This window comes from Streptococcus sp. 27098_8_82 (genome assembly GCF_041431615.1).
In the GTDB taxonomy this organism is placed as follows: domain Bacteria; phylum Bacillota; class Bacilli; order Lactobacillales; family Streptococcaceae; genus Streptococcus; species Streptococcus sanguinis_K.
In genome coordinates, this window is sequence record NZ_JAPVYB010000002.1 from 1 (window position 1) to 115343 (window position 115343).

The following is a 115343-nucleotide window of genomic DNA, read 5'->3' on the forward strand; positions in this document are numbered from 1 at the left end:
TGTGCTTGCGGAAACTGATGCGCTAGTTGAGGCGGACATGCTTGCTGAAACTGATGCACTCGTGGAGGCTGAGGTACTTGCACTTACTGATGCACTCGTGGAGGCGGACGTACTTGCGCTTACTGATGCACTTGTCGAGGCGGACGTGCTTGCTGAAACGGATGCGCTCATTGAGGCTGAGGTACTTGCGCTTACTGATGCACTTGTCGAGGCGGACGTACTTGCACTTACGGATGCACTCGTTGAAGCAGACGTACTTGCGCTTACGGACGCACTTGTTGATGCAGACGTACTTGCGCTTACTGATGCGCTCATGGATGCTGAGGTGCTTGCACTTACTGATGCACTCGTCGATGCTGAGGTACTTGCACTTACGGACGCACTTGTTGACGCGGACGTGCTGGCACTCACTGACGCACTCGTCGATGCGGACGTACTTGCAGAAACAGACGCGCTCGTTGAAGCTGACGTACTTGCGCTGACTGAAGCACTCGTGGACGCTGACGTACTTGCAGAAACAGACGCACTCGTGGACGCTGACGTACTTGCAGAAACAGACGCGCTCGTTGAAGCGGACGTACTTGCGCTTACTGATGCGCTCGTTGAGGCCGAGGTGCTTGCACTTACTGATGCGCTCATGGATGCTGAGGTGCTTGCACTTACTGATGCGCTCGTTGACGCGGACGTACTTGCACTTACTGATGCGCTTGTTGATGCCGAGGTACTTGCACTTACTGACGCACTCGTTGACGCAGACATACTTGCGCTTACTGATGCACTTGTTGAGGCAGACGTGCTGGCACTCATAGACGCGCTAGTAGACGCGGACGTACTTGCACTTACTGACGCACTGGTTGAGGCAGACGTGCTGGCACTCATAGACGCGCTAGTAGACGCGGACGTACTTGCACTTACTGATGCACTGGTTGAGGCGGACGTACTTGCACTTACTGATGCACTCGTGGAGGCTGAGGTACTTGCGCTTACTGATGCGCTGGTAGACGCAGATGTGCTTGCTGATACGGACGCACTCGTTGAAGCCGACGTGCTTGCTGATACAGAGGCGCTCGTCGATGCGGACGTACTTGCGCTCACGGATGCACTTGTGGACGCTGAGGTACTTGCACTTACTGATGCGCTCGTGGACGCTGAGGTGCTTGCTGATACAGATGCACTAGTAGACGCGGACGTACTTGCTGATACAGATGCACTTGTTGAAGCAGACGTACTTGCTGATACAGATGCACTTGTAGACGCGGACGTGCTTGCTGATACAGAGGCGCTCGTCGATGCGGACGTACTTGCACTTACTGATGCACTCGTTGATGCTGACGTACTTGCGCTTACTGACGCACTCGTTGAGGCCGAGGTGCTGGCACTCATAGACGCGCTAGTAGACGCGGACGTACTTGCGGATACGGATGCGCTGGTTGACGCGGACGTACTTGCACTTACTGACGCACTCGTGGAAGCCGATGTACTTGCGCTTACTGATGCGCTGGTAGACGCAGATGTGCTTGCTGAAACTGAGGCACTCGTCGACGCAGATGTGCTTGCACTCACTGACGCGCTAGTTGATGCGGACGTACTTGCGCTTACTGACGCACTCGTGGAAGCAGACGTGCTGGCTGAAACTGATGCGCTCGTGGAAGCTGACGTACTTGCACTTACCGATGCACTCGTTGAAGCAGACGTACTTGCTGATACGGACGCGCTCGTGGAAGCTGACGTACTTGCACTCACTGACGCGCTAGTTGATGCGGACGTACTTGCGCTTACTGACGCACTCGTGGAAGCAGACGTGCTTGCACTTACTGACGCACTTGTTGACGCGGACGTACTTGCGCTTACTGATGCACTCGTGGAGGCAGACGTGCTTGCTGATACGGACGCACTTGTCGATGCAGACGCACTTGCGGATACGGATGCGCTCGTGGACGCTGAGGTGCTGGCACTCACGGACGCACTCGTTGAAGCAGATGTGCTTGCTGATACGGACGCACTCGTTGAAGCTGAGGTACTTGCAGACACTGACGCGCTCGTTGAAGCAGACGTACTTGCTGATACGGATGCGCTCGTGGACGCAGACGTACTTGCAGACACAGACGCGCTAGTCGAAGCGGACATGCTGGCACTTACTGAGGCGCTTGTTGAAGCGGATGTGCTGGCACTTACTGAGGCGCTCGTTGAGGCTGAGGTACTTGCACTTACAGATGCACTCGTCGAGGCAGACGTACTTGCACTTACGGATGCACTCGTTGAAGCAGACGTACTTGCAGAAACTGACGCGCTCGTTGAAGCGGACGTACTTGCAGATACTGATGCGCTCGTCGAGGCAGACGTGCTGGCAGAGGTTGATGCACTTACAGAAGCAGATTTACTATCTACAATAGACTGACTCGCTGAGGTCGATGCACTAAGGGACGCTGAGGTACTAGCCGACACAGAAGCACTGGTCGAAGCGGATGTAGAAGCTGATGTTAAAGCCGAACGACTTGATGCAAGATCTTTTACTACTCTATTTGCAGTAATAGTATCTGTAGAATTGTCTGGATAAGTAATGGTGACTGTTCCGTTTGCAGAAACAGTAATCGTAGCGGCAGCTGGTATATCAGGATTTGCTGCTCTTACCGCTGCAGCTACAGCATTCCTTTCATTTGTAGATAAATTAGAAAGATTATTTACATACGTTATTGTCGGATCCGCAGGGTCGTACTTTTCATTTTGACTTTTAACAGTAAGGAGAAATCTTTCAAGTCTATTCCGATTAGCATTATCCACCATTGAAGTGGCATTCCCTGAAGGGTCCCACGCAACTATATAACGAGTATAATGACCAATAACTGTATCTGTAGGAACCAATCCAAACATTCTAGTTCTTAGAGGATTATCTACGGTAGCATTACCAGGCTGGCCAAGATTCTCTGTCGAATATTGTACCCAATTGGGAGAAAGGTAAGTACTATTAGGACCACCTTCAACATTTCGGATGACAACTCTATTAACTTGACCGCTATTATCAGTGGTTTCTACATAAAATTCAAAGGATTCACCACGGTATACTACATAATCCCCAGATTTCACTTGGGGAGCTTCCGTATCCTTTTCCGCAATAGTTGTATTAAATCCTGCCTTATCCCAACTTCCATTTGTCGTAGCAGCAACTTGTTCAAACTCAAGCGGTAGATTTTTATTGGTAATTTTCTTATCGCTAGTTACTAAGCGGAGGCCTAGCTTGACTTCACCACCAGCATCATTTACGCGCGTAGTAATTCTTAGAATATTATCGCTGACAGATTCACCTGTATATAGATTCCAAGCACCACCTGAATTGTAAACTCCACCATTTGCAGCATTTTTACCATTAATCGTCACTGTACGAGTTTCCTGATTGCCACTGATAGATACAAGTGCACCGAGGTTAGTCTTTACCTGTCTTGGTGTAAGGGTTATCGTCCAAGTCAAAAGTCGATTAACATCATCAAAACTTGTAGTAACACCTTGAATCATATCGCCTTTAATATCACGATATTCGACATTAGGACCTGAGTCCGTTACATCCCGACGCGTTCTTCTACGTCTAGTTTGGCTAGAAGCTTCTGTCGACTGCTGGCTGCTTTTGGATCTAGCACTCTCTGATGTAGAGGTGGTAGATGTCTGACTGGCTGAGACTGACTCTGATGCACTAGCGGACGCACTAGTGCTTGCACTAACCGAATCAGATGTACTTGAAGACACTGAAAGAGACTCAGATACACTTAAGGAATCTGAGACTGCTTGAGATGTGCTGGCACTGATAGAGGCAGAGCTAGACTGTGACATTGACTCTGAAGCTGAGATGCTGGCAGAGATAGATGCACTGACAGAAGCACTGGCACTGGCTGAGGATGTATCTGATACAGACTCTGACTCAGTATGTGAGCTTGCCGTTGCAGTTGCTGCTTCAGTAGCACTGCTTTCTTCTCCTAAAACTGTTTCACCACGTGTCGCTAAAACGTCTGTCGTATCAATGACCTTTTCCAGAGCCTGACCGTCTTCTGCATGAACAGTTGTACTTGTCACAACAGCTCCGCCCAGCACGGCCCCTGTGGCGACAATACCCCTCAAAAAGTCTATGCCGCTCTTTTTATCGGTAACTTGTTCTTCCGTTACCTTGAGCTCGATCGATGAAAGGCCTCCCCCCTTCATTGATCTAAAAAGGCCGAACTGTGATGTCGCAGCACGCAGCCAATGCTTACCCGATTTAATCAGCTTAAAACGAGTCACACGCTCTACTTCGTGGTACTTACCTTTTTGACGTTTAAAAAACATAATTCTCCCTTTAATTTATATCCTTTTAAAAATCCATTAATCCCATTTTACCACACTATTATATAAAATGAACAATAAATTACTTATTTTTTTTGCTGAAATTGTTTTCAAGTATTTCCAAAGATATTCATATTCAAAAAGAATCGCCTTACTTTCATGCCTCTTTTACAAATAGAAAAAACGCCAAACAGCGTTTCTTGCATCTTATGACGGAAGACATGGGATTCGAACCCACGCACGCTTTTACACGCCTACTGCGTTTCCAACACAGCCTCTTAAGCCTCTTGAGTAATCTTCCACAAAAGAGAAAGCCCAGCTTTCTCAAAACTTTAACCATTATACCACATTACAGCCCCAACCGCCATAGTTTCCGTTAAATTTTTTCACAAATTCGACTAAAGTCCAAACATTCTGGTTCAAATCAAAGATTTCTGTCGTATCCATACGAATCACATGCAGCTGATATGGTTTGTCAGCATCTTCTATCTTTTCAGCTGATACGAGGCTATAGCCCAGTTCTTCGACTTCCTTTAGGAAACCATCTCGATCTTCCTCTGACGCGAAATAGGCCCAATGGTCAATCTCGCGCTCCTGACTATGGTCATCGCCGTCCTGCTCCAGCTGGTACCAGACCCGCTGGTTGAGAATGGTCTGATACTCGTATTCATTAGGATAGAGAAAGTCAAAGTACTGATTCCATTCCTCGTCTTCCAAGGTTGCCGAGTCATAGCGGCGGTCTGGAAAGTCGCGCATCACGTTTGCAATCGGCTCCAGATGGCTTTTCTTGTCTTGCAGATAGTAGTAAAACTCAATATTTCCATCTGTTGTAATCACACCAACATGAATGCCACCGACCTGGCCCAAAGCCTCAGAAAGCTGGTCCTCAATCACATTCAGCTCTTTAAACTCATCACTAGATGGAAAACCTGTCTCCCCATCGTACTGGAGGAGCGTTACCTTGAGCCTCATAGCATAGGCGTATAGAGGATAGGGTGCCTCATCAGCAAGAGCTAGATTCAGACGGATACTAGCCAACTTGTCATCTATATAGGTTGAGAAAGAGCCCCACTCACTCGGAAAAGGATCCTCAGCAGGCACATCAAGCACTGATTCTTCCACCTTTTCTACTTTCTCTTCTTCTTGCTCTCGCTTCTTACCAAACAGATTCTTAAAAAAACTCATATCAAATTTCCCTTAATACTTATGAAATCAACCCAATAGAAATACAAATATTTCCTTTGTCATCACTAACATCATTGTATTACTTTTTCAGATAGAAATCAAGATTTCCTGGACATTGTAAAAGCAAAAAACGCTGATTTCTCAACGTTTTAGAAGGACTTTAAAATAATGGAGCCGGTGGGAGTCGAACCCACGTCCAAACACCTGCTAACACATTTGTCTACAACCATAGGCTATGTATTGGTTTGACTTAACTTTGACACATAGCTCAAGCCCAAGTCAAGCGAGTCTATCAATCTCTTGCAAAATCCCTAGACCAGATTTTGCCGTAGCTTGCTCATAATAAGACCTGTCATCAGACACAAGCAATCCGAATCGGGTCACGCTGGCTGGTTTTTAGGCAGCTAAAGCGTAAGAATTGTTATTTTTTGCAGTTATATTTAACTGGCGTTTTACATCCGCTAGATGGGTTGCAAAATGTGCCTCATAATGCCTGTCGAATCCGTAACGACCCCAAGACAATAGGAACATTATAACAGAATCTGCTAAAAAAAGCAAAAGCCTGCACGCAGCAGGCCAACACTTACTATCAGTTCTTAGCGAATCCCCAAAGCAATCCGAGCATAGCGGCTCATCTTTTCTACCGTCCAAGCTGGGTACCAAACCAACTTAACATCCGTCTTGGTAACCTCTGGAACATCAGACATGGCATCATAGATCTGGTCAGTCAGAAGATCCGCCAGAGGGCATCCCATGGTTGTCAGGGTCATATCGATTTCCGTTTCCCCATTGGTCTCGTCAAAACGGATTTCATAGATTAGACCTAGATTGACAATATCAATCCCCAGCTCTGGGTCAATAACCTGCTCCAAGCTCTCTAAAATACGCGTTTTGATTTTTTCAACTTCTTCAGGGCTGTATTTTTTTTCTGACATGCAATATCCTCCTTATAGATATAGCAGAAATTTCAAGTTAGCTCGAGGGGCTTTTGTTTTCAGCTAGGATTGCCGACTTGATGCTTCCTGCTGAAAGATTTTTGTCCCTCGCTGCTTTTCAGTTCTTAATCTTCGATAAAGTCTCTAAGTGGTTTGCTGCGGCTTGGGTGGCGGAGTTTACGCAGAGCCTTGGCTTCAATCTGGCGGATCCGCTCGCGAGTTACATTGAAGACCTTGCCGACATCTTCCAGTGTCCGCATTTTTCCATCGTCCAGACCAAAGCGCAGACGCAAGACGTTTTCCTCGCGGTCTGTCAGCGTATCCAAGACCTCATCCAGCTGCTCACGAAGGACGACACGAGTTGTATAGTCGACTGGATTTTCAATCACTTCATCTTCGATAAAGTCACCCAGATGGCTGTCATCTTCCTCACCGATAGGCGTCTCCAGAGAAACCGGCTCCTGAGCAATCTTGAGAATCTCACGAACCTTGTCAGGTGTCATATCCATTCGCTCAGCGATTTGCTCTGGTGTTGGGTCTTGCCCCAATTCCTGCAAGAGATTACGTTGCTCACGGACTAGCTTGTTAATGGTTTCCACCATGTGGACCGGAATCCGAATGGTCCGAGCTTGGTCAGCAATCGCACGGGTAATGGCCTGACGAATCCACCAAGTCGCATAAGTTGAAAACTTAAATCCTTTGGTGTAGTCAAACTTATCAACAGCCTTCATCAGTCCCATGTTTCCTTCTTGAATCAAGTCAAGGAACTGCATACCACGGCCGACATAGCGCTTGGCAATGGAAACAACCAGACGAAGATTGGCCTCGGCCAGACGCTGCTTGGCTTCCAAGTCTCCCTGCTCTACCAAGATAGCCAGCTCCTGCTCTTCTTCATTGCTGAGAAGGGGCACAACCCCAATTTCTTTCAGATACATACGAACTGGGTCATTGACCTTAGCTGAATTGCTGCCTAAGAGCTCTTCATCCGTCAGCTCTGCTTCTTCCTCTTCGTTATTTAAGACGCGCGCGCTGGGATTTCCTTCCTTATCTGTAATTGAGATGCCAGCATCCTGAATACGCTGCAGCAAATCCTCAATCCCATCAGCGTCCAAAGTGAAAGGAATAACCAGCTGGTCATTGATTTCATCATCTGTCGCAACCCCTGTCTGCTTGTGGTTGCGGATAAATTCTGCAATTTGAACGTCTAATGTTGTTACTTCTTTTTGTTTTGTAGCCATTCCTACTCCATTCTTCTTTTTTGCTCAATCAAGCGCTCTAGCTCGGACAGGGCTGTATCCGTATCTCCGCTGTGAGAGGCTTCTCGAATCTTCTTACTAATAAACTGATTATGCTTGCGCAAAATCTCCCGCTCTCTGGTTTCTTCCACTTCTTTCAATTCATCTTCCAAAACCTCATCCGGCAAGTCTTCTTCCAAGACCCGGTACCAAGCCTGCTGGACATGATCTGGCAGTTGGGACAAATCCTGCGGTGTCACCTCGCCATTTGCCAGCAAAATTTCATACAAGACCTGCAAGTCCTCCGAGTCAAAGACAAAGTCTTCTCTAAGACGGTATTGGTTCAAAATCAAAGGATGATGTATCATGCGGTGGAAGATATGATTTTCCGCCCTCATGAGACGAGTCAGCCGGTTCGACGGCGAAAACTGCATGACGACTGGCTGAGACTGCTGAATCGGCGCCTCCTGACTGCGACTAGATCGCTCAGCCAGACGGCTGTTATTTACCGTCTGCTCCACCTGCTGATAGTCAAAGTCCGGCAGCAACTCAGCCAGCATGTAAATATAGGAGTTCTGAGCTGTGATGGACTTGGTCTTCGCAATAATCGGCGCCATCTTCTCTACAAACTCAATCTGAGCCTGTAGATTTTCAATATTATCTGGTTTCAGATGATGCAGCAGAAACTCCACATTACTTATTCGCGTTTTACTCAGCAAATGCTGCAAGTCTTCCTCAGAATTTTTAGCGAGAAACTCATCCGGATCCAAATTATCGGGAATCCGAACAATTTCCACCGTCATATCTCTCAGCTCATCTAAAGCCTTAGCAGTCGCTGCCTGCCCTGCCCTATCTCCATCGTAAGACAGGATAATCTTCTTGCAATACTTACTCAGATGCTGAACATGCTCAGGCGTCAGAGCTGTTCCCATCGAGGCAACTGCATTTTCAATCCCGGCCCGATAAGCCGCAATCACATCCATAAAGCCTTCCATCAGATAAACCTCATGGCTCTTCTTGATAACCGGCTTGGCCTTATCCAGATGATAGAGCTCGTAGCTTTTATTGAAAATAGCGGTGCTACGACTGTTTTTGTACTTGGCCTGATGGCCGTCTGAGGCCGTTGCCTGCCAAATCCGCCCGGAAAAGGCTACAACCTGCCCACTGTCATTGGTCAGGGGAAACATAATCCGGTTCTGAAAGGCATCATAGACCAAATTATTCTCCGCAAGATTAAAGAGACCCGAGTTCATGATGGTATTCTCATCAAACTTGCCGGCCATACTCTTATGAAGATAATTCCCCTCATTAGGAGCCAGCCCAATTTGAAAATGCTTAAGAACATCATCTGTCAGCCCCCGCTGGTAGAGATAAGCCCGCGCTTCCTCTCCCATCTTGGTCGTCATCAGGACCGCATGGTAAAATTTCGCTGCCTCGGTATGGATATCGTAGAGAGCCTGATGCGGATGGCTTTGTCTCGGTCGGTCATTGCCCACTGTCTCCACAGCCAAAGGAATCCCTGCCCGTTCTGCTACAATCTGCACAGCATCCATAAAGGAAACGCCTCGATAATCTTCAATGAATTTGAAGACATCGCCCGACTTGCCGCAGCCAAAACAGTGATAAAACTGCTTGTCCTCTACAACGTTAAAAGAGGGCGTCTTTTCGCCATGAAAGGGACAGAGTCCCAGATAATTCCGCCCGGCCTTAGTCAAGGCCACTGTTTCTCCTATGACATCGACGATATTGACGCTGTTTTTAATTTCAGAAATGATTTCTTTATCAATCAAGAGACAATACCTCCAATTTATCATAGAATATCATTCTATATTTTATACTAAAATGATGCAAATGTAAAATATTTGACAAGCAAATATCTTGAGGATGTCATATAAATAAGCTATAATATAATCTCATTAATAAATTCTTGAAAGGAAAGAAAGAATGTTAAAGGATCTTAAAGAATTCTTGCTGCGCGGGAACGTGATTGATTTGGCAGTCGGTGTAATCATCGCCAACGCTTTTGGAGCAATCGTCACTTCATTGATTACTGACGTAATCACTCCTCTCTTCCTCAACCCAATTTTGAAAGCTGCAAAATTGGAGCAAATTGCTGATCTGAAATGGAACGGGATCGCTTATGGTAACTTCTTGAGCGCTGTAATTAACTTCTTGGTAATCGGTACTGTTCTCTTCTTCATCGTCAAGTCTGCTGAAAAAGCACAAAGCCTTGCTAAGAAGAAGGAAGAAGTTGAAGAAGCGCCAGCTGGACCAACTGAATTGGAAGTCCTGCAAGAAATCAAAGCTTTGTTGGCTGAGAAAAAATAAAGAGAATTCACTGATGAAAATCAGTGTTTTTTTCTTTCATGTTGCTCATAATCATCCTCTTCTCTCCAAATAACCAAAACAAAAAACAGACCGGAGTCTGCTTTTTTGTTCAATTAGAATTTTTTACGTTTACGAGCTGCTTCTGATTTGCGTTTGCGTTTTACAGAAGGTTTTTCATAGAATTCACGTTTGCGTGTTTCTTGAAGAGTACCAGCTTTAGTAACCGCACGTTTGAAACGACGAAGTGCATCATCAAGTGATTCATTCTTGCGTACTACTGTTTTTGACATTTTTTTCACTCCCTTCAAGTCCAAAATCTATATAATCATACCACATATAGAAAAGAGTGTCAAGTATTTTCTGTAAGTATAATGTAGCTCCTTTTTATGATACAAACAAGAAGACCAACTGCTCTGCTGCAGCTGGTCTTCTTTTGCTTAGAGGGTTTTACGCTTCTTAGCAGCTTTGGAAAGGGAAATGTCCTGCACCTTATCATAGAACAGGAACTGCTGAATGAGCTCTCTGTCGCTCATGTCAGGATTCAAGTCAACAACATAGTCCAGCTTGATAGACTTCTTTTCAGCCGACTTGAGAGATGTCAGTTCGGCTGATTTACAAGTCGTTTCAAAGATAGCATCAAAGAGTACTTCGTAGTCAAAGTCAGCTGGAACCTGAACCTGGACATAACGTCTGGTCGGACTGACTGAAGTAAAGCTCATCTTTTCAAAGAGCATCCAGATGCCTGAAATAGCTAGAGTAAAGACAATTCCCAGTGCTACAAAGCCCATCCCCGTTGTAATCCCAATAGCCGTCGCCATAAAGATGGCTAGAAGCTCCTTGGAGCCACCCGCGGCCGACCGGAAGCGAATCAAACTGAAAGTCCCTGCTACGGCGACACTGGTGCCCAAATTTCCATTAACCAAGAAGATGATAATGGAAATAATGGCTGGCAAAAGGGAGAGGGTGACGACAAATTCCTTGGTATAAATGGTTTGGCGCTTATAGACCTTGGCCAAGATAATTCCTAAAACCACACTAGTTGCTAGTGAAAAAATCAATGCTAAAGGATTTATCTTGACTTCCGTAGAGGAGTAGATACTGTTAAATAACTGATTGAGCATAGACTACCTCCTTAGGCCTTGACTGTTTGAGTCAGCCTTTCTTTAGTTTTCAGGTAGGCATTGCCGTATTTTGAGAAGGACTGGTCTTCAAGACCGTATTTGTTCAGAATATCAGCCAACCACTGAGGATATTGACCAGGAACCTTGATTTCCATAATTACCTTGTCGTCATCCAGCAAGGGCAGTCCATAGCGGCCTAAAGCCAAGTCTACATCATAATCACGGTAGCGGATGTTGGAATCAACTGTCACACGGACTTTTTTATCTTCCAAGCCTCTCATAGAGTAGCGATCATAGCTAATCACCATTTTTGGCTTCAAGTCTATATAGCGCTCCTGTAACTGCTCCACTTCTGCCTTGACCCGATCATCAGAAATAGTATGGTCTGCCACACCGTTCACAATATAGTTGGTCACAGAGAGAGGATTCGAAACCAAACGGTATTTGAAACCTACTTCATCCCGTTTCTTCTTGATTTCCAAGAAAACTTGACTATCATCATTCGGCTGCTCAGCATAAGTCCGCATCCGCATTTTTTCGCGACCGCCTTTTCTGGCAATAGAATCCTGAATCATCTGGAACTCATCATTATCAAAATACACATTAGAAATGGTTGATGTCGCATAATCATCTGCGGTGAGGTAAGGTCTCATGTCAGCTTCAAGACGAGCTAGCATTGCCCGGTCAAGAATATACTTCGTTTCGATTCGTTGGAAATTTGTTTGGATTTGCTTTTGTTTCATTTGAATTCTCCTTTGATTCTACAAGTGTAGTTTATGCTTTTAAAAGAAATAGAGCTTCCGCTCTGCATCCTACAAGCGTCTGGATAAGCTTTACTTTCTTCTCCTTTCCAAGCAGTATTTTTCAAAAACATTCTACAAATGTAGTTTATAAATATATTCTACAATTGTCGTTTGTGAATGTCAAGAAAAAAGATAAATAATCTTTCATCTTTTTTAGCATTAGGAAACGAAGTGCAAACTGTAAGCAAAATCGTCCTAAAATAAAGATAAACTGATGACTAACTGCTCTTGGAGGATTTCTAAATCCCCCTTTGAGAAGATAATAAAATTCTACCAGTCTAAGCTTTTAAGAAACTTAAACTGGCAGAATCCTTTATTTAATCGTCATCATGGTCATCATCATCGTCCGGATCATCGGTGTCTGTCGTATGAGAGGAACTGTTCTGAGACGGAGTTTGAACAGTCGCTGTACTAGCTCCAGTAGAGCCCGCTGCTCCCGTATTTCCTGCACCTGCAGTAGAGCTGTTATCAGCTGGAGTCGATGCAGCAGACGAGGATGGGCTGACTTCTTTTTCAACCGTTACTGTCTTTTCGACAATGGTATACTGCTTGGATTGGATCAGTTTTCCATCCTTAGCACTGACAATGGTTTCATGGGCCGTTTGCCCGTGTGAGAAGCGAATCTTATAAGTGTCTTTCTCACGCGAAATTTGTAAATCTTTAATATCTGTTTCAGAAAGAGACAGCTCTTTTAAGACGGATGCTAGTGCCTGACGCTGACTGAGACCTTGAGACTGTTTTTGCCCCGTCACAGGCTTGCTTTGTTGAGCTTCTGGGCTTTCTAAGGCAAAGACCGAGCTAGTCAAGAGCAAAAGGAGAGGGACTGCTACTACAAAGGCAGCAGACAGAAACCTCTTAGGCAGGCGGTTATCCATGATACCGACAATCCGCCGCTTGAGATTAAACTTGTCAGAGTAAAAGCAGGTCGTCAGAGCAATTGGGGTCTTCTTACTGCGGTCTATCATGGTCAAAATCGTTTCACCGTAGAAAGTCCGATACTCTGTATCTCTACTGCTCAGAACATCATAGTCACAGTACATTTCTCCTGCTTCCTGAGTTTCACGGCAGGCAAAGCGGACAACCGGATTAAACCAGTGCAGACTCTTGGCGAAAATCCCTAAGAGATTAACTAAAACATCGCGGTGTTTGTAGTGAGTCAGCTCATGCTTGAAAATCAGCTGCAGCTCTTCCTCCGTGTAGTCCAACTCTGGCAGCACGATTAAAATATCTCTGAAACCTAGCAGCATAGGACTTTGGGACATAGGATAGTGGAGCAGACGAATCCGGCCCTTAACTCCCATCTCCTGCTGAACAGCCCGCAGCTGAGCCATCGCTTCTTCGTCCTGAAACTCCGTGCCCCAGCGCTTCAGCATCTTTCTGAAGCGAATATAAGAATAAGCGTATCTTCCTATGCTAAAGACAAAGCCAATCAGCCAGATGGTAAAGAGAATTTCAAACCAAGGTAGACCCAGAAAAGCTTCCCACAGATTTGGCTGGGCAGCTTTTTCAACTGCTGGAGAAGCGCCCTGAGCTCCACCTGTCTGGGTGGCAGTCACTGCTGTCTGAACTACCGATCCTGTATTCAGCCGAATCAGGCCTGAGCCGAACTGAGGACGGAACGGAAACAGAAAACTTAGCAATATCAGAAACCAAATAAAATACTTCACTCTGACCGAAATCTTAGTCTTAAAGGCCGTAAAAAGCAGACTAAGCAAAAGCACCAAAATGGATGTCAACAAACTGGTCAGCAGAAAAGAAAGAAGGAACTGTTTCATGCTTATCCCTCCATCCTACTTTCCTTGGTTGAGCAAACTACGCAGCTCATCCAATTCATTTTCCGAAAAGGAGTTAGAAGAAAAGAGTGTTTTGACAAAACCGCCCATTGAACGGCCGCTGTGACGCTTCAAGAAATCCGAAGCCTCAACTTCCAGATACTCATCTTCTGAGATCAAGGCTGTATACTGCCTTTCACGCCCCTTACGGACACTTTCTAAAAAGCCCTTTTCAGTCAAGCGAGCCAAGACTGTCAGCAAAGTCTGGGGCTTCCAGTGATTGTCTGGTCCCAGCTTTTCCATGATACGGGCAGAGGTCGTCGGGGTAGGCAGTTGCCAAATTACCTTTAAAATAGTAAATTCCCCGTCTGGCAAACGTTTAATAGATCTTTTCATCGTTCCCACGCGCTTTCTAAATTAATGCTATTTCTAATTTTATTCTACACTTGTCTAATAAAAAAGTCAATCATTATATAAAAAAAGAGTGGGAAATCAATTTTTCTCACTCTATTTAGAAAAATAAACTAAGCAGGGTCAGCATAGCCAGCCCTCCCTGCTTGAACAGGATTTTGGGGTCACTGGTCACTGCACCGTATGCTGCCACCAAGATGATATAAACCATAAAAATTCCCAGCCAAAAAGAACTAGGCTGTACAAAGGCCGCAATCAAGACCAAAACAGCTATCAATCCGTTATAAACTCCTTGGTTTTTGAAAAGTGTATTGACCGACTGCTGCTCCAACTCCTCTTGTGACATACCGAAAACCCGAGCTGTTGCTTCAGAAGTCGTCGCAATGGTCTCCAAGTACAGGATATAGAAAAATTCCAAGGCAACTAAGCTTGCCAAAATCAGTGTAATAATAGACATTTCACCCTCCTAAAATAAATAACGAAGCTTAGTATAACACAGACTAACTGGAACTGCGAAAATCTTGCTCAAAAATGGACAGTTTGTATAAAAAGTGTGAGTAAAAATACTGAAGAAAAAAAGCGTAGCAGAAATCAGCAATTTCTGACTAGATGTGATACAATCTTTTTTGAAAAATGGAGGTAAATTATGTTAACCTATGATTTAATTGTCATCGGCTTTGGGAAGGCCGGTAAAACATTGGCAGCCAAAATGGCGGCCCAAGGAAAAAAAGTTGCTTTGATTGAGCGAAGCAAGGCTATGTACGGGGGAACCTGTATCAATATCGCCTGCATCCCAACCAAGACCCTGCTCGTCGCAGCTGAAAAAGGCCTGGCTTTCGACCAAGTCATGGCTGAAAAGAATGCTGTTACCAGCCGTCTCAACGGGAAGAACTATGCAGCAATCAGTGGTGCTGGTGTTGACATCATTGATGCGGAAGCTCATTTTCTTTCAAATAAGGTCATCGAAATCACAGCTGGCGATGAGAAAGAGGAATTGACGGCTGAAACTATTGTTATCAATACCGGTGCCGTTTCCAATGTCCTGCCAATTCCTGGACTGACTGAAACCGAGCATGTCTATGACTCAACTGGCATCCAAAATCTGAAGGAACTTCCTAAACGCTTGGGAGTTCTGGGCGGCGGTAACATCGGACTAGAATTCGCTGGACTCTACAATAAATTGGGTAGCCAGGTGACTGTGCTGGATGCTGCGCCTGTCTTTCTCCCTCGAGTTGAGCCTTCTATCGCTGCTCTAGCTAAGCAATACATGGAAGAAGACGGAATCCAACTCTTACAAAATGTACGTACCACACAGGTCAAAAATGATGGTGCTGAAGTTGTGGTTGTAACAGAGGATGGAGAGTTTCGTTTTGACGCCCTGCTCTATGCTACCGGCCGTAAGCCGAATATTGAACCACTTCACTTGGAAAATACAGATATCGAGCTGACAGAGCGCGGAGCGATTAAGGTCGATAAGCACTTGGAAACATCTGTACCTGGCGTATTTGCAGCGGGCGATGTCAATGGCGGTCTGCAGTTCACTTATATCTCATTGGATGACTTCCGTATCCTTTATAGCTATCTGGCTGGCGATGGCAGCTACACACTGGAAGACCGTAAGAACGTCCCTACCAGCATGTTCATCACACCACCTTTGGCTCAAATCGGATTGACTGAAAAGGAAGCCAAAGAGCAAGGCCTACCGATTGCAGTTAAGGAGATTCCAGTCGCAGCAATGCCTCGTGGTCATGTCAATGCTGACTTGCGTGGTGCCTTCAAGGCCGTTGTCAACACTGAAACCAAGGAAATTGTCGGGGCAACTATCTTCTCAGCTGGAGCTCAGGAAATTATCAATATCCTGACTGTAGCCATGGATAATAAGATTCCTTACACCTACTTGAGCAAGCAAATCTTCACCCACCCAACGCTGGCTGAAAACCTTAATGATTTATTTGCTATCTAATTTTAAGCCCCTAATGGGGCTTTTAAGATGCCTTTAAAACATTTACTTACATTTCAATCCCTTTTTGTGGTACAATAATGCTAGTTTATTTTAAAAAGATTGAGGAAAATTATGTCTGAACTGTATGATATTACGATTGTCGGCGGCGGTCCAGTTGGCCTATTCGCAGCTTTTTACGCTCATCTGCGCCAAGCCAAGGTTAAAATCATTGATTCCCTGCCTCAACTGGGCGGTCAGCCGGCCATTCTCTATCCAGAGAAGAAGATTCTGGATGTGCCAGGCTTTACCAATCTAAGTGGCGAAGAGTTGACACAGCGTCTGATTGAGCAACTAGAAACATTCCAGACAGAGATTTGCCTCAATGAAACGGTTCTGAATATCGTTAAATCTGGTGATGGCTTCTCTATCACGACTTCTCAAGCCCAGCATCAAACCAAAACCATCATCATCGCCATGGGAGGTGGCGCCTTCAAACCGAGAGCTTTGGAGCTAGACGATGCTGAAGCCTACAGCAACCTCCACTATCACGTTTCAAACATCAGTCAGTACGCAGGCAAAAAGGTTGTTGTTCTGGGCGGCGGTGACTCGGCTGTTGACTGGGCGCTAGCTTTTGAAAAGATTGCAGAAACCAGTCTGGTTCATCGTCGGGACAACTTCCGAGCTTTAGAGCATAGTGTGGAAGAACTCAAGGCTTCTAGTGTTGAGATTAAGACACCATTTATACCGAGCCGATTGGTTGGTGAAAATGGCAAGATAACCCACTTGGAAATCAGCCAAGTCAAAGGAGAGGAAAGTCAGCTTCTGCCTCTGGATCACCTCTTTGTCAACTACGGTTTTAAATCCTCTGTCGGCAATCTCAAAGATTGGGGCTTGGAGCTCAACCGTCACAAAATTTTGGTCAATAGCAAGCAAGAAACTTCCGTGCCAGGTATCTATGCAGCTGGTGACTGCTGCAGCTACGAGGGAAAGATTGACTTGATTGCGACTGGGTTAGGTGAGGCACCTACTGCTGTCAACAATGCCATTAACCATATCTATCCTGAGCAAAAAGTCCAACCCAAACATTCTACAAGCCTATAAAAAAACAGCTGCCGAGCTCAAGCTCAGCAGCTTTTATAATTCATCTGCGATTTTATTGATTTTTCTCAAGCGATGATTGACGCCGCTCTTAGTCAGTGGCCGGCTCAGACTATCAGCCAACTGCTGGATGGAGTAGTCTGGATGCTGGATGCGAAGCTGGGCTACCTCCTGCAGGTCTACAGGTAGACTCTCAATGCCAATATTATCACTGATTTTAGCAATATTGTTGATGGTTTTCATACTGGCTGTGACCGTGCGAGCGATGTTCGCTGTCTCCGCATTATTGGCGCGATTGAGGTCATTGCGCGCTTCCCGCATGAGCTTAAGAGACTCAAACTCAGCCATGGCTTCCATAGCCCCGATGACAATGAGAAAATCCATGATGTCTTCAGCTCTCTGCAGATAAGTGACAGCCCCCTTCTTGCGCTCGATGGTCTTGGCATCAAGCAGAAAACGACGCATCAAGGCAGCCAAGTCCTCAGCATGATCCAGATAAACGGACAGGATTTCCAGCTGGTACTTGCCTGAGTCTGGCTCCCGCATGCTGCCATTTGAGAGAAAGGCTCCCCGTAGGTAGGCTCGACTGGCTTCGTCATCAGTCAAAATAGCCTGGTCAATCCCTGCCTCGATACCAAAAAAGGAGTCAGCCAAGTGCAGGTCAGAAAGGATTTCTTCCACTTTCTGATCTAGAAATACTGTATAAACACGGTTCTTGCGCAAGTTGGTCTTCTGATGGTGGCGGATTTCTGACTTGACCTGATAAAGGTCCGACAGTAACTCATAGAGATGGCGGGCAATCTTGGCATTTTCTGTTGTGACAGACAGGGTCAAACCACTGCTGGCCAAGCCCAAACTGCCAGACATCTTGATCATGGCTGACAGCTCATTTTTATCTCTGTTTGCCAGACTCAGCAATTCTTCTTTTACTTTTACTGTAAAGCTCATTTGCGTACCTGTATAATCTGCATCAATTCGTCAACAACCAACTCACCATCATGGAACGCTCCGCCATTTTCCAAACGCAGAAAATTCGAAGAAATAACTCGCGGAACCTGCTCTTGCAACCCCTGAAAATCATGCTCCACCTGTATCAGATATTCGTCAAACTGGTTACTGTCCATATACTCATGAGGGACAGGTTCGATATTGACCAAGACTGTATCTACAAACTTCCTGCCTAAATGACGGTGCAGGACTTGGACGTGGTCGCTGTCTGAAAAATGCTCTGTTTCGCCGCGTTGGGTCATGATATTGCAGACATAGGCCACTTCTGCCTTGGTGTCTAGAAGAGCTTGGCCAATTTCCTCAATAACGAGATTAGGCAAGATAGAGGTAAATAGTGAACCTGGTCCCAGAACCACCATATCGCTTTCTAAGATGCTCTCGACTACCTTTTTACTGGCAGCAGGCTTCTGGTCATCATAGGTATTGGTCACATAGACCCGCTCAATCATTCCACTCTTGCTGGTCAGATTGCTTTCACCGACAACTTCCGTCCCATCTGCAAACACAGCATGCAGAGTTAAAGGGGTGTCACTAGAAGGGTAGATTTTGCCTGTCGTATGGAAAAACTTGGTTAGAAGCTGCATGGCATTATAAGTTGAGCCCTGCATTTCGGAAATACCGGCAATAATCAGATTGCCCAAGGGATGCCCCGCTAGAACGCCGTCTCCTTCCGCAAAGCGATACTGGAAGACCTTCTCATAAAACTTTGGCATGTCAGACATAGCTACCAAGACATTTCGCAAGTCACCTGGCGGAGTTAGCTGTTGGATGTTTTTTCGCAGCTCACCAGAACTGCCTCCATCATCTGCTACTGTGACAATGGCTGTAATCTCTACATCCTTTTTACGCAGGCTGTCTAAAATAACTGAAATTCCTGTTCCACCGCCAATGACTGTAATTCGTGGCTTTCTCATGAGCGGTTCACCGTTTCTTTCCGACGGTTTTTGTCGCGGTGGCTGGCATTGACCGGCCAATTTTTAGCCAAATCATCTGCTAAGCGCTGAGCAAAGGCTACACTGCGGTGCTGACCACCCGTACAGCCCACAGCGATAGTCAGGATAGACTTTCCTTCCTTCTGATATCCCGGCAAAATAGGCTCAATCAAGCCTAGCAAGTTCTTGTAAAATTCTTCTGACTCGGCATGGTTCATGACATAATCAAAGACATCCTTGTCCAAGCCAGTTTGATTGCGCAGTTCAGGTTTATAGTAGGGATTGGGCAGAAAGCGCACATCAAAGACCAAGTCTGCATCCAAAGGCAGACCGTATTTGAAACCAAAACTCATGACCTCAATGCGGAAACTATGCATGTCAGCCTGATTTGAAAATTGTTCAGAGATGGTCTTTCTGAGTTCCCTTGGCGTCAAATCTGTTGTGTCCACGACATTTTGGCTTAGATTCTTCAGAGGTGCTAAGAGTTCGCGCTCCAATTTAATCCCATCTAAAATCCGTCCATCAGCTGCCAACGGATGGCTGCGACGTGTTTCCTTGTAACGAGCCACTAACTCCTTATCAGCTGCATCTAGGAAAAGAATCTTGAAATCTATATTCTCATTTTGCTCTAATTCATCCAAAACGTTCTGAATTTGCAAAAAGAAGGAACGGCTGCGCATATCGACAACCAGAGCCAATTTATCATTGTCAGTGGTCCCTTCGACCAGCTGCAAGAACTTCGGCACCAGAGTTGGCGGCATATTATCAATGGTAAAATAACCTAAGTCTTCAAAGGACTGGATGGCTACGGTTTTCCCTGCCCCGCTCATTCCAGTCACAATGACAAGCTGAATTTTCTTCTCAGACATAATAATCCTTTCATCAGATAGAATCCGTCAAAGAGTGGTTTTCCCCTGCTCTTTTTTAGAGAATCTCGGCAATAACCTCAATCTCAATCTTCACATCCTTAGGCAGGCGAGCCACTGCGACTGCTGAACGAGCTGGAAATGCTTCTGTAAAGGCTGTTTTGTAAACTTCATTAAAGGCCACAAAATCATTGATATCACTCAAGAAGCAAGTAGCCTTGACCACATGGTCAAAGTCTGTTCCAGCGGCTTCCAAAATGGCTGAAACATTTTTTAGCACCTGCTGGGTCTGCTCTTCAATAGTCGTCCCAACAATTTCTCCAGTTTCAGGAGACAGGGGAATTTGCCCGCTCGCGAACAAAAGATTGCCGACAATTTTTCCTTGAACATAAGGTCCAATCGCTGCTGGTGCTTTATCTGTATGAATCGTTTTTACCATAATTATCACTTCTCCTACTTATTTTTTTCATTATACCATAAAAAGATGGGGGTGACCATGCTAGTCTTACTCCCATTGACTTTTCCCTTATTTTTATTTATGATAAAGAAATAGAGAAATCAAAAACCCGGTTTTGGACTGGTTCGAAAACTTCCCAGAATAAAAAACTAAGTGCCTTTATATTGTATTTAAAATGTCTTGCGCATAGTTTTTTTGCTGTCTCCTCGATTAGGCTGACAGTTAAGAGGTTGGGACCGATTGTCTCAACCTCATTTTTATATAGGCAAAGGAGAACTCATGAAAAGAAAAATCATTATCGACTGTGACCCTGGTATAGATGATAGTCTAGCCCTAATTTATGCCATTCAACATCCCGATTTAGAAGTTGTAGCACTGACCATCGTCGCTGGAAATGTCCCAGTGGACCTTGGTGTTGAAAATGCCTTTAAAATATTAGAAAAACTGAACCGGCTAGATATACCAGTCTATGCAGGGGCAGAAAAACCTCTAGTCCGCGATTTCGTTTCAGCTCAGGATACCCACGGTATGGATGGTTTAGGCGAGAGCGGAATCAATCGAACAAGCAATTGTCAGCCCCAGCCTCAGAAAGCCTCTGAATTTCTGGCTACCTATTTCCAGAAGGCTCAGGACACTTCCCTAATCACCTTGGGACCATTGACTAATCTAGCACTGGCTATAAAGCAAAATCCCCAAATTGGAAAACATATCAAACGCTTTGTCAGCATGGGCGGCAGCTACAAATCTCATGGCAACTGCTCACCTGTAGCCGAGTATAACTACTGGTGTGACCCACACGCCGCTCAATTTGTCTATCAAAAGTTAGGCCGAAAAATCGAGATGGTGGGACTGGATGTCACACGCGCCATCGTCCTCACCCCCAATCTATTAGAGTACATGCGTTTCCTACAGCCAGAAGTAGCTGAGTTTGTCGGCCGTATCACGCGTTTCTACTGGGACTTCCACTGGGAATATGAACACATCATCGGCTGTGTTATCAATGATCCCCTGGCTATTGCTCATTTTCTGCATGAGGACCTTTGTATGGGCTTCGACTCCTATGTTGAAGTCGTAACCGAAGGCATTGCTCTTGGACAGACTGTGGTTGATGCTTATGACTTCTATCATAAACCAGCCAATGCCTATATTGCAACTCAAGTCAGTCCCTCACTCTTCTTCCAAGACTTCTTAGCTATCCTCCTGAATCAGCCTAAGGAAACGATTGCTCAAGACCTATCATCACTTTTATGAGGAAAATTTTATCATGAAAAAATCGACACCCCTTATCCTAAGCTTCTTGTCTATCTGTATCGCTCTTAACTACGTGGGAGCTAATATTGCACTTTTTCTGAAATTACCTATCTATCTAGATACCTTTGGAACGATTCTAGCTAGCTTAACCTTAGGGCCTCTTGCTGGGGCTGGCGTTGCCTTTCTCAGCGCCCTCATTGGCTGGATGACAACCGATATCTTTTCTCTCTACTACTCGCCAGCCGCTATCATCATTGCTCTTTCAGCAGCTTGGTTTTTTAAAGAAAAAGGAAGCTTAAAGCTCAGTCTTCTCTGGAAAACCCTATTGGTAGCCCTTCCAGGTACCCTAGTAGCCTCTGCAATCACTGTCCTGCTCTTCGGAGGCATAACATCCAGCGGATCCAGCCTCATAGTCCAAGCCCTGCGGGGAATGGGAGTCAACCCCGTCCTTAGTATCGTCCTCGTCCAAATACTGACTGATTATGCAGACAAGCTTATCGTTCTAGGTGTCTGCCTAGCTACTCTCCCTCGAATAAAAGCAGTCAGTCCTAAAATCTTTGCTTAAAACAAAGATTAATTACCTTAACGAATACATCTTTAGCGCAAAAAAAAGCAGCTGAGTAGGATTATTTCCTGCTCAGCTGCTTTTTATCTTATTCCTCCTCTGCTTTCGCTAATGCTTCTCTTTCCAGACGTAGCTTGCGCTTAGGGTTGAGTTTATTAAAGAGCTCTTCTAGCTTTTCTGCATTCCAGACGTCGGCTGCAGAGACAAAGTTTCCATTTTCATCGCGAAAGGATATTGGTTTATCACCCATTGCAAGCCTCCTTAGTCAACGAATTCAAACTCAAACTTGCCGATGCGAACCAGATCGCCATCCTTGGCTCCGCGAGCCCGAAGGGCTTCATCAACTCCCATACCACGCAGCTGACGGGCAAATTTCATGACTGCTTCGTCTCGATCGAAGTTGGTCATATTAAAGAGTTTCTCAAGCTTATCACCCGACAGCACCCAAGTCGCATCATCATCACGAGAAATTTCAAAGGCTGGTGCTTCTTCGTCAAAGCCATAGTAAGCTTCTTCTTCCATTTCAGACTCATCATAGAGCAAGAACTCTGGTGTCTTATCCAGTAATTCTGCGGTCGCATCCAAGAGGGTCGCAAGTCCCTGCTTGGTCAAGCTGGAAATCGGGAAGATTTGTGGCAGCTCCGCAAATTCATCATAATTAGCCGCTAATTTCTCTTTGAATACCTTGAGATTTTCAGCACTATCTGGCATATCCATCTTGTTAGCAACAATAATCTGCGGACGCTCCATGAGACGAAGGTTGTAGGATTCCAACTCTTTATTAATGGCTAGATAGTCCTCATAAGGGTCGCGCCCCTCACTAGCTGACATATCGATGACATGTAGGATAACCCGTGTCCGCTCAATATGACGGAGAAACTGGGTTCCCAGTCCTACACCTTGACTGGCCCCTTCAATCAAACCTGGTAGATCTGCTACTGCAAAGGACTCTCCAGAGTGAGTGCGAACCATGCCTAGATTAGGCACGATGGTCGTAAAATGGTAAGCACCAATCTTAGGTTTAGCCGCTGTAATGACGCTGAGCAGAGTGGATTTTCCGACAGAAGGGAAGCCGACCAGACCAACGTCTGCTAGTACCTTGAGCTCCAGCAGAAGCTCCCGTTCTTGACCTGGTTCTCCATTCTCAGAAATCTCCGGAGCAGGATTTTTAGGCGTCGCAAAGCGGATATTTCCACGACCGCCTCGGCCACCACGCGCTACGATAAATTCTTGACCATTTTCTACCAGGTCCGTCAGCACCTTGCCCGTCTCAGCATCACGAACCGTCGTCCCCTGCGGTACACGAACAATCAAGTCCTCAGCTCCACGGCCATGCATACCCTTGGTCATACCCTTTTCACCAGACTGAGCCTTGAAGTGGCGATTATAGCGAAAATCCATCAGGGTACGAAGACCCTCGTCTACGACAAAAACAACATTGCCGCCACGACCTCCATCTCCGCCCCAAGGACCTCCATTAGGAACATATTTTTCACGGCGAAAGGCCACCATGCCATCGCCACCATTGCCAGACTTAACTTGAATCTTAGCTGTGTCTAAAAACATACTCATTTTTTCTATTCTCTTTTTCTAGTCTAAAAAAACGCCCTGAAGCGTTTGGATTAAAAGATTGCACTGAGAGCGGAAGCAAAGATAGCTCCAACTGTCACGATGAGCATGATAATCACGACCAGCATCGTCAATTTTTCAAATCCTGTTTTTTTGCGTTGTCCGTTATCTCCAAAAGCCACGATAACACCTCTATCCTTTAAAAATTACTAGGTCTATTCTAACATGATTGCTCCGTTTTTTCAAATGGAAAAGTATGTAAAAAGGCTTTAAGAGAAAACTCTTAAAACCTTTGAATCTTATCTAGTCTTCTTTTGAAGAAAGACATAGCTTCCAAAGCCAACTAAGATTGCCAAACCTGCAACTGACAGCCAAAGTGTAGTTTCTTGACCAGTCTTAGGCAGAACTTTTTTGTTGCCTCCTGCAGCACCCGGATCATTGGTACCATTGTTTGAATTGTTATTTCCATTTCCTGGATTGTCTGTTCCACCCTTTGGATTATCGGAACTGTTACCAGGGGTATTGTTACCATTACCTGGGGTATTATTCGGATTATTGTTTGGATTGTTGTTAGGGTTGTTATTTGGATTGTTTGGATTGTTGTTATTGCCAGGAGTTGGCGGCTGAACTGACTTACCTGGATCATTACCTCTATAAGTATTTGTAAAGACTGGATCCAAGTCATACTTGACAGAGCCTAAAAGCTCACCATTAACATCTGTTACAGTAACTGTCAGCTGTGCTTCCTTGTCATCATAGACGTAGTTAGAATCGTTTCCTGGGATTTCCTTGATGCTATAGCGGTAAGTACCAGCAGCACTGTAGTTTAAAGCCTTGAAGTTGATAGAGCCGTCTGCTTCATTGGTAACAGTTTGAAGCAAGTTACCACTTTCGTCAAAGAGACCAAAGGTAAACTGACCTTTTTCTAACTCTTTGTTAACAAGCTTCTTCTGAGCCTTAATCATTACGTCTTTTGCCAACAATCCGCTTCCTTTACCAGAACCATCTTCTAAGCGGACTGACTTAGTAATAGTACGCTCTGGGAAGCCTTTAGCTGTCCAAGACAAGGTGTTGTTAACCACATCACCTACTTGAACACCATCTGGTACGCGAGTAGAGTACTCGATGTACATTGGCCAGTTGTAGTTATCACCAAAGTTGATGGTAAAGCCATTAGCATCACCATTAGCATTTTGCGTAAGAACCGCCTTGTTAGTGAAGTTATCCAAAACAGGCAGAGTCAGCAAGTGCGCTTCATTGCGGATACCACCTTCTACAGGAGCATAACGAACTGCGCGCAGTGTACCTGGTACCAGTGTCAGACCGTCGCCAAAGTTGTCTGAAATCACCATGTTACGAAGCATGTCCTGTCTTGCATTCAGGATAATGCGCCATTTGACAATCTTTGGATCGCTACTGTCTTGGTAACCATATTTCATTTCATATTCACCAGCAGTTCCTTCTACCTTTTCATATTGGAAAGAAAAATCTGTCTGGCCAAATTTGAAGGAAACCGGCCCTGAATTTTGCACCTTGTCGTTATTAACTCGTACATTAAAAGTCAGGGACATTTCTTTTTGTTCGGTGTAGTTAGTAAAGTAATTACTAAACGTTACTGTAACCGTCTGACTTGCTGGATTCGCTTGAGCTTTTCCGACTACTTCTCCCTTGTGATTGACAACATCAGATACTTGGAAGTTTAAGGGAGTAATCAGGGTTAATTCCTGCGGCAGTGAGAAAGTAAGAGTGTCCCCTTCAGCGATAGTTTGAGATGACGGGAATGTGAAACTAGTTGTTACAGACAGAGTTTCATTGGTCATAACTGTTGAGTCACTTGTTAATGGCACACCATCTTTGGTAATGCTTGTTTGCCGGGTATAATCTGTTACCTCAGCAGCCTGTGTCCTAGCAGCCAAACCAAGACCTGTAACAATGGCCGTTAACAAGATTAAAATTTTAAGAATAAGTGTTTTCTTATTTTTCATCTTATACTCCTTTCGTAGCTTATTATACCAAGAGTATTGCAATTTATCAACATTTTTATTCAAAGTGTTTAAAAATTCATACGAATATAAAAAAACCAAGACATTATGTCTCAGTTTCTTTACATTTATTAGTCTATCCCAATTTCATCTCGAACAACATTAGCAATGGTATCTACATAATAATTTACTTCTTCGTCAGTCGGTGCTTCAGCCATGACCCTCAGCAGAGGTTCTGTTCCGCTCGGACGAACCAAAATCCGGCCATTGCCAGCCATTTCGGCTTCCATTCTCTCAATCACCGTCTTGATAGCAGGGACTTCCATCGCCTTATCCTTCATGCTGTTTTCCACACGGATATTGACCAGTTTCTGCGGATAGATGGTTACTTCAGCAGCTAATTCAGAAAGTTTCTTACCTGTTTCCTGCATGACCTTGGTCAATTGCACAGCTGAAAGCTGACCGTCACCTGTCGTATTGTAGTCCATGATGATAACATGCCCAGACTGCTCGCCACCTAGATTGTAGCCATTCTTGCGCATTTCCTCTACTACATAGCGGTCGCCAACTGCTGTCACAGCCTTTTGAATACCTTCACGATCCAAAGCCTTATGAAAGCCTAAGTTAGACATGACAGTCGTAACAATGGTATTCTGCGCCAGCTCGCCTTTCTCAGACAGGTACTTACCGATGATGTACATAATCTTGTCACCATCTACCAGCTCACCATTTTCATCTACTGCAATCAAGCGGTCGCTATCTCCATCAAAGGCCAGACCAATCGCTGCACCAGACTCACGAACTACTTCCTGCAAAGCTTCTGGATGCGTAGAGCCAACATTCAGATTGATATTGAGGCCATCTGGATTTTCTCCGATAATCGTCAACTGTGCGCCTAGATCCGCAAAAATCTGACGGGCACTGGTTGAAGCCGCACCGTTGGCCGTATCTAAGGCCACATGCATTCCTTCTAGTTCTAAGCCAGTTGAAACCAAATATTGTTGGTATTTGCGCAGTCCTTCTGGATAATCCACCAAGTCACCTAAACCTTCGGCGCTCGGACGTGGCAAGGTATCTTCTGCTGCGTCCAACAAAGCTTCGATTTCCAACTCACGCTCATCATCCAGCTTATAGCCGTCACCACCAAAGAATTTGATACCATTATCCAAAGCTGGATTGTGGCTGGCAGAAATCATGACTCCGGCGCTGGCTTTCTCTGACTTGACCAAATAAGCTACACCAGGCGTTGCAATGACACCCAATTTATAGACATGAATCCCAACGGACAAAAGTCCTGCAACCAAGGCGCTTTCCAACATTTCTCCTGAAATTCGAGTATCCCGGCCAACAAAGACCCGAGGCACTTCACTTTCGTGCTGGCTCAGAACATAACCACCAAAGCGGCCAAGTTTAAAGGCCAATTCCGGCGTTAATTCTACATTTGCTTCTCCGCGAACACCATCGGTTCCAAAGTATTTACCCATTATAAATAGTTTCCTTTCATAAGACCTGGATGTAAGGATATAGGCTGCAAGCAAGGCAGGCCAACTTCATCCAAGTTTATTTTCAAAATTTTATTTAGTTTTTATTTGATGAGCTCGTATTTGAGCTACTGTTAGAGGAAGACGAGCCTGAGCTGTCTGCTGTTTTAGTGTTGACACGCATAGTCGTTTCAAATGGTGTCACCACGCTTGGCATGACATTTCCCTGACCATCAACAGCCTGCAGCGGTGCTGTTCCGCTGTAGTTGCCGGTGATAATGACATTGGTCGGAAGAATAGCTACGACAGACTCAATCTTAGATAGGGTCTCCTCGTCACTTGTTACAGTAGCTTCCTTATTTTCCAAGGTCACACCACTGATAGACACATTTTCAGCCACTTGGCTGTCTGTGATGAGGTAGCGGACCTCAACCTTCTTGCTGGCTTTTTTACCAATCTTAACCGAAATCTTCTGCGGGGTGACTGTAGCAGTCAGACCGCTCGGTAGGTTTTCCACTTTCAGAGGGATTTCGACTGTGCCTTCTGTAGCCTTGGAAAGATCAGCTACAACTCGAAATTTCCGAGTACTTTCCTGCATTTCACTGGCTAGATTGACACGGTTGGAGCCTGTCAGGGCGACGGAAACTTCAGAAGTAAAGCCGCTGATAAAGTAATTCTCGCTGTCATATTTGATGTCAATTGGCACATTGGAAACCGTATTGGTATAAGTTTCAGATGTGACCTGTCGAACTCCAGTATTGTTTTGATAACTGCTAGAGGTTGCATAGACAAACAGCACTAGGGCAAAGAAAAACGAAGAGATGATATAAAGAATTTTTTTACGTTTTTTCATTTCTTCCATCCTCCCATGAAGCGTTTTTTCAAACCTGCTGGCTTGTCCTGCTCTGATAAGAAGACCTTTCTCAGCTCTATCTCAAACTCATCCAAAGTCAGATCATGCTTGAAAATTCCATTGTGCGTAGTGGAAATCCCACCTGTTTCTTCTGAAACAACAAAAGTAAACGCATCGGATACTTCAGACAGGCCAATAGCTGCGCGGTGCCGGGTTCCAAACTCCTTAGAGATGCCGCTGCTTTCTGTCAGAGGCAGGTAGGCACAGGAAGCCGCAATCTTATTGTTTTTTATGATGACAGCTCCATCATGCAATGGCGTATTGGGGATGAAAATATTGATTAGTAGCTCTCCGGATACATCTGCATCCAAGGGAATCCCTGTCGCAATATATTCCTGCAAGGTACGGGTTCCCTGAATGGCCACCAAAGCCCCGATTTTCCGCGGACTCATATAGGCAACAGACTTGACAAAGGCCTGAATCATTTTTTCTTCGTTACTGATGGGCGTCGCAGAAAAAATATCTGTTGCTCGACCCAGCTTTTCTAATCCTGCCCGAATCTCAGGCGAGAAAATCACCACGGCCGCAATGACCCCGTAAGTGATGACCTGATTGATCAACCAAGAAATGGTGGTCAAGCCGATGATATTGGCAAAAAACTGTGCCAAGATAAAGAAGAGCACCCCGCGGACCAGAATCATAATCTTGGTACCAGCAATGGCCTTGATTAGATAATATAGAATCCATGCGACGATAGCGACGTCAATAATATTAATTACAATCCTCCAAGGGTCCGAAAACAAACTGGCCCAATATTGGAGATTGGTTAGTTGTTGAAAATTCATACTTAGACTTCCTACTCCTCTACAAGCAAAGTCAAACAGCTGTAGCAACAAATCGAACTTATTAAATCTAGTCACAGCCTGATTTTATCTTGTAATTAGAGTTCACTCAATTAACTTCTCTCTTTTTATTTTACAGTGGGTCTTAATGCTTAAAGACTTACCAACCCATTATATCACGTTTGTCAATATTTTTCTGTAACCTTCTTTACTTTTTTATGATAAAATATTTCTTATGAAGATAAATACAGCCTTGGGCCTCTTGGCAGGCAAGTCCTCCCACTTTGTTCTCAGCAAAATGGGGCGTGGATCGACTCTGCCGGGGAAAGTTGCCCTGACATTTGATAAAAATATTTTGCAAAACCTAGCAAAGAACTATGAGGTCGTGGTTATTACCGGAACCAATGGTAAAACTTTAACTACAGCTCTGACAGTGGGTATTCTCAAGGAAGCCTTCGGAGAAGTGGTGACTAATCCCAGCGGTGCCAATATGATTACTGGGATTACGACAACATTCCTGACAGCTAAAAAAGGCAAATCTGGTAAGAAAATCGCTGTGCTGGAAATCGATGAAGCCAGCCTATCTCGGATTTGTGATTATATCAAGCCTAGTCTCTTCGTCTTTACCAATATTTTCCGCGACCAGATGGACCGCTATGGTGAGATCTACACGACCTACCAGATGATTCTGGATGCTGCAGCTAAAGTGCCTGAAGCAACCGTACTGATGAATGGTGACAGCCCCCTCTTTAACTCGGTCAGTCTGAAGAATCCTGTCCACTACTATGGATTTGATACCGAGAAAGGACAGGCTCAGCTTGCTCATTACAATACAGAAGGCATCCTCTGTCCCAAGTGCGAGCATATCCTCAAGTATGAGCTCAACACTTATGCCAATCTGGGAGCTTATATCTGTGAGGACTGCGGCTTCAAGCGTCCTAAGCTTGACTACAGCCTAACCGCTCTCAAAACGCTTGAGCATAACCGCTCTGCCTTTACCATTGATGGTCAAGACTATCAAATCAATATCGGCGGTCTTTATAATATCTACAATGCCTTGGCCGCTGTATCAGTGGCTCAGTTCTTTGGTGTTGAGCCGGCTACTATTAAGGCTGGCTTTGACAAGAGCCGAGCTGTCTTTGGCCGTCAGGAAACCTTCAAAATCGGCGATAAGGAATGTACCTTAGTCTTGATTAAAAATCCGGTTGGGGCGACCCAAGCACTGGATATGATTGGGCTTGCGCCTTTTGACTTTAGCTTGTCCGTCCTCCTCAATGCCAACTATGCGGACGGCATTGATACCAGCTGGATTTGGGATGCTGACTTTGAGAAAATTCTAGACATGGAGATTCCTCATGTCATTGCAGGCGGTGTCCGCCACTCTGAGATTGCTCGTCGACTGCGGGTTACGGGCTATCCAGCAGATCAGATTACCGAAGTCAAAGATTTGGAAGCAGTCTTTAAGACTATTGAGCAGCAAGAAACCAAGCATGCCTATATCTTAGCAACTTATACTGCCATGCTGGAATTCCGCGAATTACTGGCAGAACGACAAGTGGTCAGAAAGGAGATGAACTAATGGTATACAGATCCCTTACTTCTCCTGAAAACAAGGACTATCGCTACGATGTAAAGATTGCCCATCTCTATGGCAATCTCATGAATACCTACGGTGACAACGGCAATGTCCTCATGCTCAAGTATGTGGCTGAAAAGCTAGGCGCTAGAGTTGAAGTCGATATCGTCTCTCTAAAAGATGACTTTGACAAGGACAGCTACGACATCGTCTTCTTTGGCGGAGGTCAAGACTATGAGCAAACGATCGTGGCTCGTGACTTGCCAGCTAAAAAAGAAGCTTTGGAAAGCTTTATTAATGAAAACGGCGTAGTGCTAGCTATCTGCGGTGGCTTCCAACTTTTAGGCCAATACTATATCGAGGCTTCTGGCCGTCGAATTGAAGGTCTGGGCATCATGGGTCACTATACCCTCAACCAGACCAAAAACCGCTATATCGGTGACATCAAGATTCATAACGAAGAATTCGATGAAACCTACTATGGCTTTGAAAATCACCAAGGACGGACTTTCCTCGCTGACAATGAAAAACCTCTGGGCAAAGTCGTCTATGGAAATGGCAACAACCAAGAGGATGGTTGCGAAGGCGTTCATTATAAAAATGTCTTTGGCTCCTACTTCCACGGTCCTATCTTGTCCCGCAATGCGAACTTGGCCTACCGTCTGGTGACCACTGCTCTGAAAAACAAGTATGGCTCAGATATTAAACTGGCCGTTTATGAAGATATCCTAGTCCAAGAAATCCCAGAAGAATACGGAGATATCAAGAGCAAGGCTGAGTTTGAATAGATAAAAAGGAGAATCACTATGAAAGAAAAATTGCATTATATCCTACTTTTAATTACCATTCTATTGGTTGCTGGTATTTCCTTGGCCAATATGCAGAGTGTCAATGTTAGCTTTATCTTGTTTAGCTTCAAACTTCCCTTAATCATATTGATTTTGGTTTCAGTGCTCCTAGGATCCGTCACGACCTTTCTCATCAGCATGGTGAAAAACTTCTCGCTGAAAAAAGAGCTTAAGAAAACTAAAGAAGCACTTAAAAATTCCCATACAGAAAACTAGGTTGGAAATCACTCCAGCCTAGTTTTTTTGTATTTTCTTTTGATAAAGGTAGGAAATCAAAGCCAATCCCATCACTCCAAAACCAATTAGGAGAAAGGAAAAGGTATGGACACTCTGCAGAACAGTCATCAGAAAAGTCGCAGGAGGCATGAAAAGAATTGCCAGCGTGTAGATTGTTGAGAAAACGCGGCCTAGATACTGCTTGTCCACCTTGGTCTGAACCTGGCTGAAGAAATGAATATTGAAAACAGTCATAAAGAGCTCGCAGATAAGATTACCAGAATAGGAGAAATATGGATGAACCGGTAGCAAGGCAGAGATGCCCATGACTGCGACTCCAACACCAGTCAATAGCAGAGCTAGGAGTAGATTTCCCATAGTGGCCTTAACCTTGCTGGCTAGAATGGCTCCGATGATTGAGCCTATAGCACCCAAACTCAGAATGCTTGCATAAGAGCCGGTCTTACCGTAGAGCTGATTGGTGAAAGGCAATAGATAATTAAAGGCCGCAAAGAAAAAGTTGACTGCAGAAGCTACCAAAAGCAGAAAGAAGATTTCTTTTTGCTGACGGATATAAACTAAACCTTCCTTGATATCTCTCAGGATATTTCCAAAATTGATGGGAGACTTCTGCTTGCTTGGCTCATGATTAGGCAGAAAGTAAACCAAGGCAAAAGCCAGAAAGAAGCTAAGAGCATCCAGCTGAAGAGTCACGCGCAGATTTGCATACTGCATCACGATAAAAGACAAAACTGGAGCTGAGACACTGATAACCTGCAAGGCCAATTCCAGATGAGAATTGTAGGTTACAATGTCTTCCTTGTCCACAATTTCGGTAATATAAGACTTATTAGCTGGCCGAGAAAAAGCAAAGGCTATAGCCTGAACCACATTAGCAAAAATCAGCGCTCCAATCATGAGCTGGTCATTTGAAATAAAAGAAATCAATAGACAAAGACCGGCACAAATCAAATCTGCTACCATCAGCACCTTACGTCTGGAAAAGCGGTCCGTAATGGCCCCACCCAAAGGATTAAATAAGATAGAAGTGACTAGCTCCGATATCTGGTAAATGCCCAAGACCGTCTGTCCCAGAGCTCCCAAAGAAGCAAGCCAGATGCTATTTCCATAGTCATAAAGCATATTCCCAATTTTATTAATAGCAGCCCGTGTAATCAGCTGTGCTGCCTGTCGATTCATAAAAATACCTCCTTCCATTTCTGAAACTATTGTATCAGGAATGGAGGGAGGTTCTTTATTTTTCCCATATTTGGGAAATTATGCTTTTACAAACTTATCGAAATGCTCTTGATAATAGGCGACTTGCTCAGGTAAATTCAGCACTTCAAAGATGTGCATGGCTTCCTGCATTTGCTTGATGCCCTGCTTCTTCTGCTCCTTCTGATAAGCAGCAAACCCCTTGAGATAGAGGAACACATTGCGTTCATAGAGTTTAATGCCCTTGCCAATGATTTTCTCTACGTAAGCCTCAAAATAACTAGCCTTATCAAAAGAACGACTTTCCAAACAATGCTGGTAGCAATTGAGAGCTAGAATCAAGACTAGTCTCTTATGGCGACCGATTTCTTTGTAGTAGTCCTCCCGCTCCATAACTTCCTTGCCCAGACGGTAGACATAGTCCACATCATAAAAACTATAGAGATTGCCAAAGAGGATAAGCTCGTACATGGTCCAATCTTCCACTTGGAAAAGATAATCAGCCACCTTATCTAAATCCTCTTGCCTTATGCGAAACTGATTGTCCCGCTGACAAATCAAGCCCTGCATCAAAATCCAATTCAGCTCATAGTAAAGAGGCGCACTACTGGCCTTGGCCTTTTCCAACTGCTCCGCTTGCAAGTCTTGAAATCCCTTGATGTCATTTGAGTAGTAAAGAGGAATAATCTGACCCATCATGGCCACATGCTCATGCTGCTGGAAATTCCGTGCCTTGTCTATAAAATTTTCAAGGGTCACATGAATATTATCCAAGAGATCTAAAAATTTCGAGAGAGTCATATCCGACTCACCCAGCTCAAAACGAGACAGTTGAGAAGTCGAGCAAACCTGACCCGCCGCTTCCTTCAAAGAATAATGCCCATTTAAACGAAAATCACGAAAAACTTTGCCTAATTTTTCCATTTGTTTACCACTTCAATTCTTTCAGTTGCTTTTCCAAATCCTGTAAATAGGCTTCATCCAAGCCATTCCGGTCTTTTGCTGGGGCTTCCAGACTGGCCAGATAAAGCAAGAACTGGTCCGCCAGTATCTCATATTGATGGAAAGGCAGGCGCTTCATCTGGGCCTGAACGAAATCAGCAGCCTCTGCAAAATGCTCGCTTTCCAGCAGCTCTTGCAAATAATCAGCTCCATCAAGCTGCCGGCCTTGCTCATCTTCAAACTGCCCCAGATCTAAATGCTGGATTGTTAGGCGCAGAGCCGAACCAAGCATATTGGCCGCTCCCTTGATCTGCCGCATAAACCAATCGTTTTCTGTCGTCATCAGTAGCTCCTTTCAAAGCGGGCGGACTGACTGCCCCTAAAAATACTACACCTTCTCTGCCAGTTCTTCCCATTCTAGCATGGCTTCTTCTTGGGTGGAGGTCAGCTGGTCGATTTGCTGCTGGATCTCCATGAGTTCGGCGGCGTCGTTGGTAGCCTCCATGGCCTCCTGAAGCCGACTGATCTGACTGTCCAAGTCCTCGATTTGCGCTTCCAATTGCTCTAGGCGGCGGGCCAGCCGGCGCTGTTCTTTCTGGTTTTCCTTTTGAAGCTGATAGTCATTGGCAGGTGCTGGCTTGTCAGGACTGGACTGCTCCGTCTCCTCACGCAAGGCTTCCTGCTCTGCCTTTTTCTCCAGATAGTAGTCATAATCACCCAGATAAAGGGTGGAGCCTGTCTCAGAGAGCTCAACAATCTGTGTGGCCACGCGATTGATAAAGTAACGGTCGTGGCTGACAAAGAGCAGGGTGCCGTCAAAGTCAATCAGGGCATTTTCTAGCACTTCCTTGCTGTCAATGTCCAGATGGTTGGTCGGCTCGTCTAGGATGAGGAAGTTGTTGTTTTCCATAGACAGCTTTGCTAGAAGCAGACGCGCCCGCTCTCCACCTGATAGCATGCCAACAGACTTCTTGACATCGTCTCCCGAGAAGAGGAAAGCACCTAAGCGATTGCGAATTTCGACCTCTGGCGTCAGCTTGAAGTCATTCCATAGCTCGTCAAGTACCGTATTGCTGGCAGTCAGTTTGCTTTGGGTCTGGTCATAGTAGCCCACTTCCACATTAGCTCCCAGCTGCTCCTTGCCTCTGATAAAGGGCACCTGACCGATTAGTGACTTGATCAAGGTCGTCTTTCCAATCCCATTTGGCCCGACAATAGCTACCGCATTAAACTTGCGAATGTCAAGGTTAATCGGCTCCGACAGGACTTCCTCACCGTAGCCAATAGCTGCATCTTCCAAGGTCAGCACAACATTGCCCGAAACTTTATCAGATTTGAAGGTCATATTAGCCGATCGACTGCCGGTCTCCGGCCTGTCCAAACGCTCCATCTTTTCCAGCTGCTTACGACGGGACTGAGCCCGCTTGGTAGTGGAAGCCCGAACTAGATTGCGATTGACAAAGTCCTCCAACGCAGCGATTTCTTTCTGCTGCTTTTCATAGTTCTTGGCTTCAGTAGCCAGCTTCTGCTCCTTTTGGACCACAAAGCTAGAGTAATTGCCCACATAGCGATCCAAGGAATGCTTGGTCAAGTCCAGCGTGATGGTCGCAACCTTGTCTAGGAAATAGCGGTCGTGGCTGACGATGATCAAGGCACCGCTGTAGTTAATCAAGTAAGCCTCCAGCCAGGCAATGGTCTCAATATCCAAGTGATTGGTCGGCTCGTCCAGTACCAGCAACTCTGGTTTTTCCAAAAGCATCTTAGCCAACGCCAGACGGGTATTCTGCCCGCCTGACAGCTCAGAAATCTTCATCCGCCACATGGACTGGTCAAACTTGAAGCCATTCAAAATCGCTCGAATGTCGGCCTCGTAGGTAAAACCACCTTTCTGGCGAAAGTCCTCTGACAGCTGGTCGTACTGGGTCATGAGAGCAGTCAGCTCTTCCCCTGACAATTCTCCCATTTGTAGCTCCATCTGCCGCAAGCGTTTTTCTTGTTGGCGCAGACTATCAAAGACCAGCAGCATCTCGTCGTAGATAGTATTCTCCGACTCAAAGCGGCTGTCCTGAGCCAGATAGGACAGGGACAGGTCTCGTTTTTTATTGATCTGACCAGAAGTGGGCTCTTCCTCGCCCACCAAAATCTTGAGCAGGGTTGACTTCCCAGCTCCATTTTTACCGACGAGGGCAATCCGGTCTCCCTCATCCACCTGCAGGTTAATATTGTCAAAAAGAAGCTCCCCTGCAAAAGAGCGCTCAATCTTGCTTGCTTGTAAAATAATCATAAGACCATTATAGCAGATTTCCAGAAGCACAGCTATCAGAATTCAAGAGAAAGCGAACTCAGCTCCCCAAAAGAAAAAAGACAGTCATATCAGACTGCCTTACATAAAACTATTGAGAATAGATTGATTCTGCAAAATCAGATAAATTCCCAGCAGAATCAGAACTACAAAGACAACAAATTTAATCATTCCCTTGATCAGACGAATAACCAAAAGGATAATCATGGATCCGACTAGCCACATAAAGGCAGAATTGTGAAAAAATCCCTGAACCGCCTCAATATTCTGACCGAAGAAGACCTGAATGGGTGCCGGAACATGATTTTCCCAAGCCGCTGTCACTCCTAGCTGGTTGGCAATCTCATTACCGCTTTTCCATAGCCAGACAAAGATTCCTGAGTTAAAAACAAAGAGAAAAACTTGCTCTGGAAAGTGTCGAATCAAGTAAAAAATAGATTTTAACATAGGCTTACGATTGATACAAGTCTTTTACAGCCTGGATATCTGTCGGCTGGATACTGTAAAATGAGCCTGCTGACTGCATCACTGATTCCTCCTCATTATGGTCTAATCCGATAGCATGGCCCAATTCGTGCGCTGCTGTATTGACAATCCGCTCATGAGAATAAGCATAGCGACTGTCCAGCAGGTAGTAACTGTTAAGGCGAACCGTGACATGGGTAAACCGCTTGGTTAGGAGATTGGTCTGCGACTCAGCTTCACCAGCTGCACTGACATTGCCATCGTTCATCTCCGTCGCAACAATGTCCGCCTTGTCTTTGTCATTGATGATTTGAAAGGTGAAGGCACCTGTTTGATTCCAAGAATCAATAGCCTCCTGATAGGCTGAACGGAAGGTTTCATTGTTTGTATCGATATAAATCGTGGCGCTTGGCTGTTCCCAACGAGCCCCTGTTGTTGCATGCTCATCTGTCAGCTGATCCGTCTGCGTCTCCTCACTGCTGTGAAGCCCCGTGGAAATGCCTTGGTGATTTAAAAATTGATCCACTCTGCCAACAGCTGTCTGAACAGCCTGCGTCAGTCCCTCTGTGCCCGGTTTTGTCGAAGTGGTAAAATAGAAAATTCCGACAATAACTATAAAGCTCAGGACAAAGGACCAAGCAAGTCCCCAAACCACGCGCCCAATCAGACGCATGAGGAACCGGATACTTTTAAAAATAAGTCCCATCGCAACCTCCTTTACTAGATTGTAAGAGAACGTTGATTTTACCACCGCTTTCTTAAAGAAGGCTGAAAAATTCGCCTTCTTTCTATCTATTAGTATAAAAGAAAATGACTACAAATCTGCAACCATTTCTTTTCATACTATTGAATACTCTTTGCAAATCTATTTTTGAGTATAAAATTAAGAACCTCTATCCAGACTGACCCTGCCACTATTATAGTCCAGGCGAATCCCTTTTTGCACATTCGGAATAAAGACATTGAATTCCAGACTGCCATCGCTGGACTTGGCCTCTAGATGAGAACCAACTGGCACTAAATCAGTCTCCGTGGCATAAATCAAGGTTACCCGGTAGCGCACCCGCTTGTTCTTATCCAAAGCCTTACGAATCTTTGTTTCGTAGTAATTCTGCCCTGTCGAGTCTGCTTCATTGGCTTGGTTGGACCAGGCCGTCTGCACAGCTATATTAGCAGGATTGCTAGTAGAGGCATCAAAGCCCTTCAAACCACCGATCAGCGAATAGGCCAAGAGATGCCCTCGGTCCACAGCGTGATTGTACTCACCAGAGAGGTTCTTGAGTTGATGCCAACCTGCCGGTACCCATGAAGTGTTGGCATTTCCAGTTTCTTCCCGTTTTTTGTACTGGCGGGTAGACTTGGATAAAAAGGCATTCGCCACCGTCGGAAGAGTTTGCCCTTGAACAAGCTTGGTCTTATTGTCAGCGTAGGGCTTACTAGAAATCCCCGCATCCAAGTCCGTTTTATTCCCATTCACGATAAAGGCGCCAGCTCCGTTCCATTCAATGCTGCCTTTGAGCTGAGCTCGGACAGCATCCGTCAGAACGCTCTCAGCCAGTTCCTGACTAGGAGCGGCCTGATCTTGGACTTGCCCAACTCGGATTTCTGAATTTGGACTCTGAAGTGGCTGCTGACCATCCTGTCCCCAGAAATAGCCAGCCAGCGCCAAAATCAAGGCCAGAGTCAGCCCAGCCCAGCCTTGCAGGCTCTTAGAATTCCTTTTCTGACTAGTCTTTCTTTTCATCTTCTTTCTTTCAACTTAGCAAACTGGATTTATTTCAGCCAGTCTGTTCGACTAGGAGTTAGTTTCCAGTAAACTTCCCGATTAATTCTTGCCAGGTTTCTGGTGAAAAAACTGATCCCTTACCGTTTCCGATAATGTTATAGCCAATCATCAAAGCCACAAAAAAGAGAATCACGGCTACCAAGAGAACCAGTAGAACAAGGCCAATTTGCCGACCTAAATATTTAAGATTTTCACTCATCGTCTTCTTCCTTTACACGCTTCACTTTGGCTCCCAAGGCTGCCAATTTTTCATGGAATTTATAGTAGCCTCGGTCTAAGTGTACGAGCTTGCTGACCTTAGTCTCGCCTTCAGCAATCAAGCCCATCAGAATCAAAGTCGCACTGGCCCGAAGGTCTGTTGACATGACTTCAGCTCCCTGAAGACTGCCGCCGCCCCAGATACGAGCTGTATCACGCATGATATCAGAGTGCAGCCCCATCCGACGCATTTCCTCTAGATGCTGGAAGCGGTTCTCAAAGACAGTCTCAATCATCGTAGACTCGCCCTTGGCCATAGCCATGAGCGCCGTAAACTGAGCCTGCATGTCCGTTGGGAAGCCTGGATAAGGAAGGGTCTTGACCGCAACCGGTCTCAGCTTCGAAAGATCGGAACGAATCCGAATCCCTTCATCTTCCTCTGTCACTTCCACTCCCATTTCCTGCATTTTGGAAAGCAGGGGACGATTGTGCTCCCAAATGGCATCCTCAATCAGCAAGTCACCGCTGGTCATGGCTGCAGCAACCATAAAAGTTCCTGCTTCGATACGGTCTTGAACCACATTATGCTTGGCCCCTCGCAGCTGGTCCACTCCGACAATAGTCAGAGTCTCAGTACCTGCTCCTCTGACCTTGGCTCCCATTTCATTTAAAAAGAGGGCTAGGTCAACGATTTCAGGCTCCCGAGCAGCATTTTCAATCACTGTCGTTCCTTGAGCCAGCGTCGCAGCCATCATGATGTTTTGCGTTGCTCCCACACTAGGAAAGTCCATGTAAATGTGGGCACCCTTGAGTCGCTCTGCCTTCGCTTCGATATAACCCGCTGTTTGGGTAATCTGAGCGCCCATGGCTTCTAAGCCCTTCAGGTGCAAGTCAATAGGCCGGCTACCAATTGTACAGCCGCCTGGCATGGAAACCTTAGCATGACCATTACGAGCAAGAACTGGCCCCAAAACAACGATAGACGCCCGCATTTTGCTGACGTATTTGTAAGGCGCCTCCTCAGACAAAGGCTGAGTTGCATCCACAACAACTGTATTTTCTTCCTGATTAAAATCCACCTGAGTGTTTAAACCGCGGACCACATTGTTCATGGTAAAGACATCAGACAAGACCGGAACATTTTTCAGCACAGACTGGCCCTCACTAGCCAAGACTGTCGCTGCCAAGAGAGGCAGCACCGCATTTTTTGCTCCTTCAATCTTGACCTTTCCGACCAAGCGATTATCTCCACCTTGAATAATAATTTTTTCCATACCGATTCCTTACTCTAAATTTTTAAAATCATCCATACTATCATACCATAAAATCAAAAATATGACCTTATAAAGTACCATTAAAAATCGCCCGGCTCATATCGTAAATACCAATGAAGAAAAGGCTGACTAAATAGCCCAAGGCAATGCTAAACAAGAGAATCAAAAAGCGAATTTTTATCGCATTATCGGCATTAACCTTGAAAAATCTCTCCCACTCAACAACCGTTGACAGCAGATGAAAGGCAAAGAAAATAAAGAGCAAATGACTGCATAATTTAAAAATAACTTCTACCATAACTTTTATTATACCACAAGACTCCAGTCAAGGACGAACTAAACAGTCCTGCCCTTTTGCTTTGGAAAAGAAAACTGAGACAGATTTGCCTCAGTTTTGTGTATTCAGTTTGTATCATGAAAGCATATTACCAGATGATGAATGGCTTCCATCAATCTAGGCAAAATAGCTTCTTATAATCTTGTTCCGACATTGATCCGGTTGATTGCCCGCTGCAGGGCAATCTTAGCCCGGCGTTCTTGGTCAATCAAGTGTTTATCATGTGCTTCTTCGATTTCTTGTTCAGCTCGGAGCTTAGCTCTCTCGGCCCGACTAATGTCGATATCTCGCTCACGCTCAGCTGAATCCGCCACAATGGTAATGACATTGTCTGCAATTTCAATGATTCCGCCATTGACCGCAATCCAGTCAATATGCTTGTCATCGTCAACCCGGCGCACCTTAACCTGATCCACTTCTAAAACAGCGATGGTATTGATGTGGCGGGGTAAAATCCCCAGCTCACCATCAATGGTCTTTACGGAAACAAATGCAGCATGGTGATCATAAATAAGACCATCCGGTGTCACGATTTGTACTGTCATTTGAGCCATCATTCACCTCTTAGAATCCCATTTTCTCAGCCTTGGCCAATACATCCTCGATGGAGCCCACACCACGGAAGGCGTCTTCTGGCAGCTTATCGTGCTTACCTTCAAGGATTTCTTTGAAACCACGAACCGTTTCAGCTACTGGTACATAAGAGCCTGGCTGGCCGGTAAATTGCTCCGCCACATTGAAGTTCTGTGACAGAAAGAACTGGATCCGCCGCGCACGTGCAACCAAAGTCTTCTCATCATCTGACAACTCGTCCATACCAAGGATAGCAATAATATCCTGCAATTCGTGATAGCGTTGCAAGACCCGCTTAACTTCTGCTGCCACTGCATAGTGCTCTTCTCCGACAATCTCAGGAGAAAGGGCACGAGAGCTGGAAGCGAGTGGATCCACGGCTGGATAAATCCCCAGCTGAACCAATTTCCGTTCTAGGTTGGTCGTAGAGTCCAAGTGAGCAAAAGCTGTCGCTGGCGCAGGGTCAGTATAGTCATCCGCTGGCACATAGATAGCCTGGATGGAAGTAACGGAACCTTTCTTGGTTGAGGTAATCCGTTCTTGTAACTGTCCCATTTCTGTTGCAAGTGTTGGTTGGTAACCAACGGCTGATGGCATGCGGCCCAAAAGGGCAGACACTTCCGAACCAGCCTGCGTAAAGCGGAAGATGTTGTCAATAAAGAGCAACACATCCTGACCTTCCACATCACGGAAATATTCCGCAATAGTCAGTCCAGTAAGAGCAACCCGCATCCGAGCTCCAGGTGGTTCATTCATCTGACCAAAGACCATAGCCGTCTTTTCGATAACGCCAGACTCTTTCATTTCCCAGTAGAGGTCATTCCCTTCACGCGTCCGTTCACCAACACCCGTAAAGACAGAAATCCCTCCGTGTTCTTGGGCAATATTGTGGATCAATTCCTGAATCAGGACAGTCTTCCCTACTCCGGCACCACCAAAGAGACCAACTTTCCCACCTTTCAGATAAGGTGCCAGAAGGTCGATAACCTTGATCCCTGTTTCCAGGATTTCTGATGAAGTTGATAGTTCATCAAAGGTCGGTGCCTTCTTATGAATCGGCTGGCGCTCTGCATCAGCAGGAAATGGCGCATCCAAGTCGATAGTGTCTCCTAGGACATTGAACACCCGACCCAGAGTTTCCTTGCCGACCGGCACAGAAATCGGACGACCAGTATCTAAGACCTCTAAACCACGTGTCAAACCATCGGTCGACTCCATGGCAATGGTCCGCACCACACCGTCACCAAGCTCAAGAGCTACTTCAAGGACGATTTTTGATTTTTTCTCATCATTTTTATAGACTACAAGTGCATTATTTATCTCAGGTAGCTTGTCTCCGGCAGCAAACGCAACGTCTACGACCGGCCCGATAACCTGAGCAATTTTGCCTGAGCTCATGTTTTTTCCCTCGTTTAATTTCTAATTCATTTGTGGCCTTATTCTAGGGCACTTGCACCCGCCACGATTTCAGTAATTTCCTGCGTAATGGCAGCTTGCCGAGCGCGGTTGTACTGAATAGTCAAATCACTGATGACCTTTTTAGCATTGTCTGTAGCTGTCTGCATAGCAGTCATACCGGCAGCATTCTCAGCCGTCTTGGCATCAATAATGGCACCGTAAATCATGCTCTCTGCAAACTGGGGCAGCAGTTGATCCAAGATAGAATCCCGACTGGATTCCAGTTCCAGATTCAGCGTATAATCTTCATCAGCTTCATTGGGATCCAAGTCAATGATTGGCAGCATCTGCTCCACCCGCATCTGACTGGTCAGACTGTTGACATGGTGATTATAGCAGACATAGAGCTCATCGAAGAGCTCATTCTGATACATCTCAATGGTCTTGCTAATGATTTTACGGACCTCATCAAAGCTAGGCTGATCTGCTAGACCACGCAGTTCATAAACCGGCTGAATGCCCCGAGCTCGGAAGAAATCAGCACCGACACTTCCGATACAGATGACTTCAAAGTCCTCTCCAGTCGGATGGTACTCAGCTTTCAGCTCCATCAAAGCCTTGAGAATAGTCGCATTGTAGCCACCTACCAGACCGCGGTCAGAAGTAATGACAATATAGGCTGATTTCTTAACCGGCCGACTGATTAACATTGAGTGATGACGGGCATTTTCTGCCTCGTGGCCATGCAACATATCCGTAACTAACTTACGCACTTTCTGGGCATAGACCTGAAAGTTTTTAGCTGCTTCCTCAGATTTTCCCAACTTAGCAGCAGAAACCATCTGCATGGCATTGGTGATTTGACTGGTGTTTTTCGTGGATGCAATTTTATTTTTAATATCATTTAATGAAACTGCCATCTGACACCTCTATTCCTATTTGAAGCTAGACTGGTCTATAAACTCAGTAATGGCAGCATCCAAGACTTCCTCACTTGGAAGGTCTTTCGTTGTCCGAATGGTTTCATAAATGCTTTCTTGATGTGCATCAAAATAGGCAAATAATTCTGACTCAAAGCGCAAAATATCATCTACCGGCACACTGTCTAAGAAACCATGGGTCAAAGCATAGAGAATCACTACCTGCTTTTCAACCGGCAGCGGCTCATGAATCGGCTGCTTCAAGACTTCAACAGTCCTGCGGCCACGATTGAGCTTGGCCTGCGTTGCCGCATCCAAATCACTACCAAACTTAGTAAAGGCCTCCAGCTCCCGATAAGAAGCCAGGTCGATACGCAGGGTTCCAGCTACTTTCTTCATAGCCTTGATTTGGGCAGAGCCCCCAACCCGTGATACAGAAGAACCTGCATCAATGGCCGGACGTACCCCAGCATTGAACAAGCTGTCGCTGAGGAAAATTTGTCCATCAGTGATTGAAATCACGTTGGTCGCGATATAGGCCGAAATGTCTCCTGCCTGCGTTTCAATAAATGGCAGAGCTGTAATCGAACCACCGCCCAACTCATCAGAAACCTTGGCTGAACGCTCCAAGAGACGGCTATGCAGATAGAAAACATCTCCAGGGAAGGCCTCACGGCCTGGCGGACGACGGAGCAGGAGAGACAGTTCACGGTAGGCCACAGCCTGCTTGGACAAGTCATCATAGACAATCAAAACATGCTTGCCATTGTACATAAACTCTTCTGCCATCGCTACACCAGCATAAGGCGCCAAGAAAAGCAAAGGCGACGGCTGTGAAGCAGAGGCTGTCACAACAATCGTATAGTCCAAAGCACCATACTGACGCAGCGTTTCTACCTGTGTACGGACTGTAGATTCTTTCTGACCAATCGCCACATAGATACAAATCATATCCTGACCTTTCTGGTTCAGGATGGCATCAATGGCAATGGTCGTCTTCCCAGTCTGACGGTCCCCGATAATCAGCTCCCGCTGGCCGCGGCCAATCGGAACCAAGGCATCAATAGCCTTGAGACCTGTCTGCAAAGGCTCAGATACTGACTTACGCTGCATGACACCCGGAGCCGGTGTTTCAACCGGACGTGTCTTGTCCGTGATAATGTCACCAAGTCCATCAACAGGACGACCCAGCGGATCAACAACCCGCCCAATCAAGGCCTCGCCCACAGGAACTTCCATGATTTTACCAGTCCGGCGAATGGTATCTCCTTCACGAATGTCTGTAAAGTCTCCCAAGATGATAATCCCAACATCAGTTGACTCTAGATTTTGCGCCATACCATAAGAGCCATTTTCAAAGATTAAGAGCTCTCCGCTCATAGCCTTATCCAGACCATGAGCACGCGCGATTCCATCACCAATATAAGTGACGACCCCTGTTTCTGTGACGTCAAAATTTGGCTGGAAATTTTCAATTTGTTGCTTAATTAAAGCGCTGATTTCTTGTGCGTTAATCGCCAAAATTCACACCACTTTCTATTTCAATTTTTCTTTTACGACTTGCAATTGACGTTTTATGCTTGCATCAATTGTTTTGTTATTGGCAGAGATGACAAAGCCGCCAATCAAGCTACTGTCCAATTCTTCCTTGAGCGAACGGACTTTTAGACCCATCTTCTGCTCAATAATCGGCCGAATCTTCTCCTTCTGACTGGCTGTCAAAGGCTGAACAGAGCGTAGCGTCACCTCAAACTCATTGCTGATCTTTTCAAGCTGGTGCTGACTCTCCAGCACAATCTCATAAAAGAGGTCCTCACGATGATTGAGAATGACAATTTCAATCAGATTATCAAGCAGCTGGGAGCCTGAGTTTTGAAAGAGCCGCAGACTCTTTTCTTTCTCGTGGTCACTGATGCCGATATGTGACAAAAAGTCAGCAAGGCCGGTCTCCGCGAAAACAGCCTTAATCTGACTCAGTTTTTCAAAAACATCTTCTTGCTGACCTTTTTCAAAGACCGTCTGAACAAAAGGCAAAGCATATTTCTCAATGATTGCATATTGCTTCTTATCCATCAGACATCTCCTAACTGTTTGATATAGCGGTCGATGAGCTCGCTCTGAGCTTCCTTATCCAGTTCCTGGCTCAAAATCTTACTAGCCAGAGCCACTGTCAAGTCAGCCACTTCTCCTTTGATGCTGCTCATAGCCTCTGCCTTATTTTGGGCAATTTCCTGATTGGCTTTAGCCTTCAAGCGCCCTGCTTCTTCTGCTGCATTAGCTAGGATTCCAGCCTTGTTTTTCTCAGCTGTTTCTTTAGCTGTTTCAACAATAGTAGCAGCTTCTTCACGGCTTCCTGCCAAGGCTTCTTCACGCTTTTGCGCCAAGGCTTCAGCTTTCTGACGGGCAGCTTCCGCACCGTCAATATCGTCTGAAATCTTTTGAGCACGCTGATCTAAAATCCCGATAATATTGCCCCAAGCAAACTTCTTAATGAGAAATACTAAAAGAAGAAAGGAGCCGGCAATAAAGATAAAGTTGCCAATAATTTCACCTACGGTTATATTCATTTTATCTATCCTTTCTTTTTATTCTACCTCACCATTAATTTTTTTACCAAGATACATAGATGTTAGCATGGTAAAAACATAGGCTTGGATACAGGAAATAAAGATGGAAAAACCAGTCCAAACCATGTTCATAATAAAGGCAATCGGATACCAATACGCCGCTTGATGTGCCCAAGTCAAGAGCAAACCAGCCAATACTTCACCTGCAAAAATGTTTCCATAAATCCGCAAGGCTAGAGAAGCAAAATTGGTAAATTCTTCCAAGATATTCATGGGTGTCATGATACCCGGAGTCACAAAACCTTTTAGATATCCTTTTATCCCTTGACGTCGAACTCCTTCAACATGACAGAAAATCGTCACCAAAAGAGAGAAGCCCAGGTCAAAAGCGAGATTGGCTGTCGGCGATGTCCAGAGATTAAAGCCATTGGTTGTCTGAACCTTAGCCATCAATCCCAAGTTATTCGCCACAGCCACGAAAAGAAAGAGGGAGAATAGAAAAAGCGAGTAATTCTTCATATAATGCTCGCCAACGTTTCCCTTGGTAAAATCAATGACAAAATCATAGATATATTCCAAAGCATTCTGCTTTCTTGACGGCTTAATCGTCATCTTTCGACTTGCCCAATAAACAAGTCCAAAAGTTACAAACACCGTCAGCAGAGTCATGGCCAGCAGGGTCAAATCAAAGGTCACAGGACCGACATTGATAGTTGGATTGATACTTTCTTCCAACAGATGACACCCCCTTTTCTAAAGAGAATTCTTTCTTATTTGATAACAAAGGCCATAGCCAGCGTTACAAAGAAAGTACCTTCGACAAAGGCAATTCCCAAGATTAGGAGGCTTCTCAATTGACCAATCATTTCTGGCTGACGAGACGCTGCCTTAAATAAATTACTCATAATCAAACCTTCAGCAATTGATACGCCAAAGCAGGCAAAACAAAGTCCTAAATATGTTAAATTCATGATGACTTCTCCTTAATATTTTTTAATTACTTCCTTAGTTTACTCCTAAAATATCGAATAGTCAATCTTTTACACAATTGTAAGCGTTTTTTGTTTTTTTCTTTTGTTATATAAAATTTTTTACCAAAATCAATTAAATATTTATCAACATACGAACTATTCTGCCCTATAAATAGGAAGTAACTGTCTAGAATTTTACTTATTTCTTATATTTTAAAAAGAAAAAAGAGCAAAGTGATTATTTGCTCTTGATTTTTCTATAGTTATGGATGGCTGACAATCAGTTGCAAATCCCCAGACAAGGTCCATTCTGTAACATCACTAGGCAGGATGAAATGATCTCCTTTTTCGATTTGGTAGACAGCTCCATCAACTTCTAGCTCACCGACTCCTTCCAAGACACTGACCAAGCTATAGTCTGCTGTCTTTTTAAAATTAACCGAACCAGCGATATCCCACTTGTAAACAGCAAAAAAGTCATTGGCCACCAAAAGAGTAGAAGTCAAACTATCTGCCTGAATGGTAACAGGACGGCTATTGGCTGGCTCACCGATAGTCAGAACGTCAATCGACTGCTCCAAATGCAGCTCACGAAGATTGCCAGCATCGTCCTTGCGATCAAAGTCATAAACACGGTAGGTTGTGTCACTGGACTGTTGAGTCTCCAAAATCAGAATCCCTGAGCCAATGGCATGCATGGTGCCGCTTGACACATAGAAGAAATCGCCAGCCTTGACTGGAATTTTGGTCAGGAGCTGGTCCCAGTCCTTGCTCTCAATCTGCTGGCTCAGCTCTTCCTTGCTCTTGGCATTATGACCATAAATAATCTCTGCTCCTTCGTCTGCAGCTATGACATACCAGCATTCAGTCTTACCAAGCTCCCCTTCGTGCTCCAGTCCATAGGCATCATCAGGATGGACCTGAACACTGAGCCAGTCATTAGCATCTAAAATCTTCGTCAAAAGCGGAAAGACAGGTTCCGGGCGATTGCCAAAGAGCTCACGGTGCTCGGCATAAAGCGCATCTAACTTCTGGCCGGCAAATCGTCCATTCTTGACGGTTGACACACCATTAGGATGAGCCGAGATAGCCCAGTACTCCCCTACATGTTCGCTGGGAATCTCATAGCCAAAGACATCGCGCAGCTTGGTGCCGCCCCAAATCTTCTCCTGCATCACAGACTGTAGAAATAATGGTTCTGACATAGTTTTCTCCTTAAATTTTTTTCGCATCCAGCAAGGAATAGCCCTTGGTGTCGAAACGGTTGTTACTGCTTCTATTATAATATAGCTGGAAGTCCTTTGTCTACTCTCTGCTGAAATCAAGCCTTTTATAGTAAAAAGAGTAAAGCTCCCCAGCAAATGCCGCAAAGATAGCCGACCAGCACATCCTTTGGATAGTGCACTCCGCCAATCACGCGCACTAGGGCCAGCCCTGCTGAAAGCAAGAGGCAGATAAGTCCCGGCAACCAGAAAAAGTAGAGTAGGCACATGGAAATAACAGTCGCTGAAAAGACATGGCGGCTGGGCATGGACTTTCCTGATGTATCCTTGGCCAGCAAGGGTTGAATAGCCCATTTTTCGTAAGGGCGTGCCTGATTCAGCCGTTTGCGAATAGCCGATAACAGACCAAATCCGATAGCTGGCAGGAAGAAAAAAGCAAGCAGCCCTTTCCAGCCTTCCGTCAGAAAGGCACTGATTAGAACGAGACCATAAACGATAGGTATGAACAAGGTCATTCCCCGATTGAAGTAAACCAGCCCTTTCAGCCACTGAGGGCGACTGCGAAAAGGAGTTGTTAATTGTTGATAAAAAATCGTGTAGTCTTTCATGCTTGCTTACCCTGCTTTTCTAAACGTTGGACTCTCATACTTTCTCTACTATAGCATATTTCCAGACAAGATGGTAGATAGATAGCAAAAGAGACTGAGACCCAAGCCCCAATCTCTTAGTATTCATGTTTTCTGAAGAGTATTATTTCTCCAAGTTCCAGATTTCCTTGGCATATTGCTCAATGGTATCATCTGAGGTGAACTTGTCAGATGTAGCAATATTAATCAAGCTCATGCGGGCCCATTTTTCTTTGTCACGATAGAGAGCATCAATCTTCTCTTGAGCTTCCACATAAGCATGGAAGTCTTCCAAGAGGAAGTATTCATCATTGTGGGTGATGAGGGCTTCGTAGATTTCAGAGCCTTCTTCACGGACGTTTGGAATGGTGCCATTGACAAAGGTGTCGACCACCCGGCGAATATCTGGATTGCTTTCATAGACACCGCGTGAGTAATAATCATGGCGGGCATAGTGCTCGTAAACCTCGTCCTTGTCCATCCCGAAGATAACAATGTTGTCATCACCGACCTCGTCCTTGATTTCGATATTGGCCCCGTCCAGAGTGGCTAGGGTAATGGCACCTGTCATCATGAACTTCATGTTGGAAGTACCAGAAGCTTCCTTGGAAGCCAGAGAAATCTGCTCTGATACATCTGCCGCAGGAATGATGAGCTCAGCCAGGCTGACCCGGTAGTTTTCTAGGAAAACAACCTTGAGTTTGCCTTGCAGGCTTTCATCCTTGTTAACCAGATTGGCCACTTCATTGATCAGCTTGATAACGGACTTGGCAAAGTGGTAGCCTGGAGCAGCCTTGGCACCGAAGATAAAGACGCGTGGTACCATATCCTTATCAGGATTGTCCTTGAGGTCCCAGTAAAGCTTGATGATATGAAGCAGGTTGAGCAGCTGACGCTTGTAGGCGTGGAGGCGTTTCACCTGCACATCAAAGATGGCTTCTGTAGAAACTTCTACTCCTGTTGATTCCTTGATGAAGTCAGCTAGACGAGCCTTGGCTTCTTGCTTCACTCGGTAGAAATCACCCAGCACTTGCTGATCATCCTTGAATTCCAAAAGCTTACGCAGCTCATGAATATCACTTCTCCAGCCCTTACCAATCAGTTTATCAATCTCAGCCGACAGAGGCTGGTCCGCAATTTGCAGCCAGCGGCGCTGGATAATCCCGTTGGTTTTGTTATTAAACTTCTCTGGGTAAATGCTGTAAAAATCACGCAAGGTGTCTTCTTTGAGAAGTTCGGTGTGGAGTTTGGCAACACCATTGATTGAATGACCACCGATGATAGCCAAGTGAGCCATGTGGATTTGATTGTCCTTGACAACCCGAGTGTTTTCGATGACTTGCGGATCAAGGCTGCGTCCAGCCATTTCAGCCACATAGCGGTTGTCAATCTCTAGGATAATCTGATAAACCCGCGGCAGAACATTCTTAAAGAGCTCTGCATCCCATTTTTCCAAAGCTTCAGACAAAATGGTATGGTTGGTGTAGCTCATGGTTTTAACCGTGGCATTCCAAGCGTCTGCCCATTCCAGGTCGTACTCATCCACCAAGAGACGCATAAATTCAGCCGGTGCGACAGCTGGGTGGGTATCGTTGATATGGACAGAGACCTTCTCATGAATATCCTTGAGCGGGCGACCTTGCTTGAGGTAGGATTTGATAATGGTCTGCAGACCTGCACTGGTCATAAAGTATTCCTGGATCAAGCGTAGCTCTTTTCCTTCGTAGCTAGAGTCGTCTGGATAGAGAATAGCAGTGATGTCTTGCACACGGCGACGAGCCTCAATGGTCGGATAGTCCAGTTCATGCTCCTCTGGAATTTCAACATCCCAAAGCCGGAGATTGTTGACAGTGTCATTGCCAAAGCCAATCTGCGGCACATCGTAAGGCACCGCACGCAAGGTTTTGGAATTCTCATAAAGAGGCACAATCCGGCCCTTTTCATTGGCGTGGAGGGAAACATTTCCGAAGATTTTAACATCAACAATATCATGGTCCTTACGGGTTTCCCAGACATTGCCCAGACTGCCAAACCAAGCATCAGGAATTTCTACCTGATAGCCATCAACGATGCGCTGCTTAAAGAGTCCATAGCGATAGCGAATCCCATTTCCAAATCCTGGATAGCCAGTGGTTGCCAGCGAGTCCATGAAGGCAGCCGCCAAGCGGCCCAGACCGCCATTGCCCAAGGCCATATCATACTCAGCATTCTTAACATCCTCAAAGTCAACGCCCAAATCGGCAAAGCCTTCCTTGACCGTATCGAGGATACCTAAGTTGAGCAGATTTGTTTCCAGCATGCGCCCTGGAAGAAACTCGATAGAAAAGTAATAAGCTGTCTTTTGCTGCTGCTCAATCAACTGATTGCGGCGCTCTAGCCACAGTGGCGTGATATACTTGCGGACAGTGCTGGCCAAAGCCTGAAAAAGCTCCACTGAAGTCGCATCAGCAACCTTAATCAACGTTCGTTCGTGTAGCATGTCCTTAAAATCTCGAATAAAACGTTCTTTTGTCAGTTCCATGGTGGGTGGTTATCTCCCTTTCTTAATAGCGGGAAGCAGATTTAAACGTAGAAATACTTTTTTCAATCAAGATGGGAATCGCTCACTTCAGCCACAAGCTAAAAACAGTGCTCCAACACAGTATGATAATATATAAAAATGTAATTCTCACGGAAATCCTCCCTTGTCCCATGGACAAGAGAGGATTTTTTATACTGATTCCAAAGTAAATGTTATAGAAGTGATTGATATAAATCACTGTATGCCTTGCTGGCTGTATCCCAAGAGAAGTCTCTCTCCATCGCCTGCTCTTGCAGAGATTTCCAAGCTTCCTTGTCATCGGCATAGAGCTTGAGTGCCTCCTTGAAGGTCCAAGTCAGCCAGTAGCCAGAAAAGTTATTGAAGCTAAAGCCAGTTCCCTGTCCTGTATAGACATTGTAAGGCTCGACGGTATCACGCAGACCGCCCACTTCATGCACCAAAGGCAAGGTTCCGTAGCGCATAGCCATCATTTGTGACAGGCCACAAGGCTCGAAACGGCTTGGCATGAGGAAAATATCGCTGGCAGCATAAATCTCCTGAGCCAAGGTCACATCAAAGAGGATGTTGGCTGAAAGCTTATCAGGATAGGCATGACCAAACCAAGCGAAAGCCTGCTCAAAAGCTGGATCACCTGTTCCCAAGAGGATAATCTGCACATCTTCCTGCAGGAGATTGTGCAGCTCTTCCACTACCAAATCAAAGCCTTTCTGGCGGGTCAGACGGGAAACAATCCCAACAACCGGCACATCATCACGCACAGGCAGGCCAACTCGCTCTTGCAAAGCCCGCTTGTTTTCTAGTTTACCAGATAAGTTAGATTTGTCAAAGTGATGAGCTAAGAGCGGATCCGTTTCTGGATTATAGATATCTGTATCAATACCGTTGACAATTCCGACCAATTTACCGGACTCCATCCGCAGGATTTGATCCAAATTGCAGCCAAATTCTGGTGTACGGATTTCACCTGCATAGCTTGGTGATACAGTTGTCACTCGGTCCGCATAGAGAATGCCAGCCTTCATCCAGTTGAGACAGTCATTCCAACGCAGGGTTCCGTCTGCATAGCGCTCATAGCCCACTCCAAACAGTTCCCAAAGCATGCTGTCAGGGAATTGACCTTGGAACTCCAGATTATGGATGGTCAAGACGGTTTTGATATTCTGATATGCTTGAATCCAATGGTATTTTTCCTTAACCAAGAAAGGAATCATAGCAGTATGATAATCGTGAACATGCAGAACATCCGGAATGAAATCAATCCGCTCCATCAGCTCAACCGCTGCTAACTGGAAGTAAGCAAACCGCTCACCATCATCAAAATCCCCGTAAACATGGCCGCGGAAGAAATAATGCTGATTGTCAATAAAATAGAAAGACACACCGTTCAAGACCAGTCGCTTGACCCCAACATACTGGCGGCGCCAGCCAACGCTGACTTCAAAGTAGAAAAGATCTTCCACCTGGTCACCAAATTTGGCATGGGTCATGTCATAGTAAGGCAGAATGACACCAACTTCATGGCCAGCCTTGACCAGAGATTTGGGGAGAGCGCCGATAACGTCTCCCAAACCACCTGTCTTAGAAAATGGGGCTCCTTCTGCTGCTGCAAATAAAATCTTCATCGAATTATGTCCTCTGTAACTTTTTGGCTCTTCTTGACTACGATTGGGTCTTCTGCAGTTCCGCGAATCACCACTCCTTCGCCAATTTCAACACCCTTGTCCACAATCGCGTACTCAACAGTTGCATTTTCTCCAACTTTCACTCGAGGGAAGAGAACACTGTGTTTGACACTGCTTCCAGTCTTAATCTTGGTATTCCGTGAAATTACAGAATTGATGACCTCACCTTCCACAATGCTTCCTGACGCAAACTGGGAGCGAGATACTTTTGAAGACTCAGCATAGTAAGTTGGCTCTTCATTCTTAACCTTGGTGTAAATCTTTTGGTTCGGACTGAAGAGAGAGTAGAATTTCTTACTTTCAAGCATATCGATGTTGGATCTGTAGTAGGTCTCTACAGAATAGATATTCGCCAGATAGCCTGTATATTCGTAGGCAAATGCCCCTTCCTGAGTTGCTAAATCACGCAGGACATAGCGAAGTTTTTGCGGATGCTCTTTCTTAGCTTCTTCTTCCAGCTTTTCAATTAGCCAAGGAGTATCCACTACAAAGATGTCTGTAGACATATTGAAGAGCTCAGCATCTTCTCGGCCATCAAAGAGTTTATGCCCTCTGACATGGTCTGTTTCGTCAATATCTAGGACAGCATTCACATCCGAGATATTTTCCTTGTGCAATTTCTTATAGACAACTGTAATCGGCTGCTCTGTTGTATTATGCAAGTGGAAAACTTGATTGAGGTCAATATTAACCAAGACATCGCAGTTAAGAGCGACCGTTTGGTTGGAACCAGAACGTTTGAGGTAGGTCAAAAGTTGCTTATAGTATTCCTCACCGACTGTGGAGCTTTCTACACGGGTATTGTAGATTCCCAGGTAATAGTGGCTGAGCAAGGTAGACAGCCCCCACTCACGTCCAGAACGAATATGGTCAAAGACAGAGCTGATATTGTCCTGCTGGAAGATACCAAAGACACTGCGGATACCAGCGTTGGCAAGACTTGAAAGCGGGAAGTCAATCAAGCGGTATTTCCCACCGAATGGCAAGCTGGCTACTGGACGATGATTTGTCAGAGTTGACATATCATGGAAGCCGACTGTGTTTCCTAAAATTGCTGAGTATTTATCAATCTTCATCTTTTGGTACCCCCACTTTCTCGTTGTATCCGACAACATATACTTCCTCTGTACCATCAATCTCTACACCATCAGAGATGATAGCACCTTCGCCGATAATGGCCCGCTTAATCTTAGCGTCTTTGCCAATAACAGCTCCACTCATGATGACAGAGTCTTCAATAACTGCGCCCTTTTTGACTTGAGCACCAGTAGAAAGAATAGAGTGTTTTACTGTACCGTCAACGAAACAGCCATCAACGACCAGCGAGTCTTCCACATGGGAATTTTCACTGATGAAGTTTGGCGGAGAAATCAAGTTGCGAGAATAAATCTTCCAGCGACGATTGCGGCTATCCAGAGCATTTTCTGGGCTGATGTATTCCATGTTGGCTTCCCAGAGAGACTCTACTGTACCAACGTCTTTCCAATAGCCTTCAAAGTCATAAGCATAAACGCTTTCACCAGATTCAAGATAGTTAGGGATAACATTCTTACCAAAGTCAGACATGTCCACGTTGCTCTTTTCAGCAGCTACCAGCATATTGCGCAGACGCTGCCAGTCAAAGATATAAATCCCCATAGAAGCCTTGGTTGACTTAGGATTTTCTGGTTTTTCTTCAAATTCAACAATTCGATTATTAGCATCTGTATTCATGATACCAAAACGACTGGCTTCTTTGAGAGGCACATCCAGAACGGCAACTGTCAAACTGGCATTGTTGTCCTTGTGAGATTGAAGCATGTCATCATAATCCATCTTGTAAATATGGTCCCCAGACAAAATCAGAACATACTCAGGATTGATGCTGTCGATATAGTCGATATTTTGATAAATCGCATGGCTGGTACCTTCAAACCATCGATTTCCTTCGCTCGCAGAATAAGGCTGAAGAATGGACACGCCTGAGTTAATACCATCGAGCCCCCAGCTAGAACCATTTCCGATATGACTGTTCAGAGCTAGTGGTTGGTATTGAGTAATGACACCGACATTGTGAATACCGGAGTTGGCACAGTTAGACAAGGCGAAGTCAATAATACGATAGCGGCCGCCAAACTGTACCGCAGGTTTTGCGATACTCTGTGTGAGCTTTCCAAGACGAGTTCCTTGCCCGCCGGCAAGAATCAAAGCTAGCATTTCATTCTTCATAGACTATTACTCCTTTGTGGAATCTTTTTTAACATTTTTTCGAGCAATCCGACGCTTGATCTTCCAGATGCTGGCTCCAAGAGCTGGCAGTGTAAAGGTCAAGGTCTGTGGATAATCTTTCCAAAGTCCTTCTTGAGACTGAACTGTTTCGTTATGTTCCTTCCAAACACCTCCCCATTCTTCTAATTCAGTGTTCCATACTTCTTCATAAATGGCTTCCACTGGAACACCGATGGTAAAGTTCTTCCGCTCTACCGGCGCCATATTGAATACACAAACTAACATATCTCCTTTTTCTGTCTTACGGATAAAGGAGAGGACACTTTGATCAGTGTTATCCGCATCTATGATTTCGATGCCATCGTAGCTCAGATCAATCTCCCAAAGCGGACGATTGTCTTTATAGAAGGCATTGAGTGCAGCAGTAAAGCCCTGCATCTTCTTGTTCATCTGATCGTCCAGATTCGACCATTCTAGTTGCTCTTCTGACTTCCATTCTAGGAACTGACCGAACTCTGATCCCATAAAGAGTAATTTCTTGCCCGGATGGCAGATTTGATAAGTCAGCAAGTTGCGGAGCCCTGCAAATTGATTGTAACGGTCACCCCACATCTTGTGCATGAGACTCTTCTTACCGTGAACCACTTCGTCGTGCGAGAATGGCAGGAGGAAGTTTTCAGAGAAAGCGTACATAAAGCTAAAGGTCACCAGATTAAAATCGTACTTACGATAAATCGGATCTTCTTCGTAGAAACGAAGGATATCATTCATCCAGCCCATATTCCACTTGTAGTCAAATCCAAGACCACCCAGCTCTCTCATACCAGTAATCTTGGTCTCTGAGGAGCTTTCTTCTGCAATCATCATAACATCAGGATGGGCTAGTTTGATAACCGTATTGAGGCGTTGCAGGAAGTAATAGCCTTCATAGTTACGATTGCCGCCATCTTTATTTGGCTGCCAAGGACCGCTGTCATAGTCCAGATAGAGCATATTGCTGACAGCATCAACCCGAATTCCGTCCAGATGATAAAAATCAATCCAGAATTTAATGCTGGAAATCAAGAAAGACTGAACCTGATTTTTACCCAAATCAAAGTTGAGAGCACCCCAGCCATAGTTATGAGCCCGATCGTGGTCCTGATACTCGAAAGTTGGTGTCCCATCATAGTAAGCCAAAGCATCATCATTAATAGTGAAGTGACCTGGTACCCAGTCCACAATGACCCCGATATTGTTCAAGTGACATTCTTCGACAAAGTCCTGAAATTCCTCAGGTGTGCCATAGGTATGCTCAAAGGCGAAGTAGCCCATGAGCTGATAGCCCCAGCTAAGTCCCAGCGGATGAGCCATAAGCGGCATGAATTCCACATGTGTGTAGTTCATCTCCACCAGATAAGGAATCAACTCTTCTTTTAACTGGGCAAAGCTATAAGGATTGCCGTCTTCATTGCGTTTCCAAGATCCGGCATGCACTTCATAGATATTGACCGGCCGAGAGAAGAAGCCCCAACGTTTCCGGCGTGCCAGCCAAAGACCATCTTTCCACTTCTTCTCAGGAATAGTGCGAATAACTGCTCCCGTGCCTGGACGCTCTTCCAGATAGATAGCCAGAGGATCAATTTTTAAAATTTCCTGACCACTGCTACGTTTGATATTGTACTTGTAAATATCTCCTTCCTTAGGTAGCTCTGTGAAGGCTTCCCAAACGCCCGCTTCATTTCGGACCATAGGAATCTGCTCTTCATACCAATTGGTGAAATCTCCAATCAAATGGACACTCTGAGCATTAGGTGCCCAAACGCGGAAAGAGTAGCCAGACTTGCCGTCCACTTCATCCTGATGCGCCCCTAGATAATGCTGTAAATGAAAGTTTTCACCTGTTGTAAAGGTTCTTAATGCTTCGTTCTTATCCATGCAATCACCTTTCTATTTGTAAGCGTTTTCTATAATACTATTCTACATTATTTTTATCTCTTTTTCAAGTAAATTTCAAATATCCTTACGGAAAATTACTAAAACCGAACATTAGCTGAAATTAGTAATAAATGAGAGAGAAAACACTGCATTTTGTGTCTCTCAGTATATTTTAATTCCTTTTTCGCTAAATATAGGAGCTATCCAAAACAAGAAAAAGATGAAAATTTTCATAAAGATATAGACCAATATGTAAATTTACATTTTAAAATAATAAGCAATTAAACATATAAATGCTTGATTCTTTTCAAATGGTTCGATAATCTTGTTAAATTTACAAGTTCATCAAGGTAAGAAAAAAGACCGCACAAAGCCGCCTTTCTCATTATTTCACATCAAACACGATGGATTTCACTTGTGTCATCGCTTCGATACTGTAACGAATCCCTTGCACTCCTGCTCCAGATCCCTTAACACCAAGGAATGGGAAGTTATCTGGACCACGTTGGGTCTTATTATTGATGTGTACAGTACCCACTTCCAGTTTCTCAGCAATTTCAAATGCTTTCGGGAAATCATTTGTAAAGACTGAAGATTGAAGACCAAATTCTGACTGGTTACAGATCTGGATAGCCTCCTCAACGGAAGTCACACGAATAATCGGAAGAACAGGACCAAATGGCTCTTCCCAAGCTAATTTCATATCCAGTGTCACATGGTCAAACAAGGCAGGCCAGATGAGATTTGCTTCACGTTTGATTTCTGTCAAGGCTGACGCTCCCTTTTCCTGAGCATCTTCAATCAAGCCCCAGATGAAATCTGCTGATGCATGATCAATGACTGGTGTGATATCCGCATTATCAAAGGGATCACCAACCGTCAGTTTCTCTACCTCTGCCTTAATCAGCGCCGCTAATTTATCTGCTACGCTCTCCATGACAATGACACGTTTAATAGCCGTACAGCGCTGGCCGGAATAACTGTATGCCCCGCCAACAATCTGCTTAGCTGCATGCTCCAAGTCAGCATCTTCCAGCACAACTGCAGCATCCTTACCACCCAATTCTAACATAATTGGACGCATACCAGCTAACTTCCCGATGCGCTCACCGATTGGGGTGGAGCCAGTAAAGTTAATGTAGTTTACTTCCTTATGCTCAATGATGTAATCCCCGATTTCTGAACCACGTCCTGTGATGGTATTGAAAACTCCAGCAGGCAGACCAGCCTCAGCAAAAGCTTGAGCCAGGAGCAGACCAGAAATTGAACCTTGAGTAGGTGGCTTAAACATCACGACGTTTCCGCCGATAAGGGCAGGAGCAATTTTGGAACCAGACAGGTTGACTGGGTAGTTAAATGGCGCAATGGCCAGTACAACTCCTACAGGCTCACGACGAACCACAGCCAATTTTTTCTTGCTGGCAGCTTCAAAGCCGCCACCTTCCATAACCTGACCGTGAATACGAATGCCTTCTTCAGCCGCATAGCGAATCAAGTCTGCTGTCCGGACTACCTCTCCGACTGCCGCTTTGATCCCCTTGGCAACTTCCTTTGCAAGAATTTCGCCAATCTTCTCCTGATCGCGCTCCAAAATATCCGCAACCTTATGCAAATAAGCTGCACGTTCAACTGCTGAAAGAGCTCGCCAAGCTGGCAAAGCCGCACGAGCGCTTGCCATCGCATAGTCAACCTCTGCCTGAGTCATGGCAGGCACAGTTCCTAAAATCTTATTGTTGATAGGAGATGAGATGGTAATTTCATTTTCAGAAACTTTCCACTCTCCATTTATATAGTTTTTATATTGTGTCACGTGTCCCCTCCAAAATGTTATTAAATATTATTTTACCAAATTTTCTGAAAATTTCAACCAAAAGTTATAAATTTAAAGAATTTTTTCACAATTAAGATAGATTATCTAATTTTGTTCATATTAGATCTGCTTATTTTCTGTTTTCTTTGATTTCAACTTTCTACACAAGCTTCACTATGCCTCTGAAGAAAACTAAAAAAGACCAGGAAATTTTTCCTGATCCTAATTTTTCAGATTAATCGAAGTTCAGATATTCTTTTTCAAGTTCAAGAACTTCTTCCATCGTTGCACATTCAGTCAGTGCACGCTGAGCCAGTTCTTCCATCTTCTTCGTATCCAGCTTCTTCATGAGGCTACGAGTCCGAAGAACAGAAGTCGCACTCATAGAGAATTCATCCAAGCCCATACCTACGAGCAATGGCACCGCAGTTTGATCGCCAGCCATTTCTCCACACATACCTGCCCACTTGCCTTCAGCATGAGCTGCCTTGATAACATTGTTGATCAAGCGAAGGATAGATGGGTTGTAAGGTTGATAGAGGTAAGAGACTTGCTCATTCATCCGGTCAGCCGCCATAGTGTACTGGATCAAGTCATTAGTACCGATAGAGAAGAAGTCTACTTCCTTGGCAAATTGATCTGCGAGCATAGCTGCTGCTGGGATTTCAATCATGATACCTACTTGGATATTGTCTGCTACTGCAACGCCTTCAGCTTGCAGCTTAGCTTTTTCTTCATCATAAACCGCTTTAGCTTTACGGAATTCTGTCAGAAGGGCTACCATTGGGAACATGATGCGCAATTGTCCATGTACAGAAGCACGCAAGAGTGCGCGGATTTGTGTACGGAACATAGCATCGCCAGTTTCAGAGATAGAGATACGCAAAGCACGGAAACCAAGGAATGGGTTCATTTCATGCGGCATATCGAAGTAAGGAAGCTCCTTATCTCCACCAATGTCCATTGTACGAACAACTACTGGTTTTCCATTCATGCCTTCAAGCACAGCCTTGTATGCTTCATACTGCTCATCTTCTGTCGGGAAGTCTTGAGAGTCCATATAAAGGAACTCAGTACGGTAAAGACCAACCGCTTCTGCACCGTTAGCATTGACACCTTCAACGTCTTTTGGCGTACCGATATTGGCTGCCAATTCGAAGTGCTTGCCATCTGCAGTCACAGTCTGAGCATCCTTAAGCAATTCCCATTCAGCTTTTTGCTTAGCATAAGCCTCACCAGCTGCTTTAAATGCTGCGATTTGCTCTTCAGTTGGATTGATAATCACTTCACCAGTGATACCGTTAGCTGCAATCACATCGCCGTCTTTTACAAGCTCAGTAATATTATTAGTTCCCAATACTGCTGCGATTTCAAGCGTACGTGCCATGATAGCAGAGTGGCTTGTCCGGCCGCCGATATTAGTTACAAAAGCTTTAACAAATTTCTTATCCAGCTGTGCTGTATCAGAAGGAGTCAAGTCATGAGCAATCACAACTGATTCTTCATTGATAGACGCTGGGTTTGGCAATTTCTTGCCCAAAAGGTTAGCAAGAACACGCTTCGTCACGTCGCGGATATCTGCCGCACGTTCCTGCATATATGGATTGTCGTCCATGTTTTCAAAGAGAGTGATAAACATGTCCGTTACTTCTTTCAGACCAGCTTCTGCATTGGTCTTTTTCGCACGGATTGTTTCTTTGATTTGCCCAACCATTTCAGGGTCAGCAAGTACCATTAAGTGAGCGTCAAACACCTGAGCGGCTTCCTCACCAAGGCTATCTACTGCTTTCTCACGGATAACAGAAAGCTCGTTCTGTGAAGCTTCAAGAGCTGCATCCAAACGAGCCTCTTCTGCATTTGTATCTTCGACTGAAACAGTCTCAAATGATAAATCCGGTTGAACTAATAGATATGCCTTAGCAACGGCAACACCGTCAGATGCTGCAATTCCTTTAAGCATTTCTGTCATATTAAGCCAATCCTTCTTTTTCCATTGTTTCAGAGATTGCAGCGATAGCATCGTCTGCATCTGCGCCTTCAGCTGAGATCTTAACATCAGCTCCTTGGCCAACACCGAGACTCATAACACCCATGATAGATTTCAAGTTTACTGATTTACCTTTGTATTCAAGCGTGATGTCAGAAGCGAATTTGCTAGCAGTTTGAACCAACAAAGTTGCTGGACGTGCGTGAATACCTGTTTCTGCTACAATGTGGAAATCTTTAGAAGCCATAGTTAGACTCTCCTTTTAAATAATTCTTTTTGAGTTATTGTGATAACCCTTACAAGTTGATATTATATCACCTTTTGAAATCTTTTTCAAGAATTTTATAGCCCGCTTACAAAATATTTCTTAGGAAATGAAAACTCTTCTTATTATATTGAAGAGAGAATTTTCGAGCAAAATCCCACATTCCCCAAGCTTTATTCAAAAATGTCTGCCACCAAATTTTCAATTGTTAATTTCTTATTTTATAGAAACTAATTGTTATAAAATAAGAATATAAACTCCTCCCTCCACTCCTCCTAGTGATTCCCTAAATTCTGTAACACAAGATATTGGATTTTGGTTTTTGGGAGGAAAAGCTTCCAGTCATTTATCTAACATTTTAAGACTTGTTTAAGCATTGCCGCATCAGCATTTTGCTCCTTTTCTGCAATTTTTCACTTCTTTTCACCGCTTATACAAACACTATATATTGTATTGTAATCTATCCTATAACAAAATATCACACAATATTTAGTTCAAAACTATTGACATTCTATTTTCTTTTAGATATACTAGTTTCGTATTATTTAAAAGAAAAAACGAAAGTTTAGAGGAATTTTTAATGGTAACTATTTACTCAAAAAACAACTGCGTTCAGTGCAAAATGACCAAGCGCTTCTTAGATACTAATCATGTAGAATACCGCGAAATCAACTTGGATGAACAGCCAGAATTCATCGACCATGTCAAAGATCTTGGTTTCAACGCTGCTCCTGTGATTCAGACAGCAACTGAGGCATTTTCTGGTTTCCAACCTGGTAAATTGAAAAAACTGTCTTAATGTAGTTTATTTTGAGGGCGGCGCGCCTTGATTGGGAGATAAACTAAAAGACAGATTATCAGGGCAAACTGCAGCTCCTATGCTCATAGGGGCCGTTTCTTTTGTAAGGCGGATATTTTTCCGCTAGCTAATTATCTTATTTATATAGAAAAGGAAAAACATGGGACTCAAACATTTAGAGGATGTGACATACTTCCGACTCAACAACGAAATCAACCGTCCAGTTAATGGTCAGATTATGCTTCATAAAGACCAAGAAGCCTTAAAAGCTTTTTTTAAAGAAAACGTTGAGCCAAACACCAAGCAATTTTCTTCTATCACAGAAAAAATTAAATATTTAATAGAAGAAAACTATTTGGAAAAGGAATTTATTGAACTTTATTCTCCGGAATACATCGAGGAGCTGACTGCTTTTATCCATGCTCAAGATTTCAAGTTCAAATCTTTCATGGCTGCTTATAAGTTCTACAACCAGTATGCTCTGAAGACAAATGATGGCGAATACTATCTGGAAAGCATGGAGGATCGGGTACTCTTCAACGCCCTCTACTTTGCCAACGGAGATGAAGCCATTGCCAAGGATATTGCCAATGAAATTATCCACCAGCGCTACCAACCGGCTACACCAAGCTTCCTCAACGCTGGTCGGGCTCGTCGCGGCGAATTGGTTTCCTGCTTCCTCATCCAAGTAACAGATGATATGAACTCAATCGGCCGCTCCATCAACTCTGCCCTGCAGTTGTCTCGTATCGGAGGCGGGGTCGGTATTTCCCTCAGCAATCTGCGGGAAGCTGGAGCACCTATCAAGGGTTATGAGGGAGCTGCGTCTGGGGTTGTGCCTGTTATGAAACTCTTTGAGGACAGCTTCTCCTACTCTAACCAGCTGGGTCAACGTCAGGGAGCTGGAGTTGTTTACCTCAATGTCTTCCACCCAGATATCATCGCCTTCCTTTCTACCAAGAAAGAAAATGCCGACGAAAAAGTTCGGGTTAAAACCCTCTCACTCGGTGTTGTCATTCCGGATAAGTTCTACGAATTAGCGCGTAAAAATGAAGAAATGTACCTCTTCAGCCCCTATTCTGTTGAACGTGAGTATGGAGTGCCATTTGCCTACCTCGACATCACTGAAAAGTATGATGAGTTGGTCGCTAATCCAAATATCACCAAGACCAAGATCAAGGCTCGTGATTTGGAAACAGAGATTTCCAAACTCCAACAAGAATCTGGCTATCCTTATGTCGTAAACATTGATACCGCCAACCGTTCAAATCCAATTGACGGTAAAATCGTCATGAGTAACCTTTGCTCTGAAATCCTGCAAGTACAAGAGCCTAGCCTTTTGAATGATGCGCAAGAGTATCTTCACCTAGGAACAGATGTATCATGTAACTTAGGCTCTACCAACGTTGTCAACATGATGACTTCGCCTGACTTCGGAAAATCCATCCGGACTATGACACGCGCCTTGACCTTTGTCACAGACAGCTCACACATCACAGCTGTGCCTTCTATCGACAATGGTAACAGTCTGGCGCACACCTTTGGTCTGGGAGCCATGGGACTGCACAGCTACTTGGCACAGCAGCTAATCGATTATGGATCAGCGGAAGCTGTAGAGTTCACTAGCATCTACTTCATGCTCATGAACTACTGGACTTTAGTCGAGTCTAACAATATCGCTCGCGAGCGTGGCGTGACCTTCCATAACTTTGAAAAATCTGATTATGCTAACGGAACTTACTTTGCCAAGTACCTGACGGGTGAATTTGTACCTAAGTCTGACCGTGTCAAAGAACTCTTCGCAGGCATCTTTATCCCGTCTGCAGAGGATTGGGCAGAGTTGCGCGACAAGATCAAGGCTGATGGTCTCTACCACCAAAACCGCCTGGCCGTTGCACCAAATGGCTCTATCAGCTACATCAATGACGTTTCTGCTTCAATTCATCCAATTACTCAGCGGATCGAAGAACGTCAAGAAAAGAAAATCGGTAAGATCTACTATCCTGCTGCTGGTCTGTCAACTGAGACTATTCCTTACTATACCAGCGCCTATGACATGGATATGCGCAAGGTTATCGATGTCTACGCAGCCGCAACTGAGCATGTGGACCAAGGTCTTTCCCTGACTCTCTTTATGCGCAGCGATATCCCTAAAGGCCTCTACGAATGGAAAAAAGAAAGCAAGCAAACAACCCGCGACCTTTCTATCCTGCGTAACTACGCCTTCAACAAAGGTATCAAGTCCATCTACTACGTCCGCACCTTCACTGATGATGGCGGCGAAGTAGGTGCCAACCAATGTGAAAGCTGTGTCATCTAACAAGAGATTTTAGAAAAAGAAAAGGAAATTCGACCATGTCACAATTTTACCTTCCTCATCATTGTCAGGAAGGTAAAATCGTGAAGCATTAGGACAGTATCCAAGAAGTGATAGCTGATACCACATCAGGTCGTACCATCTACTAAAGGAGAAAGAATGCAAACTTACTACAAAGCCATTAACTGGAACGCTATCGAAGATGTCATCGATAAGTCCACCTGGGAAAAACTGACTGAGCAATTCTGGCTGGATACGCGGATTCCCCTATCCAATGACCTGGATGACTGGAGAAAGCTGTCTCACAAGGAAAAAGACCTGGTCGGCAAGGTCTTCGGTGGCCTGACCCTGCTGGATACTCTCCAGTCTGAGTCTGGTGTGGATGCCCTACGTAAGGATGTCCGCACAGCCCACGAAGAAGCTGTCTTCAACAACATTCAATTTATGGAGTCCGTTCACGCCAAGTCTTACTCTTCTATCTTTTCTACGCTCAATACCAAGTCAGAAATCGATGAAATCTTTGCTTGGACCAACACCAATCCATACTTGCAAAAGAAAGCTGAGATTATCAACGAAATTTACCTGAACGGTACTCCTCTGGAGAAAAAAGTAGCCAGCGTTTTCTTGGAAACCTTCCTCTTCTACTCTGGTTTCTTCACTCCACTCTACTATCTGGGTAATAACAAGCTGGCCAACGTTGCTGAGATTATCAAGCTGATTATCCGTGACGAGTCTGTCCATGGAACCTATATCGGCTATAAGTTCCAGCTAGCTTTTAACGAGCTGCCAGAAGACGAGCAAGAAAAACTCAAAGAATGGATGTATGACCTGCTCTACACCCTCTATGAAAATGAAGAAGGCTACACTGAAAGCCTCTATGACACAGTCGGCTGGACCGAAGAGGTCAAGACCTTCCTGCGCTACAATGCCAACAAGGCTCTGATGAATCTGGGACAGGATCCCCTCTTCCCAGACTCAGCGGACGATGTCAATCCTATCGTCATGAACGGTATCTCAACCGGTACCTCCAACCATGACTTCTTCTCCCAAGTGGGTAACGGCTACCTGCTAGGCGAAGTTGAAGCCATGCAGGATGACGACTATAATTACGGTTTATAGACAAAGAACCCCTCTTTCCAAAATCCGGAAAGAGGGGTTTTTGATTGACTATTAATCTATTGATTATCGTAGATATATTCTTCCAGATGTTCTGCGACTGTAATCTCAACTCCAGCCTCAGATGTTAGATAAATCACGGTACAGTCATGAGCTGGGACAATAGGAAATAAAAAGGGCTTCATATTTTGATAAATTCTATACATCCGCCTTTGACTCGTTGGATTTTCCAGATAAAGCTTGCTGTCACCACCAGAAAAGTCAGCCGGCAGAAGGGCATAGTAAGCCACCAAAGCTCCATTTTCATCCAATACTCTAATCTTATTTAAGTCCTCAGCTATTTTTTTCATCATTAAGGTGGCCATTTTTTACTCCCTTCATGTCTTTATCCAAATAAAGGTGGAGCTGGGAACATCATCCCTAACCCCACCTATACAGTAACTAATTAGATACGCGATAATACGGATGCTGTGAAGCAGTGATAGCATCTTGTCCAACTCGAATCTGTGCTTTAGGATTCTCGTTTCCCGTATCAGGCAAAACAGCTCCTTCTGGAATTACTAAAAAGGTTGCGCTACTGCTACCAGCAGTATAAGCAAGAGTAGATACATAACTACCATCGCTTACTTGACCTTTTAGTAAAGTATAATCGCTGGATTCTTTTCCATTCAGAGTATGAGAAACAACCCCTTGATTATTCAATACTATCGCATCCCCCAAATCATTTTGCCAAGTACCGGCTACACTCGAAAAATCTCCTGCTGCCAAAGCATTGACATCAATACCCGCTGCTGGAGTGGCTGGGTCTTTCGTGTCAGACTTTGTTTCATTTTTAGGCTCAGCTTCAGAAGATGCCGACGCTACATCAGTTTCATCTTGGCTAGCTGATTGAACAACTTTCGCTTCAGATTTGACATCTGATTTAGAAGTTTGAACTGTTTGACTAGAGCTGCTATTTTGAGATGTTTGCTTCTCCTGCTGTTTACTGCAAGCACCAAGCAAGATAATAGAAGAAGCGAGCGCAGTCGCAAGAAACATTAATTTTGCATTTTTCATAAAAGGACCTCCTTTAGGTTTGCCTAATTATAACACGAAAGATTTTGCCAAAACAGGACATAGATGTCCTGTTAGCCTTGATGATAGATCTGAAGTTCTTTATTCCACTCCTCAGACATTTTTTTAGATAGAAAAGTATGACCTAACAATTTCGCCAGCGTCAGTCCCTCTTCGTAGTATTGTTGAGCCTTTTTCTCGTCCTTGTGTACGAAAAGCTCATATTCTCCCTCTAACATTCTTATCAGCGGTTTCTTTTGATAGTCCTCTGTCAATTCCATGATTATATTAAGTTTGTTGAGTGTATCTTTTGTATAAATGAACTCTTTTCGCTCGCACTCAATACCTGGGATTGTCAGTAGAGCATCTCGCATGAGAAAGAGATATTCATTTGGAATATAGTCAACTGACTGCAGTAATCGCTGAGCGATTCTTGCATATAATTCCTTATCAAACTTAGCTGACCGAATCTCCTCTTCATCTCCCACATAGATCTGATAGAGCTGGATGTAGAGTAAATCATTCACGTCATAATGCTTTTTACTCTGCAAATCGTCCAAATGCTTGGCAAAGAGAGTCATTCCATACTTATGGAATTTCTCAGAAGTATAAGTATAAATCTTTGATTGCAAGATATCCATTACATTCTGCTCAGCTTCTGGCAAATCATCATAATAAACTTCAAAAATTTCATCTATGATATGCTCCAATTCGAACAAAGCTTCGGTATTGCCATAAGTGGTCGTCCGAATCAGCTTATACTTCAAGCGCTGGTAATCAGCAGGTAGAGCTGCATCTTCTTTTTTACTTCCTGTCAAAGTTGTCAAATCGACCTCTAGACAGAAAGCCAGATATTCTAAAGTAGAGAGAGTCGGCTGGGAAATGCCTGACTCCAAACGGGTTAACTGCCGTATAGAAAGCTTTGACTCATCACCACACAATTGCTCCTTGGTCCAGCCCCTATTTAATCGAAGCTGTTTCAAATGCTGTCCAAATTCTTTTCCTTGCATCGTCAATTCCCCTCCCAAATAAATTAGGAAACCTTTGCTTATGTTATCATGTTATTCTAGATTTATTATAGCATAACTGGAAAGATTTTACTAATAAAATTCTAAAAAGATTACTTCCTTTTCTCAGTGATGAAATCTACCTAACTGTTGCAACAGTTAGGTAGAGCGGAGCTATTGAGACCTTAGGCTCAATAGCTAGTCATGGAACTCTGCAGGAGGTCGCTGACGTCCGCCATCACTTGAGAAAAGTATGTAAATCTAAAAATTAGCATATTACAAATATTAAAGGACCCCAAACTTAAAAGTTTGGAGTCCTTCTACCATATTCTTTTTTGAGTCTAAACACAAAAAAACTAGCAATAAACATTCAAGTGAGATGGCAAGACACGAATCGTTACTGGCAGTTGGTCGCCCTCATCTCCGTCAACGTTGACGCTGAGCTCTGCGTTATTGTCAGCCAACTCAACTGTGATTTCCTTAAAGGTCAGATACTCGATATTATTACTTTCTTCGCCATTGCCCGAAATCAAATCCGGCACAGAAACCAAGGTATCCAAGAGATTTTTATCCTTAAGATACAAGAGATGAAGCAAGCCGTCATTGACAGTGGCTTCAGGGAGAATACTCTCGAAACCTCCGATTGAGTTGGTAGAGCCAATCAAGAGTGTACTGCTCTTTATCGTGCGCTCTTCTCCATCAATCTTCAAGTGAAATTCGTAAAAACTAGTATCCATCAACTGCTTTAAACCAGAGATAAAGTAGGCAAACTTACCCCACTTGGTCTTGTCTTCAGAATCTACATTGTTGATTGACTCTGGAATAGTTCCAATGGCAACCACATTCATAAAGTACTGGTCATTAATCTTACCGATATCAAGTGGCTTGACTTTGTTGATATCGAGATTCTGGATGGCTTCTTCAGCGTCCAGGGGAATGCCAAGAGCACGCGCCAAGTCATTGACCGTACCAAGTGGAAAGAAGCCAAAAGTCGGACGATAGTCTAGTTCAGCCAGGCCGCTGATTCCTTCATTGACTGTTCCATCGCCACCCATGACAAAGACGCTATCATAACGGTCTTCTGCTGCTTGCTTAGCAAAAGCCGCTGCGTCTCCGCCTTTTTCAGTATGCTTGACCACTACCTCATCGAAACATTCTGCCAGCTTTTCTCTTGCCAAGTCTTCATAGGACTTGGCTTTTTCGCCTCCCGAGCTAGGGTTGACAATTAATAGGACTTTAGACATAAAGAAACCTCTTTTCATTTGATAGCTCATTATACCATCTGGAAAACACTTTCACAAGAATTTGAAACTGCTGGCTTTCGAAAGACCAGAACAGCAGTTTAGTATTTAAAATCCATTCCACAGAAAAACACTTCTGACGTTAGACTTTTCTGCCTAACTTTAGAAGTGCTGTCTTATATTTAGTTTTTCTATTAAAAGAAGACAATAAGAACAAAGGCAATTAGGTTATTGGCCAGATGTAGGCCAATTGAGTAGCGCAGATCCTTCTTAGCCAAATAGCCTAGGCCAAAGATTGCCCCTAAGATGAAGTAAATGAGAAACTGGACAAGAGTGCCCGGCATGTGCAGAAGAGAGAAAAAGCTGGCAGATACAGTTAAATAGAGCAGGATTTTCGCTAAGCTATTTTGGTTGGGAAAGAGAAACTTAGCCAAAAATCCTCGTGTCAGCAACTCCTCAAGAATAGGAGCAAAGATTACCATGTATAGGAAGGCAAAGGCTGGCTGCTGCTGAATCAATTGTACAGCAGTGTTCTGATTGGCAGAAGATTCAATAGGAACGAGCTGCTGGAAGATGATAAAAGCAAGCAAGAGGGCGCTGGGAAGCCAGATAGAACTGGTCAGCTTGGTATTTTTGATTTCCAGTTTCAAATCTTTCTGGTACCATTTCCACATGGCAAAAGAATAGAGACTGGCAAGTATGACAAAGATTGGCAAAATCAATAGTTGAGAAAATCCTCCTGCCAGATAACGAACAGTATAGGCAACTATAGTAAAAAAGATAAAGAGATAAGACAAAAAAGCTAGTAAATATAATCCAAAATTAGTAAGAAAAGTTTTTAATTTCATAGTGACTCCTTATAGTTTGCTTTACTGAAACATAGCTAGCAGCAGTATTATAGCCATAGGAAGATTGTTCAGGATATGAACCAACATGGAATCTTTTATATTCCCCCGACGAGCATAGGATAAATATAAAACCAGTCCAAGTGCAAAATAAATTGGAAACTCTGTCAATTGAGTGATATGAGGCAGGGTGAAGACCACAGAAGTCACAATAGCAGGCAAAACTTTTTGATTATTTTTGAAAAAGAAGGCAGTTCCAAAACCGCGGAAAATTAGTTCTTCCATGATAGGAGCGATAAAAGCAATCGTTGCAACAAAGAGCAAGGCAAAGAAGATATGCTGCGAAGACATCATTCCCCCCAGCCCTTGTATGGCGCTGTCATTACTGGTCTGGGAATTGCCGCTCAGGATGAGATTGAGATAAACACCGACAATAGCAGCCACTCTGGCAAGGAAAAAGAATAGAAAAGCAAAACCGATGTCCTTGCCAGACTGTTTGAATTTTTTCTTTTCTTCAGGCTCATGCTTCTGATAGCGCCGCCACAAGCTACGAAAAATCAGGAAAACTAAAATCAGATACAAGGCTACCAATAAGATTTCTGCATAAATAGGTAAATTCTTCCCGAGCCTTAAGAATAGCATTGGAGCAGCATTTATAAGGAGGCTAAGAGCAATTAAGCCTATCCATTTTACAAGTCCTAAAGCAGTTGATTTGAAGTTGTTCATTTTGTATTCTCCTTTTGATAAATATTGATACCGACTTCCGTATCCTCAACAGCAATATCTCCCTTCTGCTGGAGAATAGTGGCAGCGAGGAAAAAATCTCCTGCACAGCCAGCTGCATGGAAGCTAGCAAGGACGATATAAGAAGCCGCAGTTAAAATATGCAAGCCATAGATCAAGGTCAGGGCTAGGCTAATCAGAAAGAAAGGTGCCAGGATAATGACGAGCATCCTTTTCCGACTGTAACGACTCCCTGGGCTGGTCGCATAGGCCATGCCGCTCTTAAAACCAAACTTGACCTTGGTATTTTCATCTCCCAAGACCTTGAAGAAAAAGCCGTGGATCAGCTCATGGATGACCATTAGAACAAGGAGGTAGAGTAAGTCAAAGAAATGAAAAACTTCGCTGCCCTTACCATACATTAGAATAGCAATCCAAGTAAAGAGAGCTAGAAAAGGGAAGATCAGCAACACAGCCGTTATATTCAGAGCCAGATTGACCTTTTTATTATGGATAAAATCAAGTTCTTTCAGTAGTTTCATAATTTCCGCCTTTCATCGGGAAATAAGCTTATTTGAAATATTTTCTTACCATTGGATAATACATAAGATTGATATAGATATGGATTACCACTAGGACGACAAAGCCGGAAACGACATTGAGGGGTGTGAAAGTTCCCACTATTCCTAAAACAATATAGAGGATTGGCAGAAGTCTTTGATTTACATTGAATAGAATGAGATAGCACTGTTCATAATTGGCTTGCAGCTCTGACTCATCATAAGAGAGCACAAATTCTTTTATTTCCTCAGTAGTCGGAAAGGCTGATAGCTTATAGTGCCGCACCTTCTGAACTGTCTTTAAAAAGACAACTTGCAAAATAATATAAAGAAAGGCAATCGCATAATCTATAAAACTCCACTGAAGAGGGCTCTTATGATTAGTAATATTTCCAATAAAAACAACTCCAACTAAAATCGTAAAAAGAACGATAGCACTGCTGATATTAAAGACAATAGTCGCATATTCCAGATTTTTAAAGGTTAGCCGGTACCATTCATAATTCTTATCCTCATCTGCTTCTTTTTCATAGGCTTCATTGTATTTACGAGTCCGATAAATCAAGAAAAAGACCAAGGGATAGAGGATGATAAGGCTGGCCCTACCTAGCTGGCGCAGCAGTTGAACAGAAAAAATAGTCGACCAACTGATGTTTTTTAGCAGACCAGTTTCAGAAAACAAAATAGACAGACCACCTATTAAAGCTCCAGCTAGAAATATAAGGACATTATATAAAACTCTTTTCTGTGTAGATATACGTTTTTGCTCTTTCACGACTTCTTCTCCTTTATTTTTTTACAATAGATGATACAAGAATGCTGAGGCTGAAGGACTGTTTTAGCTCCTGTTGAAATGAATCTTAATTGGTTCTTCATTCTGCTTCCTCCACCAGCCGAAAGACATTCTCAACGTTTTCATTGAAAATATGGGCAATCTTAAGGGCAATCACAATCGATGGGGTATATTCGCCTCTCTCTATAAGGCTGATTGTCTGCCTGGAAACACCGGCCAGCTTAGCCAGTTCTGTCTGGTTGAGACCGTCACGCGCCCTCAACTCCTTGAGTCGATTTCTAAGCTGCATCATAAACTCCTTATTTATTATTCTCCCTTGGATAAAATCATTGTAACAGATTCTTTTCTTTTTGACAAGTATCTTTGTCAAAAAAATAATAATCATTGTCAAGAACACCATTATCATAGACAAAAAAGAATCCAGCTCACACTGAATCCTTTTCCTTTACTCATCTACTTCTGAAAATACTTCTTTTAAAATAGCAATACCCTGCTGGATTTCCTCCCTGCTGATAGTCAAAGGCGGCAGGAGACGGATAACATTCTCTCCGGCTGTCAGGATAATCAAGCCTTTCTGGCGAGCGGCTTCAACAAGCCTTGACAAACCGGCACTTGTTTCAATACCAATCATCATGCCCAGACCGCGAACAGCAGAAATCTTTGGATGATCCTTAAAAGCAAGCTGCAGCTGCTCCAGTAAGATGGCACTCTTAGACCTGACTTCTTCCATAAATCCCGTCTCTTTCATGATATGCAAGGTCTCCAAGGCAGTTGCCATGGCTAATTTATTGCCACCAAATGTGGAGCCGTGGCTGCCAGGTCCAAAAGCGGGAGCCAAGCTAGATTTTCCTAATAGAGCCCCTGCGGGCAGGCCATTGGCCAACCCCTTAGCTAGTGTCACAATATCCGGTATAATCCCATAGTGCTCAAAGGAATAAAGCTGACCCGTGCGCCCCATACCTGTCTGCACCTCATCAACAATCAGCAAAATCCCCTCTTGTTGGCAAAAATCAGCCAAGTTTTTGACAAAGCTTGCTTCGGCTGGACGAACCCCCGATTCTCCTTGGACCAATTCCAGCATGACAGTTGCCGTATCCTGATTGGCCAAGTCTTCTACGCTGGCTAGATCATTGTAAACCGCATAGCTGAAATGAGGCACCCCATCACCAAATCCTGCCTTGATCTTATCCTGTCCTGTTGCGGCCATAGCGCCAAAGGTCCGACCATGAAAGGATTGCTGAAAAGTTATAATGCCTTGCTTGCCAGTAGCTTTGCGGGCTAGCTTAATAGCAGCTTCATTGGCTTCTGCTCCGCTATTGCAGAAAAAAGCTAAATAATCATAAGAACCTGCCAGTTCCTGAGCCACCTGCTCTTGCAGGGAGCTAAGATAGAGATTGGGACTGTGCCAGATGCGCCCTGCTTGCTGGATCAAAGCCTGCTGGACCTGCGGGTGAAAGCCAAGATTGGTTACGCCAATCCCCGATGAAAAGTCCAAATAAGCTTTTCCCTCATTGTCAATCAGATAGGAGCCCTCTGCTTTAACAAACTCAATAGGTGCCCTCTTGTAGTTTTCAAATAAATAAGTCATCGTTATCCCTCTGCTATCAAGGTGCCCGTCAAAAGATTGTCACCAATCAGAACCTGCCCGACACCGGAAAGCACAGTCTGGACAGCACTCTCAATCTTGGGAATCATACCACCCTTGATGACACCTGTCTGAATCTTCTTGGAAACTTGACTGGTCAGAAGCTGGGGCAGGACTTTTTTGTCCTCTAGAACCCCTTCTATATCTGTCATCAGAATCAGCTTCTCTGCCTGCAAGCTGCTAGCAACTGCCGCAGCTAGATAGTCTGCATTGATATTTAAGAGATCGCCAGATGAATTTTCTCCTAGCGAAGCCAGCACTGGGACTATGTCCGCATCCAGCAGCTGCTCTAGATAAGCAGTTTGAATCGCCGTCACATCACCGACATAGCCATAGAGGTCTTTATCGATAAAATCTGCCGAAACTGTCTTTCCCAAATGAGAAGCCAACTGAAGGCTTTCAATATCTGAGTCGTTCAGTTCTTGAGTCAGCGTCCGGCCGACTTGACCTAGCAGGGCCTGCTCAATGATGGGCAAGTCAGACTTAGCTGTCACCCGCAACCCCTTAACCTTGCGAGTAGGCAGCTGGCGCTCTTTCATGAGTTGGTTAATGACCAGACCGCCCCCATGAACGATCACGATTTTCTTACCAGCTGCTATCCATGCTTGCATTTGCTTGATAAACTTATCAGACAGCTTTTGCGCAGCAACACCGCCAATTTTTATAACAATCACATCTTTCATTGCATTTCTCCTTAGGTTCTATAGAGGGCATTGATTTTCACATAATCATAGGATAGATCGCAGCCCCAGGCCTGAGCTTCAGCGTCCCCATCGTGTAGGTCAATGGTCAAGGTTAGCAGCTCTCCAGCCATGGCATCACTTGTTTCCTCGGGGTCAAAAGCCACAGGGCTAGAAGCCTGCATAACTGGAATCCCTTCAATCCAAATATCAATATTATCCACCGAGACATCTGCTCCCGCATAGCCGATAGCTGCTAAGATTCGGCCCCAATTTGGATCTTGACCAAAAATGGCAGTTTTAACCAAGCTAGAGCCAACAACACTCTTGGCAATCATACGGCCGCTCTGTTCATCCTTAGCGTGCCGCACATTAACTTCAATCAGCTTGGTTGCTCCTTCGCCATCCTTGGCAATTTTCTTAGCCAAGTCAGCCATAAGATAGCGGAGCATCTTAGAAAACTTTTCAAATTCTTCCGTATCTGGCAGAATTTCTTCATTTTGTCGGCAGCCATTTGCCATGACTAGCACCATGTCATTGGTCGATGTATCTCCATCCACCGTGATTTGGTTGAAAGTCGTCTCCACATGCTGACTGAGAGCCGCTTGCAAGGTAGCACTAGAAATATTGGCATCACAGGTGATAAAGGCCAGCATGGTCGCCATATTCGGATGAATCATGCCTGAGCCCTTGGCCACCCCTGCCATAGTCACCAGGTCTGAGCCAAACTCTTCTGTGACTACACAGGTCTTGGTACAAGTATCCGTCGTCAAGATAGCTTCAGCAAAATCTTCTGACTTGCCACTCACCAGAATCTGTGACAGGCCATTTTTCAGAGCATCCATTGGAAGCTGCTCACCGATGACTCCTGTAGAAGCCAGACCTACCAAGTCGGGCTCAATCTTCAGCTTTTGAGCGGTCAATCGCTGCATCTCATAAGCGGCATCCAGTCCCTGCTGGCCTGTACAGGAATTGGCAACACCAGAATTAACCACTATTGCCTGCAATTTCTGGCTCTTTTGGATTGAGGCTTTGGTCACTAGAAGTGGAGCAGCAATGACCTTATTAGTCGTATAAACTCCTGCCACACTGGCTGGCACTTCTGATACAATCTAGCCAAAATCCAACTTCTTTTTCTTAAAGCCAGCGTGTAAACCGTCAGCCGAAAAGCCTAGCGGACTGGCAATCGTTCCATCAATAGTTTTCATATCTAACCCTTTCTCATCTAGACATAGGACGGTTGACTGAGCAGGCCATCTGTTTCAGGAAAGCCCAACATCAGATTCATATTTTGAACCGCCTGACCAGCAGCCCCCTTGATCAGGTTATCCAGCACAGCCACTACAGTTAAAATGTTTGTTACAGGATTATAGTCAAAACCAATATCTGTATAATTAGTACCGACAACCTGATGCAGATTCGGCAGAGTAGCTTGGATACGGACAAAAGGCTTATCCTGATAGCATTCCTGGTAAATAGCAGCCAACTCTTCTCGAGTCAAAGGTTCTTTTAACTTGCAATAAACTGTCGCCACGATACCACGATTGAGCGGGATGAGGGAAGTTGAAAACTGAATCTGTTGCAATCCCTCATTAAAACGCTGCAACTGCTGCACAATCTCTGGAATATGCTGATGCTGATTCAGCTTGTAAGTCACATAGTTGTCATGCACATGGACAAAATGGCTGGATGCAGCTGGATTTTTCCCCGCCCCTGTCAAACCGCTCTTGGCATCGACAATAATGGAGTCCAGCTCAATAGCCTGAGCCTGTAGCAAGGGAATCAAGGCCAACTCTGTAGCCGTCGCATAACAGCCGGGATTGGCAATAAATCGCTTCCCTCTGACATCTGTAAACTCAGACAGTCCATAAATAAACGCTTTTTGAACATAGTCTTCAGCCGGCTCTTTCTGATACCATTTTTTATAAATATTCCCTTGCAAACGATGATCACCAGATAGGTCAATGACTGGAAATCCTGCTTCTACAAAGTCTTTTGACAAATATTTAGCCACTCCGCTTGACGTTGCAAAGAAAACAAGATCTGCTCGTCGCATTATTTCCTGACTGTCGAAAGCTTCTATTTTCAGGTCGCAAATCCCCTTCAAATGAGGATAAAGCTCTGACACAGGAGCCTCTATATCTTGGCTGGCATGAAGGGAAACGACTTCTGCCTGCGGATGTTGCAATAAAATACGAAGGAGTTCCATACCTGAGTAACCAGTAATTCCTACAATTGAAATTCGCATATTTTTAAAACACCTCCGTATAAATATGCGTTTTATTTTACTCGTATATTTTCCCTTTGTCAAGTATTTTCTGTATTTTTATGCAATATTTTTGAAAATATCATTATTTATTCTAAAACAATTCATAATTTCTTGCCGAAAAGCGGCCTATTTGCTTCTCATATAGAGAAGTAAGAGAGCTGAGAGTACAAAAAAAGATCTGCCCAAAGAGCAGACCTTTTCATCTTTCTGTTATCTAATATTACAACTTCTCAGCAACTGCTGCTAGCAGGTCTGGAATAGCTGATTGCTTGCTGCCACCGGCCATAGCCATATCTGGCTTACCGCCGCCTCGACCATCTACAATCGGTGCCAATTCCTTAATCAGATTCCCAGCATGGACATCCTTGGTCTTGCTGGCTGCAAGGACATTGACCTTGTCTCCAATTGCTGCGACCAGTACGAGAACATCAGAATAGTCCTTCTGCTTCCATGTGTCCGCAAAGGTACGCAGGGCACCTGCATCAGAAACAGAGACCTGACTAGCGATAAAGCTATGTCCATTTGCTTCTTGAACATTCTTGAAGACTTCACCAGAGGCCGCTGCTGCTGCCTTTTCCTTGAGCTCTGCATTCTCTTTTTGGAGTTGACGCAGCTGCTCTTGCATCGCTTCTACCTTGTGAGGCACTTCCTTGATTTGCGGTGCCTTAAGGGTCGCTGCGATAGCTTTGAGCGCCTCTTCTTCCTCGCGGTAGGCTTCGAAAGCTTCCTTGCTGGTGACTGCCAAGATACGGCGAGTTCCAGATCCGATACCCTCTTCTTTGACAATCTTGAAAATGCCGATTTCAGAAGTATTGCCCACGTGAGTTCCTCCGCAAAGCTCGACAGAGTAGTCGCCGATGGCTACGACGCGAACTTCTTTACCATATTTTTCGCCAAAGAGCGCCATGGCACCCATTTCCTTAGCCGTGTCAATATCTGTCTCTACTGTCTCAATGGCAAGGGCTTCCCAGATTTTCTCATTGACTTCTTGCTCGATAGCGCGCAGCTCCTCTGCTGTCACCGCTTGGAAATGCGTAAAGTCAAAGCGGAGAAATTCTACTTCGTTCAGAGAGCCTGCTTGGGTTGCATGGTTACCAAGAACATTATGTAGGGCTGCATGTAAGAGGTGGGTTGCCGTGTGGTTTTTCATGACACGATGGCGGCGGCTGTGGTCAATTTCCAGTTTATAGCTTTGACCCAGAGCTATAGGATCCAAGACCTCTACAGTATGCAACGGCTGACCATTTGGTGCCTTTTGTACATCCATTACTTTCGCTACCAGATTACCTGCCGCATCAAAGATTTGACCGTGGTCGGCCACCTGACCACCCATTTCTGCATAGAATGGTGTTTCTGCAAAGATGAGGGCAGCTGTGCCTGTCTCAACAGACTCCACTGCTGCATCATCTGCTACAATAGCAAGGAGTTCAGCAGTTAGCTCTTCTTTTTCGTAGTTAAAGACACTCTCTACAGTGATGGCCTGCAGGGTTTCATTTTGCATCCCCATTGAGCCGCCCTTGACGACAGAAGCACGCGCCCGATCCTGCTGCTCTTTCATAGCCGCTTCAAAGCCAGCTCGGTCCACAGTCATGCCAGCTTCTTCAGCAATTTCTTCAGTCAACTCCAGCGGGAAGCCGTAAGTATCGTAGAGTTTGAAGGCATCTTGACCAGCAATAACAGTTTGTCCCTTAGCTTTCAAATCTGCCACAATTGTTTCTGCAAAGTGTTGACCAGAGTGCAGAGTACGAGCAAAAGATTCTTCCTCACTCTTGATAATCTTTTCGATAAAGTCTTGCTTTTCAAGAACTTCTGGGTAGTAGCTTTCCATAATCTTGCCCACTGTTGGAACCAGTTTGTAAAGGAAAGGCTCATTGATCCCCAGCTTTTGACCATGCATTGAAGCACGACGGAGTAGACGACGAAGGACATAGCCACGGCCTTCATTTCCAGGAAGAGCCCCATCACCAATGGCAAAGGAGAGCGAGCGGATATGGTCTGCGATAACCTTGAAACTCATATTGTCGCCATCTTGGTCATATACCTTGCCAGACAGTTTCTCTACTTCACGAATGATTGGCATGAAGAGGTCGGTCTCAAAGTTGGTCTTAGCCCCTTGGATAACTGCGACCAAACGCTCCAAACCAGCGCCCGTATCAATGTTCTTATGTGGCAATTCCTTGTACTCGCTACGTGGTACAGCAGGGTCTGCGTTGAATTGTGACAAAACGATATTCCATATTTCGATATAACGGTCGTTTTCAATATCTTCTTCTAAGAGACGCACTCCGATATTTTCTGGATCAAAAGCCTCACCCCGGTCAAAGAAAATCTCTGTATCCGGCCCAGAAGGTCCCGCACCGATTTCCCAGAAATTATCCTCAATCGGAATCAAATGACTAGGCTCAACGCCCATAGCAATCCAGCAGTTGTAAGAATCCTTGTCGTCTGGATAGTAGGTCATGTAGAGCTTGTCTTTGGGGAAATCAAACCACTCAGGACTAGTCAAAAGCTCGTAAGCCCACTCGATTGCTTCATCACGGAAATAATCACCGATAGAGAAGTTGCCCAGCATTTCAAACATAGTATGGTGGCGGGCAGTCTTTCCGACATTTTCAATATCGTTGGTCCGAATGGCCTTTTGAGCATTGGTAATCCGAGGATTCTCTGGAATAATGGTTCCATCGAAGTATTTCTTGAGGGTCGCTACACCAGAGTTAATCCAGAGCAAGGTTGGATCATTGACTGGCACCAAGCTGACAGATGGTTCTACTGCATGACCTTTAGTTGCCCAAAAATCCAGCCACATTTGACGAACCTGAGCACTTGACATTTGTTTCATTTCTTTTTCTCCTTAATTTTTTTCTAAAAATAATTGCATTATGACGACGAACTTTCTAGCATTTCGACATAATCAATAGCGACACAGAGGGAAATCACCAAATCTGAATAAGTTACATCATAGACACTCACCTGATAAGTAGAGGTTAGATGGAAGAGCTCCTTGGTAATCTCTGCAGCGACTTGATTGCTGTCATCCAGCAGACGAAAGTTTAAATCCCAGATATTCCCTTCAACTCGAAGACCCAAATTATCAAATTTATACTTATCACGCAAAAAAGAGAATTTCTTACGGATATAAAAGCTATGCCCACTGCTGAGTTTGATTTCAAACTGGGGCAGGAGGGTTATAAGGGTCTTGGTAATCTGACTGACGATTTGACCCTGACTATCATAGATAGTAAAGGTCTTAGGAATCTGGAAGAAAGAGCCTTCCACTTGGTAATCCACATTTCCTCGATCGTCCTTGATATCAAAGCGTTCGCCGCCTAAGCGAAATTTCTGTTTGACAAGATAGGTTTTCATTATGTTACCTCCACAGTCAACATAAAAGACAAGTTCCTTGTCCGAAGGGCGAAAAACCGCGGTACCACCTTCATTCAATGAACTTGTCATTCTCATTTCGTATTCTATTTTTCAAGATGAGTAGCATGATTCTCCGTCTCAGATGGCTCGCAGCACCGCCAATTCTCTGAACTAAGAACTTGAAAAATCAATTCTCACCAGTCTTATTATACTTGCTTATTCTCTTTTCGTCAACCTTATTCTGCGGCTGAGGATGAAGCTTCTGTTGAACTGCTTTCAGCTGCTGAGCTAGACTCAGATGTCTTTGAGCTGCTGGCAGCACTTGATGAAGAAGTTGAAGAGCCTGTCGTTTCGATATACTGAGCAAAGACAGATTGGAATGCACTGTCCTTAACCTTGATGTTGGCATCTTTCAACTCTTTCGCCACAACGCTTTGGATAAAGCTAGTATCTTTTTCTTTTTGCGCAACGATAATTTTTTTCAGTTTATCTTTGTAGTCTTTCCAGTTAGAAGATTTCTCTGACTTCTTGACCAGCTTAACAATATAGTAGCTTGCTGAGTACTGTGAATCTGGCACAGTCACAAGGTCTGAAACGCCATTTTCTTCCAAAGCAAAAGCAGCTTTTTTGACAGCATCTGGAACATCAGTAGAGCCAGAGTCAAACTTGATTTCTCCGCCTTTTTCCTTAGTGGCAGCATCGGTAGAGTTTTCCTTAGCGATTTGACTGAAGTCTGCTCCTTCAGCTTTAGCTTTTTCAAGAACTTCCTTACCTTTGTCTTCACTGTCAACCTTGATAATTTGAGCTGTTACTTCTGGCGTGTAGTTTTCAAAGGCAGCCTTGTAGTTTTCATCAGTCAGCTCTTTTTCAGCAGCCTTCTTAACAGCATGCTCTACCAGCATATTGGTGCGGATTTGCTCCTTGTAGGCATCTTCGGTCAATCCGTTTTGAGCCAAGACTTGGGCAAAAGCTGTACCGTAAGCAGTTTTAGACTTTTCGAAAGCATCCTTAACATCCTTGTCTTTGACGTCTTTGCCGTATTTTTCTTCAAAGATGTCTTTGATAGTCATCTGCAGCAAGACCTGCTGAGCTGCACCATTGTTTTTCACTTGATCGTAAAATTCATTGACAGTAATCGTGTTTCCTTTCATGGTCACGATGTCCTTGCCTTCTGAGTTAGAACATGCTGCTAATACAGCAACTGACAAGAGCGTCACAGCTCCTGCAAATATTTTTTTCTTCATTTTATATTGACTCCTTATTCTTAAAAGTTCATGTTTTCTATTGTAGCACAAATTTGAATTGATATCTTAAATTTTACTAAAAATTTTTGGAAATTAGGAAAAAATCAGAGATGTCATTTTTTTCTAATCATAAGCAGCCCATCTCCTAAGGGAAGCAGACTCGCAGTCAAATCTGAACTGTCCAAAGTTGCGTCAAAAAGACTGTGCAGTCCTCGGTAAATAGCTCGTTGACCACGCTTAATTTCTTCAAAAGGCTTGGCAACATCTCCTCCTTGAAAGACATCATCAATGAGGACTAGGCCACCAGGATTAAGGCGCTTGAGGACTTGGGGCAGAAAGACCACATACTTGGACTTGGCAGAGTCCATAAAGACAAGGTCGTAAGAATCCTCCAGTGTCTCAAGCAAATCCATCGCATCACCTTCCAGCAGAGTGATTTGCTGACGGCTGTCATATTTTGCAAAATTAGCCTTGGCCAGCTCAATCATCTCTGGATTGCGATCAATAGTCGTAATCTGGGCCTGAGGAGCATGTTCTGCCATCAAAAGGGCCGAAAATCCAATAGCCGTCCCGATTTCTAAAATCTTCTCAGGCTGCAGGCTTTCGAGTAGCAGGCGGAAGTAAGCCACTGTCTCATGGGGAATCACGGGCACATTTTCAGCTCTGGCAAAATCCTCCAATTCCTTGAGGCCACCAGTGACCGGCTGGAGACGCTGTCTCATAAAGTCCACAATCTCTTCTTTGACCACTGGCCGGCGCATATTGGGATTAGAGTTTTGATTATAAGTCTCAACCATCTTATGCCAGTCCCAACTTCTTGACCAAGACTTCGAATTCGTCCAAGCGACGCTCAAAAACAGCAAAAGCAGCATTTAGGTAGTCTTCTTTCTCCATATCCACACCTGCTTTTTTGATGACATTGAGTGGGTAGTCAGAGTTCCCAGCTTTGAGATAGTCCAGATACTTATCCTTGTCTTCCTGACTGCCATGGACAATCTTTTCAGCCAAGGCAGAAGCCGCTGAAAATCCTGTCGAATATTGGAAAACATAGTAATCATAGTAGAAATGCGGAATCCGAGCCCACTCGTACTGAATCTGTGGATTGTCTTCTTTCTTCAGACCATAGTATTTTTCGTTCAAGTCAGCGTAGAGCTCATTGAGAAACTCGCTGGTCAAAACTTGACCTTCTTGGTCAGCCTTGTGGATAGCATGCTCAAACTCAGCAAACTGGGTTTGACGGAAGACGGTTCCTCGGAAGCCATCTAAGAAGTGATTGAGAATAGCAAAGCGGGTAGCATCGTCCTCTACTTCCTCCAAGAGCTTCTCTGTCAGGATATTTTCATTAGTCGTTGAAGCAATCTCAGCTAGGAAGATAGAGTAGTCTCCATAGACATAAGGCTGGGTCTCACGAGTATAGCTGGAGTGCATACTGTGGCCTGTCTCATGCACCAAGGTAAAGAGATTATCCAGCGTGTCCTGCCAGTTGAGCAACATAAAGGCATTGGTATCATAAGAACCGCCTGAGTATGCTCCTGAGCGCTTGCCTTGATTTTCATGAACATCAATCCAGCGCTCTGAAAAAGCTGTCTTCACTCGGCTCAAATAATCCTCGCCCAGAATAGCCAAAACTTCCTCAGACTTAGCCAAGGCTTCCTCATAAGTGAACTTGTAGTCTGTCTCTGACAAAGGTGTGTACATATCATACATCTTCAAGTCAGAAATGCCTAAAATCTTCGCTCGCAAAGCAATATAACGCTGCAAAAGAGGCAAATGCTTATTGACAGCTGAAACTAGGCTGTCATAAACACTTTCTGGAATAAAGTCAGCTGACAAAGCCGCTTCACGGGCAGATGAGAACTTGCGGACTTTCGCATTGTAGTTGTGAACCTTGACATTGGTCTGCAGAGTCTTAGCATAGGTATGCTGATACTGCTCGTAGACGCTGTAGAGAGCCTCGTAAGCTTCCTTGCGGACCTCTCGGTTCTTAGACTCGACCAGGGTGATATAGTTACCGTGGCTGAGCTGAACTTCATTTCCATCTTCATCATGCACCATCGGAAAGACAATATCCGCATTATCCAAGATAGCAAAGGTTTCGCCCGCTGCACCAAAAATTTCACCAGCACCAGCCAATAGCTCCTCTTCACGCTGTGTCAGGATGTGAGCCTTCTTTTTCAAAAGCTTGTCAAAATAATGCTGATACTGCTGCAAGGCTGGCTGCTCAGCCAAGAAAGCTTGGTACTGCTCTTCTGTAATCGCCATAAATTCTGGCTCATAGAAAGCAAAGCTTTGACCAAAGTCGCTGTAAAGAGTCATGCCTTTAGCCTGATACTCTTGGTACTTAGCCACACGTGTATCTTGGTCATTCTTCATGTGAGCATAAGAATAAAGCTTTTCAATACGACGCATCAAGTCCAACTGCACTTCAGTCGTTGTTAAGAGACTGTCCGCTGAATTCAGCAAATGCCCAGCCAGACCAGCTGCTTTCTTCACTTCTTCTGAAACCTGAGCCAATTCCTCTTCAAAGGCTTCATCTGTTGGGAAAATGGTGCTTAAATCCCAAGTATATTTTTCTTCAATTTCATTTCTTTGTTTTGCCATAAAAAAATCCTCCGACTCCCCTATTCTATCACAAAATTCTACTTTTTATAAAACTCAAGTACCAAAATCACATAGTAGCTAGGCAGACAGACTTAATTAATAAAAAAACTCTTTGAACCTAATTCCTGACCAAACAAAAATTAGATTCCAAAGAGTTCATTTTTTCTTATCACTTACTGCTTTATCATATGTCATTCTCCCCTCAACTTCTTTGCAAGCTCACCAGAAATTACATAGCCAGTATGTTCTAGCTTGCCATCAGACTCTTCCATCAATGTTGTGGTAATTGTTAATTCCGGGTCATCGTTTATTATAAGCTCAACTATTAAGCCACCCATTGGATTATATTTAAGATTTTTTTCATTTATTGTATATTTTTTTATTATCCCCTTTTCTGTCAGTGCTTCAGGATCTTTCTTCCTTAACATTTCCTCAATTAACTTTTTAGATTTCTGACTCTCCACAATCTGAATCATTTCTTCTTTTTCTGATTGACTTTTTACAATACTGCACCCTCCTAAAAACATAGCTGAACTGAGTGTGATGATAGTCAGAAAAATGACAAAAATTTTCTTCATGATAGCACCTTTCACTTCTCATATTTTCTAAAGCTAGCTGAATTAGCACGATTTAGAATTTTTAACTATCTAACTTATTACTTTATTATATTATACAGGATTCTTAAATATTCTAAAACTGAAAGGATAGCTAAAAGTTGATGGCTTCATCAATGGGAAACTAACGATACTTAGCATTTTTCTCTTATCATCTCATAAAAAGCCGGTGAATAAACAATTTGCAGATTTTTTTGCTGGAGATTGGCGTAATAATTCTCAAACTGCTGGTAATAGTCTGTCAGGTCAGTAGTTATCTGACAGAAAGAGGCAGCCTGTATCGGCCGAACCTGTGGATAGAAATCCTCTGCAGTCTTAGTCAAGAGATTATCGCCATTCTGGTAGAGCTGGGCCTGCAGCCGCATCCATCTAGGCTGCTGGTAATAAAGCTGACGGCGGATATAATTGCAGATCTGCGGATCTTGCTGGGCCAGAAAGCTGTTCATCTCCTGCTTTTGAAAGGGTAAACGCAAAATATCCAAAAGCTGACCGTGACCAAAGGGAAAGTTCTTGGTCTTGTGCTGGACCTTTCCATGCAGATCTTCGTGAATCAGGTATTTGAGACGCAGAACCTGCTTTTCTTGATCCAGCTCCCAGAGATGAAAGCCCATATTTTTACTAAAATAGAGAAAATCCTTCTGCAGGCGAGTTAGGGAATCCTTGAGCCAAAGTTTTCGCCCCAAAAGCCAGAGAACCTGATAGCCATGCTGGCGGTAAGAAAGCGTCCGTTCCTGCAGCCGTTCTATACTTAGGGGACTGCACTGGACTTCAAGAGCCAGTTTTTTATCAACCAGCAAATCAGCAATCTGCTGCAGTGCAGGCAAAAAAGCCTCGACCTCAACTTCTTCTGTCTGGACAGCCCAGCGAAAAAGCTCGGCCTTAAGGTTCAGGTGCTCAGCGCTCTCATTTTCCCTGTAAAAACGACACTCTTCTAGCGAAATATGCGCAAAATGCGGCTGCATAACCTTCCCTTTTTTAAAACGGACTGCCCCTGAACAAGCCGGGCAGACGAAATCAGCTCCCTTCTCAATCTTCTCCTCCAGAGCATTACACAAAAGCCCCTTATGATTTCGCGCCACAAACATATCCTAGCCCCCTCTAAAATTTCTCTCATTTACTAAAATATTCGCAAAAGAAAAGAGAAAAGATCTACATCGTCAAAAAACGAGTCAAGAGAACATCTCTCCGACTCGTTTTTTATTATCCAAATAATTGATTTCCTTTTCGTTCTGGCAATTTTAGAAAGAGGGCCAGGAGACAGACTAAGCAGATAATAGCTGCTAGAAAGAGGTTCATTCCTTCGTAGCCCCAACTGTCCAAAAAGTGACCCGCAAGATTTTGAATGAGAATGGTTCCTAGACTGCGGGCTGTCTGGACCAAAGCAATGGCTGTAACTAGGTATTTTTCATCGACCAAGCTGGCTACGATTTTTAGGGTCACCATAATCAAAACCATGCCCGTCACGTGCTTAGAAAGGAGAGTCATCCCGATTTTCGAAATCAAACCTAGGTCCAAGGCATAAACGCTGTACTGGAGAAAGATGATTCCCAGACAGATATACAGAAGCTTTTTCATCGAAATTTTGTCCATAAAAAGATAGGAATAAAAGATGAAAGGCGCTTCAACCAGAACTGATAAGGCAACGACAGTCGAAGCCATATCCACCTCTAAGCCACTATGCTGTAGCATGGCAGGGATATAGGTATGACCAGTATTCCCCACTCCAGAGTAAAGGGCGACCAAAAGTAAGTAAAAGAGATAGGTTTTGTTGATCAAGAGTTTCCCCAGACCTGTCTGCTTGCGGGTATTCCTGCTTTCTAGGGCTGCTCGGTCGTGCTTGGGCTAGATTCCCAAAAGTCCTATGCTGCTGATAAGCATCATGCCAATAAAGACTGGGAAAATAGCCTGTGGTGCGACTCTTTGATAGATTAGTCCTGCTAGCTGAGAGCCTAAGGCATAGCCAATGGTTCCCCAAATCCGAATCTTACCATAAGTATAAGGACTTTGAGCCGCAAGAACATCCATGACTGGATTAACCCCGTTAACCAACATGAGAACTAGGCTATACCAGACCAGTAACTGCCAAAGCTGAGTCGCTTTCATGAAAAATACAGCCCCAACCATCATAACTAGAAAGCTAAAAAGGAAGATCTTTTTAATTCCCAAAGCATCGCTGAGAACTCCAAAAATTGGCTGAGCCAACATGGAGGCAAAGAAGGAAGCTGACACTACCATAGATACTTGGGCATTAGAATAGCCTAAGTCCTGCATATAGACTGATATCAGAGTCGAAAAAAGAGAATAGGCTAGGAAGAAAAAATTAAAGAGTAAAAAATGAGCTAGATAGCTGTTGTGAAACTTTTTTCGCATCGAAATCTCCTTAAGACAGAAAGAAAACTCAGCAAAAGAACTGAGTTTTAGCTTGGAAAGTCATTCCGTTTGTATGTGACAGAGGACATTCCCTTTATTCAACATCTGTATTTCTGCGACGTTCCTGCTTTGCAGCCTTGCGTTTTTGACGACTGCGGTATTCAAAGTACAGAATGATTAGCAGGATGCCAACAGGCAACAGAATCAACATCTTATCGCTGAAGAACACACCATACCAAGGCTTGCTTTCCGACTTGCTGCCAGTCACATTTTCAATAGCCTGAGCAACTGGATTCTCAACTTTCTCTACTTTCATTTCATCAGAGATCTTGCTAGACAAGGTCTTCAAGCCATTTTCAGCCTTGAGAACATTGTTTTCAACCTTGACTTTAGGCTCGGTTCCCTTTTTAACAGTAGCGTAGAAATCCTCAGGCAGCTTATACTTCTGTCCATCAATCTCCTGCTCACCCTTGGATAAGAGTTTTTTGTACTCATAATCCGCATAAGCCTTCTCAATCAAAGCATTACCAAAAGGATGGCGGTAATACTCACCGTCTTGGTCAGACCAGTCACCGACTCCCATAATCACAGCAATCATGCGCTGATCTCCACGCTTAATGGTCGCGATATAGTTGAAAGCACCGTTAGGACTAGAGCCCGTCTTCATACCATCTACGCCCTTGAGTGCGTATTTAGCACCCGGCAGGGAGTAATTATAAGTTTCAAAGGTTTCCTCGTAAGGAGTTCCAGCTTTAACCGTAACCTTGGCTTTATTAGTGTAGTTTAGAATCTCAGGATGGTGATTGACAAAGTTGTAAGCCAGAATCGCCAAATCACGGGCTGTTGTCTGATTGCTGGCATAATTATCGTAGTTTTGAGGGTTATAATAGCCCTTGAAAGAAACCGCCGCTGCACCGCTGGCATTGAACCACTTGGTATTCGTCATGCCCAGCTCTTGAGCCTTGGCATTCATCCGATCCAAGAAAGCATCTGGATCATTGTCAGATAGATAATTAGCCAGCATGACGGTTGTCGCATTGGATGAAGGCACGATTGTCATGGTAATCAGCTCAGATACGGTATAGTCCACACCAGCAACAATTTTATTATTAGAAATTTCATAAATATTAGCGGTGGCCTGATCCTGAGGTGTAGCTGTAATGACCGTCTTTTCGCTGATTTTTCCTTCCTTAATCGCTTCAAAGACCAAGTAAAGCGTCATAAGCTTACTCATACTGGCTGGATCACGCACCTCATCGACATTATCCTCCCAGACAACATCACCTGTACTGCCGTCAATAACGAGAGAAGACTTGGGACGATTAATCGCCTGAACATTATCATGCGGATACATCTTTTTAGCCATATCCACCAATTCATCAGCCCTAGCAGCTAGTGGCGCTAAAGAGGTCAGGAACGCAATTCCCAATAACAAAAGCTTTTTCTTCACAGGATCCTCCAAAGAACAATTATACCTATCTAGTATATCATATTTTACGCAAAGTCAACCATAAATCTAAAAATCCTACCTAAAAAATAGATAGGAAATTAAGAGACTTTTATCTGGCAAAGCCAGTTTTCTAGCAATACCGTCAAAATCTTAGTGTTTTAACAGGCTAAGCGCTTCCTTATCAGCGATAATCACAACATCTGGATGCTTCTGGAGAGCACTGCCAGGCAGCTCCTCCGTCACCTCACCCTCAACAGTCCCTGCTATAGCCTTGGCCTTAGCTGAACCGTAAGCAAAGAGGATGATGGACTTAGCATTTAGGATATTGCCAATCCCCATGGAAATAGCCTGGGTCGGAACATCTTCCATCTTGTCGAAGAATCGAGCATTGGACTGAATGGTGGACGGTGTCAAATCCACTAAGTGAGTCTGACTGTCAAAACTAGTCCCCGGCTCATTAAAGCCGATATGACCATTCGTACCGATTCCCAAAATCTGTAAATCTGCTGGATACTCTGCAAGAAGCTGATTGTACCGCGCCACTTCTGCTTCTAAATCTTTCGCTGCGCCATTAGGCAGGAAGCTTGCTTTAAAAGGCTTTTGGTTAAAGAGGTGCTGGTTCATGAAATAACGATAAGACTGAGGATCGTCCTCCTGCAAACCAACATATTCATCCAGATTGACACTGAAAATCTCTGAAAAATCAAGGTCACTCTCAACAATCTGCTTGTAAAATCCTTCTGGGCTGCTACCTGTAGCTAAGCCTAAAGTTTTTGCCCCCTGAGCCAGCTTTTCTTTGAGCAGTTCGAAAGCCACTTTGCCACCTTCTACTTGGTTTTCCACTTGAATAATTTTCATTTTCTACCTCCACTTCTTTTCTTAATTTCATTATATGGTATAGACCAATTTTTGTCAAGAAAAAGTATGCAAAATAGACATACTTTTCAGTCATGCTCGCTTCCTTTTGCAGCAAATCGTGTTATAATAGAGACATGTTTTTACTGATTGTTTTATTGATTTTATTTTTAGTCGGAGTCTTACTCTGCAGCTTGAGTTTCCTCATGAAAAAACAACCAGGCTGGCAGATTGTAAGTTTGATTTTAGGAGGCTTGCTGACAGCCAGTCCCTTCCTACTCGCTGCCTACCTACTCTGGCTGATGAAAACAATATAAGGAGATACGATGAATACCGCTGATTTTGATTTTGACTTGCCCGAAGAGCTGATTGCTCAGACACCTTTGGAGAAAAGGGATGCTTCCCGCTTGCTAGTGGTCGATAAAGAAACAGGAGTCTTCTCCGACCAGCACTTTGACCAGATTATTGATCAGCTCCAGCCCGGCGATGCCCTAGTGATGAATAATACACGTGTCCTTCCTGCCCGCCTTTATGGTATCAAGCCTGAGACAGGGGGCCATGTCGAGCTGCTGCTACTCAAAAATACTCAGGGCGATGATTGGGAAGTGCTAGCCAAGCCAGCCAAGCGCCTCAGAGTAGGTGCTCAGATTTCCTTTGGCGATGGCCGCTTAACTGCTACTGTGGTAGAGGAGCTGGAGCATGGCGGCCGAATTGTGCGCTTTGGCTACGAAGGGATTTTCCTAGAAGTCTTGGAAAGCTTAGGAGAAATGCCGCTTCCGCCTTATATCCACGAAAAACTGGCAGACCGCGAACGCTACCAGACTGTCTATGCTAAAGAAAACGGCTCTGCTGCTGCGCCAACTGCCGGACTTCATTTCACAGAAGAGTTGCTGGAGCAGATCGCTGCCAAGGGAGTCAAGCTGGTCTATCTCACCCTTCATGTCGGACTGGGAACTTTCCGACCGGTTTCTGTAGACAGCTTAGATGATCACGAGATGCACTCCGAGTTTTACAGTCTGTCCGAGGAAGCTGCCCAGACACTCCGTCAGGTCAAGGCAAATGGCGGCCATGTCATTGCAGTCGGCACAACATCTATCCGCACCTTGGAGACAATTGGTAGTAAATTTCAGGGTCAGATTCAGGCTGACTCTGGCTGGACCAATATTTTTATCAAGCCGGGATACAATTGGAAGATCGTTGATGCTTTTTCAACCAACTTCCACCTGCCCAAATCAACTCTGGTTATGTTAGTCTCTGCCTTTGCCGGACGTTCCTTAACACTTGAAGCTTATGAGCACGCTATTGCTGAGCGCTATCGCTTCTTCAGCTTTGGTGATGCTATGTTTATCAAATAACTATAGGTGAAAATTTATGAATAAAATTGAAAGCAGACACCGTCTCATCCGCTCCTTAATCATGGAGAAAAAAATCCATACCCAGCAAGAACTCCAGGAGCATTTGGAAGCAAATGGCGTTATTGTAACCCAGTCCACTCTTTCACGAGATATGAAAGCACTCAATCTGGTCAAGGTTAGTGAAAACGATACTTCCTACTATATCATCAACAGCATCGCACCATCCCGTTGGGAAAAACGCCTCCGTTTCTATATGGAGGATGCTTTAGTCATGCTGCGACCAGTTCAAAATCAAGTCGTCATGAAAACCCTGCCTGGGTTGGCCCAGTCTTTCGGTGCAATCTTAGACGCCTTAGAGCTGCCGCAGATTGTTGCTACTGTCTGTGGTGATGACGTCTGTCTGATTATCTGCGAGGATGATCAAGGGGCCCTTGACTGCTTTGAGAAGCTCAAAGAATTCACCCCACCATTCTTCTTTAGTAAATAAAAGCTGAGACAACATTGCCTCAGCTTTTTCTATTTACGATTTTTCCTCAATGAAACACATTAGCAAATCAGAAAGACATACTTGACTAGAGCAATGCATTACCGAAGATAGTTTCAAAAAGTCAGCATTTAAGGTGTTGTAGCCAAACGATAAACGGCTTCCGCGTAAATATCCATGGCCCGATATAGATCATCTAAGCGCAATCGTTCATTGACCTGATGCTCTGTCTGATCAGCTCCCAGAAAGAGGGCGCCGAAGGCAACACAGTTAGGCATCGTACGAGCAAAGGTCGCTCCGCCAGAAGACATAGCTGGACTGTTGTCTCCTGTTTTCTCCTGATAAATTGCCATCAGGGTGCTGACCAACTCACTGTCCAATGGTACATAGAGCGGAGCCAAGTAATCAAACTCCTGATAGGTCAGCTCGTATTGACTGGCTATTTCTGCCAGCTTTTCAACCAACTTGTCCTTGTCTGCCAAGACCGGAATCCGCATGTCAATCCGAATCTCAGAGCGGTCAGAGGTTAAAGTCAGACCGGCAACATTAAAGGAAAGAAAGCCCGACTGTTCGTCAGACACAGCCCCAAAGAGATGGCTGCCTGTCGCATCTTCACCAACCGCCTGAGCCAGAAAGACAAGAGCCGGATGCGAATCCAAGGGCTGCAAGACCTTAGCTAGGCGAATAATGGCGTTAATTCCTCGGGCAGCATCCTTGGCGTGCTTAGGCAAGCCGATAACCGTTACTTCTTCTGCCGTTCGCTCATATTCATAGCCTAAATCTTCCAGCCCTGTGACGACTGACTCTAGTAGGCTGCCTGAATAGGAAGCCTTGGCAGGAACGACATTAAAAGCTTGACCAGCTTCGAGCTCTAAAGTATCAGAGCCAGGTCCTTCTAGCTTAAGCTGCAGAAGCCCCTTCTCAGCATAGGTCAAAGGGAAGGAAGAGTCTGGTGCAAAGCCAAGTGTAGCCTGCTCTTCTAGCTGGTTGTATCTACCCATACAACGCCAAAGTGTCTCCTCATCTGTACCAAAGATAAAGCGAACCCGCTTTTTAAATTCCACTCCACTGTCCAGCAATGCTTTTACAGCATAAAGAGCGGCCATGGAAGGTCCCTTGTCGTCCTGCACCCCACGACCAAAAATCCAGCCATCTTTGACAGTGGCTTCAAAAGGCGGCGTCTGCCAGTCCGACTCATCACCTGATGGAACAACATCCAAATGACAGAGAACGGCCAGGAGCTGAGCTCCATGACCGATTTCTGCATATCCGTAATAACCTTTAGGGTCGAGGTAGGTTGTAAAACCTAGCTCCCGACAGATTTCTAAAGTTTTTTCTAGGACATCTTGGATAGCTTGTCCAAAAGGTGTTCCATTTTGACCTTCCTTCAGTACTGAAGGATAGGAAACGATTGTTTTCAAAGATTCAAGAAAATCTTCTTTAACTTCTTCCGTTATAAAATTTTTCATGGAATCACCTCAGCTTCTAGCTTATAGAAACGGTAAGAAAGTTCCTAGGAGTAAGAGACCAATACTGATAGCAATGATAGCTACAATCAGCTTACCGATAAATTTCCACCAAGTGCCGATATTGATACGTCCAAGTGCCAAAGCCCCCATAACGATACCAGAAGTTGGTGCAACCAGGTTCAGCACACCTGAAGCAGACTGGTAAGCTGTGATGATCAAGCTTGCCTTGACATTGACAAATTCTCCCAAAGGAGCCATGATTCCCATAGTTGCACTGGCCAGACCAGATGATGATGGGATAAGGAAGGACATTGGCAGGTAGAAAATGTAGGTCAAGACGATAAATACTTGTGATGACAGACCGCTGAGTCCTTGTTTGCCCCAGTTGAGGATAGTATCTGTAATCATACCGTCATTCATGATAACTTGAATACCTCGAGCGATTGCTACGATTAGGGCTACGCTAAGCAGGTCAGCTGCACCGTTCATAAATGCTGAGATAATCTTGTCTTCTTTGAGACCGTAAACAGCACCAATCAAGATTCCCATGAAGGCAAAGAGCATAGCTCCTTCTGGGAAGTACCAAGTTCCCAGTGCGGAAGTAGATGAACCAACAATCTTACCGAGTACTGGAAGACCTGTCAGCCAGGTATTGACGTCCTTAAAGATAGTAATACCGAGATCTGTCCAAGGAATGAAACTCAATACCATAAGGACAAATGTCAAAATGAACAATACTAAAACAATTCTTTGTTTTTTGCTCAGTGTTGACTCAACAGATGAAGAAGTTTCAACGTTGAAGTGTTTCAAATCTTCTTCGCGAGTGCTGTAAACCAGTGACTTGGTCGGATCCTTTTGAATCTTATCTGCATAGCGATAAACAAACCAAGTACTGAGAGCTGTCATGACAAATAAGAAGATAAGACGAAGGGCAATCCCTTCACCGGTACCAACACCAGCAGTTGCTGAAGCGATACCAGTTGCAAATGGATTTAGTGTGGAAGCTAAACATCCGATTTGCGAACCCAGCAGGATAATAGCCACTCCAGTCAGACTGTCAAAACCAACCGCCATCATCACTGGTACCAAAAGCGGATAGAAGGCCATGGTTTCCTCACCCATACCATAGGTAGTACCACCGAGGGCAAAGAGAGGCATCAAGACAACAATCAGCATCTTTTCGCGACCCTTGTACTTCTTAACGATAGAGGCAATTCCCACATCCAAAGCGCCAGTTTCATTGACAACACCAAGGAAACCACCAACCATGAGGATGAAGAAGGCAACATCTATCGCAGCAGTAGTTTCCTTGATTAAGGATCCTTCCTCTGGATGCGTACCCAGCATTGCACGAATCGGTGCCATCAGGACATCCCAAATCCCTTGTGGATTTTGTGGCTGAGGCTGATAAACACCTTTTACAAAAGCCCCTGCTGGGATAATCCAAGTCAGCACTGCCATAATGGCAATGATTATCAACAATACGGTGTAAGATGAAGGCATCTTAAACCCTTTTTTTGTTTTTTCACTCATTTGTATTCCCTCCTAAAAATTTTTTAACGAGGTTACGAACCTACATTTCCCTGTATGAGTAAACAAGAAAACGCTTACTTTGTTTTTATTTTACCATATTAACATTGAAAAAGCCAGTATTTTTGAAAATAATCAAAGATTTTCAGGAAAAGACTTCCATCAGCAATAGAGATTACTTGCTATCGCTTTTCAATCAGTTCTATGTCTAGCCTTTTTCAATAATCGTACCGCTCTCAGACTCAATCAGAGCACCAAGATTTTCCAGAGATGTGATAACTGCTTTACCTTCTGGACGGCCATTGACAAAGGCAATAGCTGCTTCTACTTTTGGAAGCATGCTGCCTGGTGCAAATTGTTCTTGCTTGATGTATTCTTCCAATTGAGCAACATTCACATGCTCCAATTTTGCTTGGTCTGGTTTGTTGTAGTTAACAAAGACATAGTCCACACCAGTCAAGACGATGAAGAGGTCTGCATCAACCAACTCCGCTAAGTGTTGAGAAGCAAAGTCCTTGTCAATAACAGCTTCAATACCAGTAAGATGGCCATTGTCTTCCTTGACGACAGGAATCCCGCCGCCGCCCGCAGCCACTACTACTTGACCTTGATTCAAAAGCGTACGGATCGTTTCAATTTCCTTGATATCCACTGGTTTTGGTGAAGCAACAACCTTGCGCCAACCACGGCCAGCATCCTCTTTGAAAGTCGCTCCGCTCTTTTCAGCTTCCGCTTTTGCTTCTTCCTCTGAGTAGAAAGGACCGATTGGCTTGCTGAGGTTGACAAAGGCTGGATCGTTCTTATCCACCACTACTTGCGTCACAACAGAAGCAACATTCTTTTCGATACCTTCATCCAAGAGAGCATTTTGCAAGGCATTTTGCAGCCAGAAGCCGATACTGCCTTCTGTCATAGCCACAAGAGAGTCTAGTGGGAAAGCAGGATTCTTCTCAGAGTTCGCTGCCAACTGTTGCAGCAGCAAATTCCCTACCTGTGGACCATTTCCATGGGTAATGATAAGATCATCCCCGTTTTTTATCAATTTTACCAAATGTTTAGCAGTTTCCATCAAGGCTTCCTGCTGTGCTTTCGCTGATGGGTCAGATGAAAGGATGGCATTTCCTCCCAAGGCTACAACGATTTTACGATTTGACATTAAATTCTCCTTAAATGCGCTCTAATGAATGCGCTTCCAATTTATTTTAGTAGATTTTTTAATTTTCAATAAGAAAATGAGCTTTCCTTATCATATAAAAGAGGGCCAGACTAAAGCTATTAGTCGCAGCCCTCATAGCTGTTGGTAGACGGTTTCTTATGTAAAATTACACTTTTGGAATGTAGAGGTTTCCAAGAGTTGCAGCCATAACCGCTTTAATTGTGTGCATACGGTTTTCTGCTTGGTCGAAATGACGAGCATATTTGCTGCGGAAGACTTCGTCTGTTACTTCCATTTCCTCTACGCCGAATTTTTCAGCGACATCTTTACCGTAAACAGTATTTGTATCGTGGAATGCTGGTAAGCAGTGCAAGAAAATCAAGTTTTCGTTATCAGCTTTCTTCACCAAATCCATGTTTACTTGGTAAGGTTTGAGTAGAGCAACGCGTTCTGCAAACTTGTCTTCTTCACCCATAGATACCCAAACGTCTGTGTAAAGAACATCAGCACCTTTAACTGCTTCGTCAGCATCTTCTGTGATGAGGATATGTGCGCCGCTTTCTTTCGCAAAGCCTTCTGCCAATTCAACGATTTCTTGTTCTGGGAAGAGTTCTTTTGGTGAGAAGATGTGAACGTTGACACCAAGGATAGCTCCTGTTACCAGCAAGCTGTTGGCAACGTTGTTACGTCCATCACCACAGTATACCAATGTCAAGCCTTCCAGACGGCCAAAGTTTTCTTGAACAGTCAAGTAGTCAGCCAACATTTGAGTTGGGTGCCATTCGTCAGTCAGGCCATTCCATACTGGAACACCTGAGAATTCTGCCAATTCTTCTACCATGCGTTGGCTGAAGCCGCGGAATTCAATCCCATCAAACATACGGCCCAATACTTTAGCAGTGTCTTCTGTAGATTCTTTCTTACCAAGCTGGATATCGTTAGCACCAAGGTATTCTGGATGTGCTCCCAGGTCAATAGCTGCTGTTGTAAAAGCTGCGCGAGTACGAGTAGATGTTTTTTCAAACAAGAGAGCGATATTCTTACCAGCAAGATAGTGGTGTTGAATATTGCGTTTTTTCAAATCTTTCAAGTGAGCTGAAAGACCGATAAGGTATTCTAACTCAGCACGGCTAAAGTCTTTTTCTGCTAAGAAGCTACGTCCTTGGAATACTGAATTTGTCATTCTATTATTTCCTCTTTCTTTTCTTTAAGTATTGACTAGCACTTGTATGCTTAGATTTCTTCACGTTCAAATGGCATAGACATACAGCGTGGTCCACCACGACCGCGAACCAATTCACTTCCGCGGATCTTAATCAAACGCAAGCCGTATTCTTCCAAAATCTTGTTAGTAACGGTATTACGATCATACACCACTACCACACCAGGTGCAATAGTCAAGGTGTTAGAACCGTCATTCCATTGCTCACGCGCAGCAGCTACGATATTACCACCGCCACAGCGAATCAGGTGAACTTTTTCTACACCAAGGTTTTCTGCCAAGATTTCTGCCAAATCACCTTTTTCTTCAACAATCTTAAGTTTATCATCAACATAAGTCACAGAGTAAACGCGAAGATCGCCTTCGATTTCTGGGTGAATCGTGAACTTGTCATAGTCAACCATAGTGAAGACAGTGTCTAAGTGCATGAACTTACGGTTGTTAGCAAATTCAAAGGCCAAAACTTTCTTGAAGCCAACATTTTTCTTGAAGATATTGACCAAGAGTTTTTCAATAGAAGCTGCGTCTGTACGTTGTGAGATACCAACTGCCAGCACATCTTTTGAAAGAACCAGTTCGTCCCCACCTTCGATACGTGTATCTTCTTCACGATTGTATACCAAATCCACTTTTCCACCATATACTGGGTGGTGCTTGAAGATGTATTTACCATAAAGAGTTTCACGATTCCGAGTGTCTGCATACATGTGGTTAAGCGATACAGCATTACCAATTGTAGCAAATGGGTCACGTGTGAAGTAAAGGTTTGGCATTGGATCAATAGCGAATGGATAATCAGATTCTACCAAGTCCGTCAATCCTTTTGCTTCTTCAGGAATTTCTGGCAATTCAACTTTTTGAACCCCTGCCATCGTTTTTTCAACCAACTCTCGGCTATCTTTGATACCACGGAGCAGTTCGCGAATGGCTTTCTTGGTTTCACGGCCTCGAATATTGGCTTCTTCCAGATATTCTTCGATGAATTGCTCACGGATTTCTGGAGAAGTCAGTGACTCAGCAGCTAGCTGCTCAAGATAGAGCACCTCAACTCCTTCATTGCGAAGCGCTTGAGCAAAGTTATCATGTTCTTTTTGTGCATCTTCCAAGAAAGGAATATCATCAAAGAGAAGACGTTCCAAATAGTCCGGCTGCAAGTTTTCTAACTCCTTGCCAGGACGGTGCAACATAACTTTTTTCAGTTTTCCAATTTCTGAGAAAACACGAATTGGATGTGTAGACATCTACTATCCTCCTTTTTCTTTGCGGTTTAGGTTTTCCTAAGCCCGTTTACATGTACTATTCTAGCATTTAATGCTACCGCTTTCAAGAAAAAGTCTACATTGCAAATGCCAAATCCTTTGCTTTTTTCTATTTTTATTTTTATAATATTCTTCTTTAAAGCGTTTTCTTTGAATATTTTATGCATTATATTATTTTTGTGAATATTTATTTTTTAAAATAAAATCAATATACGGTTAATATTAGAATATTTTGAATTTATTAAGCAAAAAAGAAGCCAATCAGAACCGATTAGCTTCCAGCAAGGTATTTCATGAAATACTCTTTTTCTTTAAAAGTTAATTTTTTATGTTGGTATTCAATCCGACCTTCATCTAAGAGTTTTTTCAGAACTTGATTGACCGTTTCCCGAGTCGTGGCTCCTAGCTTAGCCAGTTCTTTCATGCTGATAGGAAAGGGCAGGCTATCTCCCACCTTGCACAAATCCATGCAGAGCAGAGACAAGGACTGAACCACACGCTCACTGGCACTGGCCGCTACGACATTGCGCAATCTCAATTCCTGAAATTCCAGGATTTGCGACAGCCGCTTGGTAATAAACAAAAGCTGATCCACACTCTTCTTAGAATATTCTTCAAATAAATCAATAGGAATGGAGAAATATTCGACATTGGTGACAGCGCTGGCTGTGTAATGATAGCACTCATCAAAAAACATACCTCCATAGGGGAAAACACTGTTTTTCTTGACATAATCCATATAAGAAAATGTGTCTGTCGAATCATATTGCTCAATCCGAACATAGCCTTGAGACAAGAGAAAAAGGCGCTCTCGTCGGTCTCCTGCAAAAAAGATAATTTGCCCTTTTGGAATCTTGCGATACTGAATCTCCACAGCCAATTTATCGAAAAGCTCCACTGGCAGATTGACAAAGGCAGGGTGCTGCCGGATAAATTGATAATGCTCCTTGGTAATCATGATAACCCTTTTACTTGATACTTGATACCATTATAGCATAAATCCGCTTACAAATAGAAAATGCTGACTATAAAAGTAAGAAATCCTAACAAAACAAAGAGGTGTGCCCATTTTCTATTCATGGAATTTCTGTCAGCTTGTACTTTTTTGGGCAAGTAATTGCCTACAATTATGAAAACCAAAGCAACTAGCATAGTTACAATTTTACGCACATCAAAACTCTCATTTAAGCCCCGATAAATGGTAGCTAGATACAGCGAAACAAAGGTAAAAGGAAATATCCAGCGAATAAGGTGCTTAAAGGTTCTATTTAAGATATCTTTGGCAATGGTTATCCAGTAAATCATAACTTCTAGTAGCATCATGACAATTGGAAAAGCCGAAACTACTAAAAACTTAGGTAAAAAAGCATTTCCTTTTCCAGATAAGTCAAAGTGAATAGCCAAGTTTTCTGGTAATGTTTGATAGACCCAGATGGCATATAAAACTGGCAGGAGCATGAGTCCAAGCGCCCAGCCTAATTCTTGTAAACTATTTTTTTTCATTTTCGTTTCCTCCTCCAAGAGATTGAAACCAGACAAGAATTTCTTCAAAAACAGTGACATCTAAGCTGTAATAAATAAAGTTCTTCTGCTTTTCTTCTATGAGCAGACCGGCTTTCTTTAGCTGAGAGAGGTGGTAGGATACCGTCGCAGGAGTCAGCTCAAAAGCTTGAGCAATTTCCCCAGCAGACTTCGGACCATGCTTGAGCATTTCCAGAATCCCCCTTCGAACTGGGTCAGCTAGAGCTTTAAGCGTTTGACTGATCCCCATGATTGAACCTTTCCTTCAGGTAAACTTTCAAAATTTTCTTGGTCAGAAAGACTAGTGCCACTACTTCTACCAAGAGCAAAGCTTCAACTGCAAGCGGCGGAAGAACACCTACCTGAGCCAGAGCAGGCGCTAAGTCAATCAGGGCGTGAAGTCCCAGCGCAGCTAAAAAATATACCGGAGCCTTCTCCTTGACCGCCTTCCAAACCCAGAAAGTCAGCAAAATTTGGATGAGAATAGCCAAGATTCGCTCAAGAGCCAAAAGATAGATGCTGCCAGCGCTCATGGAGCGGACATTGTCAATAACTGCTTGAGGAATTTGAGCCAGCGTCTGGGCATTCCCCTGAGTCACTACTTGAGCTATAACCCAAAAGTTTAAGAGACTGACAATACCAACAAACAGAGCCTCAATACCACCATGCCCCAAGCCATAGGCTATACCATCCCTAAAGGTCAGTGGGCGCTTCTTTTGCAACCAGTAAAAGATGACCCAGCGGGCTGTTTCTTCAAAAATAGCTGCCGCAGCAATAGCATAAAGAACGTATAGCCAAGGATTTTCCGTCTGCAAAGCGATAGTTCCATCAGCCTGAGGTTGTAAGACGATACGGTGCAAGATATTTTCCAGAACCTGACTAGACAGATAAAAGCCAACTCCCCCTAAAAGAAAGACTAATAGAGAAATGTGCTTGGTCTTTTTAAAATAAACCAAAGGAACAAGGACTGTCCCTAAAATCAGCAGCATAGCAATCAAGATATGAATGGAAATCATCGTTTTTTCTCCTAAACTGTTTTGGTTTTTTTCTAAATAGATTATACATCTTTCCTTTCTTTCTGTCAAATCTATTTCGAATTTTTTCTAAACAACTTCAATCTAAAAATCATCAAGCTCTACTGCAATAAAAAACGGCTCTATAATTTCTGTAGTGGGTAAAACCACTGTAGGAATGATGGAGCCTATTTGTTGTAGAAAAAAGTCCCATAAGACCTATAATGAAAAGCGACAAAACCATCATTAGAAAGACTCTTATGGAACAGTTCAATTTTACCACAAACTTACTGGGAATAAAAGACCCTAACATCATAATCTTGGATGTTCTAGATGCTGGAACTCATAAAGAAATCATAGCTTTGAACATCAAAAAGGAGAGGACTGATTTAGTCCTCTCCAGATTATAACTTCTCATTAACCCACTACAGTTGACAAAGAGTCCAAAAATCAAACATTTCCCACACTTTCTGAAATCATTTTATCCCCTTACATAGAAAGCAGACACCATTTTATAGCCTCTAGGCATTTCGAGCCTTGCTTCCGTAACAAGCCTATAGTAAAATGTTAGTAACACAAGTCTAAAGGAGGCGCTTATGACTCAAAAAACGATCCGTTGCTGGGCTCCCTGGTCTATTTTAGGAAGCTGGCTGATTTATGTTGCAGATATATTGATTGCTATCTCTGACGGTTTTGGAAAGGGATTTTGGCAGCACATGCCTGATTTAGCAGCTTGGAAAGTTGATTTTGCAGGCTACGCCTTACTTCTTTTTCCGCTTTTAGGAATGGGCGTCTATATCCTCTCTATCGGGCTGAGACAAAAATGGCTAGGAATAGTAGGAGTTTGGATTCTCATGACTGTCTGTGTTTTCCTCCACACCAGCTATTTCTATTTTGCCGCCACTTCGCGGCTGTATGCCCATAATCCCTCTGCCGATATTGCAAAATTACTAGAAAGCTTTTCAATAGTGAAAAATAACTTTCTGCTTATTTATTTCGTACTTATGGCTGTACTTCTCCTATTTATTGTTATCCTCGTTTTGAGTAAGAAAACGGCTTACCCTCGCTGGTTTGCCCTAACAACTCCCTTAACAGGAATTCTCCTTAGTCGGCTACTCAGCGCTATTGTACCAGCCCTTCGTGAAATGCTTTCTCCTATTCTCATTCCCGCCTTTTGGTTTGCTTTAATGATAACAATAGCCATGATTTTTGCCCTAAAGGACAAAAACTTTACCAGCAAGGAAGCAAGTAGCGCCAATAGACAACCTTAAATGCTAACATTAAAAGACAAGTCATAAAACGGCTCTATAATTTCTGTAGTGGGTAAAACCACTGTAGGAATGATAGAGCCTATTTGTTGTAGAAAAAAAGTCCCATAAGACCTATAATGAAAAGCAACAAAACCATCATTAAACTCGTCCAACAAGATAGTCGGAAACTAAGTCAGAAACGATTTTATCGCCCAACTTTTCGCATGCACTTGACCAGCGGAGAGATTCTAGAAAAACTTCTCTCTTGCTCTCAAGAACTCCGAGAACACTATAAACTCTACCAACTCCTGCTTTTTCATTTTCAAGAGAAAAAAACTGAGCATTTCTTTGGTCTCATCGAAAATACCATTTCTTGTGTAAATCCTATCTTTCAAACTGTTTTTAAGACCTTTTTGAAAGATAAGGACAAGATCTTGAACGCGCTGGAACTGCCCTACTCAAATGCAAAACTAGAAGCTACTAACAACCTCATCAAGGTCATCAAGCGCAATGCTTTCGGATTTCGGAACTTTGACAATTTTAAAACTAGAATCCTCATCGCTTTGAACATCAAAAAGGAGAGGACTGATTTAGTCCTCTCCAGATTATAACTTCTCATCAACCCACTACAGTTGACAAAGAGCCAGAATGAGACTAAACAAAAGCGCACAATCTGTGCACTTTGTTTTCACTTGATTTACAAAAGAAAAAGTCCCACTAGTACGGCTGTCAATCCGACTAGGATAAAGAGGTAGGCTAGCCAACGCGGCGCTGGTTTTTCTTCCACCACCACTTTCTTGGGCATATAATTCCCAGAAATCATAAACATCAAGCCTGAAAAAATCAAGGCAATCTTATTAACATTGAAGTGAGAATCGAGAGCATAGAACAAAATAGAAAGATAGACAATGATATGGGTCAAGGGAACAATCCAAAGGACGAAGCGGGCAAAAGCTGGCTTGGTGATTTCTCGGTAAGCCGTTGCCCCATAAACAATCAGCTGTGCCAAAGTCATAAAGATTGGCAGACCCCAGATAAAGAGAAATTTGGGTACATACTTAAATGTCGGGCTAATCGGCGACGTGAAATTGATCCTAATATTCTCTGGCAAACTAGGATAAATCCATAAGGCATAAGCAAGTGGCAGCCAAATAACCAAGAAAGTCAGCAGCAATTCTCTAAGGTTATTTCTCAGTTTCGTTTTCATTATTTTTCCCTCCTAGCGCGGCAATCCAGACCAAAATTTCCTCAAAAACCGTAGCATCTAAATGGTAGTAAATGTAATTTTTCTGCCGTTCTTCATAGATGAGCCCCGCTTTTTTCAACTGGGACAAATGGTAGGATACCGTCGCTCCCGTCAAATCGAAGACTTGAGCGATTTCACCAGCCGACTTAGGACCTTTTTTTAATATTTCTAATATTTCCCGCCGAACTGGATCAGCTAGGGCTTTCATGGTTTCACTAATTCCCAATTTTGATACCTCTTAAAATTGATTTCTAGCTAAGGACAAACAAAGCAACTAGCTCTAGATAAGTCATGGCTCCTACAAATGTAAGCAAGGCGCTACTCAAACGGACAAGATTTTCTGCCAGCAATCCTCCTAAAACTATTTAGAGAACTTTCAAATTCTTTTCTCCATTATACTGTTTTTGAGGATAAAAGACAAGGAGGGCTTAGCTAAACACTTGCTTTTTCTTGGCTAGATAAGCGGTGAGAAGAGCAGCCAGCGCCATAACGATGACTGCTATCAGCCCGCCTGATAGAGGTTCGCTTGGCGTTCCTGCTAAGAAACTGTTGGCTTGACTGGTCAAAGTCGTCTGTAAAAAACTGCCGTGCTGGAGATTATTGCCCGCCCCAATCACTCCAAAGATGCCTAGATAAATCATGTTATGAGCCGCATGCAGCGCTGTGACCAGCCAGAGATTGTCCGTCAGTGCAAAAAGGAGGGAAAGGAAAATCCCGGTCAGAAAGACATTGAGGATATAAAGGACGGACGTTCCACCTTTAAAAATGTGGATAACCGCAAAGAGCAGGGAGTTGAGCAGGACAGCCGGCAGCAAGCTCAGTTTGGTGCGGAGCTTGTTCATGACAAAGCCACGGTAAATCATCTCTTCAGCCAGCGCCTGAAAGAAGAAATTGACCAGGAAAAAGAGCCAAATTCCTAGATTGAACTGCTTTTCGACTTGAATGTGGAGCTGTCCGCCGAGCAGATTGAAGCCCACTTCCAGAAGGACTAAGAAGAAACCCAGTGCTGTACCAAGCAGCAGATTGAACCCTAATTTTTCCTTCCAGAGACCGAAACTGGCAAGACTGCGCCGCTCCCAAAATTTAGCGACGAAGAGAATGATGAGTAAACTGCTACCTAAAAAGACGGATAAAGAAACGATGCCTATCAGTAAGCGATTGGCGTCCGTCATGCTCGGCAGCAAGAGCCATTGGGACAAAGCTCCGCTGATGAGGCTTCCCGCAGCAATCGCAAGAAAAGCCAGCGGCAGGCTCAGCCACCAATTTTTTGCCCCTGCTTCTTCTTGCAAGATTTCCAGACTAGAGCGATGGGCTGTCTTTTGATAAGTATGTGTCATGTGTGACCTCCTTAAGGTGTATTTTCCCCTACACCCTTATCCTAACAAAAGAAGTACACCAACTCAAGCTCTTTTTGGTAAGTGGTTAGATTGCGCTAGTAAGTGGTAGAAAAATCACCTAAAAAAGATTAAGAAATCCCCTGCTGACTTTCTCTCTCTTCGCGCTTGGTCAGCCAAACGGCAATGACAAGAGCAATGAGAGCGCCAAAAAGTCCAGTTGGACTAGGACCAAGGAATTTAAACGTTTCTACCCCACTAACAGTGAAAACGGTAGTTATCATGGCAACGGCATCAATGACCCCATGTCCAAAGGCTGGCAGCCAAATGGTTTTGCTACGTACATAGTAAATATCAAGGATAATCCCAAAAGAAATAGCCATGATATAATAGGGAATTAAATTTAAGAAACGCTCACCCAACGTCCCTGCTCCAATCATATTGACAGGAAAATGCCAAATAGCCCAGATGAGACCACCAATGATGCGTCCCTTAGTCCGTCCGAAGCGCTCTTTCAAATAAGGATAGAGAATACCCCGCCAGCCGACTTCCTCGCCCAAGCCAGAAAGACTGACGACTAGAGTTAAGACCGTAAAAATCATTAAAATTTGAAGGGCGACTTGTGGGTTCAGGGCAAAAGCCAAATGCTGCGGAAAGACAGCAAAATAGACAAGTGCGCCGCCAAGTATAATGCTACAAATGGCTAACCAGCAGGCTAGGTAATCGCGCCATTTACTGGCGAGCTTCAATTTCCAGCCGATAGACTTGACAGGAGCTTTGGCCAAAAAAGCAGCCACCATAGGGGCGAACATTACCACACTTGCGGATAAAATGTTACCGACAAGTTTCTGATTGATCGCATAAAAGTAAGCTATGGCTAGCATACCTGGCCAAGCGAGCCCAAACGCCCAAGCTAGAAACCTTTTAATGGTTGAAGTTGAAATTGTGTTTTGCATATAAAATGCTCCTTTCTTTTTTTTAATTCTAGTTTTCTTTCGCCTCCCGCTTGGTTAGCCAAGTAACCACTACAATGGCTAGTAAGCCTACAAATAGCCCATTGGCTCCAGGCCCGAGATAGGCAAGAGGTTTGACATTGCCTGCGACCAACAAAGAAGTCAGGGGGCCAAGTGTATCAATAGTGGAGTGACCAAAAGCAGGCAACCAAATGGATTTGCTTTTTACATAATAAATATCTAACAAGAAGCCCATAGTAATCGCCATAATATAGTAAGGAAAGATATAGAGAATGGTGTCTAGTGATAATTTGTCCGCAAACAGTAATATAGGCAAATGCCACGAAGCCCAAATCAGACCACCAATGATGCGCCCCTTGGTTCGACCGTAGCGCTCCTTCAGATAAGGATAGAGCACACCCCGCCAGCCTAACTCTTCACCTAAAGCTGGAATGATACAAAGTAAATTTATCCACGTTAGAAAATTAAAGACATACTGCCAAGCTGTGGATTGAACCAGAGCCAGATCGCTAGTTCCAATGCTTTTAGCAAGTAGGCTAAAGGCTAGTGAAAAGTGCTGAGGAAAGATAGCGAAGTAAACCACCGCACCAAAGATAACATAAAAGGCAAGCCAGAGCCAAACCGCAGCATAAGATTTCCACTTTTTGATAAAGTTAGGTCGCCAGCCAACCTCTTTTATGGGCGCTTTAGAAAGAAGAGCGGCGATACTCGGCGCAAACATAGCGGAAATAGAGAAGACCGAGGCTATGACATTTTGCTTTTGCTGAGAGAAATAACATAAGAAAATCATAAGAAACCAACCTATGCCATAAGCCCAGATGAGAAACTTTTTAATCGTTGAAGTTGAAATGGAAGTTTGCATATGAAATGTTCCTTTCTGTCATTTGTAAAATTATAAAGTCCACCATTGGTATAGCGACCAATAGAAAATATTAAAAGCCATGATAAAGGCAGCGGAGCTGGTCGCTAGCGTGAGAGCTATCCGCGCCTTACTAGCTGATTTGAAGGCAGAGCGCCAAACGACTGGCAAAAGGGTGCTAACAACCAAGACCAGTCCTACCATGGCAAAGAGCACGAATTGCAAGCGGCTACCAGCTGTTGAAGCCGTCGCTTGGATAGAGGATAAAGCCGTCACAAAGTTGACTGGCACAATGAGCACAAACACTGCAGTCACATAATGCCAGATGTTCCAGACTAGATTAGCAGGCTGCTGATTTGGCTTGCGGAAAATCAAGCGATACATTTTAACAAGAAAACCACCAATGTAAGCTAGTAGCGCATAAACCACTGCTACAGCTGCCAAAATCAAAACACCATAGTCCTTTACCACATCAAATATAGACATCTTGACCCAGTCGGAAATCGGCAAACTAATCACATAACGTCCATGCTTTTCACCTGCTATCCAGAAACCACGCGATTGAATATTTGGATTATCATTAGGATTTTTGATATAAGTTGTATAGTTGGGCATCATTTTCATCAGAGATAACGGACCTTGATTGAAAGTGCGAGCCATACGGTAAAAGCCGGGCTGGAAGTTTTTCACTTGTTCTTGCGAAGTCGATTTTTTCTGACCGTAGATAAGTTCGGGTATTTTAGAAGTAAAATTAGTCTCCAGCCCTTGATTAACCATAATGACAGAGCCGACACCCGTTTTAAAATCAAGCAAAAGACTAGTCGTAAAGCCCGGCGAATTCCCCCCATGCCCAAGCGTTCTGGTATTTTCATACTCTATTGACCAAAGTCCGTGGGAATTGATTGGAATATCCGTATGAGGAAATGTATTCGTAGGACTGTAAAAGGTCTCCCACGTTTCCGCTCGCTTAAAGAGCGTTTTCTTTTGCAAGAGAACTTGGGCAAAGCGTTTCAAATCTGAAAAGGTTCCCGTTGCCCGCCCTGCTGGATATTCTCCGAGAATAAACGGCTGGTCATCTTTCAGCAAGTTGCCCTCTGTATCATAGGTTTTCTCCTTCTTCCACTGCTTTTGTACATAGGAATTGTCCGACAAATCAGGCTTGAGGGCAGTATGCTTCATGCCTAAAGGCTGGAAGATATGCTCGTGAACATAGTCGGCAAAAGATTGCCCACTTATCCGTTCTACAATATAGCCCGCCAGCGCCGTTCCATAGTTAGAGTAAGACGTCAGCTCACCGGGCTTATAGGATTGCGGCGGTTGACTTTCTTTGAGCAGCTCCTCCAAGCTCTTGTCACTACCCATGTAAAGGGGTGTTTCGTCGAAACTTTCTTGGTGGTTCATGAGGTCAAGCATGGTTATTGGCTTATCGTATTTGAGGTTTGTCAAAAAATCCTTGGGCAGATACTCCTTAATGTCGGCATTGAGGTCAAGTTTTCCTTCTTCCCAGAGCTGCATAACGCTGACCCAGACCATGATTTTGGTCGTTGACCCCCACTCAAAGACCGAGTTGTCATCTACTGCCAGCTTCTTCTCCTTGTCCATATAGCCAAAGTTGTTTTGATAGAGAGTATTGCTGTCTTTGTCAAAGACGGATGTTGCCAGCCCGGCGCTGGTTTTTTCGTGTTCCTTGTAGTAGTCCTCAATTTTCTGACCGATTTGGTCATAAGGCGTGCCCGACGGCAATTTCTGCTGGTCGGCGTAAGCGTGGGCTGCTCCAAAAGCCACCAAGCCACACGTTATTAGCGCCACAGCGCTTTTCAAAAATGATCTTTTCATGATATTCACCTTTCTATTAAAGTGCCCACCACTGGTATAGCGACCAATAGAAAATATTAAAAGCGATGATAAAAGCGGCGGAGCTAGTCGCTAGCGTGAGGTATTTATTTCCTTGCTTCAATCTCTCTTTGAAAAAAGGCAGATAGGGCAGAAAAGCACTAATCAGCAAGACTAGAGCAAGCAAGGCAAAGAGTTGAAAATGCCCCGTCAGACCAGCTAGGTCGAAAGAATTTTTCGCAAGAATAATAGAGAAAAATGAGAATAAATTGCGAAACACCCAAAGAATAAGGAAGCCCGTCAGATAATGCCAGATTGACCAAACAGCTGAGTTGCTTCCCTTATTTTTCCTAGTGAGCAAACGATATAATTTTGCCAAAATACCGCTGAGATAGCAAAGGGCGACATACAGTGCGGCGAGCCCAGCGAGTAATAAACTACCATAATCTTTGATAACATCCAACAAGGGCAGCTTTGTCCTATCTGAAATAGGCAGGTTCAGAATATAGTGCCCTCCTCTTTCTCCTGCCGTCCAAAAACCAAAATAGTCTTTGATAGCCGCATTTTCAGAAGGGTTAGTTAGATAGCTAGTCGACTTGAAAACCCTCAATATAGACAGGGGACCTCCACTAAAAATGCGCGCTTCGCGATAAAAACCAGCTTGAAAATCTCTTTGTGACGCCTTTGAGGCTTCTTTTTTCCCACCATAAATGAGGTCGGGCATGGCGATAGCAAAATGGAACTCATTTCTCTGATTGACTGTAACGACTGAGCCAATCCCTGACTTCAAATCAATCAAGAGGCTGGTCGTAAAGCCCGGCGAATTTCCACCGTGCCCAAGCGTTCTGGTGTTTTCAAATTCTGTCGCCCACAGTCCATGAGCATTGACAGGAACGTCCGTACCCGGATAAGTATGGCTAGCGCTGTAAAAATTCTCCCAAGTCTCTGCTCGCTTAAAGAGCGTTTTCTTTTGCAAGAGAGCTTGGGCAAAGCGTTTCAAATCGGAAAAAGTGCCTGTCGCTCGCCCCGCTGGATATTCTCCGAGGACAAATGGCACATCACCTTTTAGCAAGTTACCTTCTGTATCATAGGTTTTCTCCTTCTCCCGCTGCTTTTGTACATAGCGATTATCCGACAAATCAGGCTTGAGAGCGGTGTGCTCCATACCCAGCGGCTGGAAAATATGCTCGTGGACATAGTCGGCAAAGGATTGCCCGCTCACCCGCTCCACGATATAGCCTGCCAGTGCTGTCCCATAATTAGAATAGGAGGTCACCGTTCCCGGCTCATAAATCTGCGACGGAGCTTTTTTTAGCAATGTCCCTAAACTCTTATCAACACCTATATATAAATGGTAATCCTCAAAACCCGCTTGGTGGTTCATGAGGTCAAGCATGGTAATGGGCTTGTCGTACTTGAGGTTTGTCAAAAAATCCTTGGGCAGATACTCTTTTATATCTGTTTTTAGGTCGATTTTTCCTTCTTCCCAAAGCTGCATGACACTGACCCAAACCGTGATTTTGGTCGTTGACCCCCACTCGAAAACCGAGCTATCGTCTACAGCTAGCTTTTTCTCCTTGTCCATATAGCCAAAGTTGTTTTGGTAAAGAGTGTTGCCGTCCTTATCAAAGACTGCTGCCGCTAGCCCCGCGCTGGTTTTTTCGTGTTCCTTGTAGTAGTCCTCAATTTTCTGACCGATTTGGTCATAAGGCGTGCCCGACGGCAATTTCTGCTGGTCGGCGTAAGCGTGACCCGCTCCAAAAACGACCAGCCCACAAGTTACTAGCGCCACAGCGCTTTTCAAAAATGATGTTTTCATGTTTGCCTCCAATCATCATTTACTAGAGTTCACTCACTCAAAAAGGAAAGAAAAAGGGCAAACCGAACAGGCTGAGAAGCAGCCACAACCAGCCAAAGATAAAGAATAACAGGATTTTAACAAAAACGAAAATATAAAACATGATTTTCTCCTTTCGTATCAGACATTTTTAAAAGAGGAAGAGGCTCACAAGAAAAAGGATTGAGCTGATGCCACTGAAGATATAAGCTAAAACGCGTGGAGCCGGCTCTTGGTCTGCCACTATTTTTCTCGTGAGAAAGTAGCTGACAGCATTAAGGCTGATTGCCACCATAATCCCATTGACCTTAAATATCGGAAAAGACGGATTGAGCGCATAAAGAAGAACGCTGATATAAACTACGGCATTGATAAAGGGAACCAGCCAGTAAAGGAAATGGACAAATTGCTTGTCGATAATCTCCTTAATAGTCGTCGTGTAGCAAACAATCAGTTGAATTACACTCAAGAGAACTGGCAAAAACCAGATAAAGATTTGCTTGGGCATGCCTAGACCGCTATAGGGCAAATGCCCTCTGATTAGCTGAGGTAGGTCTGCATAGATTGACAAAGCGTAGATAAGCGGTAGCCAAATAACGATTAGGCTTGCCACTAATTCTTTCCATTTTAATTTCATTTTCTTTCTTCCTTTTATAATTCCAGACAGTCATCAAAGCGGTCTAAAAGAGCCCGACCTTGATTGTGGGTAATAACGATAACAATGCGGTCTTTAATCGACAAGATATAGTCCATGACTTCCGCTGCCAAGTTGGGATCAAGATTGCTAGTCGGCTCATCAAAAATCAGCACATCATAATCCTTGACCAAGAAGCGCGCCAAATCAATCCGCTGCTTTTCGCCATAGGAAACTTCCTGCCGCTCCAAGTCCAGCTTCTTGCTCAAGAAAGCCTCATTAAAATGCAGACTTTGGTACAAGGAAGTTTGGTCAGGTGCATTTATATCTCTGTATAGCGCGATATTGTCCGCCACACTTCCCTCGATAAAAAAGTCATTCTTTTGGATAAAGGCGATTTTCTGATAAAGGCTGTCGCTTGCTAGCTGGCTGACCGCTTGACCATTGACCATGATTTGACCAGCGTAGTCCTTCTTATCAAAATAATTAAGCAAGAGCTTCATCAAGGTCGACTTGCCCCGACCAGACTCGCCGATAATGGCATAGTGCTTGTCCTTGGCAAACTGATAAGAAAAATCCTGAAAGAGAGCCTTGTCGCCCAACTCCAGACCGAGATGTTCAAAATCAATCCGCTCAATCGTTTCGGTCAGATTTTGAGCGGGCTCCGCTTCTTTCTTAGCCAACTTAGCATCAAAATCATTCTCAATATCCTTGACCGTGCTCATGAGATTTTTGTTATTGATAAAAAGCTGCAAAGGAGTGAAGACAAAGTTCAAAAGCTGAAGACTGGCAATCAAAGCTCCAATCGTCAGTGAGCCTTGACTGACAAACCAAATCCCCAGAGACATACAAAATATCTGAGACAGAAAGCTAAAGAACATCATCAGATTCACAGCGCCTTCTTTTGCCACATTGTAACTTTTTCTGGCTTGCTCAAAATCGCTGTTACTGCTAGACAAGTGCTCAACCACCCTTTTTTGGATTTGCAAAAGTTTGATTTGCTCAAACCCTTCCAAAAAATTGGTGACTTGCTTCAAGAAATGATTGCTTTTCTGGGTAAAATTCGCCGTCGCCTTTCTCATCAAGACCCCCGGAATTTGCGACGCAGCCATGGTCAAAAAAGAAATGAGAATAAAGCCCAGAGCCATGCGCCATTCAATCCAAAAAATAGCCAGTGTACTGATAAAAACTGAAGAAAAGGCAGCCACAATATCACAGCGCGAGGTCAAGTAATTCTCTTGGTAAATATCCATATTCTTGGTCGTTGTGTTGAGATAGCTATTTTCCTGCTCGGAAGCCTTGTCATGCAAATTCTTGTCATAAAAAGAATGGAAAAGCCTCGTTTTGACTTCTTCCAAGACTTGCTTATTATGATTGTTCTTGAACCAAATAGCCAGCAAGCTGCAAAGAGACCAAGCACAAGTGCAAAAAAGGCAGATAAAGAATTGTCCAAGCAAGTTAGAATGAGCCTTCTGCGCACTGTCCACAACAACTCCCAGCTGCAAAGAAAACAAAGTGATAAAAATCGTTGCTCCAATGCTAAAGATAGTCGCACCCAGATAAGAAGCGCGGTATTTCCGTAAAATTTCTTTCAACATTTAATTTTTCCTTCCAATTTTCGTCTATTTTTGAAAACGATCCAAGACGGAATTGCCTAGCAGACGGATAAAACCGTGAGCAAGCCTATAAGCAATAAAAGTAATCCTCTTTTCATCTTTTCTCCTTTATCTATCTATTTAGAAAATTTTCTAAATAAAGAGTACGAAACGAAGCAATCTAATCCTTCTTAGGTATTTCGATTTATTTCTAAATACTCTGGATTAAAAAATCTAGTCTAGAAAAACTAGATTGCCTATTTTGTATTTAAAAATGTTTTTGATTGGATATTTTTTGCAGGTCGTCCTTATTTTTATAGAGCACCCAGGAAAAAACAGCCAGCCAAATGGATAGACCCGTCACTAGACCTACTACGGTTAGTAGGATTGAGTTTCTTGCTTTCTTCATTTTTCCTCCTTTTTGAGTAGAGAAATTTAGAATTTTTTCTAAATAGCTTTTATAAAAAATTGCTCAGTGACTAATTAAACAGAGCAGAATGAAGTAATTAGAACATCTTCTAAATAGATTGTAACACTTCTCTTTCAAAAAAGCAAGAGGTATTTTGGTTTTTTTCTAAATAGCTATCAAAAAATCTAGCCTGTCTAGACTAGATTGCTCTTAGTTCATATTAACCCGATGCCATTCATTGATGACGTAGGCTAACTGACCAACTTGCTCAATTCCGACACCACTGATCTCATCACTGGCCTCGGTGCTACCACCTAAATAAGCCGTATAGAGAGCTATAATATAAGGCTTCTCTTCCATAACTAATGCATCCACATTGAGCGCCTCACGAACATATCCAGGCTTTTGATAGATGGTAATGTCACGCAGATAGCGCTTATAGTATTCACCTGGGAAGGATTCGCCAATATAGTAAAGGATGTCCTTGTACTTTTCCTGATTTTTAGACAAATACTCAAGAACTTGAATATAGTAGTCCGTCGTGGTCTTATTATTCTCCCGGCTGATCGTCTTAATATCAGCCTTGGACTGACCGTAGCGACTAAACATATCATAGGCCTTTTCCATACCGCCCAGACGCTCTGCTAAAGCGTACGCTGGAGTATTTTCAGAATAAACCAAGGAATATTCCTGCATGTCTGATATTCTCATAGCACCGTTGAAAGCACCGACATAGTTATCATGCTCGCCCCTATATTCATAGTTTGTATTGGTAATATCAAACCGCTCGTCCATAGAAAGTTTTCCAGCAGCAACCTCATCTACTACCAGCATATTGAGAGGGAGCTTGTAGGTCGATCCCGCAGTCATAGGCTGGGTATCATTCATTGCAAAGGTCTTGCCAGTCGTCAAATCCTTATATGAAAATGCAACCTGGGAGGGTTCAATTCCCATTTCAGTCATATAAGCCTGAATGACCTGAGTCAAATCCAAATTTGCATAGTCAAATCGCAGCCCCAAAGCATCCATAGTCGGGCCGTCCGCCTCCATGACCTTCTGCTTCTCCTCTGGACTTTTCTCAACAGGCTTCGGCTTTTCTTCAACTAGTTTGGAATCAGGCTTGACTTTCTCTTCTTCCTGTTCTTGCTCGCCAGACTTTGCAAGTTGGGCAGCCTCTTGTGCTTTCTTTTCAATAGCCTTATTTCGTTGGGTTATAAAAAGGAAGATGAAGCCCAGCAGACAAAGACAAGAAAGGACAGCTACGATAATCGTTACAATTTTTTTACTCAAAACATTTCTCCTAGCATTTGTATTATAAAAAATTATGAGGAAAATAACAAGTGAAATCCAGAAAAAAGGTATTTTAAGCATTAAAAAAGGCAAATCTTTAAACGATTCACCTTTTTATATATTGAAACTGCCTGTTTATTTCGCAGCTGCGTAAAGTTGGTCAACCTTTTTCCAGTTAATAACTGAGAAGAAAGCTTGAATGTAATTCGGACGAAGATTGCGGTATTTCACATAGTAAGCATGTTCCCAAACATCCAGTCCTAAGATTGGAGTTTTACCTTCTGAAATAGGAGTATCCTGATTTGCTGTTGAGGTCACTTCCAACTTGCCTTCTTTATTGACAACCAACCAAGCCCAGCCAGAACCAAAACGAGTTGTAGCCGCTGCAGTAAAAGCTGCTTTAAAGTCTTCAAATGATCCAAAAGTAGCTTCAATATCTGCTGCCAATTCTGCAGATGGTGATGTTTCTGCTGGTGTCATCAATTCCCAGAAAAGAGCGTGGTTAAGATGTCCACCACCGTTGTTGATGACTGCCTGACGGATATCAGCTGGAATAGACTCAACATCAGCCAATAATTTTTCCAAATCCTCACCGATTTCAGGATGTTTTTCAAGCGCAGCATTAACATTCGTTACATAGGTATTATGGTGCTTGTCATGATGCAAGTGCATTGTTTCTTCATCAATGTAAGGCTCTAACGCATCGTAAGCGTAAGGAAGATCAGGTAAGATAATTGCCATTTGATAGACCTCTTTTTCTATATGATTATAAAAATGATAACGCAATCATTAGAATTTTTCAACTATTTTGCTTGTAAGTCACCCGTCGCAATCTTGAGCAGAGCCAAATCAAACAGGTAATCTTTATCATACAGCCCCGACTTAATCTGGTAATCCGTTTCAATCAGACAGGCCATGGTCCTTTTAAGAAAGGCTAAACTCAGTGAGCGAGCATCCTTTAAAGCAAACTTGACTTGATAAGGATTGACCTTGCGGCCTAGATAGTCAGACAAATCAGACACAATCTGACTCTCAGCTCTGCCATTTTCTGCTAAAACCTTAACCTGCGTAAAGATACGAAACTGCCCCAGCATAATGGCAATAAGCTTGATTTCATCCTCACCTTGAAGAGTCAAATCTCGTACCAAACTTCTGACCTCATCAATCTTCTGCTGCAAAATCAGCTGGGTCAGGTCAAAAATATTGTCCTGAAGAGTCTTGGGAATGGCCTCGGCAATGTCTTCTAAACCAATCTGACCAGACTCTTTATAACCTTTCAGAAAGGCTAGATTTTTACTAACTTCACTGAACTGAAAACCTGATTTCAGCAGCAACTGATCGAAAGCTGTCGTAGCAAATTGTAATCCTTCTGCCTGCGCTTCCTTACTGAAATAAGCCCGTAGATCTGCTTCCTTGAGTTCTGCAGCCTCAAAAATTTTCCCGTCCCGTTTCAGTAGCTTGACCAGACGGCGCTTGCTATCCAACTTACCTTCTGCGAAGATAACCAGATGAGTTGTATCCGCTGGATTTTCTAGGTAATTTTCAAAAGATTTGAGTTCTTCATCAGTCAGATACCGCTTCTTGGCTGTTGTCAAATCAGCAAAATGGTCCAAAATTACGATTTTTTCATCCGCAAAAAAAGGCAGACTGACCAAGTCCAATTCCACATCCTGATAGTTTGCTTCTTTCATATCGAAAATAGCAGTGTTCAAATCACTCGGTTGAAACTGAATCTGGCGGAGAAACTGCTCTTTCAACAACTCAAACTGCCCCAAATCATCCCCAGCCAAAATGGTCAAAGCAGGAAGATTGCTTGGCGTGATTTTTTTAATTTCCTCAATAGCTAACACCGAAAGTCTCCCCTGCTTTATATTTCTTGTCAATTTTTTTCATGTATTGATTGTAACAAAAAAGAGTCGGAAAGTCTGTTATTTTCTTTGCAAACAAAATCTAATTTTTGAATAGATCTGCTATATAAATAGAAACTGTTACTAGCTTCATTTTTCTTTGTTCTAAAAAACTATCCATGTCCAGTTCTGTTCAAGATTTTCTACGAGCAATAGAACGAAAAGAGCTGGAAAAATTCCAACTCTTCTTTGTTTATTCTTGATTTTCAGTTGCATCCTCTACACTGTTTTCAGCTGGTGTAGAAGCTTGCTCCTCTTGAACTGATGAAACAAAAGGATTATCTTGAACAGGTGCCTGAGTTCCAAAATCTTGAGGTGTTGACTGCTCAGGTGTTTCAGCAGTAAATGGATTTTGAACTGGTTCTGTTTGCTCCACCGCTTGACTTTGCTCAGAAACAGGTTGTTGTGGCTGTTGACCAAACTGCTGTTCTTGGAAGCCACCTTGTTGCGGCTGTTGGCCAAATGGTTGGTTTTGGACAGGTTGTTGTGACTGACCAAACTGTTGTCCTTGGAAACCACCTTGTTGTGGCTGTTGACCAAATGGTTGATTTTGAACAGGTTGTTGTGGTTGTTGACCAAATGATTGGTTTTGGACAGGTTGCTGTGGTTGCTGACCAAATTGCTGACCTTGGAAACCACCTTGCTGTGGCTGTTGACCAAATGGTTGGTTTTGAACAGATTGTTGTGGTTGTTGACCAAACTGTTGTCCTTGGAAACCACCTTGCTGTGGCTGTTGGCCAAACTGCTGACCTTGGAAACCGCCTTGTTGTGGTTGTTTTTCATAGTTCAAACCTTGATTGTATGGCTGTTGTCCAAACTGTTGTCC

At 43.9% G+C, this 115343-nt stretch carries 109 protein-coding genes, 1 tRNA gene, 1 other RNA gene, 3 pseudogenes and 1 riboswitch (1 of these 115 running past the window's edge); of the genes and pseudogenes, 16 read left to right on the plus strand and 98 right to left on the minus strand.

The annotated features are described in order from the left end of the window. From O3627_RS03315 to dnaG, 7 genes are all read right to left on the minus strand, one after another. A partial coding sequence (locus O3627_RS03315) for an accessory Sec-dependent serine-rich glycoprotein adhesin (protein ID WP_371621317.1) occupies nt 1–4311 on the minus strand: 4311 nt, incomplete at its 3' end. Between the two features lie 210 nt (nt 4312–4521). Further along, nucleotides 4522–4609, minus strand: a tRNA-Ser gene (locus O3627_RS03320). Nucleotides 4610–4647: 38 nt separating this feature from the next. Further along, the gene (locus O3627_RS03325; protein ID WP_125348483.1) at nt 4648–5493 is read right to left on the minus strand and encodes a DUF695 domain-containing protein; all 846 of its coding nucleotides are present in this window, start codon (nt 5491–5493) and stop codon (nt 4648–4650) included. Nucleotides 5494–5659: 166 nt separating this feature from the next. Further along, nucleotides 5660–6008: a transfer-messenger RNA gene (ssrA, locus tag O3627_RS03330) on the minus strand. 81 nt (nt 6009–6089) lie between these two features. Further along, nucleotides 6090–6428 (minus strand): metal-sulfur cluster assembly factor, encoded by a 339-nt coding sequence (locus O3627_RS03335; RefSeq protein WP_002895943.1) that lies wholly within the window; start codon nt 6426–6428, stop codon nt 6090–6092. 125 nt (nt 6429–6553) lie between these two features. Further along, entirely contained in the window at nt 6554–7666 is a 1113-nt protein-coding gene (rpoD, locus tag O3627_RS03340) for an RNA polymerase sigma factor RpoD (RefSeq protein ID WP_002897871.1), read from the minus strand. Nucleotides 7667–7668: 2 nt separating this feature from the next. Then, nucleotides 7669–9453, minus strand: a complete 1785-nt coding sequence (gene dnaG, locus O3627_RS03345; RefSeq protein ID WP_312022692.1) for a DNA primase — start codon at nt 9451–9453, stop codon at nt 7669–7671. A 154-nt stretch (nt 9454–9607) separates the two neighbouring features. Here dnaG and mscL point away from each other — a divergent pair, with 154 nt between their 5' ends. Next, the gene (gene mscL, locus O3627_RS03350; protein ID WP_060976252.1) at nt 9608–9991 is read left to right on the plus strand and encodes a large conductance mechanosensitive channel protein MscL; all 384 of its coding nucleotides are present in this window, start codon (nt 9608–9610) and stop codon (nt 9989–9991) included. Nucleotides 9992–10104: 113 nt separating this feature from the next. Here mscL and rpsU read toward each other — a convergent pair whose 3' ends face one another. The 6 genes from rpsU to O3627_RS03380 form a co-directional block, all read right to left on the minus strand. Beyond that, complete coding sequence (rpsU, locus tag O3627_RS03355; RefSeq protein ID WP_000048054.1) at nt 10105–10281, minus strand: 30S ribosomal protein S21; 177 nt, start codon at nt 10279–10281, stop codon at nt 10105–10107. Nucleotides 10282–10428: 147 nt separating this feature from the next. Further along, complete coding sequence (locus tag O3627_RS03360; protein ID WP_002895949.1) at nt 10429–11112, minus strand: DUF4956 domain-containing protein; 684 nt, start codon at nt 11110–11112, stop codon at nt 10429–10431. An 11-nt stretch (nt 11113–11123) separates the two neighbouring features. After that, complete coding sequence (locus O3627_RS03365) at nt 11124–11855, minus strand: polyphosphate polymerase domain-containing protein (RefSeq protein ID WP_002906906.1); 732 nt, start codon at nt 11853–11855, stop codon at nt 11124–11126. Nucleotides 11856–12232: 377 nt separating this feature from the next. After that, on the minus strand, nt 12233–13690 hold the full coding sequence (locus O3627_RS03370) for a M56 family metallopeptidase (protein WP_125381795.1): 1458 nt from the start codon (nt 13688–13690) through the stop codon (nt 12233–12235). A 15-nt stretch (nt 13691–13705) separates the two neighbouring features. Continuing rightward, nucleotides 13706–14083: a BlaI/MecI/CopY family transcriptional regulator gene (locus tag O3627_RS03375; RefSeq protein WP_002895954.1), complete on the minus strand. Its 378-nt coding sequence runs from the start codon at nt 14081–14083 to the stop codon at nt 13706–13708. A gap of 115 nt (nt 14084–14198) precedes the next feature. Then, nucleotides 14199–14555: a DUF1304 domain-containing protein gene (locus O3627_RS03380; RefSeq protein ID WP_049539381.1), complete on the minus strand. Its 357-nt coding sequence runs from the start codon at nt 14553–14555 to the stop codon at nt 14199–14201. 189 nt (nt 14556–14744) lie between these two features. Here O3627_RS03380 and O3627_RS03385 point away from each other — a divergent pair, with 189 nt between their 5' ends. Next, nucleotides 14745–16061 carry an FAD-containing oxidoreductase gene (locus O3627_RS03385; protein WP_125381797.1) on the plus strand — a complete coding sequence of 439 codons (1317 nt, stop codon included), beginning with the start codon at nt 14745–14747 and terminating at the stop codon, nt 16059–16061. 111 nt (nt 16062–16172) lie between these two features. After that, a complete protein-coding gene (locus tag O3627_RS03390) occupies nt 16173–17141 on the plus strand; it encodes an NAD(P)/FAD-dependent oxidoreductase (protein WP_002904171.1) in 969 nt (322 codons plus the stop codon). A gap of 33 nt (nt 17142–17174) precedes the next feature. Here the strand turns inward: O3627_RS03390 and whiA are convergent, their stop codons facing one another. Genes whiA through O3627_RS03410 form a run of 4 tightly spaced genes read right to left on the minus strand, consistent with a single transcriptional unit; the run spans nt 17175 to nt 20383 of the window. Next, a complete protein-coding gene (gene whiA, locus O3627_RS03395; protein ID WP_002895960.1) occupies nt 17175–18086 on the minus strand; it encodes a DNA-binding protein WhiA in 912 nt (303 codons plus the stop codon). Then, nucleotides 18083–19060 carry a YvcK family protein gene (locus O3627_RS03400; protein ID WP_002904170.1) on the minus strand — a complete coding sequence of 326 codons (978 nt, stop codon included), beginning with the start codon at nt 19058–19060 and terminating at the stop codon, nt 18083–18085. The genes whiA and O3627_RS03400 overlap by 4 nt, the downstream gene beginning before the upstream one ends. Continuing rightward, nucleotides 19057–19947, minus strand: coding sequence for an RNase adapter RapZ (rapZ, locus tag O3627_RS03405; protein WP_002921728.1), 891 nt, complete (start codon nt 19945–19947; stop codon nt 19057–19059). The genes O3627_RS03400 and rapZ overlap by 4 nt, the downstream gene beginning before the upstream one ends. Nucleotides 19948–20002: 55 nt before the next feature. Further along, on the minus strand, nt 20003–20383 hold the full coding sequence (locus O3627_RS03410) for a RidA family protein (protein ID WP_371621287.1): 381 nt from the start codon (nt 20381–20383) through the stop codon (nt 20003–20005). Between the two features lie 132 nt (nt 20384–20515). Further along, nucleotides 20516–20560, plus strand: a riboswitch (PreQ1 riboswitch). Nucleotides 20561–20680: 120 nt separating this feature from the next. Between O3627_RS03410 and O3627_RS03415 the strand changes: the two genes are divergently transcribed. Together O3627_RS03415 and O3627_RS03420 are read left to right on the plus strand one after the other, a co-directional pair. Continuing rightward, entirely contained in the window at nt 20681–21652 is a 972-nt protein-coding gene (locus O3627_RS03415; protein ID WP_048774406.1) for a nucleoside hydrolase, read from the plus strand. A gap of 13 nt (nt 21653–21665) precedes the next feature. Beyond that, on the plus strand, nt 21666–22217 hold the full coding sequence (locus tag O3627_RS03420) for an ECF transporter S component (protein WP_048774434.1): 552 nt from the start codon (nt 21666–21668) through the stop codon (nt 22215–22217). A gap of 88 nt (nt 22218–22305) precedes the next feature. Here O3627_RS03420 and O3627_RS03425 read toward each other — a convergent pair whose 3' ends face one another. From O3627_RS03425 to cdaA, 7 genes are all read right to left on the minus strand, one after another. Further along, nucleotides 22306–22467, minus strand: coding sequence for a hypothetical protein (locus O3627_RS03425; protein WP_002895966.1), 162 nt, complete (start codon nt 22465–22467; stop codon nt 22306–22308). Nucleotides 22468–22478: 11 nt separating this feature from the next. Further along, entirely contained in the window at nt 22479–23789 is a 1311-nt protein-coding gene (gene obgE, locus O3627_RS03430) for a GTPase ObgE (protein ID WP_125381799.1), read from the minus strand. Nucleotides 23790–23839: 50 nt separating this feature from the next. Then, on the minus strand, nt 23840–23968 hold the full coding sequence (locus O3627_RS03435) for a DUF4044 domain-containing protein (RefSeq protein ID WP_002895969.1): 129 nt from the start codon (nt 23966–23968) through the stop codon (nt 23840–23842). Between the two features lie 117 nt (nt 23969–24085). Beyond that, the gene (locus O3627_RS03440) at nt 24086–25834 is read right to left on the minus strand and encodes an Ig-like domain-containing protein (protein ID WP_371621288.1); all 1749 of its coding nucleotides are present in this window, start codon (nt 25832–25834) and stop codon (nt 24086–24088) included. Nucleotides 25835–25899: 65 nt separating this feature from the next. Further along, nucleotides 25900–27252 carry a phosphoglucosamine mutase gene (gene glmM, locus O3627_RS03445; RefSeq protein WP_002902729.1) on the minus strand — a complete coding sequence of 451 codons (1353 nt, stop codon included), beginning with the start codon at nt 27250–27252 and terminating at the stop codon, nt 25900–25902. 94 nt (nt 27253–27346) lie between these two features. After that, a complete protein-coding gene (locus O3627_RS03450; protein WP_002902728.1) occupies nt 27347–28111 on the minus strand; it encodes a YbbR-like domain-containing protein in 765 nt (254 codons plus the stop codon). After that, a complete protein-coding gene (cdaA, locus tag O3627_RS03455; protein ID WP_032907297.1) occupies nt 28099–28947 on the minus strand; it encodes a diadenylate cyclase CdaA in 849 nt (282 codons plus the stop codon). Before cdaA ends, O3627_RS03450 begins: the two co-directional genes overlap by 13 nt. Before the next feature lie 232 nt (nt 28948–29179). On the opposite strand from cdaA, the gene murT reads away from it, so the two are divergent. The 3 genes from murT to O3627_RS03470 are packed head-to-tail and all read left to right on the plus strand — an operon-like array spanning nt 29180 to nt 31584. Continuing rightward, the gene (gene murT / locus O3627_RS03460; protein ID WP_125381800.1) at nt 29180–30523 is read left to right on the plus strand and encodes a lipid II isoglutaminyl synthase subunit MurT; all 1344 of its coding nucleotides are present in this window, start codon (nt 29180–29182) and stop codon (nt 30521–30523) included. After that, nucleotides 30523–31308: a lipid II isoglutaminyl synthase subunit GatD gene (gatD, locus tag O3627_RS03465; protein ID WP_343091826.1), complete on the plus strand. Its 786-nt coding sequence runs from the start codon at nt 30523–30525 to the stop codon at nt 31306–31308. Before murT ends, gatD begins: the two co-directional genes overlap by 1 nt. 18 nt (nt 31309–31326) lie before the next feature. After that, nucleotides 31327–31584, plus strand: a complete 258-nt coding sequence (locus O3627_RS03470; protein WP_002897889.1) for a LapA family protein — start codon at nt 31327–31329, stop codon at nt 31582–31584. A gap of 18 nt (nt 31585–31602) precedes the next feature. On the opposite strand, the gene O3627_RS03475 is transcribed toward O3627_RS03470, so the two are convergent. The 28 genes from O3627_RS03475 to O3627_RS03610 form a co-directional block, all read right to left on the minus strand. Next, a complete protein-coding gene (locus tag O3627_RS03475; protein WP_048774418.1) occupies nt 31603–32784 on the minus strand; it encodes an MFS transporter in 1182 nt (393 codons plus the stop codon). A gap of 78 nt (nt 32785–32862) precedes the next feature. Then, nucleotides 32863–33726: an XRE/MutR family transcriptional regulator gene (locus tag O3627_RS03480; protein WP_125381804.1), complete on the minus strand. Its 864-nt coding sequence runs from the start codon at nt 33724–33726 to the stop codon at nt 32863–32865. 4 nt (nt 33727–33730) lie between these two features. Next, entirely contained in the window at nt 33731–34087 is a 357-nt protein-coding gene (locus O3627_RS03485) for a hypothetical protein (RefSeq protein WP_125381806.1), read from the minus strand. Nucleotides 34088–34132: 45 nt separating this feature from the next. Then, on the minus strand, nt 34133–36028 hold the full coding sequence (locus tag O3627_RS03490; RefSeq protein WP_371621289.1) for an ABC-F family ATP-binding cassette domain-containing protein: 1896 nt from the start codon (nt 36026–36028) through the stop codon (nt 34133–34135). Between the two features lie 99 nt (nt 36029–36127). After that, on the minus strand, nt 36128–36493 hold the full coding sequence (locus tag O3627_RS03495) for a hypothetical protein (RefSeq protein WP_002895985.1): 366 nt from the start codon (nt 36491–36493) through the stop codon (nt 36128–36130). Nucleotides 36494–36497: 4 nt separating this feature from the next. Then, nucleotides 36498–37217: a matrixin family metalloprotease gene (locus O3627_RS03500; RefSeq protein WP_125350885.1), complete on the minus strand. Its 720-nt coding sequence runs from the start codon at nt 37215–37217 to the stop codon at nt 36498–36500. 177 nt (nt 37218–37394) lie between these two features. Beyond that, complete coding sequence (locus O3627_RS03505) at nt 37395–38255, minus strand: DNA/RNA non-specific endonuclease (protein WP_009659999.1); 861 nt, start codon at nt 38253–38255, stop codon at nt 37395–37397. A 58-nt stretch (nt 38256–38313) separates the two neighbouring features. Further along, nucleotides 38314–38496 (minus strand): DNA-directed RNA polymerase subunit beta, encoded by a 183-nt coding sequence (locus O3627_RS03510; protein WP_002900736.1) that lies wholly within the window; start codon nt 38494–38496, stop codon nt 38314–38316. Then, a complete protein-coding gene (murA, locus tag O3627_RS03515; RefSeq protein ID WP_371621290.1) occupies nt 38489–39769 on the minus strand; it encodes a UDP-N-acetylglucosamine 1-carboxyvinyltransferase in 1281 nt (426 codons plus the stop codon). The genes O3627_RS03510 and murA overlap by 8 nt, the downstream gene beginning before the upstream one ends. 67 nt (nt 39770–39836) lie before the next feature. Then, nucleotides 39837–40067, minus strand: a complete 231-nt coding sequence (locus tag O3627_RS03520) for a DUF1146 family protein (RefSeq protein ID WP_125350886.1) — start codon at nt 40065–40067, stop codon at nt 39837–39839. Nucleotides 40068–40240: 173 nt separating this feature from the next. Further along, nucleotides 40241–40663, minus strand: coding sequence for a F0F1 ATP synthase subunit epsilon (locus O3627_RS03525; RefSeq protein WP_002904155.1), 423 nt, complete (start codon nt 40661–40663; stop codon nt 40241–40243). 7 nt (nt 40664–40670) lie between these two features. Further along, the gene (atpD, locus tag O3627_RS03530) at nt 40671–42077 is read right to left on the minus strand and encodes a F0F1 ATP synthase subunit beta (RefSeq protein WP_002897903.1); all 1407 of its coding nucleotides are present in this window, start codon (nt 42075–42077) and stop codon (nt 40671–40673) included. Nucleotides 42078–42115: 38 nt separating this feature from the next. Continuing rightward, nucleotides 42116–42997: a F0F1 ATP synthase subunit gamma gene (locus O3627_RS03535; protein WP_002895995.1), complete on the minus strand. Its 882-nt coding sequence runs from the start codon at nt 42995–42997 to the stop codon at nt 42116–42118. Between the two features lie 15 nt (nt 42998–43012). Then, nucleotides 43013–44518: a F0F1 ATP synthase subunit alpha gene (atpA, locus tag O3627_RS03540; protein ID WP_125377581.1), complete on the minus strand. Its 1506-nt coding sequence runs from the start codon at nt 44516–44518 to the stop codon at nt 43013–43015. Between the two features lie 15 nt (nt 44519–44533). Further along, nucleotides 44534–45070, minus strand: a complete 537-nt coding sequence (locus O3627_RS03545; protein ID WP_002904151.1) for a F0F1 ATP synthase subunit delta — start codon at nt 45068–45070, stop codon at nt 44534–44536. Next, nucleotides 45070–45564: a F0F1 ATP synthase subunit B gene (atpF, locus tag O3627_RS03550; protein WP_125377583.1), complete on the minus strand. Its 495-nt coding sequence runs from the start codon at nt 45562–45564 to the stop codon at nt 45070–45072. The genes O3627_RS03545 and atpF overlap by 1 nt, the downstream gene beginning before the upstream one ends. Nucleotides 45565–45582: 18 nt before the next feature. Then, a complete protein-coding gene (gene atpB / locus O3627_RS03555; RefSeq protein ID WP_002897906.1) occupies nt 45583–46299 on the minus strand; it encodes a F0F1 ATP synthase subunit A in 717 nt (238 codons plus the stop codon). Nucleotides 46300–46334: 35 nt separating this feature from the next. Next, entirely contained in the window at nt 46335–46535 is a 201-nt protein-coding gene (locus O3627_RS03560) for a F0F1 ATP synthase subunit C (protein ID WP_002897908.1), read from the minus strand. 263 nt (nt 46536–46798) lie between these two features. Beyond that, complete coding sequence (gene manA, locus O3627_RS03565; protein ID WP_125377585.1) at nt 46799–47740, minus strand: mannose-6-phosphate isomerase, class I; 942 nt, start codon at nt 47738–47740, stop codon at nt 46799–46801. A 125-nt stretch (nt 47741–47865) separates the two neighbouring features. Further along, nucleotides 47866–48366, minus strand: a complete 501-nt coding sequence (locus tag O3627_RS03570; RefSeq protein ID WP_371621291.1) for a phosphatase PAP2 family protein — start codon at nt 48364–48366, stop codon at nt 47866–47868. A 142-nt stretch (nt 48367–48508) separates the two neighbouring features. Then, complete coding sequence (locus tag O3627_RS03575) at nt 48509–50905, minus strand: glycogen/starch/alpha-glucan phosphorylase (RefSeq protein WP_371621292.1); 2397 nt, start codon at nt 50903–50905, stop codon at nt 48509–48511. Between the two features lie 212 nt (nt 50906–51117). Continuing rightward, nucleotides 51118–52548 carry a glycogen synthase GlgA gene (gene glgA, locus O3627_RS03580; RefSeq protein WP_125377590.1) on the minus strand — a complete coding sequence of 477 codons (1431 nt, stop codon included), beginning with the start codon at nt 52546–52548 and terminating at the stop codon, nt 51118–51120. Then, nucleotides 52545–53684 (minus strand): glucose-1-phosphate adenylyltransferase subunit GlgD, encoded by a 1140-nt coding sequence (gene glgD / locus O3627_RS03585; protein ID WP_371621293.1) that lies wholly within the window; start codon nt 53682–53684, stop codon nt 52545–52547. The genes glgA and glgD overlap by 4 nt, the downstream gene beginning before the upstream one ends. Beyond that, complete coding sequence (locus O3627_RS03590; protein ID WP_004187682.1) at nt 53674–54816, minus strand: glucose-1-phosphate adenylyltransferase; 1143 nt, start codon at nt 54814–54816, stop codon at nt 53674–53676. The genes glgD and O3627_RS03590 overlap by 11 nt, the downstream gene beginning before the upstream one ends. Before the next feature lie 6 nt (nt 54817–54822). Further along, a complete protein-coding gene (gene glgB / locus O3627_RS03595) occupies nt 54823–56733 on the minus strand; it encodes a 1,4-alpha-glucan branching protein GlgB (protein ID WP_168956134.1) in 1911 nt (636 codons plus the stop codon). Nucleotides 56734–57118: 385 nt separating this feature from the next. Continuing rightward, on the minus strand, nt 57119–58543 hold the full coding sequence (locus O3627_RS03600) for an NADP-dependent glyceraldehyde-3-phosphate dehydrogenase (RefSeq protein ID WP_343092272.1): 1425 nt from the start codon (nt 58541–58543) through the stop codon (nt 57119–57121). Nucleotides 58544–58778: 235 nt separating this feature from the next. Next, on the minus strand, nt 58779–60512 hold the full coding sequence (gene ptsP / locus O3627_RS03605; protein WP_002912067.1) for a phosphoenolpyruvate--protein phosphotransferase: 1734 nt from the start codon (nt 60510–60512) through the stop codon (nt 58779–58781). 1 nt (nt 60513) lies between these two features. Beyond that, nucleotides 60514–60777 carry a phosphocarrier protein HPr gene (locus O3627_RS03610; RefSeq protein ID WP_002896017.1) on the minus strand — a complete coding sequence of 88 codons (264 nt, stop codon included), beginning with the start codon at nt 60775–60777 and terminating at the stop codon, nt 60514–60516. 598 nt (nt 60778–61375) lie between these two features. Here O3627_RS03610 and nrdH point away from each other — a divergent pair. The 3 genes from nrdH to nrdF all read left to right on the plus strand — a co-directional run bounded on the left by nrdH (nt 61376) and on the right by nrdF (nt 65030). Then, nucleotides 61376–61594, plus strand: a complete 219-nt coding sequence (gene nrdH, locus O3627_RS03615; RefSeq protein ID WP_002897920.1) for a glutaredoxin-like protein NrdH — start codon at nt 61376–61378, stop codon at nt 61592–61594. Nucleotides 61595–61754: 160 nt separating this feature from the next. Further along, a complete protein-coding gene (nrdE, locus tag O3627_RS03620) occupies nt 61755–63914 on the plus strand; it encodes a class 1b ribonucleoside-diphosphate reductase subunit alpha (protein ID WP_125381821.1) in 2160 nt (719 codons plus the stop codon). 156 nt (nt 63915–64070) lie between these two features. Next, on the plus strand, nt 64071–65030 hold the full coding sequence (nrdF, locus tag O3627_RS03625; RefSeq protein WP_004191826.1) for a class 1b ribonucleoside-diphosphate reductase subunit beta: 960 nt from the start codon (nt 64071–64073) through the stop codon (nt 65028–65030). A 56-nt stretch (nt 65031–65086) separates the two neighbouring features. On the opposite strand, the gene O3627_RS03630 is transcribed toward nrdF, so the two are convergent. From O3627_RS03630 to nagB, 23 genes and pseudogenes are all read right to left on the minus strand, one after another. Beyond that, nucleotides 65087–65392, minus strand: a complete 306-nt coding sequence (locus O3627_RS03630; protein WP_002912062.1) for a hypothetical protein — start codon at nt 65390–65392, stop codon at nt 65087–65089. 76 nt (nt 65393–65468) lie between these two features. Continuing rightward, nucleotides 65469–66083 (minus strand): DUF6287 domain-containing protein, encoded by a 615-nt coding sequence (locus O3627_RS03635; protein WP_004191829.1) that lies wholly within the window; start codon nt 66081–66083, stop codon nt 65469–65471. 71 nt (nt 66084–66154) lie between these two features. Further along, on the minus strand, nt 66155–67090 hold the full coding sequence (locus O3627_RS03640) for an XRE family transcriptional regulator (RefSeq protein WP_004191831.1): 936 nt from the start codon (nt 67088–67090) through the stop codon (nt 66155–66157). Nucleotides 67091–67443: 353 nt separating this feature from the next. Continuing rightward, nucleotides 67444–68361: a diacylglycerol kinase family protein gene (locus O3627_RS03645; protein WP_185756080.1), complete on the minus strand. Its 918-nt coding sequence runs from the start codon at nt 68359–68361 to the stop codon at nt 67444–67446. 161 nt (nt 68362–68522) lie between these two features. Further along, a complete protein-coding gene (locus O3627_RS03650; protein ID WP_125377604.1) occupies nt 68523–69176 on the minus strand; it encodes a CPBP family intramembrane glutamic endopeptidase in 654 nt (217 codons plus the stop codon). Between the two features lie 21 nt (nt 69177–69197). Further along, nucleotides 69198–69899 carry a CPBP family intramembrane glutamic endopeptidase gene (locus O3627_RS03655; protein WP_125381825.1) on the minus strand — a complete coding sequence of 234 codons (702 nt, stop codon included), beginning with the start codon at nt 69897–69899 and terminating at the stop codon, nt 69198–69200. Beyond that, on the minus strand, nt 69896–70438 hold the full coding sequence (locus O3627_RS03660) for a DUF3267 domain-containing protein (protein ID WP_011836710.1): 543 nt from the start codon (nt 70436–70438) through the stop codon (nt 69896–69898). The genes O3627_RS03655 and O3627_RS03660 overlap by 4 nt, the downstream gene beginning before the upstream one ends. Nucleotides 70439–70466: 28 nt before the next feature. Beyond that, nucleotides 70467–71231 carry a DUF3169 family protein gene (locus tag O3627_RS03665; protein WP_002925430.1) on the minus strand — a complete coding sequence of 255 codons (765 nt, stop codon included), beginning with the start codon at nt 71229–71231 and terminating at the stop codon, nt 70467–70469. Nucleotides 71232–71328: 97 nt separating this feature from the next. Further along, nucleotides 71329–71538: a helix-turn-helix transcriptional regulator gene (locus O3627_RS03670; RefSeq protein ID WP_009659847.1), complete on the minus strand. Its 210-nt coding sequence runs from the start codon at nt 71536–71538 to the stop codon at nt 71329–71331. A gap of 156 nt (nt 71539–71694) precedes the next feature. Next, nucleotides 71695–72837, minus strand: a complete 1143-nt coding sequence (locus O3627_RS03675; RefSeq protein WP_125381826.1) for an acetylornithine transaminase — start codon at nt 72835–72837, stop codon at nt 71695–71697. Between the two features lie 2 nt (nt 72838–72839). Further along, complete coding sequence (gene argB / locus O3627_RS03680) at nt 72840–73577, minus strand: acetylglutamate kinase (protein WP_125381827.1); 738 nt, start codon at nt 73575–73577, stop codon at nt 72840–72842. 11 nt (nt 73578–73588) lie between these two features. Beyond that, nucleotides 73589–74782: pseudogene (gene argJ / locus O3627_RS03685) on the minus strand (bifunctional glutamate N-acetyltransferase/amino-acid acetyltransferase ArgJ). A 17-nt stretch (nt 74783–74799) separates the two neighbouring features. Further along, nucleotides 74800–75822 (minus strand): N-acetyl-gamma-glutamyl-phosphate reductase, encoded by a 1023-nt coding sequence (argC, locus tag O3627_RS03690; RefSeq protein ID WP_125381830.1) that lies wholly within the window; start codon nt 75820–75822, stop codon nt 74800–74802. Between the two features lie 241 nt (nt 75823–76063). Next, a complete protein-coding gene (alaS, locus tag O3627_RS03695) occupies nt 76064–78682 on the minus strand; it encodes an alanine--tRNA ligase (RefSeq protein ID WP_343093623.1) in 2619 nt (872 codons plus the stop codon). A gap of 38 nt (nt 78683–78720) precedes the next feature. Further along, the gene (locus O3627_RS03700) at nt 78721–79302 is read right to left on the minus strand and encodes an LURP-one-related family protein (protein ID WP_343092326.1); all 582 of its coding nucleotides are present in this window, start codon (nt 79300–79302) and stop codon (nt 78721–78723) included. A 140-nt stretch (nt 79303–79442) separates the two neighbouring features. Then, nucleotides 79443–80450, minus strand: a complete 1008-nt coding sequence (prsA, locus tag O3627_RS03705) for a peptidylprolyl isomerase PrsA (RefSeq protein WP_343092325.1) — start codon at nt 80448–80450, stop codon at nt 79443–79445. A gap of 113 nt (nt 80451–80563) precedes the next feature. Then, nucleotides 80564–81247: an O-methyltransferase gene (locus O3627_RS03710; RefSeq protein ID WP_125357103.1), complete on the minus strand. Its 684-nt coding sequence runs from the start codon at nt 81245–81247 to the stop codon at nt 80564–80566. A gap of 1 nt (nt 81248) precedes the next feature. Further along, entirely contained in the window at nt 81249–83051 is a 1803-nt protein-coding gene (pepF, locus tag O3627_RS03715) for an oligoendopeptidase F (protein ID WP_125357104.1), read from the minus strand. Nucleotides 83052–83242: 191 nt separating this feature from the next. Continuing rightward, nucleotides 83243–83629, minus strand: a complete 387-nt coding sequence (locus tag O3627_RS03720; protein ID WP_343091974.1) for a DUF1310 family protein — start codon at nt 83627–83629, stop codon at nt 83243–83245. A 170-nt stretch (nt 83630–83799) separates the two neighbouring features. Then, nucleotides 83800–84750, minus strand: a complete 951-nt coding sequence (locus tag O3627_RS03725) for a competence protein CoiA family protein (RefSeq protein WP_343091973.1) — start codon at nt 84748–84750, stop codon at nt 83800–83802. A gap of 115 nt (nt 84751–84865) precedes the next feature. Beyond that, a pseudogene (locus tag O3627_RS03730) lies at nt 84866–86035 on the minus strand (MFS transporter). Nucleotides 86036–86129: 94 nt separating this feature from the next. Beyond that, entirely contained in the window at nt 86130–87485 is a 1356-nt protein-coding gene (locus tag O3627_RS03735; protein ID WP_080555437.1) for a DUF1958 domain-containing protein, read from the minus strand. 150 nt (nt 87486–87635) lie between these two features. Continuing rightward, on the minus strand, nt 87636–88343 hold the full coding sequence (nagB, locus tag O3627_RS03740; RefSeq protein ID WP_125401415.1) for a glucosamine-6-phosphate deaminase: 708 nt from the start codon (nt 88341–88343) through the stop codon (nt 87636–87638). Nucleotides 88344–88477: 134 nt separating this feature from the next. Here nagB and O3627_RS03745 point away from each other — a divergent pair, with 134 nt between their 5' ends. Genes O3627_RS03745 through O3627_RS03755 form a run of 3 tightly spaced genes read left to right on the plus strand, consistent with a single transcriptional unit; the run spans nt 88478 to nt 90182 of the window. Continuing rightward, nucleotides 88478–88657 (plus strand): hypothetical protein, encoded by a 180-nt coding sequence (locus tag O3627_RS03745; RefSeq protein ID WP_002897949.1) that lies wholly within the window; start codon nt 88478–88480, stop codon nt 88655–88657. Nucleotides 88658–88666: 9 nt separating this feature from the next. Then, nucleotides 88667–89695: a tRNA preQ1(34) S-adenosylmethionine ribosyltransferase-isomerase QueA gene (queA, locus tag O3627_RS03750; protein ID WP_125401414.1), complete on the plus strand. Its 1029-nt coding sequence runs from the start codon at nt 88667–88669 to the stop codon at nt 89693–89695. Between the two features lie 16 nt (nt 89696–89711). After that, complete coding sequence (locus tag O3627_RS03755; RefSeq protein WP_002896068.1) at nt 89712–90182, plus strand: arginine repressor; 471 nt, start codon at nt 89712–89714, stop codon at nt 90180–90182. A 128-nt stretch (nt 90183–90310) separates the two neighbouring features. On the opposite strand, the gene O3627_RS03760 is transcribed toward O3627_RS03755, so the two are convergent. The 9 genes from O3627_RS03760 to O3627_RS03800 form a co-directional block, all read right to left on the minus strand. Then, the gene (locus tag O3627_RS03760; RefSeq protein WP_343091971.1) at nt 90311–91648 is read right to left on the minus strand and encodes a dipeptidase; all 1338 of its coding nucleotides are present in this window, start codon (nt 91646–91648) and stop codon (nt 90311–90313) included. A gap of 21 nt (nt 91649–91669) precedes the next feature. Beyond that, entirely contained in the window at nt 91670–93181 is a 1512-nt protein-coding gene (locus O3627_RS03765) for a YfcC family protein (RefSeq protein ID WP_125381834.1), read from the minus strand. A gap of 205 nt (nt 93182–93386) precedes the next feature. Beyond that, nucleotides 93387–94334 (minus strand): carbamate kinase, encoded by a 948-nt coding sequence (gene arcC, locus O3627_RS03770; RefSeq protein ID WP_002906975.1) that lies wholly within the window; start codon nt 94332–94334, stop codon nt 93387–93389. A gap of 166 nt (nt 94335–94500) precedes the next feature. Further along, nucleotides 94501–95517 carry an ornithine carbamoyltransferase gene (gene argF / locus O3627_RS03775; protein WP_125357110.1) on the minus strand — a complete coding sequence of 339 codons (1017 nt, stop codon included), beginning with the start codon at nt 95515–95517 and terminating at the stop codon, nt 94501–94503. A gap of 50 nt (nt 95518–95567) precedes the next feature. Beyond that, nucleotides 95568–96797, minus strand: coding sequence for an arginine deiminase (gene arcA, locus O3627_RS03780; protein ID WP_125381835.1), 1230 nt, complete (start codon nt 96795–96797; stop codon nt 95568–95570). Nucleotides 96798–97086: 289 nt separating this feature from the next. Beyond that, a complete protein-coding gene (locus O3627_RS03785; RefSeq protein ID WP_002912020.1) occupies nt 97087–97773 on the minus strand; it encodes a Crp/Fnr family transcriptional regulator in 687 nt (228 codons plus the stop codon). A 47-nt stretch (nt 97774–97820) separates the two neighbouring features. Continuing rightward, nucleotides 97821–98318 carry a DUF1648 domain-containing protein gene (locus O3627_RS03790; protein ID WP_004187746.1) on the minus strand — a complete coding sequence of 166 codons (498 nt, stop codon included), beginning with the start codon at nt 98316–98318 and terminating at the stop codon, nt 97821–97823. Then, complete coding sequence (locus tag O3627_RS03795) at nt 98305–98586, minus strand: autorepressor SdpR family transcription factor (RefSeq protein WP_002896078.1); 282 nt, start codon at nt 98584–98586, stop codon at nt 98305–98307. The genes O3627_RS03790 and O3627_RS03795 overlap by 14 nt, the downstream gene beginning before the upstream one ends. Further along, complete coding sequence (locus tag O3627_RS03800) at nt 98564–99352, minus strand: YhfC family intramembrane metalloprotease (RefSeq protein WP_268682932.1); 789 nt, start codon at nt 99350–99352, stop codon at nt 98564–98566. Before O3627_RS03800 ends, O3627_RS03795 begins: the two co-directional genes overlap by 23 nt. Nucleotides 99353–99945: 593 nt before the next feature. Here O3627_RS03800 and O3627_RS03805 point away from each other — a divergent pair. Both O3627_RS03805 and O3627_RS03810 read left to right on the plus strand, forming a co-directional pair. Continuing rightward, nucleotides 99946–100620 carry a DUF6796 family protein gene (locus O3627_RS03805; RefSeq protein WP_371621294.1) on the plus strand — a complete coding sequence of 225 codons (675 nt, stop codon included), beginning with the start codon at nt 99946–99948 and terminating at the stop codon, nt 100618–100620. 134 nt (nt 100621–100754) lie between these two features. After that, nucleotides 100755–101210, plus strand: a pseudogene (locus tag O3627_RS03810) (transposase); the annotation flags it as partial. An 86-nt stretch (nt 101211–101296) separates the two neighbouring features. Here O3627_RS03810 and O3627_RS03815 read toward each other — a convergent pair. From O3627_RS03815 to O3627_RS03880, 14 genes are all read right to left on the minus strand, one after another. Next, nucleotides 101297–101806 carry a hypothetical protein gene (locus O3627_RS03815; RefSeq protein ID WP_002906985.1) on the minus strand — a complete coding sequence of 170 codons (510 nt, stop codon included), beginning with the start codon at nt 101804–101806 and terminating at the stop codon, nt 101297–101299. Further along, nucleotides 101784–102071: an autorepressor SdpR family transcription factor gene (locus O3627_RS03820; RefSeq protein ID WP_002897962.1), complete on the minus strand. Its 288-nt coding sequence runs from the start codon at nt 102069–102071 to the stop codon at nt 101784–101786. Before O3627_RS03820 ends, O3627_RS03815 begins: the two co-directional genes overlap by 23 nt. Before the next feature lie 202 nt (nt 102072–102273). Continuing rightward, nucleotides 102274–103182 (minus strand): CPBP family intramembrane glutamic endopeptidase, encoded by a 909-nt coding sequence (locus tag O3627_RS03825; protein ID WP_002906986.1) that lies wholly within the window; start codon nt 103180–103182, stop codon nt 102274–102276. Nucleotides 103183–103310: 128 nt separating this feature from the next. After that, nucleotides 103311–104135: a CPBP family intramembrane glutamic endopeptidase gene (locus tag O3627_RS03830; protein ID WP_002906987.1), complete on the minus strand. Its 825-nt coding sequence runs from the start codon at nt 104133–104135 to the stop codon at nt 103311–103313. A 28-nt stretch (nt 104136–104163) separates the two neighbouring features. After that, complete coding sequence (locus O3627_RS03835; protein ID WP_002906988.1) at nt 104164–105015, minus strand: CPBP family intramembrane glutamic endopeptidase; 852 nt, start codon at nt 105013–105015, stop codon at nt 104164–104166. A 30-nt stretch (nt 105016–105045) separates the two neighbouring features. Then, nucleotides 105046–106848: a serine hydrolase gene (locus tag O3627_RS03840; protein ID WP_002906990.1), complete on the minus strand. Its 1803-nt coding sequence runs from the start codon at nt 106846–106848 to the stop codon at nt 105046–105048. A 16-nt stretch (nt 106849–106864) separates the two neighbouring features. Beyond that, nucleotides 106865–108664, minus strand: coding sequence for a serine hydrolase (locus O3627_RS03845; RefSeq protein ID WP_002906991.1), 1800 nt, complete (start codon nt 108662–108664; stop codon nt 106865–106867). Nucleotides 108665–108833: 169 nt separating this feature from the next. Then, nucleotides 108834–109319: a hypothetical protein gene (locus O3627_RS03850; protein WP_002906992.1), complete on the minus strand. Its 486-nt coding sequence runs from the start codon at nt 109317–109319 to the stop codon at nt 108834–108836. Nucleotides 109320–109333: 14 nt separating this feature from the next. Then, nucleotides 109334–110914, minus strand: coding sequence for an ABC transporter ATP-binding protein (locus O3627_RS03855; protein ID WP_268682930.1), 1581 nt, complete (start codon nt 110912–110914; stop codon nt 109334–109336). Between the two features lie 265 nt (nt 110915–111179). Next, a complete protein-coding gene (locus tag O3627_RS03860) occupies nt 111180–111320 on the minus strand; it encodes a hypothetical protein (protein ID WP_002897970.1) in 141 nt (46 codons plus the stop codon). Between the two features lie 210 nt (nt 111321–111530). Then, entirely contained in the window at nt 111531–112610 is a 1080-nt protein-coding gene (locus O3627_RS03865; RefSeq protein WP_002934461.1) for a serine hydrolase, read from the minus strand. A gap of 135 nt (nt 112611–112745) precedes the next feature. After that, nucleotides 112746–113351, minus strand: coding sequence for a superoxide dismutase SodA (gene sodA, locus O3627_RS03870; RefSeq protein WP_002906995.1), 606 nt, complete (start codon nt 113349–113351; stop codon nt 112746–112748). Between the two features lie 62 nt (nt 113352–113413). Continuing rightward, a complete protein-coding gene (holA, locus tag O3627_RS03875; RefSeq protein ID WP_048771588.1) occupies nt 113414–114460 on the minus strand; it encodes a DNA polymerase III subunit delta in 1047 nt (348 codons plus the stop codon). Between the two features lie 250 nt (nt 114461–114710). After that, nucleotides 114711–115343, minus strand: partial view of a DUF805 domain-containing protein gene (locus tag O3627_RS03880; RefSeq protein ID WP_048771585.1) — the 3' portion only. The gene runs 495 nt beyond the window's last position; 633 of the gene's 1128 nt are visible here — the last part of the coding sequence; its start codon lies off the right edge, out of view — the gene reads right to left on this strand; its stop codon occupies nt 114711–114713.

Coding starts and splice junctions, on each gene's coding strand:
- O3627_RS03645 (WP_185756080.1), bottom strand. CDS start 68,361: ATGAGCTATCAAATGAAAAGAGGTTTCTTTATGTCTAAAGTCCTATTA.
- O3627_RS03510 (WP_002900736.1), bottom strand. CDS start 38,496: ATGAGTGAAAATCTTAAATATTTAGGTCGGCAAATTGGCCTTGTTCTA.
- O3627_RS03410 (WP_371621287.1), bottom strand. CDS start 20,383: ATGGTAAAAACGATTCATACAGATAAAGCACCAGCAGCGATTGGACCT.
- arcC (WP_002906975.1), bottom strand. CDS start 94,334: ATGTCAAATCGTAAAATCGTTGTAGCCTTGGGAGGAAATGCCATCCTT.
- glgD (WP_371621293.1), bottom strand. CDS start 53,684: ATGAAGATTGATAAATACTCAGCAATTTTAGGAAACACAGTCGGCTTC.
- O3627_RS03535 (WP_002895995.1), bottom strand. CDS start 42,997: ATGGCAGTTTCATTAAATGATATTAAAAATAAAATTGCATCCACGAAA.
- argF (WP_125357110.1), bottom strand. CDS start 95,517: ATGACAAATTCAGTATTCCAAGGACGTAGCTTCTTAGCAGAAAAAGAC.
- nrdH (WP_002897920.1), top strand. CDS start 61,376: ATGGTAACTATTTACTCAAAAAACAACTGCGTTCAGTGCAAAATGACC.
- O3627_RS03655 (WP_125381825.1), bottom strand. CDS start 69,899: ATGAACAACTTCAAATCAACTGCTTTAGGACTTGTAAAATGGATAGGC.
- atpD (WP_002897903.1), bottom strand. CDS start 42,077: ATGAGCTCAGGCAAAATTGCTCAGGTTATCGGGCCGGTCGTAGACGTT.
- O3627_RS03610 (WP_002896017.1), bottom strand. CDS start 60,777: ATGGCTTCTAAAGATTTCCACATTGTAGCAGAAACAGGTATTCACGCA.
- O3627_RS03790 (WP_004187746.1), bottom strand. CDS start 98,318: ATGAAAAAAAATAGTTTACAAGAATTAGGCTGGGCGCTTGGACTCATG.
- O3627_RS03495 (WP_002895985.1), bottom strand. CDS start 36,493: ATGTTAAAATCTATTTTTTACTTGATTCGACACTTTCCAGAGCAAGTT.
- O3627_RS03525 (WP_002904155.1), bottom strand. CDS start 40,663: ATGATGGCTCAAATGACAGTACAAATCGTGACACCGGATGGTCTTATT.
- O3627_RS03850 (WP_002906992.1), bottom strand. CDS start 109,319: ATGAAATTAAAATGGAAAGAATTAGTGGCAAGCCTAATCGTTATTTGG.
- O3627_RS03575 (WP_371621292.1), bottom strand. CDS start 50,905: ATGGAACTGACAAAAGAACGTTTTATTCGAGATTTTAAGGACATGCTA.
- O3627_RS03840 (WP_002906990.1), bottom strand. CDS start 106,848: ATGAAAAGATCATTTTTGAAAAGCGCTGTGGCGCTAATAACGTGTGGC.
- O3627_RS03470 (WP_002897889.1), top strand. CDS start 31,327: ATGAAAGAAAAATTGCATTATATCCTACTTTTAATTACCATTCTATTG.
- O3627_RS03520 (WP_125350886.1), bottom strand. CDS start 40,067: ATGGTAGAAGTTATTTTTAAATTATGCAGTCATTTGCTCTTTATTTTC.
- O3627_RS03560 (WP_002897908.1), bottom strand. CDS start 46,535: ATGAATTTAACATATTTAGGACTTTGTTTTGCCTGCTTTGGCGTATCA.
- O3627_RS03710 (WP_125357103.1), bottom strand. CDS start 81,247: ATGGTTGAGACTTATAATCAAAACTCTAATCCCAATATGCGCCGGCCA.
- sodA (WP_002906995.1), bottom strand. CDS start 113,351: ATGGCAATTATCTTACCTGATCTTCCTTACGCTTACGATGCGTTAGAG.
- O3627_RS03650 (WP_125377604.1), bottom strand. CDS start 69,176: ATGAAATTAAAAACTTTTCTTACTAATTTTGGATTATATTTACTAGCT.
- O3627_RS03425 (WP_002895966.1), bottom strand. CDS start 22,467: ATGGGTGATAAACCAATATCCTTTCGCGATGAAAATGGAAACTTTGTC.
- O3627_RS03415 (WP_048774406.1), top strand. CDS start 20,681: ATGAAAAGAAAAATCATTATCGACTGTGACCCTGGTATAGATGATAGT.
- O3627_RS03365 (WP_002906906.1), bottom strand. CDS start 11,855: ATGAAACAAAAGCAAATCCAAACAAATTTCCAACGAATCGAAACGAAG.
- O3627_RS03590 (WP_004187682.1), bottom strand. CDS start 54,816: ATGAAGAATGAAATGCTAGCTTTGATTCTTGCCGGCGGGCAAGGAACT.
- O3627_RS03670 (WP_009659847.1), bottom strand. CDS start 71,538: ATGCAGCTTAGAAATCGACTCAAGGAGTTGAGGGCGCGTGACGGTCTC.
- O3627_RS03475 (WP_048774418.1), bottom strand. CDS start 32,784: ATGAATCGACAGGCAGCACAGCTGATTACACGGGCTGCTATTAATAAA.
- alaS (WP_343093623.1), bottom strand. CDS start 78,682: ATGAAACAAATGTCAAGTGCTCAGGTTCGTCAAATGTGGCTGGATTTT.
- rapZ (WP_002921728.1), bottom strand. CDS start 19,947: ATGTCTGAGAAGAAAATTCAGCTTGTCATTGTGACTGGAATGAGCGGG.
- O3627_RS03480 (WP_125381804.1), bottom strand. CDS start 33,726: ATGGAAAAATTAGGCAAAGTTTTTCGTGATTTTCGTTTAAATGGGCAT.
- O3627_RS03335 (WP_002895943.1), bottom strand. CDS start 6,428: ATGTCAGAAAAAAAATACAGCCCTGAAGAAGTTGAAAAAATCAAAACG.
- argC (WP_125381830.1), bottom strand. CDS start 75,822: ATGCGAATTTCAATTGTAGGAATTACTGGTTACTCAGGTATGGAACTC.
- O3627_RS03700 (WP_343092326.1), bottom strand. CDS start 79,302: ATGAGAATGACAAGTTCATTGAATGAAGGTGGTACCGCGGTTTTTCGC.
- O3627_RS03375 (WP_002895954.1), bottom strand. CDS start 14,083: ATGAAAAGATCTATTAAACGTTTGCCAGACGGGGAATTTACTATTTTA.
- O3627_RS03450 (WP_002902728.1), bottom strand. CDS start 28,111: ATGGAAGAAATGAAAAAACGTAAAAAAATTCTTTATATCATCTCTTCG.
- rpsU (WP_000048054.1), bottom strand. CDS start 10,281: ATGTCAAAAACAGTAGTACGCAAGAATGAATCACTTGATGATGCACTT.
- O3627_RS03490 (WP_371621289.1), bottom strand. CDS start 36,028: ATGATTATTTTACAAGCAAGCAAGATTGAGCGCTCTTTTGCAGGGGAG.
- O3627_RS03725 (WP_343091973.1), bottom strand. CDS start 84,750: ATGTTTGTGGCGCGAAATCATAAGGGGCTTTTGTGTAATGCTCTGGAG.
- nrdE (WP_125381821.1), top strand. CDS start 61,755: ATGGGACTCAAACATTTAGAGGATGTGACATACTTCCGACTCAACAAC.
- O3627_RS03830 (WP_002906987.1), bottom strand. CDS start 104,135: ATGCAAAACACAATTTCAACTTCAACCATTAAAAGGTTTCTAGCTTGG.
- O3627_RS03500 (WP_125350885.1), bottom strand. CDS start 37,217: ATGGGACTTATTTTTAAAAGTATCCGGTTCCTCATGCGTCTGATTGGG.
- O3627_RS03380 (WP_049539381.1), bottom strand. CDS start 14,555: ATGTCTATTATTACACTGATTTTGGCAAGCTTAGTTGCCTTGGAATTT.
- gatD (WP_343091826.1), top strand. CDS start 30,523: ATGGTATACAGATCCCTTACTTCTCCTGAAAACAAGGACTATCGCTAC.
- glgA (WP_125377590.1), bottom strand. CDS start 52,548: ATGAAGATTTTATTTGCAGCAGCAGAAGGAGCCCCATTTTCTAAGACA.
- O3627_RS03390 (WP_002904171.1), top strand. CDS start 16,173: ATGTCTGAACTGTATGATATTACGATTGTCGGCGGCGGTCCAGTTGGC.
- O3627_RS03660 (WP_011836710.1), bottom strand. CDS start 70,438: ATGAAACTACTGAAAGAACTTGATTTTATCCATAATAAAAAGGTCAAT.
- O3627_RS03805 (WP_371621294.1), top strand. CDS start 99,946: ATGACTCAAAAAACGATCCGTTGCTGGGCTCCCTGGTCTATTTTAGGA.
- O3627_RS03720 (WP_343091974.1), bottom strand. CDS start 83,629: ATGAAGAAAATTTTTGTCATTTTTCTGACTATCATCACACTCAGTTCA.
- prsA (WP_343092325.1), bottom strand. CDS start 80,450: ATGAAGAAAAAAATATTTGCAGGAGCTGTGACGCTCTTGTCAGTTGCT.
- nrdF (WP_004191826.1), top strand. CDS start 64,071: ATGCAAACTTACTACAAAGCCATTAACTGGAACGCTATCGAAGATGTC.
- O3627_RS03360 (WP_002895949.1), bottom strand. CDS start 11,112: ATGCTCAATCAGTTATTTAACAGTATCTACTCCTCTACGGAAGTCAAG.
- O3627_RS03825 (WP_002906986.1), bottom strand. CDS start 103,182: ATGACACATACTTATCAAAAGACAGCCCATCGCTCTAGTCTGGAAATC.
- pepF (WP_125357104.1), bottom strand. CDS start 83,051: ATGGCAAAACAAAGAAATGAAATTGAAGAAAAATATACTTGGGATTTA.
- O3627_RS03760 (WP_343091971.1), bottom strand. CDS start 91,648: ATGAAAAATTTTATAACGGAAGAAGTTAAAGAAGATTTTCTTGAATCT.
- O3627_RS03835 (WP_002906988.1), bottom strand. CDS start 105,015: ATGCAAACTTCCATTTCAACTTCAACGATTAAAAAGTTTCTCATCTGG.
- whiA (WP_002895960.1), bottom strand. CDS start 18,086: ATGAGCTTTACAGTAAAAGTAAAAGAAGAATTGCTGAGTCTGGCAAAC.
- O3627_RS03325 (WP_125348483.1), bottom strand. CDS start 5,493: ATGAGTTTTTTTAAGAATCTGTTTGGTAAGAAGCGAGAGCAAGAAGAA.
- O3627_RS03570 (WP_371621291.1), bottom strand. CDS start 48,366: ATGAAAGACTACACGATTTTTTATCAACAATTAACAACTCCTTTTCGC.
- O3627_RS03420 (WP_048774434.1), top strand. CDS start 21,666: ATGAAAAAATCGACACCCCTTATCCTAAGCTTCTTGTCTATCTGTATC.
- O3627_RS03745 (WP_002897949.1), top strand. CDS start 88,478: ATGTTTTTACTGATTGTTTTATTGATTTTATTTTTAGTCGGAGTCTTA.
- O3627_RS03630 (WP_002912062.1), bottom strand. CDS start 65,392: ATGGCCACCTTAATGATGAAAAAAATAGCTGAGGACTTAAATAAGATT.
- O3627_RS03815 (WP_002906985.1), bottom strand. CDS start 101,806: ATGAAAACGAAACTGAGAAATAACCTTAGAGAATTGCTGCTGACTTTC.
- O3627_RS03800 (WP_268682932.1), bottom strand. CDS start 99,352: ATGATTTCCATTCATATCTTGATTGCTATGCTGCTGATTTTAGGGACA.
- O3627_RS03505 (WP_009659999.1), bottom strand. CDS start 38,255: ATGAAAAGAAAGACTAGTCAGAAAAGGAATTCTAAGAGCCTGCAAGGC.
- cdaA (WP_032907297.1), bottom strand. CDS start 28,947: ATGAATTTTCAACAACTAACCAATCTCCAATATTGGGCCAGTTTGTTT.
- glgB (WP_168956134.1), bottom strand. CDS start 56,733: ATGGATAAGAACGAAGCATTAAGAACCTTTACAACAGGTGAAAACTTT.
- O3627_RS03485 (WP_125381806.1), bottom strand. CDS start 34,087: ATGACGACAGAAAACGATTGGTTTATGCGGCAGATCAAGGGAGCGGCC.
- O3627_RS03855 (WP_268682930.1), bottom strand. CDS start 110,914: ATGTTGAAAGAAATTTTACGGAAATACCGCGCTTCTTATCTGGGTGCG.
- O3627_RS03385 (WP_125381797.1), top strand. CDS start 14,745: ATGTTAACCTATGATTTAATTGTCATCGGCTTTGGGAAGGCCGGTAAA.
- O3627_RS03370 (WP_125381795.1), bottom strand. CDS start 13,690: ATGAAACAGTTCCTTCTTTCTTTTCTGCTGACCAGTTTGTTGACATCC.
- nagB (WP_125401415.1), bottom strand. CDS start 88,343: ATGAAAATTATTCAAGTGGAAAACCAAGTAGAAGGTGGCAAAGTGGCT.
- O3627_RS03635 (WP_004191829.1), bottom strand. CDS start 66,083: ATGAAAAATGCAAAATTAATGTTTCTTGCGACTGCGCTCGCTTCTTCT.
- O3627_RS03845 (WP_002906991.1), bottom strand. CDS start 108,664: ATGAAAACATCATTTTTGAAAAGCGCTGTGGCGCTAGTAACTTGTGGG.
- murT (WP_125381800.1), top strand. CDS start 29,180: ATGAAGATAAATACAGCCTTGGGCCTCTTGGCAGGCAAGTCCTCCCAC.
- argB (WP_125381827.1), bottom strand. CDS start 73,577: ATGAAAGATGTGATTGTTATAAAAATTGGCGGTGTTGCTGCGCAAAAG.
- ptsP (WP_002912067.1), bottom strand. CDS start 60,512: ATGACAGAAATGCTTAAAGGAATTGCAGCATCTGACGGTGTTGCCGTT.
- rpoD (WP_002897871.1), bottom strand. CDS start 7,666: ATGGCTACAAAACAAAAAGAAGTAACAACATTAGACGTTCAAATTGCA.
- arcA (WP_125381835.1), bottom strand. CDS start 96,797: ATGTCTACACATCCAATTCGTGTTTTCTCAGAAATTGGAAAACTGAAA.
- O3627_RS03640 (WP_004191831.1), bottom strand. CDS start 67,090: ATGCAAGGAAAAGAATTTGGACAGCATTTGAAACAGCTTCGATTAAAT.
- atpF (WP_125377583.1), bottom strand. CDS start 45,564: ATGAATATAACCGTAGGTGAAATTATTGGCAACTTTATCTTTATTGCC.
- O3627_RS03755 (WP_002896068.1), top strand. CDS start 89,712: ATGAATAAAATTGAAAGCAGACACCGTCTCATCCGCTCCTTAATCATG.
- murA (WP_371621290.1), bottom strand. CDS start 39,769: ATGGAAAAAATTATTATTCAAGGTGGAGATAATCGCTTGGTCGGAAAG.
- O3627_RS03675 (WP_125381826.1), bottom strand. CDS start 72,837: ATGACTTATTTATTTGAAAACTACAAGAGGGCACCTATTGAGTTTGTT.
- manA (WP_125377585.1), bottom strand. CDS start 47,740: ATGTCAGAACCATTATTTCTACAGTCTGTGATGCAGGAGAAGATTTGG.
- O3627_RS03400 (WP_002904170.1), bottom strand. CDS start 19,060: ATGAGAAAGCCACGAATTACAGTCATTGGCGGTGGAACAGGAATTTCA.
- O3627_RS03860 (WP_002897970.1), bottom strand. CDS start 111,320: ATGAAGAAAGCAAGAAACTCAATCCTACTAACCGTAGTAGGTCTAGTG.
- O3627_RS03785 (WP_002912020.1), bottom strand. CDS start 97,773: ATGATTACCAAGGAGCATTATCAATTTATCCGGCAGCACCCTGCCTTT.
- obgE (WP_125381799.1), bottom strand. CDS start 23,789: ATGAGTATGTTTTTAGACACAGCTAAGATTCAAGTTAAGTCTGGCAAT.
- glmM (WP_002902729.1), bottom strand. CDS start 27,252: ATGGGTAAATACTTTGGAACCGATGGTGTTCGCGGAGAAGCAAATGTA.
- O3627_RS03765 (WP_125381834.1), bottom strand. CDS start 93,181: ATGAGTGAAAAAACAAAAAAAGGGTTTAAGATGCCTTCATCTTACACC.
- mscL (WP_060976252.1), top strand. CDS start 9,608: ATGTTAAAGGATCTTAAAGAATTCTTGCTGCGCGGGAACGTGATTGAT.
- queA (WP_125401414.1), top strand. CDS start 88,667: ATGAATACCGCTGATTTTGATTTTGACTTGCCCGAAGAGCTGATTGCT.
- O3627_RS03795 (WP_002896078.1), bottom strand. CDS start 98,586: ATGGGGATCAGTCAAACGCTTAAAGCTCTAGCTGACCCAGTTCGAAGG.
- O3627_RS03545 (WP_002904151.1), bottom strand. CDS start 45,070: ATGGATAAGAAGCAATATGCAATCATTGAGAAATATGCTTTGCCTTTT.